Genomic DNA, 113,298 nt, shown 5'->3' with positions numbered 1-113,298 from the left:
CGCATGGTGACGCCCCGCGGCTACCGCTGGCAGGAGGAACCCCGGTGAGCCGCGCGGCCCGCCGCTCCGCCGCCGCGTCCGCCACGCCCGCCGCATCGCTGTACCACCCCGTTTCGCACTCCGAGGAGAAACCGTGACCACCCCGCCGCCCGCCCTGCTCATCGCCGGCCATGGCACCCGCGACGACGCCGGAGCCGAGGCATTCCGCGACTTCGTCCGGGAGCTGGGGCGCCGCCACCCCGAGCTGCCCGTCGCGGGCGGCTTCATCGAACTGTCCCCGCCGCCGCTGGGCGAGGCGGTGACCGAGCTGGTCGAGCGGGGCGTACGCCGGTTCGCGGCCGTCCCGCTGATGCTGGTGTCCGCCGGGCACGCCAAGGGGGACATCCCGGCGGCGCTGGCCCGCGAGAAGGAACGGCACCCCGGCATCTCGTACACCTACGGCCGTCCGCTCGGCCCGCACCCCTCGCTGCTGTCGGTGCTGGAGCGGCGGCTGGACGAGGCGCTGGGCGGCGCCGGGCGCACCCACGAGGAGCGGGCGGACGTGACCGTGCTGCTGGTGGGGCGCGGGTCCACCGATCCCGACGCCAACGCCGAGGTGCACAAGGCGGCGCGGCTGCTGTGGGAGGGGCGCGGGTACGCCGGGGTGGAGACGGCGTTCGTGTCGCTGGCGGCACCGGACGTGCCGGGCGGGCTGGACCGCTGCGCCCGGCTGGGCGCGAAGCGGATCGTCGTGCTCCCGTACTTCCTGTTCACCGGCATCCTGCCGGACCGCGTGCGGCAGCAGACCGAGAGCTGGGCGGCCGAGCACCCCGAGGTCGAGGTGCGGTCGGCGGACGTCATCGGGCCGGAGCCGGAGCTGCTGGACCTGGTGATGGAGCGGTACGCGGAGGCCCTGAAGGGCGATCTGCGGATGAACTGCGACTCGTGCGTGTACCGCATCGCGCTGCCCGGCTTCGAGGACAAGGTGGGGATGCCGCAGCAGCCGCACTTCCACCCCGACGACGACGGTCACCACCACGGTCATGGCCACGGTCATGGTCACCACCACGGGGGACACACCCACAGCCATGCGCACTGACGACGGGCACGATCTGCGGCATCACGGGGACGCGGAGGTCCGTGACGACGGCTCCGCGCTGGTCGACCTGGCCGTGAACGTACGCGCCGACACGCCCCCGGCGTGGCTGCGGGAGACGATCGCCGGGTCGCTGGACGGGCTGGCCGCCTACCCCGACGGGCGGGCCGCGCGGGCGGCCGTGGCCGCGCGGCACGGGCTGCCGGCGTCGCGGGTGCTGCTGACGGCCGGGGCGGCGGAGGCGTTCGTGCTGCTGGCGCGGGCGCTGAAGGTACGGCGGCCGGTCGTGGTGCATCCCCAGTTCACCGAGCCGGAGGCCGCGCTGCGGGACGCCGGGCACAGCGTCGACCGCGTGGTGCTGCGGGAGGAGGACGGGTTCCGGCTGGACCCCGCCGCGGTCCCGGAGGACGCCGACCTGGTGGTGATCGGCAACCCGACGAACCCGACGTCGGTCCTGCACACCGCCGGCACCATCGCCTCACTCGCCCGTCCCGGTCGGACGCTGGTCGTGGACGAGGCGTTCATGGACGCGGTGCCCGGTGAGCGGGAGGCGCTGGCCGGGCGGACGGATGTGCCGGGCCTGGTGGTGCTGCGGAGTCTGACGAAGACGTGGGGGCTGGCCGGGCTGCGGATCGGCTACGTCCTCGCCGCGCCGGAGACGATCGAGGAGCTGGAGCGGGCCCAGCCGCTGTGGCCGGTGTCCACGCCGGCGCTGGTGGCGGCTCAGGCGTGCGTCTCGCCGCGGGCCCTGGCGGAGGCCGCCCACGCGGCACATCGCGTCGCCGCGGACCGGGCCCACCTCGTGGCCGGGCTCGGGGAGTTCGCCTCGGCGGGGCTGCGCGTGGTGACCCCCGCGGACGGCCCCTTCGTCCTCGTACGGCTGCCCCACGCCGCCGCCGTACGGCACCGCCTGCGCGACCTGGGCTTCGCCGTGCGGCGCGGGGACACGTTCCCCGGTCTGGACGAGGAGTGGCTGCGCCTGGCGGTGCGCGACCGCACGACGGTGGACCGCTTCCTCGCAGCCCTGGCACAGGCATTGCCGACCGGCTGAGGCCGGGGCTCCCCCGCCCCCGGCCTCAGCACGGCTCAGCGAGCCCGAATCACCCCCGCCGGCGCCCCCGCGCCACGACCGCCCCGCCTGCCGCCAGTAGGGCGATCGCGCCCGCCGCGAGGTAGGGGGTGAGGTAGCTGCCGCCGGTTTCCGCCAGGTCGGCCCGGGTGGCGGGGGCGCCCTGGGGTTCGATGTCGGCGGCCGGGGCGGGAGTGGCGGACGCCGGGGGTTCGGCGACTGCGGGGGCCGGAGGGGTTTCGCAGGTGGCGGCGGCGAGGGTCACCGTGCCCTGCACCTCGGCCACGTTCAGCTTCAACGGGTTGACGGAGACCGTGAGTTCGAGGGCGGTCGCGGCGGCCGTGCGGGAGGTGGTCTCGCGCTTCGACAGGTCGAGCCGGACCTCGCCGACGCCCGGGACCCGCACATCGGTCGGACCGCCCGTGGTGAGGGTGACGCGCTTGCCGAGCACCGTGACGGAGCCCAGCAGGTTGGACTCGGCCACCGGCGTCCTCCCGGCCTCGCAGGTCGCCGTGGAGGTGACCTGTTCGACCTCGATGAGGGACAGCAGCGGCAGGCCGGGGACGTGCACCTTGGCGTGCGCGAGGCGCGTGCCGCCCTCCGCCTTCCCGTCCGTCACCGTCGCCTTCGCCTGGGCCACGTCCGCCTGCAGCACGCTGAACGGCTCGCCCCCGTCGACACCGTCCAGCCGTGCGGTCAGCGCGGTCTTCTCCGCGCTCCGCGGCGCCTGGACGTCGTTGAGGGAGACCGCGAGGGGGACGTTCACGGTCTTGTTCAGGAGCGAGACGTCCAGCCCGGTGCGCAGGACCACGGCGGTGGCGCGGCCCTCGCCGCCGGTGCCGGGGGTGGCGTGGGCGAGGGCCGCGGGACCGGCGGCCAGGGCGGTGGCGGTCGTCACGGTGACGAGTCTGCGCGCGGGCATGCGGAATCGGGTGCCGTTCAAGGTTGGGACTCCCCTGAGGAAAAGTGCTGAGGACCCCGAAAGGATGAAACGCCTCAGGAGTGAACGGTCAGCACTCTCACCTCACTTCACCCCATCGAGCGGTTTCCGCGCCGGACGTTCGACTACCGCCTGTTCCTGGCTCTCGGCACCCGGTCCTCAAGGAGGGCAGGTATCCGCACCTGACGGCCACCGCACTCGGCGCCCGGTTCGTCTGCAGCAATCCGGCCGCCGAGCGGTTGCGGCCCAATCACCGACAAGGCCAAGCTGGTTCCGCTCCTTCCGCAGGGGTACGAACCCGTGCCCGCCTCGGCTCTCGGACTGGGGAGCGAAGACGACGGTTTGGAGATCTACATCGACGACCGCGCGTACGTCGGCAGTCTCAGGTCAGCGGACATGCCGGTCCACTTCGTCCCGGACATCACTCACGATCGTCGCATCGACGACGCAGGAGTGGGCAACCTGACGGTTCGGGTGCCCGCCAGGAAGAATCCCTTCCACTCACTCAACGAAGGGTTCGGGTTCACCTCGACCGGAAGAGTCGACGTGGTCGTGTGGTACGAAGGCGGCAAGGGCACTGCGGCGCTCACCTTCCGGTCCGACGTCGCGCAGCAAGGCCCCGCCCAGAGCCAGGTGTTCACCAGACCGGGAACCAAGCTGAACAGCATCCTCCGCGGAGGCGGGCTCGGACCCGGCCCCACAGACCCCGAGACCGGGTTCGAAAGCATCAGGACTCCCTCACTCAGCTTCCAGTACCCGCAGGGCGGCAGCGGAAGCCTCGTCCTGATCGAGAAGCCGTGCGGCAACGGACCGAGGTGTGCGGAGCAGTGATGCAGGCCATCGAACCTCAGCCGACGACCCGCCCGTTCAGCACGACGCGGCGCGGTGCCGTCAGCACCCGTACGTCCGTGCGCGGGTCCGTCTCGTAGACCACCAGGTCGGCGGGGGCACCCTCGTCGAGGCCGGGGCGGCCGAGCCAGGCTCGGGCCGCCCAGGTCCCGGCGGAGACGGCGTCCACGGCCGGGATGCCGGCCGTCACCAGTTCGGCGACCTCGGCGCCCGCCAGGCCGTGCGGGAGGGAACCCCCGGCGTCGGTGCCGACGAACACCGGGATGCCGGCGTCGTAGGCCGCGCGCACGGTGTCGTAGCGGCGGGCGTGCAGGCGGCGCATGTGGTCGGCCCAGCGCGGGAACCTGGCCGCGCCGCCGTCGGCGAGCCGGGGGAAGGTGGCGATGTTCACAAGGGTGGGGACAATGGCGACGCCCCGCTCCGCGAACAGCGGGATCAGGTCCTCGGTCAGGCCCGTGGCGTGCTCGACGCAGTCGATGCCCGCCTCGACCAGGTCGCGCAGGGAGTCCTCCGCGAAGCAGTGCGCCGTGACCCGCGCGCCAAGCCGGTGCGCCTCGGCGATCGCCGCCTCGGCCGCCTCGCGCGGCCAGCAGGCGGACAGGTCGCCGAGGTCGCGGTCGATCCAGTCGCCGACGAGCTTCACCCAGCCGTCGCCGCGCCGGGCCTCCTGGGCGACGTACGCGACGAGCTCGTCGGGCTCGATCTCCCAGGCGTAGTTGCGGATGTAGCGGCGGGTGCGGGCGATGTGCCGGCCCGCCCGGATGATCTTCGGGAGGTCGTCGCGGTCGTCGACCCAGCGGGTGTCGGAGGGCGAGCCCGCGTCCCGGATCAGCAGTGTGCCCGCGTCCCGGTCGGTGAGGGCCTGCTTCTCGGCGACGTCCCGCGGGACCGCGCCGTGCGCGTCGAGGCCCACATGGCAGTGGGCGTCGACCAGTCCCGGCAGCGCCCATCCGGAGACCGTGCGCACATCACGGGCGCCGACGGGACGGTCGTAGGTGATCCGCCCGTCGACGACCCACAGTTCGTCCCGGGTGTCGTCGGGGGAGACGAGCACCCGTCCCTTCACGTGCAGCACCGCGCGTTCGCTCATGCACCGCACCCTAGGCCAGCCGCTACCCGGACTTGCCCACCTGGTCCGAGGTCTCCTCCTCGACCTGGGCCATCGCGGGGTCGAGGAGGCGGGAGAGGAAGTGGCGGGTGCGTTCGTGGGCGGGGCGGGTGATGACCTGCTCGGGCTCGCCGTCCTCGACGATCACTCCGCCGTCCATGAAGACGACCCGGTCGGCGACCTCGCGGGCGAAGGTCATCTCGTGGGTGACGACCATCATCGTCATGCCGTCCTGGGCGAGCATGCGCATCACCGCGAGGACGTCGCCGACCAGCTCCGGGTCGAGCGCGGACGTCGGCTCGTCGAACAGCATCACCTCGGGGCCCATGGCGAGGGCCCGGGCGATCGCGACGCGCTGCTGCTGGCCGCCGGAGAGGGACGACGGGTAGGCGTCCGCCTTCTCCGACAGGCCGACCCGGGCGAGGTTCTCGGCGGCGACCCGGGCGGCCTCCGCCTTGCCGCGCCCCAGCACCCGGCGCTGCGGCAGCGTCAGGTTCTCGGTCACCGTGAGGTGCGGGAAGAGGTTGAACTGCTGGAAGACCATGCCGATCCGGCGGCGTACGGCGTCGATGTCGACGTCCGGGTCGGTGATCTCCGCGCCGCCGACGAACACCTGGCCCTTGGTCGGCTCCTCGAGCAGGTTCACGCACCGCAGCAGGGTGGACTTGCCGGAGCCGGACGGGCCGATGACGCAGACCACCTCGCCCTGCCGGATCTCCAGGTCGATGCCGCGCAGCACCTCGTTGTCGCCGAACGACTTGTGCAGCTCGCTGATCCGGATCTCGGGTCGGCTCATTTGACGGCCTCCTTGGCCTTCGCCTCCATACGGCGTACGACGAAGCCGAGCGGGATCGTGACCAGCAGGTAGCACAGGCCGGCGACGAGGATCGGCGTGGAGTTGGCGGTCTGGCTGGCCAGGTCGCGGCCGAACTTGGACAGCTCCCGCTCCTCCAGGGTGACACCGAGGAACAGCACCAGCGAGGAGTCCTTGAACAGCAGGACCAGTTCGTTGGTGAGCGGGGGGAGGATGACCCGGAAGGACTGCGGGAGGATGATCGAGACCATCGCCCGCGCGTGGGAGAAGCCCAGCGAACGGGCCGCCTCCATCTGTCCCTTGGGGATGGCCTGGATGCCCGCGCGGAACGTCTCCGCCATGTAGGCGGCGGCGACCAGGCCGAGCGCGAGGGCGACCTTGCCGTAGGTGCCGCCGACGATCTCCGTGCCGGGGAAGGCCAGCGGGACGGCCACCCCGATGAAGATGAAGATCAGCAGGGCGGGCAGGCCGCGGAAGATCTCGATGTAGACGCCGGCGAGCCAGCGGTACGGGCCCACGGACGACAGCCGCATCAGCGCGATGACCATGCCGAGCACCAGGCCGACGGCGAAGCCGGACACGGTGTAGAGCACGGTGTTCTTCAGCGCCAGCGTGATGACCTCGGGGAACATCTGCTCCGCGATGTCCCGCTGGGCGAACTGGTTGGCCAGCCGGCCCCAGTCGGCCGCGACCGCGAAGGCGATCACGGCCGCGACGAAGACGACGTACTGGACGCCGCGCGAGATGCTGCGCTTCTGGCGCCGGCTCAGGCCCTTCCGCTTCGGCAGGACTGCTGTGTCCGGGCTCGTCATGAGGCGGACGGGGAGGCCGCGGACTGGTCGTACGGGCCGATCCACTGCTCGTACAGCTTCTTGTACGTGCCGTCCGCCTTGGCGTCCGCGATCGCCTTGTTGATGGCCTCGCGCAGCTTGTCGTTGCCCTTCTTCACCGTGAAGCCGTACTGCTCGCCGGTGTTGATCTGCTCGGCGACCTCGAAGGCGTCGGCGTTGGCCTTGTCCTTCAGCCAGCCCTGGACGACCGGGTAGTCGATGACGACCGCGTCGACCTGGCCGGTGCGCAGGCCGTTGAGGACGGCGTCGGAGGACTCGAAGGAGACCGGGTCGAGGCCCTGGCTCTTGGCGTAGTCCTCACCCGTGGTCTGCGCCTGGGCGCCGACCTTCTCGCCCTCGAGGTCGGCGACGGAGGAGATGCCGCTGTCCTTGTCGGCGAGGACGGCCTGGGTGGCGTCGAAGTACGGGTCCGAGAAGTCGACGTTCTTCTTGCGCTCCTCGGTGATGGTCATGCCGGCGGCGGCGAGGTCGCACTCGCCGGAGTTGAGGAACGCGCCGGTCTTGAAGTTCTCGAACGGGGTGTCGACGATGTCCTGCTTCACGCCGAGGTCGTCGGCGACCAGGTCGATCAGGGCGACGTCGAAGCCCTGCACCTTGCCGTCGATCTCCGACTGGAACGGCGGGTACGGCAGGTGGGTGCAGGTGGTGAGCTGCCCGGCCTTGACGAGCTCGACGCCGCCGGCGGCCGTCTTGGTGCCGCCGTCGCCGTTGTCGCTGGAGGTGCAGCCGGCCAGGAGGACGAGTCCGGCCGTCGCGGTGGTGGCGACCAGGGCGCGGGCCCGGCGGCCGAGGACGGTGTTCACGGGGACCTCCTGTTAAGGGAACTGAGAGTTCCGATTATAAGGAAATGTTTGGGCCACTCAAATCAAACCGATGGTTGTGAGTGGGTTCGACCTAAGAAGTCGGCACTGGGGCGGCTCAGGGGCCGGGACAGGGGGCTGCCGGAGGGAACGTCAGGGCTACCCTCGACTGCGTCCGCCCGTGGGCGAAGTCCGCGTCCACCCCGTGAGCGAAGAGAGCACCACCGTGACCCACCCGTTCCTCGACCTGCCCCCGCTGACCGCCGCGCGGTTCGCCGCCATCGAGGACCGGGTCGCCCGGCTGCTCGACACCCGGCAGGACGTCGTGATCATGCAGGGTGAGGCGCTGCTGCCGCTGGAGGGGGCCATCCGGGGCACCGCGGGGCCGGGCACCACCGCCCTGAACGTGATCACGGGCCCCTACGGGCAGACCTTCGGCGACTGGCTGCGGGACTGCGGGGCGACGGTCCACGACCTCTCCGTGCCGTTCCACACGGCGGTGAGCGCCGAGCAGATCCGCAAGGCGTTCGCCGAGCACCCCGGCATCGACTTCGTGTCGCTGGTGCACGCCGAGGCCGCGACCGGCAACACCAACCCGGTCGCCGAGATCGGCGAGGTCGTCCGGGAGCACGGCGCGCTGTTCTACCTGGACGCGGTCGCCTCCGTCGGCGCCGAGCCGGTGCTGCCGGACGCGTGGGGCGTGGACCTGTGCGTGATCGGGGCGCAGAAGGCGATGGGCGGCCCGGCGGGCGTGTCCGCGGTGTCGGTGAGCGAGCGGGCGTGGGCCCGGATGGCGGCGAACCCGCAGGCGCCGCGCCGGTCCTACCTCTCCCTCCTCGACTGGAAGGAACGCTGGGTCGACGGCGGCCGCAAGGCGCTGCTGCACGCGCCGGCGCAGCTGGAGATGCTGGCGCTGGAGGCGTGCGTCGAGCGGATCGAGGCGGAGGGCCTGGAGACGGTGATGGCCCGGCACCGGTCCGCCGCGTCGGCGACCCGTGCGGGCGCGCTGGCCCTCGGCGGGGGCCTGGAGCCGTACGTCCACGACGCGGCGGAGGCGGCCCCGGTGGCGACGACGCTGCGCGCCCCGTCCGGCGTGACGGCCTCCGACCTGGTCGCCCGCGCCCTGGCGACCGACCCCGCGCTGCCGCTGGCCGCGGGCGGCGGCGCGCTGGCCCGGGAGATGATCCGCGTCAACCACTACGGCCCCGACGCCACCCCGGACACCATCCAGGCGGCCCTCGCGGCCCTGGGCGCGGCTCTGGCCGAGCAGGGCCTCCAGGTGAACCCGGACGCGGCCCGCCGCGCGGCGGAGCAGGCCTGGCACTGAGCGACCAGGGGTCCGGGAGCCGGCACTGAGCGATCCGGGGCCCGGGAGTCCGGCCCCCGGCCCCCGGGCACTGCTCTGCGCGCACGGGCCGGAGGCGTTGTCAGTCCCCCGTGCCATGCTCCCCTCATGACCACCGACGCATCCCGGGCGACCCTGCCCGACGGCCGCCCCATCCCCCTGATGACCGGTGACGAGCGGGCCATGCTGGAGAGCTGGCTGGACTTCCACCGCGCCACCCTGGAGCTGAAGTGCCGGGGACTGGACGACGCGCAGGTACGGGTCACCTCGGCGGAGCCGTCGTCGCTGACGTTGCTCGGCCTGGTGCAGCACCTCGCCGAGGTGGAGCGGAACTGGTTCCAGCGGGTGTTCGCCGGGCTCGACGTGCCGCCGGTCTTCGAGGAGGAGACGGGGTACGCGCTCGACCCCGCGCGCGGGCTGGACGAGGTGCTCGCCGTCTGGCGGCGGGAGATCGCACGCGGGCGGGAGTTGTGCGCGGACCGGGCTCTGGAGGACGCCGGGCGGATCGTCGGGGGCCGATGGCCGGGGTCGAGGTGAGTCTGCGGGCGGTTCTCATTCATCTCATCGAGGAGTACGCGCGGCACAACGGCCATGCGGACATCCTTCGGGAGCGTATTGACGGGCTTACCGGGGCCTGAATTCATTCTCTTTACGGAAATCAAATCCGGGGTAACTTCCCGTGTTCTTCTGCCCCGTTTCCCCAACCCTAAACGCGAAGATTCTGCGAACGCCGAACGGGTCGTTCCGGGCAGATCTCGCGAGGGTTACATGGGTGTGACGCGTTACACATCGCGCCCGTTTCGCGAAGTGAATCCCGCACAAATTCGGGCATCTCCCCGCGGTCTCGCGCGATCACCCGCGCCCGCGTGATAACACACGACCGCGCCACACCCAAGCCCTTTCCCCCATGCAATTTTGAATTTCGCTCGCTAAATTCAATCCGCATGACTGCCGCACAAGCAGACCTACACATCGACCGCCCGTCGGTGGCGGACGGAGCCGCTTTCTGGCGGCTCGCCAAGGAATCCGGAACCCTCGACCTGAACTCCTCCTACAGCTATCTGCTGTGGTGCCGGGACTTCGCCGCGACCTCCGCGGTGGCCCGTGACGGCGACGGAGAACCCATCGGGTTCGTCACCGGGTATCTGCGGCCGGACCGTCCGCGGACCCTGCTCGTCTGGCAGGTGGCCGTCGACGCCGCGCACCGCGGCCGTGGGATCGCGGCCCGGCTGCTCGACGGGCTGGCCGCCCGGGTGGCGGCCGAGCGCGAGGTCATCTGCGTGGAGACCACCATCACCCCGGGCAACACCGCCTCGCAGCGGCTGTTCACCTCCTTCGCGGAGCGCCACGGCGCCCGCGTGGAGCGCGAGGTCGTCTTCGACACGCCGCTGTTCCCGGACGGCCCGCACGACCCCGAAGTCCTTTACCGCATCGGCCCGTTGACCCCCCACCTCTCGCACTGAGGAGCGATTCGTCGTGACCATCACCCAGCCCGACCTGAGCGTCTTCGAGACCCTGGAGTCCGAGGTGCGCAGCTACTGCCGCGGCTGGCCCACCGTCTTCGACCGGGCGCACGGCAGCCGTATGTACGACGAGGACGGCCACGAGTACCTGGACTTCTTCGCCGGAGCCGGGTCGCTCAACTACGGCCACAACAACCCGGTCCTGAAACGGGCGCTGCTCGACTACCTGGAGCGGGACGGCGTCACCCACGGCCTGGACATGTCGACCACCGCCAAGCGGTCGTTCCTGCAGACCTTCCAGGACCTGGTGCTGCGCCCGCGGGACCTGCCGTACAAGGTGATGTTCCCGGGCCCGACCGGCACCAACGCGGTCGAGTCCGCGCTGAAGCTGGCCCGGAAGGTGAAGGGGCGCGAGGCGATCGTGTCCTTCACCAACGCCTTCCACGGGATGTCCCTGGGCTCCCTCGCCGTCACCGGCAACGCCTTCAAGCGGGCCGGCGCCGGCATCCCGCTGGTGCACGGCACGCCGATGCCGTTCGACAACTACTTCGACGGCCGGGTGCCGGACTTCCTGTGGTTCGAGCGGCTGCTGGAGGACCAGGGCTCCGGGCTGAACAAGCCCGCCGCCGTGATCGTGGAGACCGTGCAGGGCGAGGGCGGCATCAACGTGGCCCGCCCGGAGTGGCTGCGCGCGCTCGCCGAGCTGTGCGAGCGGCAGGACATGCTGCTCATCGTCGACGACATCCAGATGGGGTGCGGCCGTACCGGCGCCTTCTTCTCCTTCGAGGAGGCCGGCATCACCCCGGACATCGTCACCGTCTCCAAGTCCATCAGCGGCTACGGCCTGCCGATGTCGCTGTGCCTGTTCAAGCCCGAGCTGGACGTGTGGGAGCCGGGCGAGCACAACGGCACCTTCCGCGGCAACAACCCGGCGTTCGTCACGGCCACCGCCGCCCTGGAGATGTACTGGACCGACGGCTCCGCCATGGAGAAGCAGACCCGGTCGCGCGGCGAGCAGGTCGAGCAGGCGCTGATCGCCGTCACCGAGGAGAACCTGGCCGACGTCAAGGAGTACCGCGGCCGGGGCCTGGTGTGGGGCCTGGAGTTCCACGACAAGGACCGGGCCGACCGGGTGGCGCGCCGTGCCTTCGAGCTGGGGCTGCTGATCGAGACCTCCGGCCCGGAGAGCGAGGTCGTCAAGCTGCTGCCCGCGCTGACCATCACTCCCGACGAGCTGGACGAGGGGCTGACGACCCTCGCCCGTGCCGTCCGGGAAACCGCCTGACCACATCCCCGAACCCGCCGACCGCGCTATCTAGGAGGCATCGCAGCACCGTGATCGTCCGTTCGTTCAAGGACATCGAAGGCACCGACCGGCATGTGAAGGCCGCGTCCGGGACGTGGGAGAGCAAACGCATCGTCCTCGCCAAGGAGAGGGTCGGCTTCTCCCTGCACGAGACGATCCTCTACGCGGGCACGGAGACGTCCATGTGGTACGCCAACCACATCGAGGCCGTGGTCTGCGTCGAGGGCGAGGCCGAGCTGACCGACCACGAGACCGGGCGGACGTACACCATCACGCCCGGGACCATGTACCTCCTGGACGGCCACGAGCGGCACACACTCAAGGTCAAGGAGGACTTCCGCTGCGTCTGCGTGTTCAACCCGCCCGTGACCGGCCGGGAGGACCACGACGAGAACGGCGTCTACCCGCTGCTCACCGAGCCCGAGGAGGTGTGACATCAACATGACCACGACCACCACCGCGACCGTCACCGATCTCTACCCGACCCGCGGCGCCAGTGAGGTGCTGGTCCCGCGCCAGGACCCGGTCGTCTGGGCCGCGCCGGACGCCCCCGGCCCGATCGAGCCGGACGGCCTGCAGGCCTTCGAGCGCGACGGCTTCCTCGCCATCGACCAGCTCATCACCGAGGACGAGGTCGCCGTCTACCGGCAGGAGCTGGAGCGGCTGGTCACCGACCCGGCGATCCGCGCCGACGAGCGCTCCGTCGTCGAGCCGAAGTCGCAGGAGATCCGCTCGGTCTTCGAGGTGCACCGGATCAGCGAGGTGTTCGCGAACCTGGTGCGGGACGAGCGGGTCGTCGGCCGGGCCCGGCAGATCCTCGGCTCGGACGTCTACGTCCACCAGTCGCGGATCAACGTCAAGCCCGGCTTCGGCGCCAGCGGCTTCTACTGGCACTCGGACTTCGAGACCTGGCACGCCGAGGACGGTCTGCCGAACATGCGGACGGTGTCCGTCTCCATCGCGCTGACCGAGAACTACGACACCAACGGCGGGCTCATGATCATGCCCGGCTCGCACAAGACGTTCCTGGGCTGCGCGGGCGCCACGCCGAAGGACAACTACAAGAAGTCCCTGCAGATGCAGGACGCGGGCACGCCCTCCGACGAGGCGCTGACCAAGCTGGCCTCCGAGTACGGCATCCGGCTGTTCACCGGCAGGGCCGGCTCGGCGACCTGGTTCGACTGCAACGCCATGCACGGCTCCGGCGACAACATCACGCCCTTCCCGCGCAGCAACGTGTTCATCGTGTTCAACAGCGTGGAGAACACGGCGGTCGAGCCGTTCGCGGCCCCGGTACGCCGACCGGAGTTCATCGGGGCTCGGGACTTCACGCCGGTGCGGTGAACCCGGCCGGGGGCCCGGGGGTTGCCCCCGGGAGACACAGCATCGGGGCTCGGGACTTCACGCCGGTGCGGTGAACCCCACGGCGCTGAGGTGACATACGGGAGCGGGCGGTGCCGTGAAGGCACCGCCCGCTCCCGTATGCGCGCTCAGTCCGACAGCACGTCCAGCAGGCGGTCCACGTCGGCGGCCGTGTTGTAGAGATGGAAGGCGGCCCGCAGGTTGCCCGCGCGGTTCGACACCTCGATGCCCGCCTCGCTCAGTTCCGGCTGGCGGACGCCGAGGCGGGGCACCGAGACGATCGCCGATCCGGGGGCGGGCACGGGCTCGTGGCCGAGCGTCGCGAGCCCGGCCCGGAACCGGTCGGCGAGCGCCACGTCGTGGGCGTGCACCGCGGCCACGCCCAGCTCCTCGATCAGTTCGAGTGAGCGGCGCAGGCCGGCGAAGGTGAACAGCGCGTGGGTGAGGTCGAACCGCCGCGCGCTGCGGGCGTATTCGGCCACCGGCCCGTAGCAGCTGTCCCACGGCTTCTCCGCCGCGACCCAGCCGGCCAGCAGCGGGGTCAGCCCGCCGAAGTCCTCCGGGACCACGAGGAAGGCCGTGCCGTGCGGGCCGAGCAGCCACTTGAAGGAGACGGCCGCGGCGAAGTCGTGGGCGCCGGCGTCCATCGGCAGCCAGCCGGCGGCCTGGGAGAAGTCGATGTAGGTGCGCGCCCCGTGGGTGCGGGCCGCCTCGCGCAGGGCGGGCAGGTCGGCGATCCGTCCGTCGGCCGACTGGGCGGCGCTGACCGCGACCAGCGCGGTGCCGGGGCGGACGGACTCGGCGATCCGCTCCAGCGGGACCGTGCGGACCTTGAGGTCGCCGCGGACGTGGAACGCGTTCAGCACGGAGGTGAAGTCGTCCTCGGCGGTGAGGACCTCGGCGCCTGCGGGCAGGGAGGCGGCGATCACCCCGGTGTGCGCGGCGACCGACGCGCCGAGGGCGACCCGCGTCACCGGGACCCCGGCCAGCCGGGCGAAGGCGGCCCGGCAGACCTCGACGTCCTCGTACAGCGGGGTCAGCGGCCTGCCCTCGGCCCGCAGCAGGGCCGCCTCGTGCAGGGCGGTGACGCTGCGGGCGGGCAGCAGGCCGTTGCTCGCGGTGTTCAGGAAGGTGGACTTGGGGGTGAACTCGGCGCGGACCAGGCTGTCGAAGGTCTCCGTGGGCTCCATGGCTCCACTGTGCGGCCCGGTGACCTCGCCGTCCATTGCGAATTTCTGTTGACGACGTCCCAGTGTTGCTTATGCATCCGCGCCGAGCTGCGGTTTTGCCGGCCCGGCTCAGTGCTGCGGCACCGCGCAGCCGTCCGGGCCGCACGCGTCGGCGTCCCCCTGGTCGATGAGGGTGAGCGGGGAGCGCTCGCCCCACGCCTGGGTGAGGGCCTGGGTGAAGACGTCGGCGGGCTGGGCGCCGGAGATGCCGTACTTCCGATCGAGGACGAAGAACGGCACGCCGGTGGCGCCGAGCTGGGCGGCCTCCTGTTCGTCGGCGCGGACCTCGGCGGCGTAGGCGTCGGGGTCGGCGAGCACCGTGCGGGCCTCCGCGGCGTCCAGCCCGGCGGCGACGGCGATCTGCACGAGCCGTTCGGTGTCGTCGAAGACGGACTGCTCCTCGGCGAAGTTGGCCTCGTACAGCAGCTGGATCAGCTCGCCCTGCCGGCCGTACTGCTTGGCGTGGTGGAGCAGGCGGTGCATGTCGAAGGTGTTGCCGTGGTCGCGGCCGCGGGTGCGGTAGGCCAGGCCCTCGGCGGCGGCCTGCGCGCCCAGGTTGTCCTCGGCGGCCTGCGCCTGCTCCTCGGACATGCCGTACTTGCGCGCGAGCATCGGGATGACGGGGCCGGTGTCGCCCTTGGCGCGGCCCGGGTCCAGCTCGAAGGAGCGGTGCACCACCTCGACCTCGTCGCGGTGCGGGAAGGCCGCCAGCGCCTTCTCGAAGCGGGCCTTGCCCACGTAGCACCAGGGGCAGGCGATGTCGCTCCAGATCTCGACGCGCATGTTCTCCGCTCTCCAGCTCGGTTCACTGTGCGGAGACTCCCTCCGCGAAGGTATGTGAACCTTCAAACGGCTGGATTCATTCCCGGCCGGGACTCGTTCCCGGCCGGCACTCACTTCCCGTCGATCGGGAAGCGCAGCCGGAGATGGTGGCCGGGCTCCCCGTCCGGGTCGGGCTCCCAGCCCTGCCGGGCGTAGAAGGCCTGGGCTCGCGTGTTCTCGGCATGCACGTCCAGGACGGCCGTGCGCCGCCGCTCGGCCCGCCACTGTTCGACGCAGGCGGCGTGCAGGGCCGTCCCGACCCCGGTGCGCCAGTGGTCCGGGTCGACGTGGAACTGGAACAGCTTGACCGTTTCCGCACCGGCGTCCTCCGGTGTCCGGGAGGAGGCGAGGCCGACCACCCGCCCGCCCTCGACGGCGCACAGCACATGGCCGTCCGGTCGTTCGACGGCGGCCCGCCAGGCGGCGGACCAGTCGGTGCCGTCGTCCGGGATCCCGTCGGGGTAGTAGGTCGCACGGGCACGGGCGTGCAGCGCGACGAGGGTGTCGACCTCGGCGGGCACGGCGGTGCGGATCACCGGGCAGGCGCGGACACGATTGCTGACCATGCCACGGAAGACGGGATTCCGCCGGTCCCGGTTTCAGCTTCCGTCGCGCAGGTCCTCGGGCCAGTCCGGCCGGAACCCGATGTGGTCGTACGTCACCACACAGCCCTCCCCCATGGGCGACTGGGTCATGAAGCCGACGAGGGCCGCCCCGGTCTCCTTCTCCTCGCCCAGCGTGAACAGCCGGACGAAGGTCCACCGCTCGCCGTCCCGGGAGGCGTGGAAGGCGAAGGCGCGCCCGGTCCGGCTCACCCGCAGCCAGACCGAACTGCCCTCAACGGTGAAGGAGTTGGCGTCGTCGGAGTGTCCCCGGGTGACCACCGTGCAGACGGTGGGCACGTCCGGGGAATACTCCAGGCAGAGCTTGGCCCACGCCCGTTCGCCGACGTGGACGTAGAGCACCCCGGCGTCGAAGGCCGCGCCGAACCCGACGGTGACCCGCGCGATCAGCTGGAAGTCCCCCTCGGGCGCCCCCAGCAGCCGCGGCGCGTCCCCGGCGGGCTCCAGCGCCTCCCCGGTGGGCGGCACGAACCGGTCCTGCCGGGGCCCGGCCCACCCGGTGAGCACACCGTCCTCGTAGGACCAGTGCCCGTCGGGGCCGTATGTGCGAAGGGGGAAGGGGAGTTCGGGAAGCTCGACGTCCATGACTGCATTCTCCACGGGGCGGTGACCGTCCTCGGGGGAACCCCGCACCCCGGCGGCGCTAGGGGGTGTCTCGTCGATCAGGCCGGATCAGGGAGCGGCGTCTGGTGCCGTGCGTCGCAAGGCGGAGGAGGGAGCCGATGCGATGGGGTACCCCCTGCTCGAGCGGAGCCGAGAGCTTGGGGGAATCGGCGAGTGTCGACAACGCGGCGAGGCGCGGTGCCAGACGCCGCGAGCCCGGCATGATCGGCGAGACACCCCCTACCGCTCCAGCACCCCGTTGAACCGCCGGGGCAGCCCCAGCGGATTCTCGTCCCGCAGCTCCGCGGGGAGCAGCGCGGCCGGCGTCCCCTGGTACACGACCGGCCGCAGCCACCGCTCGATGGCGGTCCCGCCCACCGACGTGGAGGTCGAGGTCGTCGCGGGGTACGGCCCGCCGTGATGCTGCGCCGGTGCCACGGCGACCCCCGTCGGCCACCCGTTGACCAGCACCCGCCCGGCGAGCGGGGTCAGCTCGGCGAGGATCTCGGCACCCCGCCCCTCACCGGCGGCCTCCCCGGACGACAGGTGCACGGTCGCCGTGAGGTTCCCCGGCAGCCTCGACAGGACCGCCTTGGCCTCTGTCTCGTCCTGGTAGCGGGCGACGACGGTCACCGGCCCGAAGCACTCCTCGAGCAGCAGGTCGTGCTCGCCCTCCCGGGCCAGCTTCTCCGCCGGCACGGTCAGGAAGCCCGGGCTGACGGTGTGCTCCCCGCCCTCGCCCGGCGTCACCGGGGCGTCCACGTCCGGCAGTTCGGCCCGCTCGGCGACCCCGGCGACGAAGTTGTCCCGCATCCGGTGGTCGAGCAGCACCCCGGCGTCGACGGCGCTCACCGCGTCCGTGAGCGACTTGACGAGCCGGTCGCCCGCGTCGCCGGCCGGGGCGAGGACCAGGCCCGGCTTCACACAGAACTGGCCGACGCCCAGCGTCATCGACCCGGCGAGCCCGGAGCCGATGGCGTCGGCGCGTTCGGCCGCCGCGGCCTCGGTGACGAGGACGGGGTTGAGGGAGCCCAGCTCGCCGTGGAACGGGATCGGCACCGGGCGCGCGGCCGCCGCGTCGAAGAGGGCGCGGCCGCCCCGTACGGATCCGGTGAAGCCGGCGGCGGTGACCAGCGGGTGCTTGATCAGCTCGATGCCCGCCTCGAAGCCGTGCACCAGGCCGAGCACGCCCGCCGGGATGCCATGCTCGGCGGCGGCCTCCCGCAGCACCTCGGCGACCTGCTCGGACAGGGCCGGGTGGTCGGGGTGGGCCTTGACGACGACGGGGCAGCCCGCGGCGAGCGCGCTCGCGGTGTCGCCGCCGGGGACGGAGAAGGCGAAGGGGAAGTTGGAGGCGGAGTAGACGGCGACGACGCCCAGCGGCACCTTGTAGCGCCGCAGGTCCGGGACGGGCGGGGTGGCGGTGTCGTCGGGGTGGTTGATGACGACGTCGAGGAAGGCGCCCTCGTCGACGATGTCCGCGAAGGCGCGCAGCTGGTAGCAGGTGCGGGCGAGTTCGCCGGTCAGCCGGACCGGGCCGAGCGCGGTCTCGGCGTCGGCGGTCTCGACGAGCCGGTCCTTGGCGGCGTCGAGCCGGTCGGCGGCCGTGCGCAGGAAGGCGGCGCGGACCGCGCGGTCGACCAGGGCGCCGCGGGCGTCGTGCGCGGCGCGGACGGCGGCGTCCACGGCCTGGGCTGTGGCCTCCACCGCAACCTGTTCACGCTGCTTCCCGGTACGGGGATCGACACTCCAGACTGGTGCTGCTGCCACCGGGGGTCCCTCCACACATGTCTTGCCGCAGTTTTTGGGGCATCCACTGGGTCATTCACCAGGGTCGTTCGATATACTGAACGCTGTCTCTGATGATGAATACGCTGTCGGAGACTATTTCCCGTCGAACGAAGGGGTCAAGGGCGATGTCGGCAGGCGAGACGGGCGGCGGGGCGCAGGTCAAGTCGGCGGTACGGACCGTCGAACTCCTCGAGTACTTCGCCGGGCGGCCCGGCATGCACTCCCTCGCGGCGGTCCAGGAGGCCGTCGGGTACCCCAAGTCCAGTCTGTACATGCTGCTGCGCACGCTCGTGGAACTGGGCTGGGTGGAGACCGACGCGACCGGCACCCGGTACGGGATAGGGGTGCGCGCCCTGCTGGTCGGCACCTCGTACATCGACGGCGACGAGGTCGTCGCGGTCGCCCGGCCGACGCTGGACCGGCTCTCCGACGACACCACCGAGACCATCCACCTGGCCCGCCTGGACGGCACCAACGTGGTATACCTGGCCACTCGTCAGTCCCAGCACTATCTGCGTCCGTTCACCCGGGTCGGCCGCCGCCTCCCCGCGCACTCGACGTCCCTCGGCAAGGCGCTGCTGAGCACCTACAGCGACGAGCAGGTCCGCAAGATGCTCCCCGAGACGCTGCCCGCGCTCACCGAGAACACCGTCACCGACCGGGAGAAGCTCATCGAGGAACTGCATCAGGTGCGCGAGCAGGGGTACGCCGTCGACCGCGAGGAGAACACGCTGGGGCTGCGCTGCTTCGGCGTGGCGATCCCCTACCGCACCCCGGCCCGCGACGCCATCAGCTGCTCCATCCCGGTGGCCCGGCTGACCCCCGCGCACGAGCAGATGGTGAAGGACGCCCTGTTCGACGCCCGGGACCGGCTGACCCTGGCGACACGGAGGCTCTGACGGTGCAGGTGGCGCTCCGCCCGGTGCACGACAGCGACCTGCCGGTCTTCTTCCGGCAGCTCAACGACCCCGAGTCCCTGCGGATGGCCGCGTTCACCCCGGTGGACCCGGCCGACCGGCAGTCCTTCGACGCCCACTGGCGCCGGCTGCGCGCCTCGGCCGACGTGCACGCCCGCACGGTGCTGCTCGACGGTGACGTGGTCGGGAACGCGGCGGTGTACGGCATGCCGGGCGAGCGCGAGGTCACCTACTGGGTCGACCGCGCGTACTGGGGCCGCGGCGTGGCCACGGCCGCCCTGCGCGCCCTGCTCTCCGAGGTTCCCGAACGCCCCCTGTACGCCCGCGCGGCGGCCGACAACGCGGGCTCGCTGCGCGTCCTGGACCACTGCGGCTTCCGGGAGACGGCACGGGTGCCGCAGTACGCGCCCGCGCGGGGCGAGGAGATCGAGGAAGTGGTGCTGCGACTGGAGGGGTGAGGGTGCCCGGGGGTGAGGGCCCTGGAGGGGTGAGGGGGCCTCCCCCGCGCGGCGGAGCCGGATCGTCGCCGGGCAGGACGTGCCCGCCCCCGGCCCCACGGGAACGTGGACGCATGACGCAGCCACTCGTTCGTACGTCCCCGCCCGCCCCGGCCCACCCCGCCCGCCGCGCCCGCGCCCGCCGGCTGCTGCGCGGCGTCGCCGTCCTGTCCTGCGCCCCCTACCTCTGCCTCAAGGTCGCCTGGATCGCGGGGAGCCGGATCGGAATCCCGGAGGGCAGCTCGCTGCTGGAGCACCGGGGGACGGTCGCGGCGATGAACGCGGTGACCGTGCTGATGGACGCCGCGGTGATCGTGCTGGCGCTGCTGCTGACCCGCCCCTGGGGGCGCCGGGTGCCCGCCTGGCTGCTGGCCGTGCCGGTGTGGGTGGCCACCGGGCTGCTCGCGCCGATCATGGCCGGCTTCCCGATCCAGCTGCTGGTGGACGTGCTGGGCGGCGCCTCGACCGGGTCCGGGCCGGACGAACCGTTCCTCGAAGCCTGGGTGTTCGGGGTCGTGTACACAGGCTTCATCGTCCAAGGGCTGTCCCTGGGCGCGCTGTTCGTCATCTACGCCCGGGACCGCTGGGGCGGGCTGTGGCACGGCCTGGTGTGGGAGCTGCCCGTCGGCCTGGTCGGCGGCGCCCAGCGGCTCGCCGCGTGCGCGGCGACCCTCGTCGCGGTGCCGCCCTTCGCCCTGCACCTGCTGTGGGCCTGCGGCGGCACGTCCTGGCTCAGCGCGGGGATCGCCGACGACGACGCGAGCAGCGGGTTCCGGGTCGTCGAGGCCACGTCCACCGGTTTCCTCGCCGTGGCCGTGGCGGGCGGCGCGCTGCTCGCCTTCCGGCGCGGCCCGGTGCTGCCGGTCGCCGTGCCGCTCGCCCTCGCCTGGGTGGGCTCCGCCGCCACCGCCTGCTGGGGTGGCTGGATGACCCTGTCGTCGCTGACCGGGGTGGCGGACGTCGCCGACCGGCCCACGCCGGTGATGCACCTCGTCTACTCTGCTCAGATGATCGTCGGCATCCTGGTGGCCTCCGTCTGCGCCTACTTCCTCGCCGAGCGTTCGGCGCTGCCCGCCAAGCGGCCCGCGTGAGCACCCCAGGGGGTGTCCGCCTCGCCCGGTCGCTGTTCGGCCGGCGGGCGCGCCGCCGCTGGATCCATCTGATCCTCGGTGGCGCGCTCGCCATGCCGTACGTGTTCGTCGGGCAGATCATCGTGGGACCCGCGACCGACTCCCGGTACGTCTTCCAGGACCTGTTCCTCCAGCTGGCCTCGTTCGCCGTGGGACTGCCGCTCGCCGCCGTCACCTCGCTGTTCCCGCTGACCCGGCCACTGGAGTCCGGTGCGGTGCGCTCGCTGTGCGGCGTGGACCCGGACCGGCTGGCCCACGGCCCCGCCCGCACCCGCGCCGCGAAGGGCCGTACGGCGGCCTGGTTCACCCTGCATCTCGGGTTCGGCGGGATCATCTCCGGGATGTCGCTGGCGGTACCGCCGTTCGCCGCCTTCCTGATCCTGCTGCCCGCCCTCGCCAGGTTCCGCGCCGAACAGGTCGACCTTCCCGAATCCCTCGACCAGACCTGGGTGCTGGCGCTCGCGCCGGTCGCGGGCGTCGCGTCGCTGCTGGCGCTGGCGGCCTGTGCGGCCGGCTGCGGCGCGCTGCTGGCCCGCTGGGCGCCCGCGCTGCTCGGGCCGGACCCCGAGGACCGGCTGGCGGCGGCCGAGCGGCGCGCCGCCGACCTTGCGGTGCGCAACCGGCTCGCCCGCGAGCTGCACGACTCCGTCGGCCACGCGCTGAGCGCGGTCACCCTGCAGGCGAGCGCCGCCCGCCGGATGCTGGACAGCGACCCGGAGTTCGTCCGTGAGGCGCTCGCCGCGATCGAGGACACCACCCGGCGCACGGTGGGCGAACTGGACGCGGTGCTGGGCGTGCTGCGGGACGGCGACGCCCCCGGCACGGCCCCCGCGCCCACCCTGGACGCCGATCTCGACGGTCTGCTGCGCCGCACCCGCGCGGCCGGTCTGCGGGTGACCTGCGACCTGGCCGTCGACCCCGCCGCGCTGCCGCCGGTGCTGTCCCGGGAGGCGTACCGGATCGTGCAGGAGGGGCTGAGCAACGCCCTGCGGCACGGCGGGGGCGGCGGGCGGGTGGCACTCGGGATGACGCGGACGGCGGGCCGACTGGAGATCAGCGTGGAGAACCCGCTGACCGGCCCCGCCCCCGGCCGCCCCGGCGGCGGTCACGGTCTGCGCGGGATAGCGGACCGGGCCCGGCTGCTGGGCGGCACCTCCGAGGCGGGCCCGGCCGGCGGGGTGTGGAGACTGCGCGTACGTCTGCCGATGAAGGGACCCGTATGACCGCCCCCACCCCCCTGCGTGTCGTCCTCGCCGACGACGAGCGGATGGTCCGTACCGCGCTGCGCGCCATCCTCTCCGCCGAACCGGACCTGGAGGTCGTCGGCGAGGCCGCGACCGGCGCCGAGGCGGTGTCGGTGGTCCGGGACCGCCGGCCCGACGTCGTCCTGATGGACGTGCGGATGCCGGAGATCGACGGCATCCGGGCCACCGAGCAGATCCTCGCCACGGTGGACGCGCCGCCCCGGATCGTGGTGGTGACGACCTTCGAGAACGACTCGTACGTGTACGACGCCCTGCGCGTGGGTGCCGCCGGGTTCCTGCTGAAGCGGGCCGACGCGGAGGCGCTGGTGCAGGCGGTGCGGCTGGTGGCGCGCACCGACACCCTGCTGTTCCCGTCGGCCGTACGGTCGCTGGCGGTGCGGCACGCGCGGGCCCGCCCCGCTCCTCCGCCCTGGGTGGCGAGGCTCACGGGGCGGGAGCGCGAGGTGCTGCGGTTCATGGCGGAGGGGCTGACCAACGCGGAGATCGCCGCGCGGATGGAGGTCGGCGCGGCGACGGTGAAGACGCACGTGGCGGGCGTCCTGGCGAAGACCGGCGCCCGGGACCGCACGCAGGCGGTGATCGCGGCGTACGAGGCGGGGTTCCTGAGGGGCGAACCCTGACCCGGCCCGGAGGGTGTCCCGGAGTTTTCTGAGGAGCCGATGAGAAAACGGACGGAAGGGAACGTTCCGGCCGGTCCCGCTCGTCTGTCCGAGCGGGATGAACAAGACGATCAGGCACGCGTCGGTCTTCGCGCTGCTCCTGGTGCTGGCCCTGCTGGTCAGGGCCACCTGGGTGCAGTTCTACCAAGGCCAGGCGCTCGCGGACGACAAGGACAACCGGCGGAACGCGATCGAGCTGTACAGCGAGCCGCTCGGCAACATCGTCGTGGCCGGGGAGTCGGTCACCGGCTCGGCGCGCACGAAGAGCGGCGACCTCAGATACAAGCGGACGTACAAGGACGGCGCGCTGTACGCGGCGGTGACCGGCTACAGCTCGCAGGTGTACGGCGCCACCCAGCTGGAGGGCGTCTACCAGGACCTGCTGGACGGCACGGACACCCGGCTGAAGACCGTGCTGGACACGGTCACCAACAAGCGTGCCGACCCGGGTGATGTGATCACGACGATCGACCCGGCCGTCCAGCGGGCGGCGTACGGGGCGCTGGGCGACAAGAAGGGCGCCGCCGTCGCGATCGACCCGGCGACCGGGAAGATCCTGGCCGTCGTCTCCACCCCGTCGTACGACCCGTCCAAGATCACCGCGGGCGACTCGGAGGTCTGGACGCAGCTCACCGAGGACGACGACAAGCCGATGACCAACCGGGCGCTGCGCCAGCCGCTGCCGCCGGGTTCCACCTTCAAGCTGGTGGTGGCCGCGGCCGCGCTGGAGGACGGGCTGGTCTCGTCGGTGGACGAGCGCACGGACAGCCCCGACCCGTACGACCTGCCGCTGTCCTCCGACGACCTCACCAACGAGAACCCGAACGCGCCCTGCGAGAACGCCTCGATCCGGGTGGCGCTCCAGTACTCCTGCAACAACGTCTTCGGCAAGATGGCCGTCGACCTCGGCCAGGACAAGGTCCGCGCGATGGCGGAGAAGTTCGGCTTCAACGACGACGAGCAGGACGTGCCCGTGCGCGCGTACGAGAGCGTGTACCCGAAGGACATGGACGAGCCGCAGACCGCGCTGTCCGGCATCGGCCAGTTCGACGTCACCGCGACCCCGCTCCAGATCGCCATGGTGTCGGCGGCCATCGCCAACGGCGGCAAGCTGGTCGAGCCGCACATGGTGTCGCAGATCACCGACCATGGCGGCGGTGCGCTGGAGGACTACGACGACAACGCCTCCGCCAAGGAGATCGTCAGCTCCGACACCGCCGAGCAGCTCCAGTCGGCGATGCAGACGGTCGTCGAGGAGGGCACGGGGTCGAACGCGCAGATCTCCGGCGCCACCGTCGGCGGCAAGACGGGCACGGCCCAGCACGGCGAGAACAACAGCAAGACGCCGTACGCCTGGTTCACCTCGTACGCCAAGTCCGACAGCTCGGACCGTGAGGTCGCCGTGGCGGTCGTGGTCGAGCAGTCGGACGCGGCGCGTTCCGAGGTCAGCGGCAACGGTCTGGCCGCGCCGGTGGCCAAGGCGGTGATGGAGGCGGCGCTGAAGGACTGAGGGACGAGGGGCGCCCTGGGGCGCCCCTCCCCCTACTTCACACCCAGCAGTTGCTCGACCGGATCGATCGCGAAGTACACCAGGAACAGCGCCGAGGTGCCCCACAGCAGCCAGTGGACCTCCTTGGCCCGGCCCAGCACCGTCTTGATCACGACGTAGGCGAGGAAGCCCGCGCCGATGCCGTTGGTGATGGAGTACGTGAACGGCATCACGGCGATGGTGAGGAACGCGGGGATCGCGATCTCGTACCTGTCCCAGTCGATCTGCTTGACCTGCGTCATCATCAGGAACCCGACGGCGACCAGGGCCGGTGCCGCCGCCTGGAGCGGGACGATGGTGAGCAGCGGGGTGAAGAAGAGGGCGAGGGCGAACAGGCCGCCGGTGACGAGGTTGGCGAGGCCGGTGCGCGCGCCCTCACCGACACCGGCGGCCGACTCGATGTAGGAGGTCGCCGAGGAGGCGGAGGCCGCGCCGCCCGCGACGGCCGCGGCGCCGTCGATGAGCAGGACCCGGCTGAGACCGGGCACCTTGCCGTCCTCGTCGAGCAGTCCGGCCTCGGTGCTGATGCCGACGACGGTGCCCATGGTGTCGAAGAAGTCGGACAGGACCAGCGTGAAGATCAGCAGGATCACGGTGACGACACCGACCTCGGGCGCGCTGAACGCGCCGAACAGGCTGAAGTCGCCGACGAGTCCGAAGTCGGGGCTGTCCAGCACCTCGTCGGGCCACTCGGGCGTGGTCAGGCCCCAGCTCTCGACGTCGGCGAGCGCGTTGACGACGATCGCGACGACCGTCATGGTGACGATGCTGATGAGTATCGCGCCCTTGACCTTGCGGGCGAGCAGTCCGATGGTCAGCAGCACGCCGAGGCAGAAGACGAGGATCGGCCACCCGGTGAGGGTGCCGGTGCCGCCGAGCTGAACCGGCACGGTGGTGTTCGCGGCGTCGGGGATGCGGCTGACGAAGCCGGCGTCGACGAAGCCGATGAACGCGATGAACAGGCCGATGCCGACGCTGATGGCCTGCTTGAGCGGCTGCGGGATGGCGTGCATGACGGCCTCGCGCAGCCCGGTCAGCACCAGCACGCAGATCAGCAGGCCTTCGAGGACGACCAGGCCCATGGCGTCGTCCCAGCTCATCAGCGGGGCGATCTGGAACGCGACGACGGCGTTGAGGCCGAGTCCGGCGGCGAGCGCGAGCGGCAGGTTGCCGCCGATGCCCATGACGACGGTCATGACCGCGGCCACCAGGGCGGTGGCGGTGGTGAGTTGGACGGGGTCGAGCAGTTCGCCGTTCGCGTCCTTCGCCGTGCCCAGGATGATGGGGTTGAGGACGAGGATGTAGGCCATCGTGAAGAACGTGGCGAAGCCGCCGCGTATCTCCCGGCCGATGGTGGATCCCCTCTCGGAGACCCTGAAGAACCTTTCGAACATGGCGGACACTCCTCGACGGCTTCTTGATCGGGTGCGGATGCTGGCTGGATTGTTCCCGCGTCGAACCGTCTTCAGGTTTTCTCCGTGTTACGGAATCAAGTTCGGTCGGCCATACGGCATTCGAAACCTCGTACGCCTCGCTGATACAGTTCCCGATCCCGTCCTGGCGTACGACTGTTCGGCGCTGGGGAATCGCTGCGAGGAGAGACCGCCCGTGGGCACAGTCGTCGACGACGCCGCCTCCGCGGAGTTCCATGCCTTCTTCGAGCGCCACTACGCCGAACTCTCGCGTCTCGCCCACCTGTTGACCGGCGAGCCGGACGCCGCCGACGACCTCGCGGCGGACGCGCTGCTGGCCCTGTGGCACCGCTGGGACCGGGTGCGCGCGGCCGACCATCCGGCAGCGTACGCGCGCGGCGTGGTCGCCAACCTGGCCCGCACCCGGATCCGGACCGCGGTGCGCGAGCGGCGCCGGATCTCCCTGTTCTGGTCGCAGCGCGAGGAGAAGACCGAGAACCCGGACGTGGCGGGCGTCGTCGACGTCCAGGAGGCGCTGCGCAGGCTGCCGTTCCGCAAACGGGCCTGTGTGGTGCTGCGGCACGCCTTCGACCTGTCGGAGAAGGACACCGCGCTCGCCCTCGGGGTGTCGGTGGGTACGGTGAAGAGCCAGACCTCCAAGGGAATGGCCGAGCTGCAAAGACTGCTCGGCACACAGCAGGCTCCGCAGAGGGTGCGTGCCGCGATGGCGCGCACCGGCCAGGCCGCGGGAAGGGACCGATGACGATGCAGCGGGACGTGCACGACGAGCTGCGCGCCCGGCTGCACGAGGCGGCCGAGGCGCACGAGCCGGACCGGGTCCGTATGCTGGCCCGGATCGAGCGCGGCATGACCGAGGAGGCCCGGCCGTCCGGTCATCGGGCCACGCTGCCGCCGGTGTTCGGCTGGCTGCGGGTGGTGGGGGCCACGGCCGCCGTCGCCGGGGTGCTCGCCGTCGGCGGGTACGCGGTGGCGTCCGCCGTGAAGCCGGACGACGCTCCCCCGCAGGGCACGGTCGCGGTCACCGCGACGCCCACGCCGTCGCCGGAGGCGACCAGCAGGCCGCCCGCCTTCCCGGTGGACCCGTCACCGAGCGCCCCGCCCACCCGGCGGGAGTCGCCGAGCGCGCCGCCGGCGACGCCGCCGGCCGCGACGCCCGCCCGGCCGCCCGCCGGCACGGAGGTGGAGGACGGCCCGCTGTGGTCGGACGGCTCGGTCGACCCGCACAGCAACGAGTTCTGGGCGCAGAGCAACGTCACCCTGAAGACCACCGAGCAGCTGACGGCGCTCACCGTGGAGCTGACGGTGGCGCAGACCGGCGGGGTGTCCTCCACGGGTGCCTGGCGCTCGCTGCCCGAGGACGACTTCGAGCTGACCGTCGGCGAGCGGGACGGCTTCCTCGTCTACACCTGGCGGTTGAAGGAGGGCCGTACGGTCCCGGCGGGCACCTGGGTGTTCGCGGGGCAGTACGACCACGAGCGCGGCGGCCGCGACGCCAAGGACGACGGTTACGCGGCGACGGCCCGCACGGGGCCGAAGGACCTGGCGGTGGCGGGCGACTTCGCACCGCGCGACGAGGACGGGGAGTCCGGCGACGGCGACTCCTGACGGACGTCGTGAAAAAGATCGGAAGACGCGGCAACCCTTTCCTCACCGGTGGCGACCAGGAGACGCAAGGATCCCCTCCCACGCAAGGAATGGGCATGACAGCACGAGCCGAACAGCGCGTCCGCCACCGCCGCCGCGTCACCAGACGACGGGCGGTGATCGCCGGCGCCGCCGCTCTCGGCATCACCGGGACGGCGATCGTCACCACGACGATGCTGTCCTCCGCGGGCGCCGCCTCCTCCTGGCCGACGCCCAAGGGCACCAAGGCCGTCAGCAGCACGATCTCCGTCTCCGGCACCTACGACGGCGGCTACAAGCGCTTCTACGGCAGCGGTGAACTGGGCGGCACCGGCCAGGACGAGGGCCAGGACCCGGTCTTCAAGCTCGCCGACGGCGCGGTCCTGAAGAACGTCATCCTGGGCTCCCCCGCCGCCGACGGCATCCACTGCCAGGGCAGCTGCACGCTGCAGAACGTCTGGTGGGAGGACGTCGGCGAGGACGCCGCCACGTTCAAGGGCAAGTCCTCCTCGGCCGTCTACACCGTGCACGGCGGCGGCGCGAAGAAGGCCGACGACAAGGTCTTCCAGTTCAACGGCGCGGGCAAGCTGGTCGTGACCAAGTTCCAGGTCTCGGACTTCGGCAAGCTGGTGCGCACCTGCGGCAACTGCTCGACGCAGTACAAGAACCGCCAGGTGATCATCAACGACGTCGACGTCACCGCGCCCGGCAAGTCGATCGTCGGGATCAACTCCAACTTCGGCGAGACGGCGGCCCTGCGCAACGTGCGCATCCACGGCGACAGCGGCAAGAAGATCAAGCCGTGCACCCGTTTCCAGGGCAACAGCACGGGCGCCGAGCCCAAGGAGCTGGGCACCGGCCCCGACGGCACCAACTGCCGTTACACGGCGTCCGACCTCACCTACGAGTAGGCCGCGCCCAGGCGCCCCCGAACGGCCGGCCCGAGCCCCCCTCGCCCGGCACACCGAACGCCCCCGCCGGTGACAAGCGGCGGGGGCGTTCCGTCGCGTCCGAAAGTTTCGCTCCCTTCCCTCCCGTCCGCACCGATTGACCGGCTGTCCCCCACCGGTGACACTCCGAAGGCAACGCCTTCCAACAGAATCCCCCACACTCACACAGGGAGTTTCATGAGCCGCCCCCGCACGCTCCTGCTCCCCTTCCTGGCCCTCCTCCTCGCCCTGCTGACCGCCCCACCGGGCACCGCCCACTCAGGAGCACCCCCAGTGAATGCCCCCAAGTACGCCGGCTATCTCTTCGCCTACTTCACCGGCGAGGGCACCGCCGACGGCGAGCAGATCCGCTACGCCCTCAGCCGCGGCAACGACCCCCTGCACTGGCGGGAGCTGAACGCCGGAAAGCCGGTCCTGACCTCCACCATCGGCGAGAAGGGCCTGCGCGACCCGTTCGTGATCCGCTCCCCCGAGGGCGACCGGTTCTACATGATCGCCACCGACCTGCGGATGTACCGGGGCTCCAGCGGCAGCTGGGACCAGGTGCAGCGGCACGGCAGCAAGTCGATCATGGTGTGGGAGTCGACGGACCTGATCCACTGGGCCGACCAGCGCCTGGTGAAGGTCTCCCCCGACACCGCGGGCAACACCTGGGCGCCGGAGGCCTACTGGGACGAAACGCTCGGCGAGTACGTCGTCTTCTGGGCGTCGAAGCTGTACGCCGAGGACGACCCGGAGCACACCGGCTCTACGTACAACAAGATGCTGTACGCCACCACGAAGGACTTCCGCGCCTTCAGCGAGCCGAAGGTCTGGAACGACCCCGGCTACTCGGTGATCGACTCCACGGTGGTCGAACACGAGGGCACCTACCACCGCTACACCAAGGACGAACGCGACCCGAGCAGTTCCAGCCCGTGCTCCAAGTTCATCACCGCGGAGAAGTCGACGAGCCTCACCGACACCTCGTACGACTTCGTGGCGGACTGCGTCGGCAGCGGTGCGATGGACCGCGGCGAGGGCCCGACCGTGTTCAAGTCGAACACCGAGGAGAAGTGGTACCTCTTCATCGACGAGTACGGCGGCCGCGGCTACCTCCCCTTCGAGACCACCGACCTCGACTCCGGCGAGTGGACCCCGTCGACCGGCTACCAGCTCCCGGCGAGCCCGCGGCACGGCACGGTCCTGCCGGTGACCCAGGAGGAGTACGACCGGCTGCTGGCCGCCTACCCGGTGACCCCCGCCTCGGTCGTGGACGTCACGGCGAAGGGGCAGAAGGGGTACGCCGTCGTCACCGAGGCCGCCTCGAGGGTCGTCCTGCCGATGAAGCCGAACGCCGACCTGCGGCATCTCGCCCCGGAGTTCGCCGTCGGCGCCGGCGCCACGCTCACCCCGCCGTCCGGGACGCGCCGGGACCTCCGCACCCCGCGGACGTACACGGTGACGGCGGCCGACGGCACCACCCGCACCTGGACGGTCGAGGCGGTCCCCACCCGCAGCCCCGTCCTGCCCGGCCTGTACGCCGACCCCGACATCCGTCACATGGACGGCCGTTACTGGATCTACCCGACGACGGACGGCTTCCGCGGCTGGGGCGGCACGCGGTTCAAGGCGTTCTCCTCCGAGGACCTGGTCCACTGGGAGGACCACGGCGTGATCCTCGACCTGGGCCCGGACGTCAGCTGGGCCGACAAGAACGCGTGGGCACCGGCGATAGCCGAGAAGGACGGCAGGTACTACTTCTACTTCTGCGCCGAGCAGCAGATCGGCGTCGCCGTCGCCGACTCCCCGGCGGGCCCCTTCAAGGACGCGCTCGGCAAGCCACTGATCGGGAAGACCCAGTTCACCGGGCAGATGATCGACCCGGCCGTGTTCACGGACGACGACGGCACGTCGTATCTCCACTGGGGCAACGGCCGCGGCTATGTCGTCCCGCTGAACGACGACATGGTCTCCTTCGACGGCGCGCGGGTGAAGGACATCACCCCGGCGGGCTTCCGTGAGGGCTCGTTCGTGGTGAAGCGGCAGGGCACGTACTACTTCATGTGGTCCGAGGACGACACCCGCAGCGAGAACTACCACGTGGCCTACGCGACCGGTCCGAGCCCGCTCGGCCCGTGGACGAAGCGGGGCACGATCCTCGCCAAGCGTCCGGAGTACGGCATCCTCGGCACCGGCCACCACTCGGTGGTGAACACGCCCGGCACGGACGACTGGTACGTCGTCTACCACCGCTTCGGGCTGAACGGCCCCGGCCGTCCGGGCGGCGACGGCACCCACCGGGAGACCACGATCGACCGTCTGGCCTTCGCGGCCGACGGGACGATCGAGCCGGTGGTGCCGACCCTTGAGTCGATCCGCCCGGTACGGCGGTAGGCATCACACCCGGACACCCGCCTCACAGGACGGCGTCGAGCCAGGCGAAGACCTCGTCCTGCATGCGGTCGACGAAGACATGGCCGAGGTCCGGCCATGTCTTCAGCACCAGCCGCTCCTCGGCGCGGCGCGAGCGCCAGACGGCGCGCAGCCTGTCCTGGGCCGCCCGTACGCCGTCGGCGGGGAAGAGGGTGTCCAGGGCGCCGTGGAAGAAGAGCATCGGCCTGGGCGCGGCGATGCTCGCCACGTCGGGGATGTCGAGTTGGCGGGCGAGCCCGGGGTGGAGCATGTAGTACGACGACTGTCCGCGAAGGGTGTTGTTGCCGGGGACCATCATCTCCTTCAGGCCGGTCATCCAGCACACGCTCGCCGCGGCGGCGACGTCGTCGCTGAGCGCGGCCGTCTGCCAGGCCCGGTAGGCGCCCATGGAGAAGCCGAGGGCGCCCACCCGGCGGGCGTCCACCCGGTCGAGCCCGGCGAGGAAGGCGGCGGCGCGGGCGTCCTCCCGGGCCGTCAGGCCGGCGAGGGAGGAGCCCAGGTTGTACAGGTTGGAGGCCAGGGCCTGCTGCTGTTCGTAGGCGAGCGGCCCTCGGTCGCCCCAGCCGAGCGCGTCCAGGCAGAGCACGACGTAGCCGCGCCGGGCCAGCTCGTCGCCGACGAACCGGCCGCTGAAGTAACGGTCCGCCCAGGCCTGCGCGGAGGCCAGCCGGGTGTCGTCGTACCAGGGCCGGACCAGTTTCTCCTTGCCGATGTCGAACTTCGCCCCGTGGTCGTGCAGCAGCAGCACCGCCGGGAACGGGCCGGTGCCGTGCGGGGTGAGCAGGGCGCCGCGCACGCGTTCGTAGCGGGTGAGGGAGAGCGTCACCGTCTCCCGGGTGTAGCCGTCGGCCCGGACCCGCTCGCCGTACTCGGGGGTGTACGGCGTGCCCTCCTGCCGGCCGACGAACAGGTGGTCCTCGACGACCGCGCGGGCCGCCCGCCGCCAGGCCCGGAAGTCGCGGACGGGTGACGTGCCCCAGGCGAGCGGGAAGGTCAGCTCGTCCTTGAGGGCCTGGTGGAAGTCGGGCAGGTTGCCGCCCACGAGGTCGGCGGCGCCGGTGGTGCCCGAGCCCCCCGCGGTGAGCGCCGCGGCGGCGGCCCCGGTGACGAAGGCCCGGCGGGCCAGCGGCTCAGGCATGGGGCCTCCCGGCGCCCGCGTGCCGCAGGACGTGGTGCTCGACGGCCGCCGGGGAGGTGAGGGCCCGGTAGGGGTAGGCGTCGGCGGGGTGCCAGCCGACCTCGTCGGACAGGCCTAGGCCGCTCGCCACCTCGTCCAGGCGGGCCGGGCGGCCGTTGAACCAGGAACCGGTGTCGTGGAAGTGCGTGCCGCCGTAGGCCGCGACGGCGAGGCCGGGCCCGCCGCCCGGGTAGCGGAAGACGTTGCGTTCGGAGAAGATCGCGGACTCCACTCCGGCGCCGAGGGCGTACAGCGTGCCGTCCACGCTGCCCCGGTAGACGTTGTTGACGACGTGCACCTGCCCGAAGCGGACGCGGGGCCCGCGCTGCACGATGCCGGTGAAGAGGTTGCGCACGAAGGTCACCTTCAGGTGCCCGCGGTCCCGGTCGCCGCGGCCGTCACCGGACCCGATGAGGATGGCCTTGTCGTGGTCGGTGAACCGGCTGTCGGAGACGGTGACGAAGTCGGAGCCGTCCTCGATGTCGAGCAGCCCGTCGTGCCGCTGCACGTGCTCGCCGTGGAAGCCGAGGGGGGCCTCGCGGTCGGGGAACCGGCCGTCGGTGAAGGTGCAGTGGTCGACTTGGATGTGCTTGCCGGTGATGACGGTCATGGCGTCGAAGCGGGCGTTCCAGCTGCCCTGGTCGCCGTCGCCCGGGGACCAGCTGGTGAAGAAGTCCACGGGTGCTTCGAGGTGCAGGTTGCGGACGATGATGTTCGTGCCGGTGTCGACGGTGAGGAACACCCCGAGCAGCCGGGCGTCCTCGCCGGCGCCCACGAGGGTGGTGTTGCCCGGCACGGTGAGCTGGATCTGCGCCTTCTCCCGGTTGGAGCCGGTCTGCCGCAGGGTGCGCTGCTGCCTGCAGTAGTCGTGGCGGGTGTCGGACCAGGTGCCGCCGTCCTCACCGAAGCAGGACATGTACTTGGTGAGGTCGTAGCCGGGCGCGTAGTCCTGCTCGCCGAGCAGCGTGCCGTCGTCGGTCTCGTGGCCGTTGATGTCGCCGACGACGCGGATCACCTTGGGCGCGGTGGGGTCGCCCCCGTTGGCCAGGGCGGCCTTCAGCTCCGCGCGGGTGTGCACGGTCCAGGTGGTGCCGCCCGCGCCGCCGGTGGTGCCGGGGCCGGTGGCGGCCCAGCCGACCGGGTCGTTCCCGGCCGCGGCGGCCGGTCCGGGCGTGGACCAGAACAGGCAGACGCAGGCGAGGAGTGCGGCGAGCCTACGCATACGGCCGCCAGTCGCCGAGGTAGGTCCGCCTGGTGTGCCCGCCGGCCTCGGCCGGTGTCAGCTGCGGCCGGTTCCCGGGCACGGAGACGACCGCGCCCGGACCGGTGTTGCGGTACTCGTGGAACCGCATGCTCTGCCAGGGGAAGGCGTCCCGCATGTTGGTGTACGGCGTCACCGCGTCGATGCCGGGCCCGATCCGGGTCTCCCGCACGACCAGCGACGGCCAGGCGGTGGTCTCGTACGACGGCACCCACGGCCGGGCCAGCTTGTACGCCCCGTCCTCGGCGCCGGAGGTGATCCGGCAGCGGACGGCGAGGATGCCGTAGGGGTTGGCGCGGGCCGTGGCGGGGGCGAAGACCATGCCCTTGGGGGTGAAGTCCACGACTCTCGGCAGGGTGTGGAAGTGGCAGTCCTCGAAGACGGCGGTGGCCCGCCCGAAGACGAAGTCGACGTCACCCTCGACATAACAGCGGTGGAAGTACTGCCGGTCGAAGGACGCGAGGGCGGTGGTGTCGGCGAAGAGGGTGTCCTGGTGGCCGAGGAAGCGGACGTTCTCGAAGTGCGACCGGTCGCCGGTGACGTAGGCGGCCACCGCCTGGGTGCCGGTGATCTCGGGGTGGTCGGCGCGTAGCCAGTCGTTGGCGAGGGTGAGATCGCGGACGGTCAGGCCGGGGGCGGCGGAGGTGAAGGTGGCGGAGCCCGCGGTGCCGTAGGTGGTGCCGTCGGGCTTCTCGGTGCCGTTGGCGTTGTCGAAGACGATGACGGCGTCGCGGGGGTCGCGGGTCGCCCCGCGCAGGGTCAACTCGCTCTTCTCCGCCGGCACGTTGACGACTTCGCGGTACGTCCCCGGGTGCACGACGATCGTCCAGCCGGGCCCGTCGACCGCGTCCACCGCGGCCTGGACGGAGTCGCCGGGGCGGACGTGCCGCACGCGGCGGCCGTGGGCGACGGCGGCGGGCTGGGTGCCGACGGCCAGGAGCCCGCCGGCGAGGCCGGTGAGGAGGGTGCGTCGCCGCATGCTCAGCACGCCGCCTCCTTCCAGGGCTGCCAGTCGCCGAGATAGGCGGCGCGGGTCGCCGACCGGGCCTGCTCGGGGGTGAGCTGGGGCCGGTTCCCGGGGACGGTGACGCGGGCGCCGGGGCCCGTGTTGCGGTACTCGGCGAACCGCTGGTTCTGCCACGGGAAGGCGTCCGACATGTCGGTGTACGGCGCGGCCGCGTCGATGCCGGGGCCGAGCCAGGTGTCCCGGACGACGAGGGAGGGCCGGGCGGTGGGGTCGGAGCTGGGCACCCAGGGGCGGGCCAGCTTGTAGTGGCCGTCCGGGGCCTCGCTGGTGATGCGGCTCCGGGTCACCAGGTAGCCGAGCGGGTTGGCGCCCGCCGTCGAGGGGGCGAGGACGAAGCCGTACGGGGCCGCGGCCAGGTCGGTGCGGTCGAGGGTGCGGAAGTGGCAGCGCTCGAAGACGGCGGTGGCCCGGCCGAAGACGAAGTCGACGTCGCCCTCGACGTAGCAGCGGTGGAAGTACTGGCGGGCGAAGACGGTGAGCGCGTTCGTGTCGGCGTACAGGGTGTCCTGGTGGCCGAGGAAGCGGCAGTGGTGGAAGGCGGAGCGGTCGCCCATCACCTTGATCGCGACGGCCTGGGTGCCGGTGATCTCGGGGTGGTCGGCGCGCAGCCAGTCGTTGGCGAAGGTGATGCGGTGGGCGGTGAAGCCGTCGGCCCGTACGGTCGTGGTGGCCGATCCGGTGGTGCCGTACGTGCCGCCACCGGGCTTGGGGGTGCCGGCCGCGTTGTCGAAGACGACGACCACGTCGCGCGGGTCGTCGCCGGCGCCGATCCAGGTCATCCCGGCGCGGGTGGCGTCGACGGAGACCGTCTCGCGGTAGGTGCCGGGCGCGAGGACGAGGGTGCGGCCGCTGCCGGTGGCGGCGGTCACGGCGGCCCGCACGGTGGTGAAGTCGCCCCGGCCGTGCGGGTCGACGTAGAGGGTGGCCGGGGAGAGCCGGGCGGCCGGGGAGCCGTACCGGCCGAACGGGCGGGGCCCGCCGGCGGCCCGCGCGGGCAGAGCGGTCAGGCCGAGCGCGGCGCCCGTGCCGGCGCTCGCCGTGAGGAATCCCCTTCTGGACAGGGGGGAGCGGAGGTGGGGCGAGGGCATGCGGGTGCTCCTTCGGGATGCGGCCCGTTCGGTGGCCGGGGCGGCGCCGCCGCCCCGGCCCCGTCGAGCGGGAGGTCGTCAGCGGAGGCGTCCGGCGCCCGCGCGGTGGTCGACGATGCCGGGGACGGCCCGGGGGTGGTCGACCTCGGTGCGCAGGGCCGGCGTCCAGCCGGCGCCGGACTGGAGGGTCTCGGCGGGGACCTCCGCGTTGTGCACGGCGATCAGGTCGGTGAGCCTGCCGTTGACGTAGTTGTTCTCGGCGGTGAGCGGCGCCTCGTTCCACTTCTTCAGCACCTTGCCGGTGCTGACGCCCTTGGCCAGGGAGAAGGCGTTGTGGGTGGCGTGCAGCCGGGAGCCCGCGCCGATGCCGAAGACGTAGCCGAACTTCTGGCCCTTGGTCACCACGAAGTGGTTGTTGTACGAGTCGACCTGGCCGAACCGGACGCGCGGCGCCCGCTCGACGATGCCCTCGAAGCGGTTGTGGTGCAGGGTGACCCTCAGCTTGCCGGTGTCGGTGGCGCCGGCCCCGTCGCTGTTGCCGATGAGCATGGTCTTGTCGTGGTCCTTGAAGGAGTTCCACGACACGGTGACGAGGTCGCCGCCGCGCACCACGTCGACCAGTCCGTCGTGCTGCTGGTAGACCTTGCCGAAGTAGGCCGGCAGGGAGCTGTCGGGGTGGCGGCCGTCGGTGAGCGTGTTGTGGTCGATCCACACATGGGTGGAGCCGTAGACCACGACACCGTCGTACTCGGAGTTCCAGGCGCCGGTCTTGTTGTCGTCGGTCGGGTCCCACTGCGGGAAGCAGTCGACCGGGGCCTCGATGGTGAGGTTGCGGACGATGACGTTGTCGACGCCCTTGATCTGCAGGCTGCCGCCGAGGATCGCGGCGTCGCGGCCGACGCCGACGATGGTGGTGTTGGCGGGGATGTCCGCCTTGATGGCCTTGTCCTGCTCGGCGGCGGACGCGGCCCGCAGCTCCTCCTGCTCGCCGCTGACGGGGGTGTCGTGGCCCCAGACGGCGGGGTCGTAGTCGGCGAGGTACTGCTGGAAGTCGTAGCCGTCCGCCGCGAAGGCGTCGCAGCCCTCGGACACGGCGTCGATCTTTCCCACGACCTTGATGATCTTGGGTGCGCTGCCTCCGTCGGCGAGCGCCTGCTTGAACTCGGCCCATGTGGTCACGGTGTAGACGTGCTCGGCGTCGGCGGCCGACCCGCCGGTCGTGCCCGTCCCCTCGGAGGCCCATCCGTCCCCGGCGGCCAGCACCTCGCGGCCCGGGTCGCGGGATCCGGCGTGGGCGGTGGCGGCCCCGGTGACACCGAGGACCAGGGCGGCACAGCCGGTCAGCGCGACCGCCTTCGCTGTGGCATGCCCATGCCATTTCTGTCCGTTCACTGTGCGGCTGTTCATCGTGCGGCTCTCTCTCCTGCGATCGGATGGATTACGCGGCGGCCGGCGGCCAGGTGATCCAGGACTCCGGGATCTCGTCCTCGACCCTGCGCACGTCCCGCGGGCCCAGCACCCGCGTCCGCAGCAGCTCCCGCACCACCAGCCGCGCCACGGCGATCGCGCCCGGCGGGTTGAAGTGCGTGTTGTCCTGCTCGGTCGCCGTCCAGTTGAAGTACTTCTCGGTCTCCTCGACGCCCAGCTCCTGCCACAGCGCGAGCGACAGCGCCTGCACGTCCAGCAGCGCCACGCCCTCCTGCCCGGCGAGGGCGCGCATCGCCGCCGGATAGTCGCCGTGGCTCGGCAGGGCGTTGCCCGCCGCGTCGAACCGCCGCCGCTCCACGGCGGTGGCCAGCACGGGCCGGGCACCCCGGGCCCGCGCGCCGTCGACGTACAGCCGCAGATGGTCCTGGTACGTCGTCCAGGGCTCGGTGTACCTGGCGGGGTCGCCGCTCTTCTCGTCGTTGTGCGCGAACTGGATGATCAGGAAGTCGCCGGGCCGGATCTCCCCGAGGATCACGTCCAGCCGGCCCTCGTCGACGAAACTCTTCGAACTCCGCCCGTTCACCGCGTGATTGGCGACGGGCCGGTCCTTGTGCAGAAAGAAGGGAAGTGCCATCCCCCACCCGGTCTCCGGCGCCGCGTCCGCGTACTTCTGCGCGGCGGTGGAGTCCCCGGCGATGTAGATCGTGCGCTCACGCCGTCCGGCGGAGGCCTGCGCGGTGCCGTTCGCCGCGAGGGCGAGCGGAACGGCGGCCAGCGCCGCCGAGGTGACTTGTCTGCGAGAGAGGGGCAACGCCGAGTACCTTTCGGACCAGGGGTGATGGGTCCCACCCAGGGGCGCGGGACCCCTTCGATTTGCGGCTACCGCCGCGTGGGCGCGAGCAACCGGGGACGGCCCGCAGTCCGCGAACCACGGACCGCCCCCACCACGAACCCGGAACTCAGCCGTTACGCTGCTTCCACTCGGCCTGCGCCTCGTTCAGCTGCTCGGCCAGCGTGTCCAGGAAGTCCTTCGCGGACATGTCCCCCAGCAGCACCTTCTGGAAGTTCGGCTCGTTGTCTGCCTTGGAGATCGTGTTCCAGTCCGGCAGGTAGTACGGCAGCTGAACGATGGTCGTGGACCCGTCACTCAGCGCGTCGGCGGCCAGCTTCGTCGGCTCCGCCTCGGAGATCCACGGGTCCTTCGCCGCGTCCAGGTTCGCCGGCACCTGCCCCGCCGCCTCGTTGAACTTGGAGTTCTCCTCGTGGGAGAGCGCGAACTCGATGAACTTCCAGGCGGCTTCCTTGTTCTTGGAGCTCTTGAACAGACCGAGCCCGTCCACCGGGTTGGACACCTGCACCCGCTTGCCGCCGGGGCCGGTCGGCTGCGGGATGCCGCGGAACTTGTCGGCCCCGAGCGCCTTCACGTGGTCCTGGTACGACCCCAGGTTGTGGTTGAGCATTCCGATGGTGCCGGAATCCCACTGCGCGACCATCTTCGTGAAGTCGTTGTTGAGGTCGGCGGACGGCGTGACCTTCTTGTACAGGCCCGCGTACTTCTCCAGCGCCTCGACGTTCTTCGGGTCGTTGACGGTGGTCTTGTCGCCCTTCCAGAACGAGGTGATCCCGCTCTGCCCGTACATCGCGTCCAGGGCCTGCGCGATGGATCCGGCACCACCGCGGATGGTGTAGCCGAACTCGTTCTTCTTCGCGGCGGTCAGCTCGTCCGCCGCCTCGAAGAAGGCCTCCCAGGTGGTCGGGTCCTCCAGGCCCGCCTTCTTGAACAGGTCGGTGCGGTAGTACAGCACACCGTTGTTCGCGGAGGTCGGGATCGAGTACAGCGTGCCGTCGCCGCCGCCAGCGGCCTTCATGGACTCGACCATGTCCTCGTTGAGCTTGCCGTTCAGCTCGGACTCGGCGAGCCGGTCGTCCAGCGGCTCCAGGGCGTCCTGCGCGGAGAAGCCGGCGAGCATCGCCGCGCCGACACCGCCGACGTCCGGAAGGCCGCCGCCCTGGATGGCGGTGTCGACCTTGGACTGGTACTCGGTGGAGGAGATGCCGACGTACTCGACGTCGATGTCCGGGTTGGCCTTCTCGAAGTCGGCGATGACCTCCTTCCAGATGTCGGTGCGGACACCGCCGTTGTTGTCCCAGAAGACGATCTTGCCCTTGCCGCTGCCCTCGGAGCCCTGGCCGCCGCCCCCACCGCTGCCGTCGTCGCCGCAGGCGGTGGCGGTGAGCGCGAGAACGGAGCCCAGGGTGACGGCGATGGCGGCGCGCCGGCTTCTGCGGATGCTGATCTTCATTGGTCGGCTCTCTTCTTCGGATTGAGCGGAGATATGAAGTTGTGGGGATCAGTGACGGGCGTACGGCGCCCAGCCGTCCGTGCCCTCGAGGTAGTCGGCGACGGTGTGCGTCCTCGCGTCCGCGTCGCTCATCTGCGGCCGGTCCGCGGTGACCGCGGCCCCCGGCCCGTGGTTGCGGTACTCGGCGAACCGGGCGTCCTTCCACGAGAAGCCGCTCATGTCGGTCCACGGGGAGGCCTTGACCGCGGCGGGCAGCTCGGTGTCGCGGATCAGCACCTGGGCGACCGCGTCCGGCTCGCCGCCCGGGTGCCAGGGCCGGCCCAGGTGGTAGCTGCCGGCCGGCGCGTCGCTCACGATCCTCGATCCGGTGATCAGGAACCCGTACGGGTTGCCCTTCCAGGTCGAGGCGGCCGTGACGTACCCGTTGTCGGTCGCGGACCCACGGCTCAGCGCGCGGATCACGGACCGTTCGATCACCGTGGTCGCCCGCCCGTAGACGAAGTCGACGTCGCCCTCGATGCAGGAGTCGCGGATGTAGACCCGGCTGACGGTGGTCAGCTTGGGGCTGTCGGTCATCAGGGTGTCCTGGTTGCCCAGGAAGGCGGTGTCCTCGAAGACGATCCGGTCGCCGGTCGTCTTCACCGCCAGCGCCTGCTCGCCGTTCAGCTCGTGCGCGGCCTCGTCGAAGTCGTTGCTGAAGGTGAGGTTGCGCGCCGTGACGTCACTGGCCGAGATCCGTACGGTCGCGCTCCCGGTGGAGCCGCCGTACGCGGCGGGCGTGTCGTAGACGATGACGGTGTCGGAGCGGTCCTGTCCAGTCCCCTGCAGCACGATGTTCGGCTTGGTCGCGGGAATGTGGACCTTGGCACGGTGGGTGCCGGGCGCGACGGCGATCGTCACCGGGACGTCGTTGCCGTCCGGCACGGCGTCCACGGCGGCCTGCACGGTCGGGTGGTCCGCGGGGACGTGCAGCACGGTGCCGACCTGCTTCTGCGGCCCGGAGAAACGCTTCACGAGGGCGGGCACGGCGGCCGCCGGATCCAGCCGGTAGGCGTAGAAGTCCCGCGGGTCGAAGGCCGTGCCCCACGTGTCGTGGCGCCCGGTGGTGTTCTTCAGGATGGACCCGCGCTGCACCAGTTCGGCCGTCGCGTCGGCCTGGTACGGGTGCTGGACGTCCTCGTAGTACGAGTTCTCGATGACCATCCTGGTCTTGCCGCGCGACCAGTTCCCGTACGTCCACACGGGATCGCCGGGGTCCGCCTGCGCCGTCAGGTAGTTGTTGTACAGGTGCGCGTAGGCGGCGTTGTCGGCCGACGGGTTGCGCTGCTTGGTGTTCCGGAACCAGTTGTGGTCGATGGTGATCTGCGTCCTGACGTTGGTGGTCCAGCCCAGGCCGAACGTCTTGTTGTTGTTCTCGAACCGGTTGTAGGAGACGGTCACGTACTCGCTGTCCTTGCGGACGTCGAGCTGCCCGTCGCAGATGTTCGAGAAGCGGTTGTGGTCGACCCAGACGTGGTGGACGGTGTCCATCTGGATGCCGTCGAAGTCGGTGTCCTTGCAGTCCCAGTTGCCCTCGACGGCCGAGTCGCGGATCGTCAGGTTGCGGATGATCACGTTGTGGGTGCCGGGGCCGAGATGGAACTCGCCCTGCACCAGCTCGCCGGTCGCCCCGACGCCGACGATGGTCTTGTCGGAGGCGACCTCGATGCTCGCGCCGAACGGCTGCGCGGTGATGCTGCCCTCGACCCGGATGACGTACGGCTCGGGTGCGGCGGCGTACTTCGCCAGCGCGGCCTGGTCGGTGACGGTGACGACCTTCCCCCTGGCGCCTCCGGAGGTGCCGCCGGCGAGGGAGGCGAACCCGTGCGGGCGGTCGGTCCAGCGGGACGGGGACGCGGTTTCCGCCTCTGCGGCGGGCGGGGCGGCGTGGGCCTCCCCGAGGGATCCGAGGCCCAGCGCGGTGACGAGGCCGATGACGGCGGCCACCACCTTGCCGGGCCCCGGTCTCGACAAGCGCTTGCCATGGGGGTACGTCATTGCGGCTCCCAACAGGCTTACGGATGAGGTGAGTTAGAGCGCTGAGATGCGGAACTGCGTGAACGTGGCCGCTCCGGCGTGCCCCTGCCCGTCGCCGGGCGCCGCCGCGAAGAGGCCGAGCAGGGCGCCGACCCAGCGCCACGGGGTGGCGGCGAAGACCTGGCCGGAGGGGCGGAAGCCGTCCCCGGTGTCGGCGAGGAAGCGGCAGCGCGCGCCCGCCCCGATCTCGATCCGCAGGGTGGCCCGCCCTTCGGGGGCGGGCCGGGGGTGCTCGGCGTCCCGTTCGTGTTCCGCGACCGCCTCGGCGAACCGGTGCACCAGGTGGACCGTCCCGTCGGTCCCCCGTTGCAGCCCGATCCAGCCGAACGCGTCTCCGAGCACCGCGAGGCCCGCCCGCGCGCCCGGTTCCTCGCTGTCGAGGCGCAGCCCCACCTCGACGGCCGAGGGGATGCCGGGCAGCCGCTGGGTGAGGACGTTCGGGAGCTTGCGCAGGTCGTGCGTGTCGGCCGAGCGGACGCAGGTGAGCCTGAGTCCGTCGCCGGAGTGCTGGGTGGCCCAGCCGTCGCCCGGGTTGGCCGTCCACTGCCACTGCCGGCCGTGGCGTCCGCCGGGGAAGTCGTCGTCGGTGGCGGGCGCGGCGGGCGGCTGCGGCGGCAGGTCGGGCTTGCGGTGTACGGCCACCGGGGCGCCCTCGTCGCCGAGCACCGGCCAGCTGTCGGTGCCCCAGCGCATCGGCTGGAGGTGGACGACCCGGCCGTAGGCGCCGCGCTGCTGGAAGTGCAGGAACCAGTCCTCGCCCGACCGGGTGCGCACCCAGCCGCCCTGGTGGGGGCCGTTGACGTCGGTGTCCTTCTGTTCCAGGACGACCTTCTCCTCGTACGGCCCGAAGAACTCACGTGACCGGAAGGCGCCCTGCCAGCCGGTCTCCACTCCCCCGGCGGGGGCGAGGATCCAGAACCAGCCGTCGTGCTTGTAGAGCTTGGGGCCCTCCAGGGTGAACCAGCCGGGGACGCGGTCGGCGTCCACGATCAGCTTGCCCTCGTCGAGCAGGGAGGTGCCGTCGGGGTGCATGCGGTGGCCGGTGAGGCGGTTCTTGACGCCGGAGCGGGACTTGGCCCAGGCGTGCACCAGGTAGGCCTCGCCGGTCTCGTCGTCCCACAGGGGGCAGGCGTCGATCAGGCCCTTGCCCTCCTTCAGCAGGTGCGGCTTGGTCCAGGGGCCGCGGATCTCGGGGGCGTTGATCTGGAAGACGCCCTGGTCGGGGTCGCCCCAGAAGATCCAGAAGCGGTCGTCGTGGTGGCGCAGGGAGGGTGCCCAGACGCCGCAGTCGTGGCGGGGTTCGTCGAACACGGCCGCCGGTTCCAGGCGGTCCAGGGCATGGCCGACGAGCGTCCAGTTGACCAGGTCGCGGGAGTGCAGCAGCGGCAGTCCGGGGACGCGGCCGAAGCTGGAGGCGGTGAGGTAGTAGTCGTCGCCGACGCGGACGACGTCCGGGTCGGACCAGTCGGCGTTCAGGACCGGGTTGGTGTACGTCTCGTCCGTCACGCGGCGACCGCCTTCCGGATCAGGGCCGCGGCCTCGTCCCGGTCGAGGCGGCCGTCGGCGACGACGGTGACGATCCGCCGTACGACGGTCTCGCCGGGCGGCACCGGCAGTCGTTCACCGTGGGCCAGGGAGGAGCCGACGCCCGGGTACTCGGCGGTGCGCACGAACCACGGGTCGCGGCGGGTGGCGTCGGTGGCGCCGGCGAAGACCAGCGTCCAGGAGGTGCCCGCGAGCGCCAGCCAGTCGGCGCGCTGTCCGTGCGCCGCCGCCTCGCCCTCGGTGCCGGCGGTGAACACGTCCGGTGCGGTCGCCTCCTTGCGGGCCCGCCAGAAGAAGCCGCCGTAGGCCGCGCCGGGGCGTCCGTTGGTGGCGGGGCTGCCGATGGTGAGCGGTTCGGCGCCCGGGTTGGTGAGGGCGAAGGTGAAGTCCAGCGCCCAGGCGGTGCCGGTGAGTTCGGTGGCGGCGACGGTGCGGCGCTCGCGCAGCACCTCGGTGCCCCCGGCCACCCAGCGCAGTTCCTCGACGAAGCCGTCGGGGTCGCGCAGCTGGAAGCCCACGTGCCGCTGGGCGCCGTGGTTGTCCAGCTCGGTGGGGCCCTGGTCGCGGACGAAGGTGCGCCCGCCCCAGAAGTTGTGCCCCTCGACGTCGGGAACGGCGACACCGACGCCGAGGTGGTGCAGGTGGTCGGCGGGGCTCAGCTCGGTGACCGATACGCCGGACAGGGTGGTGACGGGGTGCAGATAGGGGCGCGGGGAGAGCCGGTCGGGCAGTGCGGGCCGGGTGACGTACCGGCCGACCGGTCTGCCCGCGACGCGCAGGACCGCGCTGTCTTCACTGGTCATCGGGTGCTCACCTCTCTCGGGGCGGCCCAGGGGGCCGCCAGCTCGGAGTACAGGGCGAGGGTGTCGGCGGCGGCCGCGACCAGGCCGTCGACGCCGGGCACGACCCGGCGCTCCTCCCCCGGCGGCCGGTGCCAGGCGGACTCCGGCAGCGGGGCGGGGTCGGGCGCCAGCCGGATCGCCTCAACGACCTTCATGAAGGCGCCGGTCTCCGCGGGCGGGACGAGCAGCGGGGCACCGTTCGCCAGGTGGTCGGCGAGGTTCTCCAGGAGGTCGGTGCGGCCGTACTCGATCTCCTCGGGGCCGTGGTCGGCGCGCTGGAGCAGCACGCGGTCCTGCTTGTACCAGAAGGTGATCCGGCCCCGGCTGCCGTGCACCAGGACGTACGGCTCGTCCGGGTGTTCGGCGCACAGGGTGGCGGCGACGGTGACCGGGCGGCCCTGGGCCGTGGTGACCCGGACGCAGGAGGTGTCGTCGGACTCGATCGCGTTGGCCCGCCACAGCTCGGTCTCGATCCCGGTGACGTCCTCGGCGCGGGTGCTGCCGCCGAGGGCGAGGGCGGTGGCGACGGCGTGCGCGAGCGGGTTGGTGAGCGCCCCGTCGATCACGTCGGCGCCGTTCAGCCGCCGCTTGCCCGCCCACGGGGCGCGGCGGAAGTACGCCTCGTCCCGGGCCCAGGCGCCGGCCCCGCCGATGCCGGTGACCGTGCCGATCGCCCCGTCGGCGATCAGCTCGCGGATCGCGGGCACGGCGTGCGAGCCCATCGACTGGAACCCGATCTGGCAGGCCACGCCCGCCTCGGCGATCCCGTCGGCCATCCGCCGGAACTCGGCGTAGGACGGCGCGGGCGGCTTCTCCAGCAACAGGTGCACACCCCGGCTCGCGGCGGCCAGCGCCAGGTCGGTGTGGGTGGGGATCGGCGTGCAGATCACCGCGGCGCGGGCGCCGGTGCTGTCGAGCAGTCCGCCGAAGTCGGCGGACTGGGCCGGGAGTTCGCCGCCGAACTCCTCCTCGGTCAGCGGGGTCAGCTCGCAGATGCCCACCAGCCGTACGACGCCCAGCTCCTGGAGGCGGCGGATGTTCGCCACGTGCCAGCGGCCGTGGCCGCGGGCGCCGGCGAGGACCAGCGGCAGGGGTCCGGTCATGGGACCCTCCCCGCTCCCGCGCCGTGCGCGACCGCCCGGTCGGCCTTCGCGGCGCTGTCGACCGTGCCGTGCAGGGCGGGTGTCCAGCCGACGTCGGCGGTCAGGTCGCGCTCGCTGCCCGAGTTGTAGGCGTTGTGGATGGTGAGCAGGTCGACCGGGTAGCCGTTGAAGAGGCTGCCGCTGTCGTGCAGGGCGGTGCCGTTCCAGCTCTTGACCAGGTCGGCGGCCTCGATGTGGCTCGGCGTGTGGAAGGCGTTGTGCTCGGCGTACACCGCCGACTCGGTGCTGACGCCGATGGAGTAGCGGTAGTCGTGGGCGTCCTCGGGGACGACGTAGCGGTTGTTGTAGACGTGCACCTGGCCGAAGCGGACGCGCGGGGCGCGCTGGACGACCGACTCGAACTCGTTGTGGTGCAGGGTGACCCGCAGCTTGCCGCGGTCGCCGGTGGCGGTGTCGCCGTTGCCGATGAGCATCGCCTTGTCGTGGTCGGCGAACCGGCTCCAGGAGACGGTGACCAGGTCGGACCCGTTGGTGATGTCCAGCAGGCCGTCGTGGCGCAGGTAGTTGCGGGCGAAGTAGGCCGGCTCGTCCTCGTCGGGGTGGCCCTTGTCGCTCAGGATGACGTGGTCGACCCAGACGTGGCTCGCGCCGCGCAGCCAGATCGTGTCGTACGCCGCCTTCCAGTCGCCGAGGCCGCCGGAGTTGGGCTGCCAGACGGGGAAGCAGTCGTAGGCGTCGCGGACCTCCAGGTTGCGGACGATGACGTTGTCCGCGTCGCTGATCTGCAGGCTCGCGCCCTTGAGGACCGCGTCGTCGCCGAGGCCGACGATCGTGGTGTTGGAGCCGACGCGCAGCTCGACCCGCTCGGCCTGCCTGGCCGCGGACGCCTTGCGGGCCTCCTCCTGGGGGCCGCTCGGCTTGGCCGAGCCCCAGGTGCGGGGGTCGTAGGCGGCGAGGTATTTCTTCAGGCTGTAGCCGTCGGTGGCGTAGTCCTCGCAGTCGAGGCGGCGGCCCCGGTCGTCGGTGTTGGCGTCGATGGTCCCGGCGATCCGGATGATCTTCGGGGTGGCACTGCCGCCGTCGAGGGCGCGGACCAGTCCGGCCCGGTCCGAGACGGTGAGGACATGCGCGTCCTCGGCCGCCGCGCCGCCGGTGGTGCCGCCGTCGGCGGCGGCCCAGCCGTCGTCGGACGCGAGGGTGTCACGGCTGATGTCGCGGGCGTCGTCGGCGTGCGCGGGCACGCACAGCGCACCCAGCAGGGCGGCCGTCAGGGCGGCGTGACGCGTTCTCATCCCTTCACCGCCCCCGCGCTGAAGCCGGTGATCAGCCACTTCTGGATGAAGGCGAAGACGATGACCACCGGGACGGCGGCGATGATGCCGCCCGCCGCGAGGGCGCCGAGGTCGACGCTGTCCGCGCTCATCAGGGTGTTCAGGCCGACCGGGATGGTCTGCTTGGCCTGGTTGTTGAGGAACATCAGGGCGAACAGGAAGTGGTTCCAGGAGTGCACGAAGGCGAAGGAACCGACCGCGATCAGCCCGGGGCGCAGCAGCGGCAGCACGATCACCCGGAAGGCGGTGAGCCGGTTGCAGCCGTCGACCCAGGCCGCCTCCTCCAGGGAGTACGGCACGTTCTTGATGAAGTTGCTGATCAGGATCATCGACAGCGGCAGCTGGAAGACCGTCTCGGCGATGATGACGCTGCCGAGCGAGTTGATCATCTGGAGCTCGGCGAAGATCTCGAACAGCGGGACCAGCAGCAGCGCGCCGGGCACGAACTGCGAGCACAGCAGGGCGAGCATGAAGCCCCGCTTGATCTTGAAGTCGAAGCGGGCGAGGGCGTAGCCGCCGGCCAGGGCGACGACGGTGGTCAGCACCAGGGTGGCGAGACCGACGAGCACGCTGTTGCCGAAGTAGGTGCCGAACTGCCGCTCCGTCCACACCTTCTCGAAGTGGTCGAAGGTGATCGGCCACGGCACCAGCGAGGTGGAGCCGGCCGGGCGCAGGGCGAAGAGCAGGATCCAGTAGAACGGGATCAGGGTGAAGACCAGGTAGATCGACAGCGGCAGGTAGATCTGCCAGCGGGGGACCTCGTCCCAGCCGCGGTGCTTCGTCTTCACCGGGCGCTCGGGCTCGGTCGGGGCCGGGCGCGGCGCGGGGACGACCGGGGCCTCCTTGATGGTGCTCACTTGGACTCGCCTCCGAACTTGCTCAGCCGCAGATAGACGATCGAGCAGAAGAGCAGGATCACGAACGCGACCGTGGTCAGGGCCGACGCGTAACCGAAGTCGTGGGCGTCGACGCTGGTGTTGGCGATGTACAGCGGCAGGGTCGTGGTCTCGCCGGCCGGTCCGCCGCCGGTCAGGGTGTAGAGCAGGTCGACGTTGTTGAACTCCCACACCGCGCGCAGCAGCGTGGACAGGACGATGGCGTCCTTCAGGTGGGGCAGGGTGATGTGCCAGAACTGCTTGATCCGGCTGGCGCCGTCGACCTCGGCGGCCTCGTACAGGTCCTTGGAGACGGACTGGAGGTCGGCGAGGATGAGGATGGCGAAGAAGGGCACGCCGCGCCACAGGTCGGCGACGACCGCCGCCGGGAACACGGTTGACGTGTCCGACAGCCAGCTGGTGCCGTAGGAGCCGATGCCCATGTCGGCGAGGTAGCGGGTGACGCCGGTCTGGGAGTTGTAGAGCAGCACCCAGATCGCCGAGGTCAGCACGCCGGAGACGGCCCACGGCGAGAAGACCAGGGCGCGTCCCAGTGCCCGGCCGACGAAGGTCTGGTTGACGATCAGGGCCAGCGCGAGACCGAACAGCAGCTGGAGTCCGACCTCGACGACGACCCACTTGGCGCTGAAGGTGAGGGTGTCCCAGAAGACCGGGTCCGCGGTGAAGGCGTGGACGAAGTTGTCGAAGCCCGCGAAACCGTTCCGCCACGGCTTGGTGGGGTTGTAGTCCTGCAGGCTGTAGTAGAAGACACTGATCACCGGGTAGGCGATGAAGCCCAGCATCAGCAGGGCCGCCGGCGCGATCAGCAGGTACGGGAGCCTGCGCGGGGTGGCGGAGGCACGGCGCCGCCGTTGTGGCGCGGGCGGTTTCGCCACGGCTGCGGCTTGGGCCATGACTGTTCTCCGTTCTCGGTGAAGCGCTTTCCGAAGGGTGTTCGACATTTCGGCCAAGAGAGACCCGGCCGTGTGCTGCTAGCCCGCGTACGGGTCCTGCACCTTGCCCGGCCGCGCGAGGAACTCGAAGTCGCAGCCGGTGTCCGCCTGGGTGACCTGCTCGTTGTAGAGCGCGCCGTAGCCACGCTCGTAGCGGGTGGGCGGCGGGGTCCACTCGGCGCGGCGCCGGTCCAGCTCCTCGTCGTCCACGTTCAGGTGCAGGGTGCGCGCCTCGACGTCCAGGGTGATCAGGTCGCCGGTGCGCACCAGCGCCAGCGGTCCGCCGACGTACGACTCCGGCGCCACGTGCAGCACGCACGCGCCGTAGCTCGTACCGCTCATCCGGGCGTCGGAGATCCGCACCATGTCCCGCACGCCCTGCTTCAGCAGGTGGTCGGGGATGGGCAGCATGCCGTACTCGGGCATGCCCGGACCGCCCTTGGGGCCGGCGTTGCGCAGCACCAGCACGCTGTCGGCGGTGATCCCCAGCGCCGGGTCGTTGATGGTGCGCTGCATGGTCCTGTAGTCGTCGAAGACGACCGCGGGACCGGTGTGCTCGAGCAGGTGCCGCTCGGCTGCGATGTGCTTGATGACCGCGCCGTCCGGGCAGAGGTTGCCGCGCAGCACCGCGACCCCGCCCTCCTTCGCCACCGGGTTCTCCCGGGGCCGGATGACGTCGTCGTCGTGCACCCGGGCGCCCTCGATCTGCTCCTGCATCGTGTCGTACGACACCGTCGGCCGGTCCAGGTGCAGCAGGTCCGGGATGCGGGAGAGGAAGCCGGGCAGGCCGCCGGCGAAGTGGAAGTCCTCCATGAGGTACTTCTGTCCGCCGGGCCGGACGTTGGCGAGGACCGGGACGGTGCGGGCGATGCGGTCGAAGTCGTCCAGGGTGAGCTCGACGCCCGCGCGGCCGGCCATGGCGATCAGGTGGATCACGGCGTTGGTGGAGCCGCCGAGACCGAGGACGGTGGTCACCGCGTCCTCGAAGGCGTCACGGGTGAGGATGTCGCAGAGCCTGCGGTCCTTGTGGACCAGTTCGACGATCCGCAGACCCGCCGCGGCGGCCATCCGGTCGTGCCCGGAGTCGACGGCCGGAATGCTGGAGGCCCCCGGCACGGTCACGCCCAGCGCCTCGGCGGCGGCGGTCAGCGTGGACGCCGTGCCCATGGTCATGCAGTGGCCGGGCGAGCGGGCCAGGCCGCTCTCCAGTTCCTGCATCTCGCAGTCGCCGATGAGACCGGCGCGCTTGTCGTCCCAGTACTTCCACATGTCGGTGCCGGAGCCCAGCACCTCGTTGCGCCAGTGACCGGGCAGCATGGGACCGGCCGGGACGAAGACCGCCGGCAGGTCGACGCTCGCGGCCCCCATCAGGAGGGCGGGCGTGGACTTGTCGCAGCCGCCCATCAGCACCGCGCCGTCGACCGGGTAGGAGCGCAGCAGCTCCTCGGTCTCCATGGCGAGCATGTTGCGGTACAGCATCGGGGTCGGCTTCTGGAAGGTCTCGCTGAGGGTGGAGACCGGGAACTCCAGCGGGAATCCGCCCGCCTGCCAGACGCCCCGCTTGACCGCCTGCGCGCGGTCGCGCAGGTGGACGTGGCAGGGGTTGATGTCCGACCAGGTGTTGAGGATCGCGATGAGCGGCTTGCCCAGGTGCTCCTCGGGCAGATAGCCGAGCTGGCGGGTGCGGGCCCGGTGACTGAACGAGCGCAGTCCGTCGGTGCCGTACCACTGGTGGCTGCGGAGTTCTTCGGGGCGACGGGTCATATGGACCACCCGGCGGCGATCACGGCGACCTCGGAGCGCTCCTGCTCCGGCAGCGGCTTGCTCGGCGGGCGCACCTCGCGGCGGCACAGGCCGAGCGAGGCCAGGGCCTCCTTGACGACGGTGACGTTGTTGGCGGAGCCGTTGGCGGCGCGCAGCTCCTCGAAGCGGCGGATCTGCTCCCAGACCTTCATCGCGGCCGGGTAGTCGCCGGCCCGGAGGGCTTCGAGCATGTTCAGCGAGACGGCCGGGGCGACGTTCACCAGGCCCGAGGTGAAACCGGTGGCGCCGGCGGAGAAGTACGACGGGGCGTACGGCTCGGCGAGCCCGGCCACCCACACGAACCGGTCCAGGCCCGCGTCCCGGGCGAAGGCGGCGAAGCGGGCGGCGTCCGGGACCGCGTACTTGACGCCGATCACGTTCGGGCAGGTGTCGGCCAGCTCGGCGAGCCGGTCGCCGTGCAGCTGCGGGTTGCGGATGTAGGGGACGACGCCCAGCTCGGGCACGGCCTCGGCGATCGCGCGGTGGTAGTCGACCCAGCCGCTCTGCGAGACGTACGGGTGGACGGGCTGGTGCACCATCACCATCTGCGCGCCGTGCTCGCGGGCGTGCCGGGCGGAGGCCACGGCGGTCGGCACGTCGTGGCCGACGCCGACCAGGATCACCGCGCGGTCGCCGGCCTCGTCGATGGTCAGCTCGGTGACGAGCTGCCGCTCCTGGGGCGTCAGGGCGTAGAACTCTCCGGTGTTGCCGTTGGGGGTGAGGGTCCTGACCCCACCGTCGAGCAGACGACGCAGCAGGGCCCGGTGGGTGTCCTGGTCGACGGAGCCGTCCTCGGCGAACGGTGTCACCGGGATCGCGACCACGTCGGCCAGGGCCGCCCGCTGGGTCTCGAACGTCGTTGTCATGCCTGACCGTCCTCTCCCTGGACCTCGCCCTGCACTTCGGGGAAGGCCCGCTCGACGAAGGACGCGATGTGGGCGTGGAGGGCGCGCGCCGCGCCGTCGGCGTCGCCGCCGAGGGCGAGCCGCAGGATCTCGCGGTGCTCACTGGCCTCCCGCTCCCACGAGGGGTCGGCGGCCCAGGCCACGGCCGAGACGAGGGCCGCCTGGTCGCGGACCTCGTCCAGCATCCGGCCGAGCAGCGGGTTGCCGCACGACACGTACAGGGCGCGGTGGAACTCCCGGTTGGCGAGCGACCGTTCGGCGGTGTCCGTGGCGTCGTCCGCCCTGGTCAGCGCATCCCGGGCGGCGTCCAGGGAGGAGCCGCGGCGCACGGTGCGGCGCAGTGCCTCGGGCTCCAGGAGCAGCCGCACGTCGTAGACCTCGCGCGCCATGTCCGCGTCGACCATGCGCACGGTGACGCCCTTGTACTGGCTCATCACCACCAGCCCGGTCCCGGCCAGGGTCTTCAGCGCCTCGCGGACCGGGGTCTTGGAGACCCCGAACTGCGCGGCCAGCTCGGTCTCGACCAGGGCCTGGCCCGGCGTCAGCTGTCCGGTCAGGATGCGGTGTTTGATCCCTTCCAGCACGAACTGCGTGCGTGAGGGGATCGGCGTGGGCACAGAGGTCATGCGCGCCTCTCGGATATCGCGTATCGCGTCTCATATATGACGTACGAAGTACGACGCGTTGAAGGTAGGAGTGCCCCCGTGTTTCGTCAATGCTTCTGACAAAGGAAGTTGAGGTTGCCGGTTTCGCCGTCAGAGGCGGTGTACCGCGCCCTCGCGTGCGGTGGCGGTGGTTCCGCCGAACGCGGCGGCGGCGCGGGCGGTCGCGGCCTCGGGGGTGAGCGTGGGCCCGACATGGGTGACGAGCAGCCGTCGCGCGCCGGCCTCACGGGCGGCGGCGCCGGCGTCCTCCGGGGTGAGGTGCACCTGTTCGCCTTCGCGATGCGTGTCGACGTCCGCCTCGCACAGGAACAGGTCGGCGTCGCGGGCGAGTTCCATGAGTGCGGCGCAGGGGCCGGTGTCCCCCGAGTAGGCGAGGGCGCGCCCGTCCGCCTCGGCGCGCAGCCCGTACGCGGGCACGTCGTGCGCGACCGCGCGGGCGGTGAGGAGCAGGTCGCCGTGGCGGGCGGTGTGGCCGTCGTACAGGGGGTGGAAGTCGAACACGCCGCTCAGCGAGGCGGGGTCGGGGCGCCCGAGGAACGCGGCGAGGCGGTGGGCGCAGCCGGCGGGCGCGTACACGGGAATCGGTGCGGGCGGGGTGAGGCCGCCGTACGCGAGTGCGTAGTAGGCGGCCAGGAGATCGGAGTTGTGGTCGGCGTGCAGGTGGGAGATCCAGATCGCGCCCAGCCGTGCCGGATCCGTGTGCCGCTGCAACTCCGCGAAGCTGCCGGGGCCGGCGTCCACCCACACCTCGGCGCCCGGGGCGCTCAGGAGATAGCCGGAGCAGGGGCGGCCGGGGGCCGGGTGCGGGGAGGCGGTACCGAGGACGGTGAGCGTGAGAGACATGCGGGGAGGGTACGGTCCGGTGGCCGCAAGGCTTGCGCTCAGGGAGTGTCCCGTCGGCCGGTCCGGGCCTCAGGGGGTGTCTCGTCGATCAGGCCGGATGAGGGAGCGGCGCCTGGTGCCGTGCGTCACAAGGCGGAGGAGGGAGCCGATGCGATGGGGGTCCCCCCTGCTCGAGCGGAGCCGAGAGCTTGGGGGAATCGGGGACCGACGACAACGCGGCGAGGCGCGGTGCCAGACGCCGCGAGCCCGGCATGATCGGCGAGACCCCCCTAGGGCGTCCAGCCCGGGTCCCGTCCGCTGAGGCCGATCGCCCGGTCGAGCAGCGGAGCCTCGTCCGGGACGGGCACCACCGGGCCGAAGATGCCGTCGCGGAGGGGGTCCTCGGCGGCCTCCCCGAGGAAGGCGTGGCAGGCCCGGAGCGCGGCCGGGTCGGGGGCGTAGTCCTGGCCGGTGGCGCGGGCCAGGTCCCAGCCGTGGACGACCAGCTCGTCGACGGCGACCAGACCGGCGACCTCGCCGGGCAGGTCGACTCCCCCGGCGCGGGTCATGCCGGTCCAGGCGGACGGGTCATCCCACGCGCCGGGCAGTTCGGCGAGCGCCGCGGCCAGCTCCTCGCGCCAGTCGGCTCCGATGTCCGGCAGGGTGCTGTCCGGGGGCGTGTCGGTGGTGGGCCCCAGTTTCTTGCGGCCGGCATCGCGGAAGGCGACGGCGAGCCCGGTGATGTGGCCGAGCAGATGGCGGACCCGGTACCCGGGGCACGGGGTGGGGGCCGTCAGCAGATCGTCGGGGACGCCTGCGGCGAGGCGGGCCACGATCGCCGCCTGCGGGGCGAGGTCCAGGGTCGGGTTCATGCGCTGCTCCTCAGGGTTCGGTCTCTCGGAGTGTTGACCGGTCCCGGGCCCGGAACTCATCGCCCGGCCGCCCACCGGATACGGCGACTTCCCGATCCGCGCGCGGGGGCCTTGGCACCAGCCTGGCGTGCCATGACGACGAACTGGACAGTGACCCGCGTCCTTCGTGACCGCAACGCGGCGCTCTCGCTCGCCGCGGTGGTGGTGTCCGGCTTCGGCACGTCGGCGCTGTGGCTGGCGTCCGGCGTGTGGGTGAAGGACCTCACCGGCTCGGACGGGCTGGCCGCGCTGTGCATGGCGGCGATGTGGGCGCCGACCCTGGCGGGCCCCCTGCTGGGCGCGCTCGCCGACCGCGTCCCCCGCGCGCCGCTGCTGATCGGCGTCAGCGTGCTGATGGGCGCGCTGCTGCTCACGCTCCTCACCGTCGACGCGCCGGGAGAGCTGTGGCTGCTGTTCGTGGTCCTGGCGGTGTACGGCGCGGCGGGCACCGTCCACGACGCGGCCGAGTCGGCGCTGGTCGCGGCGGCCGTCGACGGGCGGCTGCTCGGCGACTTCAACGGGCTGCGGACGACGGCCACGGAGGGCATGAAACTGCTGGCCCCGCTGGCGGGCGCGGGGCTGTACGCGGCGTACGGCGGCTCCGGTGTGGCCGTGCTGGACGCGGTGACGTTCGCCGTGGCGGCGGGGCTGTACGGGCTGCTGCGGGTGCGCGAGGAGCGGCCGGCGCCGCCCGTCGGCGGACGCCGGGCGCGGACGGCCGAGGGCGCGCGGTATCTGTGGTCGCACCGCGGGCTGCGCCCGCTGGTCCTGGCGGGCGGGGCGACGATGCTCGGCGCGGGCCTGAGCGGGGCGCTGCTCTACGCCGTCGTCGACGACCTCGGGCGCTCCCCCGAGTACGCGGGTGTGCTGTACGCCGCGCAGGGCGCGGGCTCGGTCGCCGTCGGGCTGCTCTCGGGGCCCGGGCTGCGCCGGCTGGGCGAGCGGCGTTTCGCGGCGTACGGCATCGCGCTGACGGCCGGGGCGGTGGCGCTGCGGGCGGTGCCGTCCGAGCCGGTGGCGCTGGTGAGCGGCGCGGCGGTCGGCGCGGGCCTGCCGGCGGTGCTGATCGCGACACTGACCGCTGTGCAGCGCGGCACGCCGGGGCCGCTGCTGGGCCGGGTCACCGCCACCGCGAACACGCTGGTGTTCACACCGAACGTGCTGGGCCTGACGACCGGAGCGGCCCTGGTCGGGCCACTGGGACACCGGCCGCTGCTCATCACCGCGGGCGTGGCACTGACAGCGACGGCGGCCGCACTGCTCCAACGCCGGCCGACCCCACTGCCGGCCGAACCGAAACCACGGTCCGGGGCGGACCCGGCGTGACCGGACCGCAGCTCGAAACCACCGCCGAACAGACCCCGCCCGACCCCACCGCGATCGGCGCCCCGGAAAACCCCGAGCAGGAACCCCACCGGCGAGCACCCCGCCCAACCGAAACCACGGCCCGAAGCAGACCCGGCCTGACCCCACCACAGCCCCGTCCGCCCCAGCCCCCGAGCCGAGAAGCCGCCGGCGGCGGACTGCCCGTGCCGGGGCAGCACCGCACCGCACCCGGAGCCCTCAGAGCCCCGCCAGCGCCGCCCGCACCGCCTCCAGGTCGCCGTCCGACGCCAGCCCCGCGTGGTACAGGCGCAGTTCGGTCGCGCCGAGGTCCCGGGCTCGGGTGGCGTCCTCGGCGAGGGTGCCGGGGCTGCCGCCCATCCCCGAGACGACGGTGAGGTTCGCGGCGAGGACGGTTTCCTCGTGCGCGTGCTCCGCGAACGGGGTGAGGAGGCCCGCACCGCCCGTGCAGGGGACGACCACGCCGTCGGCGACGGAGAGGATGTGCGCGGGGTCGACGCCCGCGTTCGCGCCGCAGTGGTAGGAGACCGGGTCGGCGTGCAGCAGGATCCGGAAGCCGGCGGGGGCCTCCGCGCGGACCGCCGAGACGGCCGCCTCCTGGAGGGTGCGGGCGGTTTCGTCCCGCCACGCGCGCGTGGCGGCCGCGGTGGTGTCGCCGAGCAGTTTCTCCACCGCCGCCCAGCCCCCGTCGGAGGGCGCCCCTCGCCACAGCGGCTCCAGCGCGGCGTGTACGGCGGCGGCCAGCTCGTCGGCGTCCAGGCCGTGCTCGGCGTATCCCGCGCGGCAGTCCGCGCAGAAGCACAGGGACATCAGGTACTGGCCGGCGTCGCCGAGGCCGACCCCGCCGGTCTTGTCGTGGGCGTGCAGATGGGCGAGGCCGTACCAGCCCAGGGACTCCAGCTCGGTGCCCCGCGCCCCGGGCCGTACCGCCGCCTCGGCGGCCAGGTCGACGAGGTACGCGCGCGTGGCGGGCTGCGCGATGCACGGCGCCCAGGGGTAGCGGTCGCCGTAGGCGTTGACGACGGAGGTGTCCGGGTGCTCGGCGCCGAGGCGGGAGTTGTGGGCGAGCACGACCCAGCTGTGCGTCTCCAGGCCGGCCTCGGCGAGCGCGGCTGCCGCCTCGCCGTACGCGTCGGCCTCGGGCACCCAGGCACCGGCCGGGTAGGGGCGCAGGGTGCGGTCCGCCCAGCGGGGGCCGAGCGGGTAGAGCACGGCGGCGTGTTCGGCGGTGACGATGCGGTGGCGGGGGTGGCGGGGGGTCAGCGCCCGCGTGGAGTGGTAGGCGGAGGCGAGCGTCGCCTGGCGTATGCCGAGGTCCGCCAGCCGGGCCGGGGCCTGGGGGTCTCCGTTGACGTCCCAGGGGTAGACGAACGCCGACGCCTTCACTTGGTCTCCTCCAGCAGCGCGTACCCCCGCTCGATCAGCTGAGCGAGCTGCTTGACATGATCGTCGCTCGGCTCGTGCAGCGGGGGCCGGACCTCTCCCACGTCCAGCCCGCGCAGCCGTACGCCCGCCTTGACCAGGGCGACGGCGTACCCGCGGCCCTGGGCGCGCAGTTCGACGAAGGGCCGGTAGAAGCCGTCGAGCAGGCGGTGCGCGGTGGTGTCGTCGCCGGTGCGCAGCGCCCGGTGGAAGGCGAGGGCGATCTCGGGCACGAAGCAGAACACGGCGGAGGAGTACAGGGTGACGCCGATGCCCCGGTAGGCGAGCTGGGTCTGCTCGGCGGTCGGCAGGCCGTTGAAGTAGAGGAAGTCGCCGGGGGCCTCGGTGCGTACGGCGCTGACGATCCGCTGCATGAGGTCGAGGTCGCCGAGGCCGTCCTTGAGGCCGACGATGCCTTCGGTGCGGGCGAGTCCGACGACCGTCTCGGGGGTGAAGACCGCGTTGTCGCGCTGGTAGACGATGACGGGCAGCCCGGTCGCCGCCGCGATCTCCCGGTAGTGCCGCAGCAGTCCCTCCTGCCCGGCGACGACGAGGTACGGCGGCATCGCGAGCAGCCCGTCGGCGCCGGCCTCCTCGGCGAGCCGCGCGTACCGCACGGCGAGCGCGGTGCCGTAGCCCGCTCCGGCGACGACGGGCACCCGCCCGGCGGTCTCCTCGACCGCCACGCGTACGCACACCTCGAACTCCTCGGGGGTGAGCGCGTGGAACTCCCCGGTGCCGCAGCACGCGAAGACCGCCGCGGCGCCGGCCTCGACCCCGCGCCGCACATGGGCGCGGTAGGCGTCGAGGTCGACGGCGCCGTCCGGGCCGTAGGCGGTGACGGGGAAGAACAGCGGCCCGCTGGGGACGGTGAGGCGAGCGGCGAGAGGGGCTGTCGTCACGGGCTCTCCCGGGGATCCATGAGGTCCATATGCTTGATCTGCGTCTACATTTCTGAACTCGCCCACGCTAAGCCGCCCCCAGGAGGCGGGTCAAGCGTGCCAACCCTCGACACACCAGCGGATTTCACGGTTCCACGGGACACTTGACGGGCGGTGCGCACCCTCTTAGCGTGTCCACGAATATGAATGCCGTACGCGAATGTGCACGCAGCGCGCGGGTACGGCCGGCGATGCAAGGAGATCCGAGGATGCCCGCTCCCCGCACCGTTCTGCTCACCGGCGCCGCCGGCGGCCTCGGCACCCTGATGCGGGACCTGCTCCCGGACTACGGCTACGAGCTGCGCCTGCTCGACCTGCGCCCCGTCGAGGGCGCGCCGGGCGCGATCGTCGCCGACCTCGCCGACAAGGACGCGGTCCGGGAGGCCGTACGGGGCGTCGACGCGATCATCCACCTCGCGGGCATCTCCCTGGAAGCCCCCTTCGAGAAGATCCTCAAGGCGAACATCGAGGGCACCTACAACCTGTACGAGGCCGCCCGCGAGGAGGGCGTCCGGCGGATCGTCTTCGCCTCCTCCAACCACGCGGTCGGCTACACCCCCCGCCCGCAGGGCGACGACCCGCTGATCCCGATCGAGACCCCGCGCCGCCCTGACACCTTCTACGGCCTGTCCAAGTCCTTCGGCGAGGACCTCGCGCAGTTCTACTGGGACAAGCACGGCCTGGAGACCGTCTCGGTGCGCATCGGCTCCTGCTTCCCCGAGCCGACCAGCGTGCGGATGCTCTCGGTGTGGATGAGCCCGGCCGACGGCGCCCGCCTCCTGCACGCGGCACTGACCGCCGAGCAGGTCGGCCACACCGTCGTCTACGGGTCCTCCGCCAACACCCGGCTGTGGTGGGACCTGTCCACCGCGCGGGCCATCGGTTACGAGCCGCAGGACGACTCCGAGCCCTACGCCGAGAAGCTGATCGCCGAACAGGGCGAGCTGGACCCGGCCAACCCGGCGCACGCCTGCCTGGGCGGCCACTTCGTGACCGAGCCGCCGATCTGGCCGTACTGACCGGAAAACATCGGCGGAGCGGGCGGGCGGGAAACGGGCCCGCCCGCTCGGGCATTCGGGCACGGATCGAGCCCGGCCGGGCAACCCGCTCCAGGGCCCCAGGGCCCCGCGACCAGCCACGACGCTTCCGCAGACGGCCCTCAAAGCGCCGCCCGCACCCAAGACCGAACGGGCACACACGGGCAGCATCACCCTCATAACAGACCTGGCCAGCGTCCCCCACCCGCTGTAGAACTTCCCCCATGGGCCACAGCGGGCCCGAACGGGCACTACGGCAGGAAGGGCGGGTGACGGCCATGCACAGAACCGCGGAGGAACGCCAGCGCGAGATCGTACGCGCGGCCCGCGCCGGCGGTTCCGTTGACGTCACCGCGCTCGCCGCCGAGCTGGGCGTGGCCAAGGAGACCGTCCGGCGGGACCTGCGGGTCCTGGAGGACCACGGCCTGGTGCGGCGCACGCACGGCGGGGCCTACCCCGTGGAGAGCGCCGGGTTCGAGACGACGCTCTCCTTCCGCGCCACCAGCCACGTCCCCGAGAAGCGCCGGATCGCGGCCGCCGCGGCCGAGCTGCTGGGGGACGCCGAGACGGTCTTCGTCGACGAGGGCTTCACCCCGCAGCTCATCGCCGAGGCACTGCCCCGCGACCGGCCGCTGACCGTGGTCACCGCGTCCCTGCCGGTCGCGGGCGCGCTCGCCGGGGCGGACCACGTCTCGGTGCTGCTGCTCGGCGGCCGGGTCCGCCCGGGAACCCTCGCCACCGTCGACCACTGGACGACGAAGATGCTGGCCGGCTTCGTCGTCGACCTCGCCTACATCGGCGCCAACGGCATCTCCCGCGAGCACGGTCTGACCACCCCCGACCCCGCGGTCGGCGAGGTCAAGGCGCAGGCGGTGCGGGCCGCGCGGCGCACCGTCTTCGCCGGGGTGCACAGCAAGTTCGGCGCGGTGAGCTTCTGCCGGTTCGCCGAGGTCGGCTCGCTGGAGGCGATCGTGACGAGCACGCTGCTGCCGTCGGCGGAGGCCCACCGCTACTCGCTGCTGGGCCCCCAGGTCATCCGCGTCTGAGGAACCGGCAGCGTCCGGGAACCCAGCCGCGTCCGAAGATCCAATGGCGTCCGAAATCCAACCGCGTCCGAAAATCCAACCCACTCCCCATACAGGGCACCCCTATGCCCGACTGCACCCCTTATCTCCCCATACGTCCAGGAGCGATCCATGCGAACCCAGAGCCGACGACGGCCCCCGCGAGCGACACTCGCCACGGCCGTCGCAGGGACGCTGCTCGCCCCGCTGCTCTCCGGCTGCTGGGTCGGAGCGGGCGGGGCCGGATCCGGCGGCGACGCCATCAACGTCCTGATGGTCAACAACCCGCAGATGGTGGAGCTGCAGAAGCTCACCGCCGCCCATTTCACCCGGGAGACCGGCATCGAGGTCAACTTCACCGTCCTGCCGGAGAACGACGTCCGCGACAAGATCAGCCAGGACTTCGCCAACCAGGCCGGCCAGTACGACGTCGCCACCCTCTCCAACTACGAGATACCGATCTACGCCCGCAACGGCTGGCTCAAGGAGATGGACTCCTACGTCGCGAAGGACCCCGCGTACGACGAGCAGGACGTCCTCAAGCCGATGCGCCAGTCCCTCACCGGCGACGACGGCAAGCTGTACGGCCAGCCCTTCTACGGCGAGTCGTCGTTCCTCATGTACCGCAAGGACGTGTTCGCCCGCGAGGGCCTGACCATGCCCGAGCGCCCCACCTGGCGGCAGGTGGCCGACCTCGCCGCCCGCGTCGACGGCGCCGATGACGGCATGAAGGGCATCTGCCTGCGCGGACTGCCCGGCTGGGGCGAGGTGATGGCCCCGCTGACGACGGTCGTCAACACCTTCGGCGGCACCTGGTTCGACCAGGACTGGAAGGCGCGTCTGGACTCCCCCGAGTTCGAGAAGGCGACGAAGTTCTATGTCGACCTGGTCCGTGAGCACGGCGAGTCCGGCGCGGCCCAGTCCGGCTTCGCCGAATGCCTGAACAACATGACCCAGGGCAACGTCGCCATGTGGTACGACGCCACCTCCGCGGCCGGCTTGCTGGAGGCGGCGGACTCCCCCGTCAAGGGCAAGGTCGGCTACGCCCCCGCCCCCGTCGAGAAGACGGACTCCTCCGGCTGGCTCTACACCTGGGCCTGGGGCATCCAGGACGCCTCCCGCAACCCCGACAAGGCGTGGAAGTTCGTCTCCTGGGCGTCGAGCAAGGAGTACGAGGAACTGGTCGGCGAGAAGTCGGGCTGGTCGAACGTCCCCGCCGGCAAGCGGGCGTCGACGTACGACCACCCCGCCTACCGCGCGGAGGCCGCCGCCTTCCAGGAGATGACCCGCGCGGCCATCGAGGGCGCCCGCCCCGACGACCCCGGCGTCCAGCCGCGCCCCGCGCCCGGCATCCAGTTCGTCGGCATCCCCGAGTTCACCGATCTCGGCACGCAGGTCTCCCAGGAGATCAGCGCGGCCATCGCCGGACGCCAGTCCGTCGAGACGGCCCTGAGGAAGTCCCAGCAGCTCGCCGAGCGCATCTCCGAGGAGTACGAGGGACGATGACCGCGACGACGACGGCCCCCGTGGCCACCAGCCCCGTCCGCACCGCGGGCGCGCCGAGGGCCCGGCTGCGCGCCTGGGCGACCCGCGCCCCGCTGCTGCCCGCCCTGGTCTTCATGATCGTGGTGACCCAGCTGCCCTTCGTGGCGACGCTGATCATCTCCTTCTTCGACTGGAACGCCCTCTACCCCGACGCCCGCCGCTTCACCGGCGTCGACAACTACCGCCAGGTGCTCACCGACGCCGACCTGCGCCACTCGGTGGGCACGACGATCCTGCTCACGGCGACGGTGGTGCTGGTCAGCCTGGTCCTGGGCCTGGTCCTTGCGCTGCTGCTCGACCGCCGCTTCAAGGGCCGGGGCGCGGTCCGCACCCTGCTGATCGCCCCGTTCCTCGTGGTCCCGGTCGCGGCCGCGCTGCTGTGGAAGCACGTCCTGTACAACCCCGAGTACGGCCTGCTGAACGGCCTGCTGAGCTACGTCGGCGGCCCCCAGCCGGACTGGATCTCCAGCACCCCGCTGCTCGCCGTCGAGGCGTCCCTGGTCTGGCAGTGGACCCCGTTCATGATGCTGATCCTGCTGGCCGGGCTGCAGAGCCGCGACCCGCAGCAGATCGAGGCCGCGCGGGTGGACGGCGCGAGCGACTGGCAGATCTTCCGCCATCTGACCCTGCCCCACCTGCGCCGCTATCTGGAACTCGGCGCCCTGCTCGGATCGATCTACATCGTCCAGAACTTCGACGCCGTCTTCACGATCACCTCCGGCGGCCTGGGCACCGCGAACCTCCCCTACACCGTCTACCAGAGCTTCTACCAGGCCCACGAGAACGGCCTCGCCTCGGCCGCGGGCGTGCTGGTGGTCATCGGTTCGATCGTCATCGCGACCTTCGCGCTGCGGGTCGTGTCGTCCCTCTTCCGCGAGGAGGTGTCCCGCGCGTGAACGCCGTGCGCCGCACCGGGCCCGGCCTGCTGGCCTGGCTCGCCGGGATCGTGTTCTTCCTGCCCATCGCCTGGATGGCGCTGACGTCCTTCCACTCGGAGGCGGACGCGGCGGCCAACCCGCCCTCCTTCACCGCCGCCCTCACCCTGGACGGCTACCGCGAGTTCTTCGGCCTCTCGGGCGGGGCGAGCCCCTGGCCCGCGCTGATCAACTCGACGGTGGCCTCGGTGGCGTCGACCCTGCTCGTCCTGCTGCTCGCCCTCCCGGCGGCGTACGCGCTGTCGGTCAACCGCGTCCGCAAGTGGACGGACGTCCTGTTCTTCTTCCTGTCCACCAAGATGCTGCCCGTGGTGGCGGGCCTGCTCCCGATCTACCTGTTCGCCAGGAACGCGGGCCTGCTCGACAACATCTGGCTGCTGGTCCTCCTCTACACCTCGATGAACCTGCCGATCGCCGTCTGGATGATGCAGTCCTTCCTCGCCGAGGTACCGGTGGCCGTGATCGAGGCGGCCCGGGTGGACGGCGCGCGCCTGCCGACGATCCTCGCGCGGGTGATCGGGCCGATCGCGCTGCCCGGCATCGCGGCGACCGCCCTGATCTGCTTCATCTTCAGCTGGAACGAGCTGCTGTTCGCCCGGGTGCTGACCGGCGTCGTCGCCGAGACCGCCCCCGTCTTCCTGACCGGCTTCATCACCAGCCAGGGCCTGTTCCTGGCCAAGGTGTGCGCCGCGTCGCTCGTCGTCTCCCTGCCGGTGCTCGCCGCGGGGTTCGCCGCCCAGGACAAGCTGGTCCAGGGCCTGTCGTTGGGAGCCGTGAAATGAAGGCCGCCGTCATCGAGTCCGTGGGCCGGGCCGTCGTCACCGAGGTCCCGGACCCCGCGCCGGGGCCGCGCGAGGTCGTCGTCGAGGTCGCCGCCTGCGGCCTGTGCGGCACCGACCTGCACATCCTGCAGGGCGAGTTCGCGCCCAAGCTGCCCGTCGTGCCGGGCCACGAGTTCGCCGGCGAGGTGGTCGGGGTGGGCACCCAGGTCACCGAGGTGTCGGTCGGCGACCGGGTGGCGGTCGACCCGTCCCTGTACTGCCACGAGTGCCGCTACTGCCGTACCGGCCACAACAACCTGTGCGAACGCTGGGCGGCGATCGGCGTGACCACGGCGGGCGGGGCGGCGAAGTACGCCGTGGCCCCGGTGGCGAACTGCGTACGGCTCCCGGACCACATCCGCACCCAGGACGCCGCCCTGATCGAGCCCCTGTCGTGCGCGGTCCGCGGCTACGACGTGCTGCGCGCCCGCCTCGGCGCCCACGTCCTGATCTACGGCTCGGGCACGATGGGCCTGATGATGCTGGAGCTGGCCAAGCGGACCGGCGCGGCGAGCGTGGACATGGTGGACGTGAACCCGGCCCGGCTGGAGACGGCACGCCGGCTGGGCGTCTCGGGGTCCGCCGCGAACGCGGACGAACTGGACCGCCCGCAGGGCTGGGACGTGGTGGTGGACGCCACGGGCAACGCGGCCGCCATCCAGGACGGCCTGGACCGGGTGGCGAAGGCGGGCACGTTCCTGCAGTTCGGCGTGGCGGACTACGCGACCCGGGTCACGATCGACCCGTACCGCATCTACAACCAGGAGATCACCATCACCGGTTCGATGGCGGTCCTGCACAGCTTCGAGCGGGCGGCGGAGCTGTTCTCCAACGGCGTCCTGGACCCGGAGATCTTCATCAGCGACCGCATCCCGCTGGACCGCTACCCGCAGGCGCTGGAGCAGTTCGCGTCGGGAGTGGGGCGCAAGATCGTGGTGGTGCCGTAGGACAGGCCGGACACCGAAGAACGCCGGGGCCGCGACCACCCGCGCGACCGGTGGTGACCCGATCGGCGGGCCGGTAAGGGAACGGTAAAACGGCCTCGGTCGTTCAACGAGGCATGACAGCTATGACCCCCGGCTCGAACATCGCTCTCTCCGCCGCCCGCGTGTCGGTGGAGGTCGCAGCCCCGGTGCGGCTCGACGTTTCGGGCCTGCTGCTCACCGCCGACGGCAAGGTGCGCTCCGACGACGACTTCATCTTCTACAACCAGCCCACGGGCCCGGGTGTGACCTACCGCTCCGGCGGCGGCACCGCCCCCGACTCGATCACGGTCGACACCGCGGCCGTCCCGCCCGGCATCGAGAAGATCGTCGTCACCGCCAGCCCGGACGCGGCCGGTCAGACCTTCCAGGGCATCGAACCGACGGCGACCGTGCGCAACGCCGACGACGGCTCCGTCCTCGCCACGTTCACGCCCCCGCAGCTCGGCACCGAGACGGCCCTCGTGGTCGTGGAGATCTACCTGCGCAACGGCCAGTGGAAGGCCCGCGCGGTCGGCCAGGGCTACGCCGACGGCCTGGCCGGCATCGCCACCGACTTCGGCGTCACGGTGGAGGAGCCCGCCCCGGCCCCCGCCGCCCCGGCCCAGCCGGTCACCCCGCCGCCGGCCCCCGCCCAGCCGCCGGTGGCCCCGCCGGCCCCGCAGGTGGACCCGCGTGTGGCCGCTCCCCCGGCGCCCGCCGCCCCGCCGGCCGCCCCCGCCCCGGGCGCCGGGAAGATCAACCTCGACAAGGGCCGCGTCAGCCTCCAGAAGAACCAGACCGTGTCCCTGGTCAAGGGCGGCCGCCCGCTGCTCTCCCAGGTCAAGATGGGCCTCGGCTGGGAGCCCGCCTACCGCGGCAGGGACATCGACCTGGACGCCTCGGTCATCGCCTACGGCCCCCAGCGCAACCACATCGACAGCTGCTACTTCGGCAAGCTCACCATCGTCGGCGGCGCGATCCGCCACTCCGGCGACAACCTCACCGGCGAGGGCGGCGGCGACGACGAGGTCATCACCGTCGACCTCGGCCGCCTCCCGCAGGACGTCACCGGCCTGGTCTTCACCGTCAACTCCTTCTCCGGGCAGAAGTTCACCGAGGTCGCCAAGGCGTACTGCCGCCTCATGGACGCCGCGACCGGCGAGGAACTCGTCCGCTTCGACCTCACCAACGCCGAGGCGCAGACCGGCGTGCTGATGGCCAAGCTGATCCGGCAGTACTCCGGCGAGTGGGAGATGACCGCGATGGGCGACTTCGTGAAGGCCCGCACGGTCCGCAACATGGTCAAGCCCGCGGCCCAGGCGCTGTAGCGGAGGGCGGGAGCCCGGGGGCGCCCCCGTCCAGGGGCGCCCGGCGGCTCACACCGCCCGCGGGCTCATGCCGCCCAGGGCCAGTCGGCGTTCCGCCCCGCCTCCAGCAGCGGCACCATGCGGAACGCCGCGTCGGAGAGGCCGCCGAAGGTGTGCCGGTTCCCCGTCCCGGACGGGCCGTGGCCCGCGCGGTGACCCGCGAGGTTCCAGGTGTAGACGGGCACGTGGGCCGGGATCTGGTCGGTGGGGGCGCCGTGGCGGTTGTGGGTGTACTGCTCGTCGGTGACGATCAGGACCCGGTCGTGGCCGTCGTAGTGCCGGCGCACCGCCTCGGTGGTGTCGGTGCCGCCAAGGTCGCCGAAGCGTCCCAGGATCTTCAGCACCGACTCGCCCGCGCCGAACGGCACCGCGTTGCTGGACGTGCCGAACTCGACGAGGTCCGCGTGGGCCGCCCGCAGCGCGAGCGCCGTGCCGAAGATCGCCGCCGCGTCGGCCCGGTTCAGCTCGGAGCGGTCCGAGAGCCGGGACCAGAACATGGAGCCGGAGCGGTCGACGAGGACGAGCGTGCGGCCGGGCAGCGCGGGCACGTTGGCCAGCGAGTGGCCGAGCGCCTGCTCCAGCGGGTACGCCCAGCGCAGCGACGGCGCGTGCTGGTACGCGGCCAGGTACCGGAAGGGGAACTGCCGCGAACGGCGCACCTCCTCCGGGTCGCCGATCCGCGCGGCGACCCGCGCCGCGACCTCGTCGGAGACACCGGCCTCGTCGAAGTTGCGCAGGTTGCGGACGAGCGCCATGGTGCCCATGGACGGGATCACGGCCTCCCAGGCCTCCTTGTCCATCGGCCCCTGGAGCCAGCCGGCCAGCGCCTCCCAGGTCATCCCGGCCGCCGCCAGCCGCTCGGCCCCGTCGGGCGCCGTCACGACCGCGCGCCGCTCCTCGACCGGCACCGCCATCAGCTCACGGTGCGCGGTCAGCACGCTGTTCGACGCGGGCGGCACCGCCGTGTCCGGGTTGTGCCGCCGGTCGAGGGCGTACCGGAACAGCTCGCCCTGCCACGGCTTTTCCGGGTCGGGCGCGGCGTGCACCAGGTTGAGGATGTCGCCGAACCGGTAGCCCTTGGACGCGGTGTCGTACTTCAGCAGCGACTTGCCGGTGTAGAGGCGGCGCACGGCGTCGGCGACGCCGCGCTTGACCGGCTTTGGCACCGCGCGGCCGTACGCCGACATCCAGTACGCGAGCAGTTCGCCGGGCTCGTCGGGGCGCTGGAGGACGGAGTCCACCACCCGGCGGTTCGACGGGCCGTCGGTCACGCCCGCGTCGAGCCGTGCCTTCACGTACTCGGCGGCGCCGACCAGGGCCGCCGTGCGGAGGTTGCCCTCGCCGCGCAGCCAGCCGAGCAGACCGGCCGTCCAGGCGGGGTCGGTGACGGCGAGCTCGTGTACGAGCGCGGTGAAGCGGTCGTCGCGGGCGGCGCCGGACTCGTAGAAGGTCTGCTGCGAGACGAAGTTGGAGACGGCGAGCAGGAACAGCTCGGACCGCGCGTCGCGCTCGTGGCCCCGGCCGCCCTGGTGGGTGTACAGCGTCCGCCCGGTCGACGCCACCGGCGAGGCCGGCTGCGCCTTCGCGCGCCGCACGTTGAATCGCGCCATGGCGAATTCCCCCGAATTCGTTGTCCTTCGGAGGGAGGCACAGCAACAGGAAGGGGCCCGAGATCGGAGTCGGCGACGGGCTTTTGTCAGATGCTCTGTCCCTTGAGCTACGGCGCCTTGGAGGCGACGACGGGATTTGAACCCGCAACCTTCTGATCCGAATGAAGTATCCGCTGCCTGCGCACCGGGCACCCACCTGGAGCTGCGCCTCCCGAGATCAGATCGGCCGGCGGCGTTGGATTCTGTTGCAAAGAAGTAGCCGCACTGCCAGCGCACCGGGAGGTGCGTGAGGATCACTCTAGAAGGGTGCCTTCGGCCGGGCGAGCGAATTAATCACTTCACCGGCGCGGGCGCTTCCAGGGCCCGGTGATGGCGGGCATGATGCCGGGCTCCTGGATGTTGGCGTAGAGGGTGCGGCCGTCGGGTGAGAAGGCGACGCCGGTGAACCCGCGCCCGCCGGACGGCGTCAGCCTCCGTGCTGCGACCGCGCCTTGAACGCCGCCTTCCGAGCCTCCTTGGCGATCTTCTTGTCCGGGTGGATGCGTCCCATCGCCTCCAGGACGTCCGCAGTGGCGGGATGGTCGACGCGCCAGACGGCGGCGAAGAAGCCGCTGTGCTGCTCGGCCAGGCCCTCGACCAGGGCGCGCAGTTCCTCGGAGTTGCCCTCGGCGGCGAGCTGCGCGGCGACCGTGTCGATGGTCAGCCAGAACACCATCGCCTCGGACGGCGGCGGCACGTCGGCGGCGCCGCGTTCGCTGAGCCAGACCCGGGCGAGCCCGCCCAGTTCCGCGTCGTCCAGCACCTCCCGCAGCGCGGGTTCGGCCTCGGCGCCGACCAGGGACAGCGCCTGCTGGCAGCGCAGCCGGCGCAGGGGTGCCCCGGGGTCGGCGCCGCGGGCGGCGGCCAGCAGTTCCCGTGCGGCGGCGAGGGATTCACGCCGGGCGAGCCACTGCTCGGTCTCGGCCTGCGCGGCCCGCGGCCCGAACGCGGAGGTGCCGTCGAGGAGCGCGTCGGCGCCTTTGTCGGCGAGTTCGCCGACGGCGGGCACGGCGAACCCGGCCTCCAGCAGGCGGGCCCGCAGCCCGTGCCGTCCGAGGGGGGTGAGCCGGACCATGCCGTACCGGGCGACGTCGGTCTCGTCGACGGGCCCGCCCGGCTCGTCGTCGGTGTCGGCCATGAGGGCCTCGTCGACCGGCCGGTACTCGACGAGCCCGATCGGCTCCAGCAGCCGGAACTGGTCGTCGAGCCGCATCATCGCGTCGGAGACCTGCTCCAGGACGTCGTTGGTGGGCTCGCCCATGTCGTCGGGGACGATGACGGAGGCGGCGAGCGCGGGCAGCGGCACGGGGCTGTCACCGGGGCCGTCCTCGCTGACGGTGAGCAGGTAGAGGTTGGCGAGCACGCTGTCGAGGAACTCGGCCTCGCCCTCCGGGTCCCAGTCGAGGGCGGAGAAGTCGATCTGCCCGCCTTCGTCGAGGGCGTCGACGAGGTCGTCGAGGTCGGGCACGCTCGCGTCGGCGAGCACCGTCTCCAGCGCGGTCTGCCAGACGCCGAGGACGTCCTGCGGGGACCCGCCGGTGAGCAGGGCGAGGTCCGCGCCGGCGGCCACCGTGCCCGTCTCCTCGTCGACGATCTCGACGAGCCCGGTGTCGACGGCCACCCGCCAGGCCTCGCTCGCGTACGCGGCGGCGTCGTCGCCGCTCAGCCCCAGCGCGCCGGCCGCGGCGGGCAGCTGTTCCTCGACCAGTCCGCCCCCGGCGTCGACCCGGGTGCCGGGTCCGGCCCAGCGGGCGAGCCGGGCGGCACGGGACAGCAGCGGGGTGGACAGCGCGTCACGCGCCAGCTCCGCTTCGGAGGTCAGCCGTACCGGCGGCAAGGGGGAGCTGTCTGACATCGGCTGGTTCTCCTAGGGCCGCCGGGGGCGGCGTACGACCAATGGTTCAGCCGCTCAGCCTAGACGGGTTTCGACCCATGCCGCCTGGTTCATCTCCTCGTCGACGGCCGTACATGGCCGAAACCTTGACAACTGGCCGGGACAGGCAGGAGATTGACGCGCGTAGAAGTCGGCGGACATCTGTTCACCGAGCGGGGGACCCGACCCTCCTCCTCCTCGGGCACACGGCTCCCCGTCTTCTACGCGCGTCGCCACCGCCCCACCGGTCGCGGCTCCCGACCTTTCACGTTCCACCCTCGTCCCGGCGCCCACGTACGTCCCCGGAGGGATCCCGTTGCCGAGCAAGTCTTCCGCGCGCCTCGCCGCGCTCACCGTCGCCGCCGTCTGTTCCGCGGCGTCCACCGTCGTCCTCACCTCCCCGGCGCACGCGGACAGCGTGCGCGTCCGTGACATCCAGGGCACGACCCGGACCTCGCCGTACGCGGGCAAGCAGGTCACGGACGTGGCCGGAATCGTCACCGGGGTGCGGACCTACGGCCAGTCGAAGGGCTTCTGGATCCAGGACCCGAACCCGGACGCCGACCCGGCCACCAGCGAGGGCGTGTTCGTCTTCACCAGCTCCACGCCCAAGGGCGTGGCCGTCGGCGACGCGGTGACGGTGTCGGGCACGGTCTCCGAGTACGTCCCGGGCGGCACCTCATCCGGCAACCAGGCCATCACCGAGATCACCCGGCCCACGGTGACGGTCGTCTCCAGCGGGAACGCCGTGCCCGCGCCGGTCGTCGTCGACGGCGACTCGGTGCCGGACGCGTACACCCCGCAGGGCGACCCGGCGGCGAACGGCTCGGTCAACGGCCTGCCGCTCCAGCCGTCCGAGTACGCCCTGGACTACTACGAGTCCCTGGAAGGCATGAACGTCCGGGTCGCCGACGTCCGCGTGGTCGGCGCCACCGACCCGTACACCGAGCTGTGGGTCACGGTGAAGCCGGACGAGCGCGACAACCGGCGCGGCGGCACCGTCTACGGCTCCTACACCGCCCAGAACACCGGCCGGCTCCAGATCCAGTCCCTCGGCAAGTCGGCCGACTTCCCGGACGCGAACGTCGGCGACACCCTCGCCGGCGCCACCGCCGGCCCGCTGGACTACAACCAGTTCGGCGGCTACACCCTCGTCGCCAACGAGATCGGCGCGCTGCGGAGCGGCGGCCTGGAGCGCGAGACCACCCGCAAGCAGCGGAACGGCGAGCTGGCGGTCGCGACGTACAACGTCGAGAACCTGGACCCGTCCGACGACACCTTCCCCGCGCACGCCGCCGCGATCGTGAACAACCTGCGCTCGCCCGACATCGTGTCGCTGGAGGAGATCCAGGACAACAACGGCGCGACGAACGACGGCACGGTCGCGGCCGACCGGACGGTGACCGAGCTGATCGACGCGATCGTCGCGGCGGGCGGCCCCCGCTACGACTGGCGCGGCATCGACCCGGCGAACAACGCCGACGGCGGCGAACCCGGCGGCAACATCCGCCAGGTGTTCCTCTTCAACCCCGAGCGCGTGTCCTTCACCGACCGCGCGGGCGGCGACGCGACCACCGCCGTCGACGTGATGCGGGAGCGCGGCAAGGCGGCGCTGACGGTCTCCCCCGGCCGGATCGACCCGGCGAACGAGGCCTGGAAGAGCAGCCGCAAGCCGCTGGCCGGCGAGTTCGTCTTCCGCGGCCGCACGGTGTTCGTGATCGCCAACCACTTCAACTCCAAGGGCGGCGACCAGGGCCTGACCGCGCAGTACCAGCCGCCGGCCCGCAGCTCGGAGACCCAGCGCCACCTCCAGGCGACCGCGGTGAACACGTTCGTCAAGGAGATCCTGGCCACCCAGAAGAACGCGGACGTCATCGCCCTCGGCGACATCAACGACTTCGAGTTCTCCGGCACCGCGGAAGCCCTCGAGGGCGACGGCGAGCTGTGGTCGGCCGTCAAGTCGCTGCCGCGCGGCGAGCGGTACTCGTACGTCTACCAGGGCAACAGCCAGGTGCTGGACCAGATCCTGATCAGCCCGTCGATCCGGCGCGGCTGCGACTTCGAGTACGACAGCGTGCACATCAACGCCGAGTTCCACGACCAGATCAGCGACCACGACCCGCAGGTGCTGCGGTTCCGCCCGTAGCCGGTCTGTCCGGTCGGTCGGTCGGTCAGTCAGTCAGTCGGGCAGCAGGCCCACGGCGTGCCGGTACCGGGTGCCGGTGAACCTCTTCACCGCGGGGTGCGTCCGCACCCGGTCCCACTGTTCGGTGGGGGCGCCGATGCCCTCGCCGGGCGCGGCGAGGACGGCGTCGTAGGCCTGCTCGCTCTCCCACTCGGCGTAGTTGAGGACGTGGGTGCCGTCCGTGCTGAGGTGGAAGTGGGCGGCGATCAGACCGCGGTGGCCGACCGGGTCGTCGGCGAGGGCCTGGATCACCTGGTCGACCCAGCCGGCCCGCTGCCCGCTCGCGTCCGGGGCGAAGTCGATCCGCACGGTCACGATCAGTCCGGGCACCCGGGTGTCGCCGGCGGCGCGCTCACGGCTGCGGTGGCGCCGGTAGCGGTCGAGCCCGACGCGTTCGATGCCGGGCACGGCAGTGTCGATCTCGTCGACGCGCTCCTGCCGGTGGGTCTTCACGAACGCCTCGTACGCCGCCTCGCCCGCCCACTGCGAATGGTGCATGAGGGTGGAGCCGTCCAGGCCGGTGTAGACGTGGTAGCCGAGCAGTCCGTCGGCGGGCCACGGGCGGCGCTCCCAGGTCGTGGCGATCGCCTCGACGGTGGCCCGCTGCCGTTCCGGGGTGCCCACCCGCCAGGTGCTGAAGAACGGCGCCCCGGTCTCCGGGCGGGTGAGGTCGGGGTGGGCGAGGGTACGGCTGGTCATGTCTGCCTCCGCGAAAGGCTGGTCGGTGCCTGTGCCGACCAGCCTCCAACCTCAACCAAGCTTCACGTCAAGCGCGTTGCGTAGTGCCGCGGAAGGTCCTCACCGCCCGCCGCCGCGCCGGCGCAGCATCCCGGCCGCGACGACCGCGGCGCCCGCCGCCCCGGCGACGAGCGCCGGACGCGGATGCCGCAGCGCGGCCTGGGCGATCAGGCGCACCGGCTGCGGCGCCCGGTGCTCCACGGCATGACCGGCCCGGGCGGCACCGCCCTGGACGGCCTGCCCCGCCTGGGCCGCGCTGCTGCGCAGCTGGACGGTCATCGCGCCCGCCTTGTCCATCAGGTCGGCGGCACGGACACGGGCGAGGTCTCGTATGTCCGCCGCGTCCTTGGCCCTGTGTGTCATCGGTCAGCCCTTTCCTGCGGTCTGCGGACCTTCCGGGTACCCTGACCGGCCGCCACTACCCCGCCCCCGGCACCTCGTTCGCGCCGTCCTTACCGGTATCTCGTAGCAGAACTAAGTGGAGCTTCACCGCGGGCCTGCCGAGACTGCTCCCATGACGCACACCGCTGCCACCGCCCCGCCCTTCGGCCGCGCCCTCTGCGCGATGGTCACGCCCTTCACCGCCTCCGGCGCGCTGGACCTCGACGGTGCCCGGCGGCTGGCGGACCGGCTGGTGACCGAAGGCTGCGACGGTCTGGTGCTGAACGGCACGACCGGCGAGTCGCCGACCACGAGCGACGAGGAGAAGGCGGCGCTGGTGCGGGCCGTCCGGGAGGCGGCCGGCGAGCGGGCCGCGATCGTCGCGGGCGTCGGCACCTCCGACACCCGGCACACGATCGAGCTGACCCGGCAGGCCGAGAAGGCGGGCGCCGACGGCGTGCTGGTGGTCACGCCCTACTACAGCAAGCCCCCGCAGGACGCCGTCGAGGCCCACTTCCGCGAGGTCGCGGACGCCTCCGGCCTGCCGGTCGCGCTGTACGACATCCCCGGCCGCACCGGCACCCGGATCGCCCCTGAGACCATGCTGCGGCTCGCGGACCACCCGAGGATCGTGGCGGTCAAGGACTGCTCGTACGACTTCCTGGGCGCCCAGAAGGTCATCGCCCGCACCGGCCTCGCGTACTACGCGGGCTGCGACGAGCACAACCTCGCCCTGTACGCGGTCGGCGGCACGGGCTGGGTCAGCACGGTCGCCAACGTGGTCCCCCGTCAGGTGCGCGCGGTCCTGGACGCGTTCGACGCGGGCGAGACGGCCCGCGCGGCGCGCCTGCAGCAGCGGATCACGCCCCTCGTCGAGGCGATGATGGCGGCGGACCTGCCCGGCACGGTGACCGCCAAGGCCCTGCTCGGCCGGCTGGGCCTGCCCGGCGGCCCGGTCCGCGCACCGCTGCGGCCCGCCGGCCGGGGGGCGGTCGACGGGCTGCTGGCGGCGTACCGGGAGGCGGTCGCCGAGGCGTAAGCGGGGACGGGCTCGGCGGTCGGGCTCAGCGCTCGGCGAAGACCGGTTCCCACTCGGTGCGGGCCAGTGTCTCGTTCGGCTCGCGGACGCCGGTGAGCGGCACGACCTTCTCGCTGCCGATCGTGACCAGGACGATCCGGGGCCGGTAGGTGTCCGTGCCCGAACCGGGCAGGCGCTCCCAGGTGATCAGCCGCCGGTCGTCGGCCCAGGCCATCGCCCCGCTGCCGCGCACCTCGCCGATCTCCTTCCCGGTGCGCGGGTCGAGGAGCCACGTGTACGCCTTCTCGCCCTTTTCCCGGGCCAGCCCTCCCGCAGCGAGCCGGCCGTCGGGCGACAGCCCCGCCAACGCGTCCCAGACCAGGTGCCGTTCGCCTGCGGGCGCGGTGATCTCGTCGCCCCCGAGGTCGTGGTACTGCCGCACGGAGTTGCCCCGGACCACCCGTGACCACACGGTCGTGCCGTGGGCGCCGAAGGCGAAGTCCTCCCGGAAGTTGACGTTGTCGTCGGCCTCGACCGGGCTCCAGGTCGTCTTCCCGGAAGGCAGCTCCACGATGTGGAAGCCGAGCCGGTTGGGCACACCCCACCGTCCCATCCAGTCCTTGCCCTTCTCACCTTCGACCGGGTCCCGCAGGTCGGGGTTCTGCGCGTACGCCGTGGCGACCAGCCGCTCACCGTCCGGCGAGAAGGCGAGCCCGCCGACGCCGTGGTCGACGGTGATCCAGGCCTCCACCTGCCGGGTGCGCAGATCGAGCAGCCCGATCCGCTTCGTGGGCAGCCGCCGCTCCAGCACCGCCGCCCTCTCCAGCCCGGGCGCGACGGCGACGTACGACCACCGGTCGTCCTCCTCGTACCGGCCGGTGCCCGGGTTCAGCAGGTGGTACGTGCGTTCCGCGACACCCTCCGTCTCCGACCGGGCGACGACCTCGGTCGTGTAGTACGCGGCGAGCGCCACGTTCCCCGCGGCGACCATGTCCCGCGGCGGCGACTGGTCGGGGTGGGCATGGACGTCCCGCTGCTCCGTCACCTCGGCGGGCCGCACGTCGTGCTTGCCGGAGTCGAGCAGCGGCACCCCCACCGAGACCGCGACCACGGCTGCGGTGGCCATGGCGGCGGCCGCGAGCCTCCGGACCCGCCGGCGCCGACGGGCGCCCAGCACCCGGTCGGCGAACCCCGGCTCGGCCGACGGCTGTTCGGCGGCCTGCTCACGCAGCGTGTCGCGCACCAGTTCCTCGACGTTCACGGACGTACCTCCACGGTCTCGACGGGCGCGAAGTCACGGGACGGCAGGGGCTCGGCGTCCCTCGGCCCGAGCGCGGCCAGCTCGGGGGCGAGCGCGCGCAGCCGGGCCAGGGAACGGTGCGTGGTGGACCGCACGGTGCCCACGGAGCAGCCCAGGAGCCGGGCCACGTCGGCCTCGGGCAGGTCCTCGAAGTAGCGCAGCACCAGCACGGTGCGCTGCCGGGCGGTGAGCCGGGACAGCGCGTCCCGCATCACCAGCCGCAGCTCGGCGGCGGCCGAGGTGTCGCTCGCGGACACCGCCGGGTCGGGCGGCTCGGCGACGCTCAGCTCCCGCCGCGGCCACTTCAGCCGCCAGCGGCTCACCTGCTGCCGGTACAGCACCTGCCGGACGTAGGCCTCCGGCTCGTCGATCCGGTGCCAGCGCCCGGCCGCCTTGACGAGCGCGTTCTGCAGCAGGTCCTCGGCGGCGTGCCGGTCGCCGCCGCTGAGCAGGACCGCCGTCCTCAGCAGCGCGGACGACCGGTTGGCCACGAAGTCCCGGAAGTCCTCCTGCGCCTCGGCATCCATCGTCACCTTCTCTTCCCCGGGGACGGACCCGGTGTCCGCCCCTCGCGCCCCTTGGGACGCGCGCGGAGCCCGGCCACTATGCCTGCCGGCGGAGAGAAATCCGTACGGCGGCCGGAACGGCTCGGGGCCCGCACCGCGAGGGGAAGCGGTACGGGCCCCGAGGGGGAGGGCGGGCGGTGCCCGCTACTCCGCGGCGGGTGCGCCGGCGGACTCGGCGGACTCGGCGGCGGCCCCGCCGCCCAGCCCGAGGAAGTGCTGGAGCACGTCCTCCATCGGATCGTCGATCTGGCCGGCGTTGACGAGCCCGACCCGGGGGCCGTTGTGCGACGCCGTGTTGGTCTCGTCGGCGTACGCGACCCCCGCCGGAGCCCCGCACACCACCGCCGCCAGAACGCCCGCCCCGGCCAGCCGGCGCACCGCGCCCCTCGCCCGCTCGTTCCTCATCACTCAGCCCTCGTCTCACCATTCGGCATCTGATCGGACGGACCATGCGTCCACCCGTTCATCGGCCGGAACGGCCCCGAGGTCACGGCGAGTAATCCGTTCAAGTGATCGTCACCGGCCTGACCAACCGTGAGGTGACGCCGGAGATCAGTTGTGGCTGTGCAGGATCTCGTTCAGGCCGCCCCACTCCGCGTTGTTCGGGCGGGCCTCGACCGTGCCCGTGACCGAGTTGCGGCGGAAGAGGATGTTGGAGGCGCCGGAGAGTTCGCGGGCCTTGACGACCTGGCCGTCGGGGAGGGTGACGCGGGTGCCGGCGGTGAGGTAGAGGCCCGCCTCGACCACGCAGTCGTCGCCGAGGGCGATGCCGATGCCGGCCTCGGCGCCGATGAGGGAGCGCTCGCCGATCGCGACGCGCTCCTTGCCGCCGCCGGACAGGGTGCCCATGGTGGAGGCGCCGCCGCCGATGTCCGAGCCGTCGCCCACGACGACGCCCTGGGAGATGCGGCCCTCGACCATGGAGGTGCCGAGGGTGCCGGCGTTGAAGTTGACGAAGCCCTCGTGCATGACGGTGGTGCCGGAGGCGAGGTGCGCGCCGAGGCGGACGCGGTCGGCGTCGGCGATGCGGACGCCCGCGGGGGCGACGTAGTCGGTCATGCGCGGGAACTTGTCCACACCGAAGACGCTCAGGTGCAGGCCGCGGGCGCGGGCCGCGAGGCGGACCGTCTCCAGGGTGTCCACGGCGACCGGGCCGAGCGAGGTCCAGGCGACGTTGGCGAGCAGGCCGAAGATGCCGTCGAGGCTCTGCTCGTTCGGCTTGACCAGGCGGTGCGAGAGCAGGTGCAGCCGCAGGTAGGCGTCGTGGGTGTCGAGCGGCTTGTCGTCCAGGGACGAGATGACCGTACGGACCGCGACGATCTCCACACCGCGTACGTCGTCCTTGCCGAGGGCGGCCACGCCGTGCTCGCCGAGCAGTTCGGCGGTGCGGTCGGCGTCCAGGCGCTCGGTGCCGGCCGGGCCGAGGCCCTCGGCAGTCGCAGCGGCCAGCTCGGGCGCGGGGAACCAGGTGTCGAGGACGGTGCCGTCGGCGGCGATCGTGGCGAGGCCGGCGGCCACGGCGCCGGTGGTGCGGGGAGCAGTCGTGTCGGTCATGAGGGAAACCTAACGTGACGGGGGCCGCCCGGGCGAACCGGTCCGGCCCCCGTCTCACGTGCCGGGCGAGGCCCCCACGGGCGGCTGGGGACGGTCGTCCTCGCCGTCCACGACCTCGGTGGTGAGGCGGGCGCCGCTGATCTCCACCTCGCCGTCCCGGCTGACACTGCGGAACCCTCGGTAGAGGCGGGTGTCCGGGTCGAGGAGCGTTTCGTCCCGGAACCCGGCGCCTTCCCGGTACACGGCGATCGCGTCCCGTCCGGCCGCGTCCACGACGTCGGCGACCCGCACACCGGGGACGGTGGCGAGGGCCCGGTAGACCTTGGCGAGGTCTTCGGGGTCGTAGACGTAGGACCGGCTGATGACGGCGGTCAGGGCCCGGTACTCGTGCTCCGTGCGGCTCTCCCCGGGGTCGGTGGCGTGGAAGAAGGCGCGGGCCTTCGCCCGGACCCGCGCCGGGTCGTCGGGGAGGCTCTTGAGGAAGGCGTAGTGCTCCCTCGGCGAGTGGTCGTCGCCCGCCTTGCCGTTCTCCATGGCCGGGTCGGCGTACCGGATCAGCCGCTCGTCGGTCTGCGGATCGGGCGCGTCGTCCGTCGTGTTCGTCTCGACGGTCTCGGTGTGGATCCACTGGCCGTCGTGCGCGGTGACCGCGGGACCGGCGGCGACGATGTCCGCCGCGTCGTTCAGCCAGCCCTTGGCGCTGCCCAGCTCGACGGTGTAGCCGTGGCCGGCGCCCGGCAGGGCGGTCTCGCCGCGGCCGTCCGTCACCTGGGGCACGATCACCGCGGCCGCCGCGATGGCCGCCGCCGCGCCGATCGCCGCGAGCCGCCAGTCGGCGCGCAGCCGGCGGGTACGCCCGCCGCGGGCGGCCCGCAGCAGCCGCTCCCGACCTCCGACGAGCCTGTCCCGTCCCGGCCGGGGCGCCTCGGCCCGCAGCTCCCGCACCCTCGTCATCTCGTCCATCGTCAGACCACCTCCGTGGCGTCGAGCGTGAATGCGGGATCGGCCCCGAGTGCGGCACGGACCTTGCGGCGGGCCCGGTTGAGCCGGGAGCGGACGGTGCCGACGGGGATGCCGAGGGCCTCGGCGACCTCCGGGTACGTCAGATCGGCCCAGGCCACCAGCAGCAGGACGTGCCGGTCGCCGGCGGAGAGTGCGGCGAGGGCGCCGGCGAGCGGGGCGTGGGCGGTCTGCGCGGTCACCCGGTCGTCGGCGCGCTCGGACCAGGACTCGGCGACCGGGTCGTGTCCGGTGCGGGCCAGCGCGCGCAGGGCGCGCACCTCGGCGCGGCGCTGCTTGCCGATGAGGTTGGCGGCGATGCCGTAGAGCCAGGGGCGGGCGTGGAACCGGTCGGTGTCGTAGCGCGAGCGTGTCCGGAAGGCGATGAGGAACGTCTCGGCGGTGATGTCGTCCGCGGCGCCGGCGCCCAGCCGGCGCTGTACGTAGCGGTGGATGTCGGCCGCGTACCGGTCGTACAGCAGCGCGAACAGCTCCGGCTCCGCCAGGGACCGGCCGACGATGTCGGCGTCCTGGGGCGGCGATGGCGGTCCGGTCACGGGGCCTCCGTGGGCGTGGTCGGGGTGAGCATGTCACCCCGCTGTTCCCCGATGCCCCCTGAGGGGTTCACGCCGTCAGTGCGCCCCGCCGGTGTTGACCACCACCACCCCGACGATGATCAGCGCGATCCCCGCCGCCTTGGCGGCCGTCATCCCCTCGCCCATGAACACCACGCCGATGGTGGCGATCGCCGCGGTGCCCACCCCGGACCAGATCGCGTACGCCGTGCCGACGGAGACCGTCTTCAGCGTCTGCGCCAGCAGTGAGCAGGAGATGGCCGAGCAGCAGGAAACCCATGGGGGCGAGCCTGGTCAGGGCCCTGAACAGCACGGTGGCCCCCGGTGCCAGGCACCGGGGGCCACCGTCACAGCCGTACGGATGACCTCAGACGTTGAACCCGAGCGCCCGAAGCTGCTCGCGGCCGTCGTCCGTGATCTTGTCCGGGCCCCACGGCGGCATCCAGACCCAGTTGATGCGCAGCTCGCTGACGAGGCCGTCCGTGGCGGACTTGGCCTGGTCCTCGATGACGTCGGTCAGCGGGCAGGCCGCCGAGGTCAGCGTCATGTCGACGGTCGCCACGTTGGAGTCGTCGATGTGGATGCCGTAGATGAGGCCGAGGTTGACGACGTCGATGCCCAGCTCGGGGTCGACGACGTCCATCAGGGCCTCGCGGAGTTCCTCCTCCGAGGCCGGCTTCATCTCCACGGTCTCGCTCATGCCGTCTTCCTTTCGGCGTCGGCGTCGGCGCCCAGCGCCTGGGCCGTCGCGTCCTTCCACGCCATCCAGCTCAGGAGGGCGCACTTGACCCGCGCGGGGTACTTGGAGACGCCGGCGAACGCGACCGCGTCCTCCAGCACCTCCTCCATCGCGTCGTCGGGCTCGATCCTGCCCTTGGACTGCATCAGCTCCAGGAAGGTCTCCTGGATCTTCTGGGCCTCGGCGAGATCCTTGCCGACCAGCAGTTCGTTCAGCACCGACGCGCTCGCCTGGCTGATGGAGCAGCCCTGGCCCTCGTACGAGACGTCGCTGACGGTCGTGCCGTCGTACTTCACGCGCAGCGTGATCTCGTCGCCGCACGTGGGGTTCACGTGGTGCACCTCGGCGTCGCCATCCCGCAAGCCCCGCCCGTGCGGGTTCTTGTAGTGGTCCAGGATGACGTCCTGGTACATGGAGTCCAGCTTCACCTTTTCAGCACGCCCCTCAGCCGAAGAAGTTCCGTACGTGCTCCAGGCCGTCGACCAGTGCGTCGATCTCGGCCGGTGTGGAGTACAGATAGAACGACGCTCGCGTGGTCGCAGGAATTCCGTAGCGGAGGCAGACCGGGCGCGCGCAGTGGTGGCCCACGCGGACCGCGATGCCCTGCTCGTCCAGGACCTGGCCCACGTCGTGCGGGTGGATGTCGCCCAGCGTGAAGGAGATCGCCGCGCCGCGGTCCTCGGCCGTGGTCGGGCCGATGATCCGCAGGTCGGGGACCTCCGCCAGACGCTTCACCGCGTACTCGGTGAGCGCGTGCTCATGGGCGAGGATCTTGTCCATGCCGATCGAGTTCAGGTAGTCGATCGCCGCGCCCAGCCCGACCGCCTGCGCGATCGGCGGGGTGCCCGCCTCGAACTTGTGCGGGGCGGGAGCGTACGTCGACGAGTGCATCGACACCGTCTCGATCATCTCGCCGCCGCCGAGGAACGGAGGCAGGTCCTCCAGCAGCTCCTGGCGGCCCCACAGCACGCCGATGCCGGTCGGGCCGCACATCTTGTGGCCGGTGAAGGCCACGAAGTCGGCCTGGAGCGCCTGCACGTCGACCGGCATGTGCGGCGCGGCCTGGGAGGCGTCGACGCAGACCAGCGCGCCGACCTCCTGGGCGCGGCGGACTATCGCCTCGACCGGGTTGACCGTGCCGAGGATGTTCGACACCAGCACGAAGGAGACGATCTTCGTCTTCTCGGTGATGATCTCGTCGATGTTCGACAGGTCGAGACGGCCGTCGTCGGTCAGGCCGAACCACTTCAGCTTCGCGCCCGTGCGCTGCGCCAGCAGCTGCCACGGCACGATGTTGGAGTGGTGCTCCATCTCGGTGATGACGATCTCGGTCTCGGAGTCCACGCGGTAGGGCTCGTCGGCCCAGCCCAGCATGTTCGCCACGAGGTTCAGCGACTCCGAGGCGTTCTTGGTGAAGATCACCTCGTCGCGGCTGGGCGCGTTGATGAACTCCGCGACCTTGTCACGCGCGCCCTCGTACAGCGCCGTGGCCTCCTCGGCGAGCACATGCACACCGCGGTGGACATTGGCGTTGTAGCGCTCGTAGTACTCGCTGAGGGCGTCCAGCACCTGGCGCGGCTTCTGCGAGGTCGCCGCGTTGTCCAGGTACACGAGCTTCCTGCCGTCGTGGATCACTCGGTCCAGCACGGGGAAGTCCTTGCGGATCGCCTCGGTGTCGAGGAGGCCCGGCAGCTGTGTCACGCGGATGCGCCACCCTTCGTGTATGCCTCGTAGCCCTCGTTCTCCAGCTTGTCGGCGAGCTCGGCGCCGCCGGACTCGACGATGCGGCCGCCGGAGAACACGTGGACGAAGTCGGGCTTGATGTAGCGCAGGATGCGCGTGTAGTGCGTGATCAGCAGGGTGCCGACCTCGCCGGTCTCACGGACGCGGTTGACGCCCTCGGAGACGATACGGAGCGCGTCGACGTCCAGACCCGAGTCGGTCTCGTCGAGGATCGCGACCTTCGGCTTCAGCAGCTCCAGCTGAAGGATCTCGTGGCGCTTCTTCTCACCGCCGGAGAAGCCCTCGTTGACGTTGCGCTCGGCGAAGGACGGGTCCATGTTGAGGCGCTCCATGGCCTCCTTGACCTCCTTCACCCAGGTGCGCAGCTTCGGGGCCTCGCCGCGGATGGCGGTGGCGGAGGTGCGCAGGAAGTTGGAGACCGAGACGCCGGGGACCTCGACCGGGTACTGCATCGCCAGGAACAGGCCCGCGCGGGCACGCTCGTCGACGGACATCTCCAGGACGTCCTCGCCGTCGAGCAGCACGGTGCCGCCGGTGATCGTGTACTTCGGGTGGCCCGCGAGGGAGTAGGCGAGGGTCGACTTGCCGGAGCCGTTGGGGCCCATGATGGCGTGCGTCTCGCCCTGCTTCACGGTGAGGTCGACGCCCTTGAGGATCTCCTTCGTGGCGTTGTCGGCCTCGACGGTGACGTGCAGGTCTCGGATTTCAAGCGTTGCCATGGGTGCCTCAGGACTCCTGGGTGAGGGAGACGAGAACGTCGTCCCCTTCGATCTTTACGGGGTAAACGGGGACGGGGCGCGTCGCGGGGAGGCCGGACGGCTTGCCGGTGCGCAGGTCGAACGCGGAGCCGTGCAGCCAGCACTCGATCTGGCAGTCCTCCACCTCGCCCTCGGAGAGCGAGACGTTCGCGTGGGAGCAGATGTCGTGGATCGCGAACACCTCCCCCTCGGTCTGCACGATGGACACCGGCGTGCCGTCGAGTTCCACCCGCTTCGGGGTGTCCTCCTCCAGCTCGCTCAGCCCACAGGCGCGTACGAAGGTGGTCATGCGACCGCCGCCTCCAGCTCCTCTTCGATCTTGGCGATCAGGCGCTCCTCGATGTCCGCGACACCGATCTGCTGGACCAGCTCGGCGAAGAAGCCCCGGACGACGAGGCGGCGTGCCTCGTGCTCCGGGATGCCGCGGGCCATCAGGTAGAACAGCTGCTCGTCGTCGAAGCGGCCGGTGGCGCTCGCGTGGCCGGCGCCGACGATCTCGCCGGTCTCGATCTCCAGGTTCGGCACCGAGTCGACCCGCGCGCCGTCCGTCAGGACGAGGTTGCGGTTCATCTCGTAGGTGTCGGTGCCCTCGGCGGCGGCCTCGATCAGCACGTCGCCGATCCACACCGCGTGCGCCGCGTCGCCCTGGAGGGCGCCCTTGTACACGACGTTGGACTTGCAGTGCGGCACGTTGTGCGTGACCAGCAGGCGGTGCTCCTGGTGCTGGCCGGCGTCGGTGAAGTACAGGCCGAACAGCTCGGCCTCGCCGCCGGGGCCGGCGTAGGTGACGCGCGGGTGGAGGCGGACGACGTCACCGCCGAAGGTGACGACGACCGACTTGAGGGAGGCGTCCCGGCCGATCAGCGCGTTGTGCTGGGCCACGTGCACGGCCTTGTCGTCCCAGTCCTGGACGGAGACGACGGTCAGCTTGGCGCCGTCGCCCAGGAGGTATTCGACGTTGGCGGCGAGCACCGCGTCACCGGTGTGGTCGATGACGACGACGGCCTCGGCGAAGGCGCCCAGCTCGATCACCTGGTGGCCGAAGGCGGTGCCGCCCTCGCCGTGCACGGCGATCCGGATCGGCTCGGTGAGGACGGTCTCCTTGGGGACGGTCACGACCGAGGCCTTCTCGAAGGCGGAGTACGCCTGCGCGGCGACGCGGTCCACCGGGGTGCCCGCCTTGCCGAGCCGCGCGTCGTCCCGGCCGACGGTCTCGACGACGACTCCCTCGGGGGCCTCGACGGTGACCTTCACGCCCTCGCCGTCGGCGACGGCGGTGCCGTCGTGCAGTCCGCGCAGCCGCTCCAGCGGGGTGAACCGCCACTCCTCCTCGCGGCCGTGCGGGACCGGGAAGTCCGCCACGTCGAAGGACGGGGGCGCGCTCATGCGCGAGACGACGGTCGACTCGGCGGCGACCGCGATCGAGCCGGCGGTGGTGGAGCCCACCGGGATGTTCTGAGCCTCAGCCATGGCTGTCGTAATGCTCGCTTTCCGTTACGTAAGGGGCCTGACGGGGTTCGCGTGCCGGTGATTAACCGACCGCGCCCTCCATCTGCAGCTCGATCAGCCGGTTGAGCTCCAGCGCGTACTCCATGGGCAGCTCCTTGGCGATCGGCTCGACGAAGCCGCGCACGATCATCGCCATCGCCTCGTCCTCGGAGAGACCGCGGCTCATCAGGTAGAAGAGCTGGTCCTCGGAGACCTTGGAGACGGTCGCCTCGTGGCCCATGGACACGTCGTCCTCGCGGACGTCCACGTAGGGGTAGGTGTCCGAGCGGGAGATCGTGTCGACGAGCAGCGCGTCGCACAGCACGTTCGACTTGGCGCCCGGGGCGCCCTCGCCGATCTCGATGAGACCGCGGTAGGACGTACGGCCGCCGCCGCGCGCCACGGACTTCGAGACGATGTTGGACGACGTGTTCGGCGCCATGTGGACCATCTTGGCGCCCGCGTCCTGGTGCTGGCCCTCGCCGGCGAAGGCGATGGACAGGGTCTCGCCCTTGGCGTGCTCGCCCATCAGGTAGACGGCCGGGTACTTCATCGTCACCTTGGAGCCGATGTTGCCGTCGATCCACTCCATGGTCGCGCCCTCGTAGGCGACGGCGCGCTTGGTGACCAGGTTGTAGACGTTGTTCGACCAGTTCTGGATGGTCGTGTAGCGGCAGCGGGCGTTCTTCTTGACGATGATCTCGACGACCGCGGAGTGCAGCGAGTCCGACTTGTAGATCGGGGCGGTGCAGCCCTCGACGTAGTGCACGTAGGCACCCTCGTCGACGATGATCAGGGTCCGCTCGAACTGGCCCATGTTCTCCGTGTTGATACGGAAGTAGGCCTGGAGCGGGATCTCCACGTGCACGCCCTTCGGCACGTAGATGAAGGAGCCGCCCGACCACACGGCGGTGTTCAGGGCCGCGAACTTGTTGTCACCGGCGGGGATGACCGTGCCGAAGTACTCCTTGAAGAGCTCCGGGTGCTCCTTCAGCGCGGTGTCGGTGTCGAGGAAGATGACGCCCTGCTCCTCCAGGTCCTCGCGGATCTGGTGGTAGACGACCTCCGACTCGTACTGGGCGGCGACACCGGCGACGAGGCGCTGCTTCTCGGCCTCCGGGATGCCCAGCTTGTCGTAGGTGTTCTTGATGTCCTCGGGCAGGTCCTCCCAGGACTCCGCCTGCTTCTCCGTGGAGCGCACGAAGTACTTGATGTTGTCGAAGTCGATGCCCGACAGGTCCGAGCCCCAGTTCGGCATGGGCTTCTTCTCGAAGAGCTTCAGGCCCTTGAGGCGCAGCTTGGTCATCCACTCCGGCTCGGACTTCTTGTCCGAGATGTCGCGGACGACGTCCTCGTTCAGGCCGCGCTTCGCAGCGGCACCGGCCTCGTCGGAGTCGGCCCAGCCGTATTCGTACTTGCCCAGACCCTCGAGCTCAGGGTGGGCAGTCTCCGTGGGGAGAGTCATGCGGGGTTCCTCCCGGCCGTGCTTGCAGATGCGTTCTTAGTGGTTTTGGAAGTCTTCGGGATAAACGTCGTGCAGATGCCGTCGCCGTGGGCGATGGTGGCCAGCCGCTGTACGTGAGTACCGAGCAGCTCGGCGAAAAATTCCGTCTCGGCCTCACACAGCTGCGGGAACTGCTCGGCGACGTGGGCGACCGGGCAGTGGTGCTGGCACAGCTGCTCGCCGGTGGGCGCGCTGCGCGCGGTAGCAGCGTACCCGTCGACACTCAGGGCCTTGGCCAGCGCTTCGGCGCGCTCCTCGGGGGCGGCCTGGTCGACCGCCTTCCGGTAGGCGGCGGCCTGGGCGGCGATCCGGGCCCGGGCGAAGGCGGCGACCGCCTCGCCGCCGCCCTCACGCTCGGCGATCCAGCGCAGCGCGTCCATGGCCAGCTTGTCGTACGACTGGTCGAAGGCGTCCCGGCCGCAGTCCGTCAGCGCGAACACCTTGGCGGGGCGGCCGCGGGTGCGGGTGCCGTACACCCGCCGCTCGCGCGCCTCCACGACGCCGTCGGCGACGAGGGCGTCGAGGTGCCGGCGGACGGCCGCCTGGGTGAGGCCCAGCCGCTCGGCGAGTTCGGCGACGGTCGACTGGCCGTGGTCCAGGATGGACCGCGCGACCCGGTTGCGCGTCGAGCGCTCCCCGGTCGCGAGCTCCTCCTGGGGGGTCCCCGTGGGGGTCTCCCGAGCCTCGCCGACGTTTTTCACAACGCCATTGTTGCGTAATTCCTCAGAGCGTGACAAGCGGCGTCCGAACCGGCGGACGGTGCCCTGCGTCACTTAGGTAAACCTAAGATGACCTGCGGAAACGATCTTTGATCGATCAAAGCAGATCACAGATCGAGGGCGTCCACGGGCCCCTTCCGGGACACGCCCGGACCATGCCCACACCCCCTCCGACCGGCCCACTCGTCACCCGCGGCACCCTCGCCGACGACTTCGCCGAGCTGGGCGTCCGCCCCGGTGAGACCCTCCTCGCGCACACCTCCCTGAGCTCCCGCGGCTGGGTGTGCGGCCGGCGCCGTCGCCGTCGTGCAGGCACTCCTCACTCGGCCCACCCCCAGACCTCCTTCGCCGCGCTCGGCCCCGGGCGCGGCGATCACCGACGGCCACGCCCCCGACTGCCGGCTCGGCTGGGGGTACCGCCCACGCCATTCAGCCAGTGGGTACCGGATACCGGCGCCGCTGGTCGAGGTGGGCCGGCCCGGCGGGACCGCCCCGTCGTCCGCGGCAAGGCCGGCGCCGCCGGGGCACGGCTGTTCCCCGTGGCCGACGCGGTGGCCTACGCGGAGCGCCGGCTGGCACTGCACCGGCCCCGGGCGCTCGAAACGGAGTGAGCGATCCGGCCGTCCTCGGGTGCACTTCCGCACCCGGCCGCCTGAGGCCCCCCGCGCCTACCTAGACTCTGGAGCCATGCGAAACGAGCCCGTGCTCCAGGTCCAGGCCCTGGTGAAGCGGTACGGCGACAAGACCGCGGTGGACGGCCTCGACCTGGTGGCCCGGGCGGGCGTGACCGCCGTCCTCGGCCCCAACGGGGCGGGCAAGACGACCACGGTCGAGACCTGCGAGGGGTACCGGAGGCCGGACTCCGGCACGGTGCGCGTCCTGGGCCTCGACCCGGTCCGCCAGTCCGGCGAGCTGCGCCCGCGGATCGGGGTGATGCTCCAGTCCGGCGGCGTCTACTCCGGCGCGCGGGCCGACGAGATGCTGCGCCACATGGCGAAGCTGCACGCCCACCCGCTGGACGTGGACGCGCTGATCGAACGGCTCGGGCTCGGCTCGTGCGGCCGTACCGGCTACCGGCGGCTGTCCGGCGGGCAGCAGCAGCGGCTCGCGCTGGCGATGGCCGTCGTGGGCCGCCCCGAGCTGGTCTTCCTCGACGAGCCGACCGCCGGTCTCGACCCGCAGGCCCGCCGTGCCACCTGGGACCTCGTCCGCGACCTGCGCGCCGACGGTGTCTCCGTGATCCTCACGACCCACTACATGGACGAGGCCGAGCAGCTCGCCGACGATGTCGCGATCATCGACGCGGGCAAGGTCATCGCCCAGGGCTCCCCAGAGGAGCTGTGCCGCGGCGGCGCCGAGAACACCCTGCGCTTCAGCGGTCGCCCCGGCCTCGACGTGGGCTCCCTGCTGAAGGCGCTGCCCGCGGACTGCGCGGCGGCCGAGCTGACGCCCGGCTCCTACCGGGTGGTCGGCAAGGTCGACCCGCAACTGCTGGCGACGGTCACCTCCTGGTGCGCCCAGCACGGGGTGATGCCGGACCGGATCTCCGTCGAACGGCACACCCTCGAGGACGTTTTTCTGGAGCTGACGGGTAAGGAGTTGCGCTCATGATCGGGCCCCGCACGAAGGCCGGCCGGGGGTCCGGGGGTTGCCCCCCGGGAAGGCACAGCCTGGAGCTGACGGGTAAGGAGTTGCGCTCGTGACCACCCCCACCGGCGTCTACACGCCCAAGCCCGGCGCGGCCCCGCTGCCCCGGATGATCGCCGCGCAGGCCGCGCTCGAGACGAGGATGCTGCTGCGCAACGGCGAGCAGCTGCTGCTGACGGTGATCATCCCGACGCTGCTGCTGGTTCTGTTCAGCACCGTGGACATCGTCGACACCGGCGAGGGCGAGGCCGTCGACTTCCTCGCCCCCGGCATCCTGGCGCTCGCCGTGATGTCGACCGCGTTCACCGGCCAGGCCATCGCCACCGGCTTCGAACGCCGCTACGGCGTGCTGAAGCGGCTGGCCGCCTCCCCGCTGCCCCGCTGGGGCCTGATGACCGCCAAGACCGCGTCCGTGCTGGTCACCGAGATCCTCCAGGTGATCCTGGTGACGGTGATCGCGTTCGCGCTCGGCTGGTCGCCGCACGGCAGCCCGTTCGCCGTCCTGCTGCTCCTCGTCCTCGGCACGGCGGCCTTCTCCGGGCTCGGTCTGCTGATGGCGGGCACCCTGAAGGCGGAGGCGACGCTGGCCGCCGCCAACCTGGTCTTCCTGCTGCTGCTCGTCGGCGGCGGGGTGATCGTGCCGCTGGAGAAGTTCCCGCCCGCCGCCCAGGACGTCCTCGGGCTGCTGCCGATCTCCGCCCTGTCGGACGGGCTGCGGGACGTCCTCCAGCACGGCGCCGGCCTGCCGTGGGGGAACCTGGCGATCCTCGCGGTGTGGGCGGTCGCGGGGCTCGCGGCGGCGGGGCGGTTCTTCCGCTGGGAGTAGGCCGCGAGGTCTGTTTCGCACCCCTCGTGAACGCGTGCACAAGCAGCCCCCTACGATGGTGGGCGTGCCAAAGTTGACCCGCGCCGACGCCGAAGCGGCGTTGCGCAACCCGCTCGCCTTCATCGCCGCCCGCTGGACCCCCGATCCCCGGACGGTCCAGCGGGCCGCGCTCGCCGCGCTCGTCATGTCGGTGGTCATCGTGGTCACCGGCGGCGCGGTCCGGCTCACCGGTTCCGGCCTCGGCTGCCCCACCTGGCCCAAGTGCACCGACGACTCGCTGACCGCGACGTCGGAGATGGGCCTGCACGGGGCCATCGAGTTCGGCAACCGCATGCTGACGTACGTGCTGTGCGCCGCCGTCGGCTGGGCGATCATCGCGGCGCGCTCGCAGAAGCCGGTGCGCCGCGACCTCACCCGGCTGGGCTGGGCGCAGTTCTGGGTCGTCATGAGCAACGCGGTGCTCGGCGGCATCGTCGTGCTGGTCGGGCTGAACCCGTACACGGTCGCGGCCCATTTCGTCGCCACGTCCGCGCTCATCGCGATCGCCGCGGTGATGTGGCAGCGCGCCCGCGAGGGCGACGCCGCGCCCCGTCCGCTGGTCGGCAAGTCGGTGCGGCAGCTGGTGTGGTGCATGGTCGCCGTCACCGTCCTGCTGATCCTCGTCGGCACGGTCGTCACCGGCGCGGGCCCGCACGCGGGCGACTCCAGTGACGTGCCGCGCATGCCGGTGGACTGGGAGATGATCAGCAAGCTGCACGCCGTGCTGGCGTGGATCGTGGTGACGCTGACCTTCGCCCTGTGGTTCGTGCTGAAGGCGGTCGACGCCCCGCGCGGGCCGCTGAACCGGACCCGGGAGCTGTTCGTGATCCTGCTCCTGCAGGGCGCCATCGGCTACGTCCAGTACTTCACGGACCTCCCCGAGATTCTGGTCGGCCTGCACATGCTCGGCTCGTCCGTGATGTGGATCTGGACCGTACGGGTGGTGCTGTCGCTGCGCGAACGGCCCGGGACCGACCCGGCGGACCTGCCGGGACAGCCGGAGCGGGCGGCGCTCACCAACGTCTGAGCGGCCCTGTCCGGGCCCTCAGTCCAGCCCGTACACCCGCCGCGCGTTCCCCGCGGCGATCAGGCCCGCCACCCGCTGGGCGTCGGTGAGGGACCACGCGCCCTCGGCGACCCAGCCGCCCAGCACCCGTGCCAGGGCCTCGCGGAACAGCCGGGCGCCCACGACGTGCAGCTCGGGCAGGCCCTGTGCCCCGCTGGAGAAGAGGACCTTGCCGAAGGGGGCGAGTTCCAGGATCTCGGCGAGGACGGTGGCCGCCCGGGCGCCGGTGCGCACCAGGGCGGCGCCGGAGTCGGCGTAGACGTGCGGGAAGACCCCGGCCAGATGGGCCGCGTGCCGGTGGTAGGGGTAGCCGTGCAGCAGGACGAGGTCCGTGCCCAGGCCCGCCGTCGCCCGTACGAAGTCGGTGAGCAGCACCGGGTCCGTGCGGTCGATCCGCAGCCCCGGCTCGCCGAGCCCGGCGTGCAGCTGGAGGGGCCGCCCAGTGGCGACGGCGCTCCACAGCAGGTGCCGCAGCAGCACCGGGTCGCTCAGTTCCCCGCCGACGGGACGCGCCGCCAGCCAGCGTCCCGCCGCGCCCCGCACCTCCCCCGGGCCGGGCGGCTCGGGGGCGAGCGCGAGGCCGTGCCGTACGCCCGCCACGGAGGTGAAGGCCACCGCGCTCGCGCCGGCGCCGTGCACCGACTCGGCGAGGTTGGCGAGGAAGGACTCGACGGTGCCGGAGGTGTCGGCGACCTGTTCGGCCAGCAGCTCCAGGCGGACGATCTCCCGGGCCTCGGCCGCCGAGGCGGCGGCCAGCTCGCCGGGGCCGGTCAGGTCGCCGGGCAGGCCGGTGTCGACCAGGTACGTGGTGATGCCGCTGCCGCGCAGCAGCCGCCGGCCGGCCTCCACGACGCCCAGTTCCCGGCGCCGGGCGAGGTAGCGGGCGGGCGGGCAGTGGGGTTCCAGGCCGAGCAGGGGCGGGCACCAGCGCCGTACGGCGAACCCGGTCTGGGTGTCGAAGAGGGTGGTGCCCGGGGCGGGCGGTCCCTCGGTGCGGGCCAGCTGGGCTTCGAAGGTGCCGAGGCCCAGCTCCGTTCTGAGCACGCCGTGGCAGTACTGGTCCACGAGGGACGGCGTTTCGATCATCCGGGTCTCCCGTGACTGGACCGCGTACTCCTACGAGGCCTAACGGGTGAACCGGGTGTCAGGTACTGCGGTCGCGCACCCCGTGCGAACCGGCGGCCGGTGTCAGGGGTTGGCGGGACCGCCGACCTGGATGCCCGCCATCCGGGACCATTCGTACGGGCCGGTCTTCACCTTGGCGGCGAACTCGCCGTCGAAGTCCTCGTGGACGGTGATGCCGGCCTTCGCCACGGCCTGCTCGGCCAGCTCGTAGGAGGGGGCGACCAGGTCGCCCCAGCCGCCGTCCTCGCCGACGAGGACGATCCGGGCGCCGCGCTGCCCGATGTACGCCACCTGGCCCTCGGCCCCGCCGTGTGCCTTGGAGAAGGCGCTGATGCGCTTGGCGAGCCGGGCGACCGTGCGCTCGGCCTTCGCGTCAACCTGCTGCGTGTCTGCCATGGCCAGGATGCTACCGACGGGTAGATCAAACGGCGACCGGCGGGGTGCGTGGCCTTGGCCACGCACCCCGCCGGTCAGCCGGTACGGATGTCCGTCAGCGCAGGAAGGGGTCCACCGCCACCGCGACGAACAGCAGCGACACATAGGTGATGGACCAGTGGAAGAGCCGCATCTCCTTCAGCTTCCCGCCCGTGACCTCGGCCTTCGCCCGGTTCTGCAGGGCGTGCGCCTCCCACAGCCACCAGCCGCCCGCGGCCAGCGCGACGGCCGTGTAGAACCAGCCGGTGTAGCCGAGCGGGGTCAGCAGCAGGGAGACGGCGACCATCACCCAGCTGTAGATCACGATCTGCTTGGCGACGACCTTGTTGGAGGCGATCACCGGCAGCATCGGGACGCCCACGCGCGCGTAGTCCTCCTTGACCTTCATGGACAGCGGCCAGTAGTGCGGCGGGGTCCAGAAGAAGATCACCATGAAGAGGACGACCGGGGCCCAGGAGAGCGAGTTGGTGACCGCGGTCCAGCCGATCAGCACCGGCATGCAGCCCGCGATGCCGCCCCAGACGATGTTCTGCGAGGTGCGGCGCTTGAGGATCATCGTGTAGACGACGACGTAGAAGAGGAGCGCGGCGAGGGAGAGCCAGGCCGACAGCCAGTTGACGGTGAGCCCGAACAGCAGGGTCGAGACCACCGCCAGGGTGATGCCGAAGGCCAGGCACTCGCGCGGGCTGACCATGCCGGTGACCAGCGGTCGCTGCGAGGTGCGGTCCATCAGCGCGTCGATGTCCCGGTCGATGTACATGTTCAGCGCGTTCGCGCCACCCGCGGAGAGGTACCCGCCGACGCAGGTGAGCAGCACCAGACCGAGGTCGGGCACGCCCTGCTCGGCGAGGAACATCACCGGCACCGTCGTGATGAGCAGCAGCTCGATGATCCGCGGCTTGGTCAGCGCCACGAACGCCTTCACACGGGCCCCGAACGGCCGGTGACTCGGGCTCTGGCTCGTCCCGATAACCCCCGCAGGACGGGATTCAACGGCCGTCACGCACACCCCTGACAGAGACATCCCAGCAAGCCTCCCCGTGTGAAGTGCGGGTAAAGGCTCGCGCGTACCACGCCACTGTAGACGTTGCCCATACCCCGATCTTCGCGGGGGTGGGGTCGTGTTGGGCGGCGCGCTCCGGCGCGCGTGCGGGGGTGTGTGGGAGGGCGCGTCCGGGGGTGCGTGCGAGGTCGCGTCCGGGGACCCGGAACGATCATTCGGTCGAGCGATCGGGCGCCCGCTCGAATGGGCGCCGGATGACCCTTGTGTGACCGTCACATGTGCGGCCGATGCGCGTCGATTGAGCGGTCAGATGAGCGCCTTCGTATTCACTTGGCGAAGCCGGTCCGGCCCGGTCAGGAGGCGGATCCCCGCGAGTCCCGGCAGTCTGTAATGACTCGAAAAAATGCACCATCTCGCGGGGGTAGGCTCGACAGCGGCCGGTGGGCGTGAAGTGCACCGGCGGTCGGTGTACGCCCACACCGGCATCCGACATGTGGAGAGGAGCCCTGACTCAGGGTGAGCACCAAGCCGACCACCACAGACCTCGAGTGGACCGAGCTGGACCAGCGGGCCGTGGACACCGCCCGAGTCCTCGCCGCCGATGCCGTACAGAAGGTTGGCAACGGCCATCCGGGTACGGCGATGAGCCTGGCGCCGGCCGCCTACACCCTCTTCCAGAAGGTGATGCGGCATGACCCGGCGGATGCCGACTGGGTCGGACGCGACCGGTTCGTGCTGTCCGCGGGCCACTCGTCCCTGACCCTCTACACCCAGCTGTACCTGGCCGGCTTCGGCCTCGAGCTGGACGACCTGAAGGCCTTCCGCACCTGGGGCTCCAAGACCCCGGGCCACCCCGAGTACGGCCACACGGTGGGCGTGGAGACGACGACCGGCCCGCTCGGCCAGGGTGTCGCCAACGCCGTCGGCATGGCCATGGCCGCCCGCTACGAGCGCGGTCTGTTCGACCCGGAGGCCCCCGCCGGGGAGTCCCCCTTCGACCACTACGTCTACTGCATCGCCGGTGACGGCTGCCTCCAGGAGGGCATCTCCGCCGAGGCGTCCTCCCTCGCGGGCCACCAGAAGCTCGGCAACCTGATCCTGCTGTGGGACGACAACCACATCTCGATCGAGGGCGACACCGAGACGGCCGTCTCCGAGGACACCGTCAAGCGCTACGAGGCCTACGGCTGGCACGTCCAGCGCGTGGAGGCCCAGGCCAACGGCGACCTGGACCCGAAGGCCATCTTCGACGCGATCCAGAAGGCCAAGGCCGTCACCGACCGGCCGTCCTTCATCGCCATGCGCTCGATCATCGCCTGGCCGGCCCCGAACGCGCAGAACACCGAGGCCGCCCACGGCTCGGCGCTGGGCGACGAGGAGGTCGCGGCCACCAAGCGCGTCCTCGGCTTCGACCCGGAGCAGACCTTCGAGGTCGCCGACGAGGTCATCGAGCACACCCGCAAGGCGCTCGAGCGCGGCCGCCAGGCCAAGGCCGAGTGGGAGAAGTCCTTCCAGGAGTGGCGCAACAACAACCCGGAGCGCGCGGCCGAGTTCGACCGCGTCGCCAAGGGCGAGCTGCCGGCCGGCTGGGAGGAGAAGCTCCCGGTCTTCGAGCCCGGCAAGGCGGTCGCCACCCGTGCCGCGTCCGGCAAGGTGCTGCAGGCCCTCGGCGAGGTCATCCCGGAGCTGTGGGGCGGCTCGGCCGACCTGGCCGGCTCGAACAACACGACGATCGACAAGACGTCGTCGTTCCTCCCCGAGGGCAACCCGCTCCCGGAGGCCGACCCGTACGGCCGCACGATCCACTTCGGTATCCGCGAGCACGCGATGGCCGCGGAGATGAACGGCATCGCGCTGCACGGCAACACCCGTATCTACGGCGGCACCTTCCTGGTGTTCTCCGACTACATGCGCAACGCCGTGCGTCTGTCGGCCCTGATGCACCTGCCGGTGACCTACGTGTGGACGCACGACTCCATCGGCCTCGGCGAGGACGGCCCGACCCACCAGCCGGTCGAGCACCTGGCCTCGCTGCGCGCCATCCCGGGCCTGAACGTGGTCCGCCCGGCCGACGCCAACGAGACCGCGATCGCCTGGCGCGAGATCCTCAAGCGCCACACCAAGGAGTACGGCAAGGGCCGGCCGCACGGTCTGGCGCTGACCCGGCAGGGCGTGCCGACCTACGAGCCCAACGACGACGCGGCCAAGGGCGGCTACGTGCTGTTCGACGCCGACGGCGGCGAGGCCCAGGTGGTCCTGATCGCCACGGGTTCCGAGGTGCACGTCGCCGTCGAGGCGCGCGAGCGGCTGCAGGCCGACGGCGTGCCGACCCGTGTGGTGTCCATGCCGTCCGTGGAGTGGTTCGAGGAGCAGGACCGGGGGTACCGGGACAGCGTCCTGCCGCCGCACGTGAAGGCGCGTGTCGCGGTCGAGGCCGGTATCGGTCTCACCTGGCACAAGTACGTCGGGGACGCGGGCCGGATCGTCTCCCTGGAGCACTTCGGTGCCTCCGCCGACGGCAAGGTCCTGTTCCGCGAGTACGGCTTCACCGCGGAGAACGTGGCCGCCGTGGCCCGGGAATCGCTCGCCGCCGCCCAGCGCTGACGCTCATATACGACACGTAGGAGATGCATTTTCCATGACAGACGCACTCAAGCGCCTCTCCGAGGAAGGCGTCGCGATCTGGCTGGACGACCTGTCGCGCAAGCGGATCACCTCCGGCAACCTCGCCGAGCTGATCGACCAGCAGCACGTCGTGGGCGTCACCACCAACCCGACCATCTTCCAGAAGGCGATCAGCAGCGGCGACGGATACGACCAGCAGCTGTCGGACCTCGCCGCCCGCAAGGTGACGGTCGAAGAGGCCATCCGCATGATCACCACGGCGGACGTCCGGGACGCCGCCGACATCCTGCGCCCGGTCTTCGACGCCACCGACGGCCAGGACGGCCGGGTGTCGATCGAGGTCGACCCGCGCCTCGCGCACAACACCAAGGCGACCGTCGCCGAGGCCAAGCAGCTGGCCTGGCTGGTGGACCGCCCCAACACGCTGATCAAGATCCCGGCGACCAAGGCGGGCCTGCCCGCGATCACCGAGGTCATCGGCAACGGCATCAGCGTCAACGTCACGCTGATCTTCTCGCTGGAGCGCTACCGCGAGGTCATGGACGCCTACCTCTCCGGCCTGGAGAAGGCGAAGGAGAAGGGCCTGGACCTCTCCCTGATCCACTCGGTGGCGTCCTTCTTCGTGTCCCGCGTGGACACCGAGATCGACAAGCGGCTCGACGCGCTCGGCACCGACGAGGCCAAGGCGCTGCGCGGCAAGGCCGCCCTCGCCAACGCCCGGCTCGCCTACCAGGCGTACGAGGAGGTCTTCTCCTCGGACCGCTGGAGCGCGCTGGAGCGGGCGGGCGCCAACAAGCAGCGTCCGCTGTGGGCGTCGACCGGTGTGAAGGACCCGGCGTACAAGGACACCCTGTACGTGGACGACCTGGTCGCGCCGAACACCGTGAACACGATGCCGGAGGCCACCCTGCAGGCCGCCGACGACCACGGCGAGATCACCGGCAACACCGTCGCCGGCACGTACGAGCAGGCGCGGGCCGACCTGGACGCGGTCGAGAAGCTCGGCATCTCGTACGACGACGTGGTGCAGCTGCTGGAGGACGAGGGCGTCGACAAGTTCGAGGCGTCCTGGAACGACCTGCTCAAGTCGACCGAGGCCGAGCTGAAGCGCCTCGCCCCTTCGGAGGGCTGAGACCTTGAGCCCCGTCACCGGAGCGAACCCGCTTCGTGACCCCGCAGACCGACGGCTCCCGCGTATCGCGGGGCCGTCGGGCCTGGTGATCTTCGGCGTCACGGGCGATCTGTCGCGCAAGAAGCTGATGCCCGCCGTGTACGACCTCGCGAACCGTGGTCTGCTTCCGCCGGGCTTCTCCCTGGTGGGCTTCGCCCGCCGTGAGTGGCAGCACGAGGACTTCGCGCAGGAGGTCCACGACGCCGTCAAGGAGCACGCCCGCACCCCCTTCCGCGAGGAGGTCTGGCAGCAGCTCATCCAGGGCATGCGTTTCGTCCAGGGCACCTTCGACGACGACGAGGCCTTTGAGAAGCTGCGCGCCACCATCGAGGAACTCGACAAGGCGCAGGGCACCGGCGGCAACTTCGCCTTCTACCTGTCCGTGCCGCCGCGCTCCTTCCCCGTGGTCATCCAGCAGCTGAAGAAGCACGGGCTGGCCGACCAGACCGGCGGGTCGTGGCGGCGCGCGGTGATCGAGAAGCCCTTCGGCCACGACCTGAAGTCGGCCGAGGAGCTGAACGCGATCGTCCACGAGGTCTTCGCCCCCGACCAGGTCTTCCGGATCGACCACTACCTGGGCAAGGAGACCGTCCAGAACATCCTGGCGCTGCGGTTCGCCAACACGATGTTCGAGCCGATCTGGAACCGGTCCTTCGTGGACCACGTGCAGATCACCATGGCCGAGGACATCGGCATCGGCGGCCGGGCCGGCTACTACGACGGCATCGGCGCCGCCCGCGACGTCATCCAGAACCACCTGCTCCAGCTGCTCGCGCTGACCGCGATGGAGGAGCCCGCCTCCTTCGACGCCGACGCGCTCGCCGCGGAGAAGACCAAGGTGCTCGGCGCCGTGCGGCTGCCGAAGGACCTGGGCCGCGACACCGTGCGCGCCCAGTACACGGCCGGCTGGCAGGGCGGCGCGAAGGCCGTCGGCTATCTGGAGGAGGAGGGCACCGACCCCGACTCCAAGACCGACACCTACGCCGCGATCAAGCTGGGCATCGACAACCGCCGCTGGGCGGGCGTCCCCTTCTATCTGCGCACCGGCAAGCGCCTCGGCCGCCGGGTGACGGAGATCGCGGTGGTCTTCCAGCGGGCCCCGCACTCCCCCTTCGACACCACGGCGACGGAGGAGCTGGGCTCGAACGCGATCGTCATCCGCGTCCAGCCCGACGAGGGCGTCACCGTCCGCTTCGGCTCCAAGGTGCCGGGCACGTCGATGGAGATCCGGGACGTGTCGATGGACTTCGCGTACGGCGAGTCCTTCACCGAGTCCAGCCCGGAGGCGTACGAGCGGCTCATCCTGGACGTGCTGCTCGGCGACTCGAACCTCTTCCCGCGCACCGAGGAGGTCGAGCTGTCCTGGAAGATCCTCGACCCGATCGAGGAGTACTGGGACACGAACGGCAAGCCGGCCCAGTACCCGGCCGGTACCTGGGGTCCCGTCGAGGCGGACGAAATGCTCGAGCGAGACGGACGGAGCTGGCGCCGGCCATGAAGATAGACCTCACGGACACCACGGCCAGCAAGATCAACAAGGCGCTGGTGCAGGGCCGCCGAGCCATCGGCACCCCGGCCGTCGGCATGGTGCTCACGCTGGTCATCGTCACGGACGAGGAGAACGCGTACGACGCCCTGAAGGCCGCGAACGACGCCTCGCGCGAGCACCCCTCGCGCACCCTCGTGGTCGTCAAGCGCGTCTCGCGCACCCCGCGCGACCGCACCCAGTCCCGGCTGGACGCCGAGGTGCGGGTCGGCGCGGACGCCGGCACCGGTGAGACGGTGGTGCTGCGGCTGTACGGCGACGTGGTCGACCACGCCCAGTCGGTGGTGCTGCCGCTGCTGCTGCCCGACGCCCCCGTGGTGGTCTGGTGGCCGGTCAACGCGCCGCTGGACCCGGCGAACGACCCGCTGGGCGCGCTGGCCCAGCGCCGGGTGACCGACACCTACGCCGCCGAGCAGCCGGTGCGGGAGCTGGCCGCCCGCGCGGGCACCTACACCCCCGGCGACACGGACCTGTCGTGGACCCGCATCACGCCCTGGCGTTCGATGCTGGCCGCGGCCCTGGACCAGGTCGTCTGCGAGGTGCGGGGCGTCGAGGTGGAGGGCGAGGAGTTCAACCCGAGCTGCGAGCTGCTGGCGATGTGGCTCGCGGACCGGCTGGACGTGCCGGTCCGGCGCTCGGTGTCGGCCGGGCCCGGTCTGACGGCGGTCCGCATGGACACCGACTGCGGTCCGATCGTGCTCGACCGCGCCGACGGCTCGCTGGCGACCCTGTCCATCCAGGGGCAGCCGAACCGGGCGGTCGCGCTCAAGCGGCGCGACACCGCCGAGCTGATCGCGGAGGAGCTGCGCCGGCTGGACCCGGACGACACGTACGCCTCGGCGCTGCGGTTCGGGGTGGAGCGGCTGAACGCGAAGCCCGAGGAGCCCGAGGTTCCCGAGGGGTCCGAGGGGTCCGAGGCCGGCGACCCGGTCGCCTCCGAGGAGCCCGTCGCCGTCCCGGAGCCGGTCGAGGAGGCCGCGAAGGCACCGGCGAAGAAGGCCGCCAAGAAGGCTCCGGCGAAGAAGGCGGCGGCGAAGTGAGTACTCCGCAGCTCGTCGTGCACCGCGACAAGGACCTGATGGCTCAGGCCGCGGCGGCCCGGCTGATCACGAAGATCGTGGACGCGCAGGCCTCGCGCGGCTCCGCGTCCGTCGTGCTCACCGGCGGCCGCAACGGCAACGGCCTGCTCGCCGCGCTGGCCGCCGCGCCCGCGCGGGACGCCGTCGACTGGGGCCGGCTGGACCTGTGGTGGGGTGACGAGCGGTTCCTGCCCGAGGGCGACCCGGAGCGCAACGTCACCCAGGCACGCCAGGCGCTGCTCGACGCGGTGCCGCTGGACCCGAAGCGGGTGCACGCCATGCCCGCCTCGGACGGCCCGTACGGCTCCGACGTGGACGCGGCGGCCGCCGCCTACGCCGAGGAGCTGGCCCGCGCGGCCGGTCCCGAGAACCACGGCGCGGTGCCGAACTTCGACGTGCTGATGCTGGGCGTCGGCCCGGACACCCATGTGGCGTCGCTCTTCCCGGAGCTGCCCGCCGTACGGGAGACCGAGCGCACGGTGGTCGGCGTCCACGGCGCCCCCAAGCCCCCGCCGACGCGGGTCACCCTCACCCTCCCGGCGATCCGGGCGGCCCGTGAGGTGTGGCTGCTGGCGGCGGGCGAGGACAAGGCGAACGCCGCCGCGATGGCCCTGTCGGGCGCGGGCGAGATCCAGGCCCCGGCGGCCGGGGCGTACGGCCGCTCCCGCACCCTGTGGCTGCTGGACGCGCCGGCGGCCGCACAGCTGCCGCGGTCGCTTTATCCGCCGGCGTCGCCGTGAGCGGGTGAGCGGACAGACGGAAAAGGGCGGCGGAGGTTTCGTACCTCCGCCGCCCTTTTCCGTTCCTCACTTCACCGAACCGGCCATCACACCCTGCACGAAGTGCCGCTGGAAGGCGAAGAACACCACCACCGGCACCACCAGGGACAGGAACGCTCCGGGGGCCAGGACGTCGATGTTGCTGCCGAACTGGCGTATCTGGGACTGGAGTTCCACCGTCAGCGGCTGTGCCGAGCTGTCCGCGAAGAGGAGGGCGACCAGCATGTCGTTCCAGACCCACAGGAACTGAAAGATGGCGAGGCTGGCGATGGCGGGCCGGCCCACCGGCAGGACCAGGCGGGTGAAGATCCGCCATTCGCTGCCGCCGTCCATGCGGGCCGCCTCCAGCATCTCCTTCGGCATCTCGGCGAAGTAGTTGCGCAGCAGGAACACGGCGAAGGGCAGGCCGTAGGCCACGTGGAAGAGCACCACGCCGGGGATCGTGCCGAACAGGCCCAGCCGGCCGAAGAGTTTGGCGACGGGCAGCAGGCCGATCTGCACGGGCACCACCAGCAGTGCCACCACGCCGAGGAAGATCGGTTCGCGTCCGGGGAAGTCCAGCCAGGCGAACGCGTATCCGGCGAGCGCGGCGACGACGACGACCAGGACGGTGGTCGGCACCGAGATGAGGACGGTGTTCCAGAAGGCCTGGGTGATGCCCGAGTTGTCCAGCAGCGCCGAGTAGTTGTCGAAGGACAGCTGACCGGGGCTGGTGAACACCGTCCACCAGCCGCCCTTCGCGGTGTCCTCGGCGGACCGCAGCGACGACAGGAACAGCCCGGCCAGCGGTGTCATCCACACCAGTCCGACCACCACCAGGAAGGCCTGGACCAGGCCGTTGCCCAGCCCGCGCCGGATCGCGTTCATCGCTGACTCCTTCGGAAACGGCGGACGTTGAAGACCATCGCCGGGATCACCAGCAGCAGGAGCAGCACACCGAGCGCGCTGCCCAGCCCCTGGTTGTTGCCGCCCCCGAACGACACCAGCCACATCTGTGTCGCGAGCACGGTCGCGTCCTCCTGCACCGGGCCGGGCGCGATGATGTAGACGAGGTCGAAGACCTTCATCACGTTGATCACGAGGGTCACGAACACGACCGTCAGCACCGGCGCCAGCAGGGGCACGGTGATCCGGCGGAAGATCTGCCACTCGTTCGCGCCGTCCATCCGGGCCGCCTCCAGGGCGTCCCTTGGCAGCGTCGACAGTCCCGCGCCGATGAGCACCATCGCGAACCCGGTCCAGATCCACAGGTACGCGCCGATGATCGCGGGGGTGACGAGCGCCGGGCCGAGCCAGGAGATCCCCTCGTAGGGCGGGGCGAAGTTGCCGGCGGGCAGGCGCACGGTGTACGAGCCGTCGGCCAGGCCGGGGAAGCGGAAGGAGCCGTCGGACGCGGTGGTCGTGGAGGCGACCGTACGGCCGTCCCGGACCGCCTCGACCGTCATCTCGGGCAGCCCGCTCTCCCGCCGGTCCACCTCGCCCTGCTCACCGCCTCCGCCGGGCGTGAAGTCCAGGTAGACGACCCCGCGCAGCTCGTCCGGAGCGGCGTCCAGGCCGGCCGCCGGGAAGGCTGGCCGGGCGTCGGCGGGCAGGTCGTCGGGGCGCACCCCGACCAGGCCGAGCGCCACCGTGTCCCCCGGTGCCGCGCTCCGGGTCGTGCCGTACGAGCCGTCCGCCGCCTTGTCCAGGCCCTGGCCGTCGCGGGCCCGGGCCGTCGGATAGGACGAGGTGCCCGTGAAGGCGTCGTGGACGGAGACCACGGCCGCGTTGAGCACGCCCTTGTCGGGGTCCTCGTCGTAGGCGAGCCGGAAGATGATGCCGGCCGCGAGGAAGGACACCGCCATCGGCATGAACAGCAGCAGCTTGAACGCGGTCGCCCAGCGGACCTTCTCCACCAGCACGGCCAGGATCAGGCCGAGCCCGGTGAGCAGCGCCGGGGCGACGACGACCCAGATCGCCGTGTTGCGGACGGCCTTGAGCGTGGCCGGGTCGCGGAACATCTCGGTGTAGTTCTCGCCGCCGACGAACCGGGTTCCGGAGGCGTCGAAGAAGCTGCGGCCGATGGAGAACAGCACCGGGTAGACGACGAGCGCGCCGAGCAGGAGCAGCGCGGGGAAGACGAACAGCAGGGCGATGGTCCGGCCCCGCCGCCGCGGGCGCCGGGGAGTCCCGGCGCCCGCGGTGGTGGGCGGGCTCGCCTCTTTCACGAGCGTCGCAGTCATGTCAGCCCCGGTACGCCTTGGCCGCGGCGGCCTCGAGGTCGGCGGCGGTGGCCTTCGGGTCCGACGGGTCGCGCAGGAAGTCCTGGAGGATCTTCCACTCGCCGGTGCCCTTGGTGCCGCCGAAGGCCGCCGGGGCCTGGTCGGACATGTCGAAGCGGACCGAGTCGCCGGCCGCGACGAGGGACTTGGCGGTGGCGCGGGTGACGTCGTCGCCGTAGGCCGCGAGGTCGAGCTTCTTGTTCGGGGAGAGGAAGCCGCCCGCCTCCGCCCACACGGCCGCGGCCTCCGGCGTCGCCAGGTACTCCAGGAGCGCCTGGGCGGCCTTCTGGTTCTTGCCGTCCTTCAGGACGACGGCCGCGTCGCCGCCGCTGACCACCGGCGCCTTGCCGTCGCCGACCGCGGGGAACGGGAAGAAGTCGGCGTCCTCGCCGATCGCCTTGCCGAACTGGTCCTTGGCGACACCGGCGACGAAGTCGCCCTCGTAGACCATGCCGGCCTCGGGCTCGGGGCCGAACACCTTCTCCACGGAGCCCGGGAAGTCGGTGTTCAGGGCGCCCTTCTGGCCGCCGGCGATCAGCTGCTTGTCCTTGAACAGCTTGCCGAGCGTGGTGAGCGCCTCGACGACCGAGGCGTCGGTCCACTTCAGTTCGTGGGCGGCGAGGGCGTCGTACTTCTCGGGTCCGGCCTGGGAGAGGTAGATGTTCTCGAACCAGTCGGTGAGGGTCCAGCCGTCCTGCCCGGCGACGGAGAAGGCGGCGAGCCCGGAGTCGGAGACGGTCCGGCCGGCCTTCAGCATCGCGTCGTACGTCTTCGGCGGCTCGACCCCGGCCTGGGAGAGGGCGTCGGGGCTGTACCAGACGGTCGACTTGTGGGCGGCCTTGAAGTAGAGGCCGTAGAGGGTGCCGTCGACGCTGCCGTAGTCCTTCCAGACGGGCGCGTAGTTGGCGGCCACGGACTCCTGGGTCTTCTTCGACAGCGGCTTGAGCCAGCCCTGTTCGGCGAACTGGTTGAGCACGCCGACCTGCGGGACCATCACGACGTCGGGGGCGTTGCCGCCCTCGATCTTGCTGCCGACGACGGTGGAGACGTTGTCCCCGGTGGAGACGAACTGCGTCTTGGCGCCGGTCTTCTCGGTGAAGGCCTCCAGCACCTTCTGGAAGTTCTTCTGCTCGGTGCCGGACCAGACACCGGCCACGGTGACGGTCTGGCCGCTCAGTGCCTGGTCGCCGCCGCCGGCCGAGACGGGGTCGCCTCCGCCGCAGGCGGTCGCGCCCAGGGCGAGGGCGAGGGCGGTGCAGCTCATGAGCAGGGTGGTACGTCGTCGCATCATCGTTGATGTCCCTTCGCAGGATGTCTCAGGAGGAGAGCGGGAGGTCGTTGATCCACCAGGCCGCCGTCGAGCCGGGCAGCACTCCGGCCGGGCAGGGGCCGCTGGACAGCAGCGGGGTGCCGGAGACCGGCGCGGGCACGGGCGTGGTACCGAAGTTGACGGCGCAGACGAGGTCGTCACCGCGGGTGAAGGCCAGCACGCCGGGCGGGGTGTCGAGCCAGCGCAGGGTGCCCTCGCCCAGCTGGGGCAGGGCGGCGCGCAGTTGGAGTCCGTCGCGGTACAGGTGCCAGAAGGAGCGGGTGTCGGCGAGGGCGCGGTCGGTGGCGTACTCGGCGAAGTAGTCCGGCTGCGGCAGCCACGGCTTGGCGCCCTCGGCGCCGGAGGTGAAGCCGAACGGCGAGGCCGTGCCGGACCACGGCAGGGGCACCCGGCAGCCGTCGCGGATGCGGGCGCGGCTGCCGGTGCGGTGGAAGATCGGGTCGGTGAGCACGTCGTCGGGGAGGTCGACGACCTCGGGCAGGCCCAGTTCCTCGCCCTGGTAGATGTACGCCGCTCCGGGCAGCGCCAGCATCAGCAGCGCGGCGGCGCGGGCGCGGGCGGCGCCGAGGCCGCTGCCCTCGGTGGCGGGTTCGCCGTAGCGGGTGACGGTGCGGACCTGGTCGTGGTTGTTGAGCACCCAGGTGACCGTGGAGCCCGTGCCGGCGATGTCCTGCATGGCCTCGGCGACGACCTTGCGGAAGGCGTCGGCGTCCCAGGGGGCGCTGAGCAGGTCGAAGAAGAAGGCCTGGTGGAGTTCGTCGGGGCGGACGTACAGGGCGTGTTCGCGGGCGGTGGGTACGGACACCTCGCCGACCAGGAGGCGTTCACGGCCGTCGCGGGCGGCGTATTCGTCGCATATCGCGCGCCACCGCCGCCATACGTCGTGCACCTCGGGCTGGTTCCAGGCGAGCGGGTTGACGGAGTCGCGGGTGCGGGCGTCGGCCTCGGGGTCGTCGGAGTCGGGCAGCTCGGGGTGCTTGAAGAGGCCGGCGGCGACGTCGATGCGGAAGCCGTCGACGCCCCGGTCGAGCCAGAAGCGCAGGATCCGCTCGAACTCGGCGGGGATCTCGGGCTCGCGCCAGTTCCAGTCGGGCTGTTCGGGCGTGAACATGTGCAGGTACCACTGGCCGGGCCGGCCGTCCGGCTCGGTGACGCGGGACCAGGCCGGGCCGCCGAACATGGCGTGCCAGTTGTTGGGCGGCTCGGAGCCGTCCGGGCCGCGGCCCTCGGCGAAGTGGAAGCGGGCCCGGGCCGGGCTGCCGGGCGCGGCGGCCAGCGCCTCGCGGAACCACGGGTGCTCGCTGGAGCAGTGGTTCGGGACGATGTCCAGCAGCACCTTGATGCCGAGCCGCCGGGCGGTGGCGACCAGCTGGTCGAACTCGGCGAGGTCGCCGAAGAGCGGGTCGACGTCGCAGTAGTCGGCCACGTCGTAGCCGTGGTCGTGCTGCGGCGAGGGATAGAAGGGGCTCAGCCAGATCCCGTCGACGCCGAGCTTCTTCAGGTACGGCAGCCCCGCGCGGACACCGGCGAGGTCGCCGATGCCGTCGCCGGTGCTGTCCAGGAAGCTGCGGACGTAGACCTGGTAGATCACCGCGTCCCGCCACCAGTGGTGCGTGTTCAACCCATTGACCTGTCTCTCAAAAGCCAACCGTTATGCATGCATGTTAAGTAGGCGTGTCGAGAGGGTGTCAATGAACAGAGCGCAGCCACCTGCTAGTTGACCGGGAAAATCAGGACTTATCCGGGCAGAAAACGGCAAGCGATACGTCGACGTTACCTAACATGTAACTAGGAGAGGGAAACCTCTGCCGATCGGCGAGGTCAGCGGCTCGAGATCGCGGCCAGCTCGCGCGCCAGCCTGCGCACCGCGGAGCCGGGCGTCTCCTGCCCGGTCATCGCGTCGTGCACGACCGCCTGCACCACCAGGCTGACCTGGTCGTAGTGCGGACTCTTGGGGCGCGGCGCGGCAGCGAGCACGCTCTCGCGCAGGGTCGGCAGATAGGGGAACGCCCGGATCAGCTCCGGGTCGTCGTAGAGGTCGGCCCGTACGGGCGGCAGCGCGCCGCGCGTGAGGACCTGGCGCTGCACGCGCTCGCCGGTGAGGTAGGCGATCAGCCGCGCGGCCGTGTCGGGATGCCGGGCGTGGGCGCTGACGGCCAGGTTGGAGCCGCCGAGCACACTGGTGCCGGGGCCGTCCGGCCCGGGCAGCGGTACGGCGCCGATCTTCCCGGCGACCTCGGAGCCCTCGGCGGACGCGGCGACGTACGCGTACGGCCAGTTGCGCAGGAAGAGCAGCCGGCCGTCCTGGAAGGCCCGCTTGGACTCCTCCTCCTTGTAGGCCAGCGCCTCCTCGGGGATCCACCCCTCGCGGACCCCGCGGGCGAGGAACCCGATGCCCTCGCGGGCGGCCGCCGAGTCCACGGTGACCCGTTCGCCCTCGTCGCCGAGGATGGTGCCGCCCGCCGAGTAGACCGCCTCCGCCGCGTTCACCGTCAGACCCTCGTACGGCAGGAACTGGCCGGCGTAGCCGTCGAGCCCGTACTTCGGGGCGATGGTCTCCGCGTGCCGCTCCAGCTCGGCCCAGGTGCGCGGCGGCGGCACGCCCTCCTTGGCGAGGATGTCCTTGCGGTAAAGGAGAAGTCCGGCATTGGTGACATACGGGACGGCGTACAGCCGTCCGTCGTAGGTCGCGGTCGCGACGACCGGCGGCAGGAAGGTCTTCAGGGCGAAGCGGTCGCGGGGCAGCGGACGTATCCAGCCCGCGGCCGCGAACTCCGACGTCCAGTCGACGTCGATGTTGAGCACGTCGAACCGGCTGCGGTCGCCGCCGCGCAGGTCCGTGGCCATCTGCGCGTGCGCCTCGTCGGCCGAGTCCGGCAGTTCCACGAGGGTGACCCGCTCACCGGGATGAGCGCGGTTCCAGCGCTCCAGCAGGGGCCCGAGATAGCCGGTGAGGTCCCCCGCGGTGGCCAGGGTGAGCGGACCTCGTCCGCCCCCGCTCTCCCCGGGCTGCGCCTGCGCGCCGGAGGCGATGTATCCGGTCAACAGCACGACCAGGACGAGGAGGCCCCTACCGGCGGCCCGTATCCACCGCATAGGTTCCTCCCTGTACACCGGCCACGGGCACCCTCGCCCGGGTCAGAGGCCATGTATACCTGTTAGGTATGGGCGATACTAGGGCCTGGAGCACATTACGCAGCACATTACGCACATGGCGAGGACAGGAGGACTGCACGAGTGCGCCTGCCTCTCCTGGCACTCCTCGCACGCGGCCCGGCCCACGGCTACGAGCTCAAACAGGACCTTGAGCAACTGCTGGGCTCCGCGTACCCTCAGCCGAACGTCGGCCAGATCTACGTCACCCTCGGCCGCCTCGAGAAGTCGGGACTGATCGAGGGCGAGGACATCGAGCAGTCCAGCCGGCCCAACAAGAAGGTCTACCACCTCACCGACGCCGGGCGGGAGGCGCTGCACGCCTGGTTCGAGGAGACCGAGGACGAGCCGCGCGTGCGGGACGAGTTCTTCATGAAACTCGCCCTCGCCCCGCAGACCGGTCTCGCCGACCAGATCGCCCTCATCAACCGACAGCGGCGCCAGTACCTGAACACCATGCGAAACCTGTCGAAGCTGGCCACCGCCGAGAACCGCGACAACCGCATCGCCCAGCTGCTGATCGAGGGCGCGATGCTGCACCTCCAGGCCGACCTCGACTGGCTGGAGCGGTGTCAGGAAGAACTGGAGGAGCTGGAATGAGCGACGCTTCCGCTCCCGTGCTGCGCGCCGAGGGCCTGGTGAAGACGCACCACGGCGAGGGCGCGCCCGCCCATGCCGTGCGCGGCGTCGACCTGTCCGTGCGGCGCGGGGAGTTCGTGGCGATCACCGGGCCGTCCGGCGCCGGCAAGTCGACGCTGCTGCACCTGCTCGGCGGGCTCCAGCGGCCCGACGCCGGCAGCATCTGGCTGGACGGCGAGTGCACGGACGGGTACGGCGAGGCCCGCTGGGCCGTGGAGCGCCGGACCCGCATCGGGATCGTCTTCCAGTTCTTCAACCTGGTGTCCAACCTGTCCGTCGCCGACAACGTGGAACTGCCCGCCCTGCTCGCCGGGGTCCCGCCGAAGCGGGCGCGCGCCGAGCGGGAGCGGCTGCTGGCCGACCTGGGGCTCACCGGCAAGGAGCGCAGCATGCCCGGTGAGCTGTCCGGTGGCGAACAGCAGCGGGTGGCGCTCGCCCGCGCCCTCGTCAACCAGCCGCCCCTGCTGCTGGCCGACGAACCCGCGGGCAGCCTCGACAGCAAGGGCACCCGCGAGGTGGTGCGGCTGCTGTCCGGCTTCCACCAGCGCGGCCAGACGATCCTGCTGGTCACCCATGACGCCCGGATGGCGAGCGCGGCGGACCGGGTGATCAGTTTCTTCGACGGACGGATCGCCGACGACGCGGAACTCGACGGCGGCCGGCCGTCACGCCGGGCCGGGATATCCGGTGTGCTGGAGCTCAAGGACTGACATGCGGCTGTACGACCACTGCGCCGACCGCGCATGCGCGGCGACCGGAGGCAGAGCTCGCCACGAGCGCGCGGTGACCGGAACGGGGCCCCGCCGCGGGCCCTCGGCGGCCGGGTCGAAGGGCTGAGGCCGTGCGAGCCACCCTGCGCTGGGCGCACTCCGATCTGCGCACGCACCGCGGCGAGGCGCTGTTCCTCGTCCTCGCCACCGCGGGCATCGTCCTCTCCCTGCTGCTGGCCGCCGCCCTGTTCGGATACGCCACCAACCCCTGGCAGCGGGTCTTCACCCAGGCGCGCGGTGCGCACGTCTGGCTGCACACCGCCCCCACCGCCGACGCCAGGGACCTGGCCGGGCTGGACGGCGTCGAGTCCGTCGCCGGGCCCTACCCCACGGCGTCCACCACTGTCGTCGCGGGCGGCAGCCGCGCCTCCGTGGAACTGCGCGGCAGCTCCGCGCGGACGCCCTCCGTCGGCCGCCCGCTGCTCGCCTCCGGCCACTGGCTGGACCCGGCCACCCCCGACGGCGTGGTCCTGGAGAGCCGCCTCGCCCTCGCCCTGCTCGCCGAGCCGGGCGACACGCTCACCCTGCCCGGCACCGCACGCCGGCTCACCGTCGTCGGCGTCGCCGACAGCGCCGAGCCGCGCTACCGGCCGGGCGAGCAGCCGGGCCTCGTCTGGGCGCTGCCGTCCGCCGTGCCCGACCCGGACGCGCAGGTGATCGGGCTGCGGCTCAAGGATCCCGGCGACACCGGGTACGCCGTGCAGCGGGCCGTGACCGTGCTCGGCGCGGGCGCGATCGGCGAGGTCTCCACCTGGCAGCAGGCCCGGGCCGAGGCGCAGGGCGACAACCGGCTCCTCGGACAGGTGCTGGGCCTGTTCGGGCTCGGCGCGCTGGCCGCCGCCGGGCTCGCCGTGCACGGGGCGATCGGCACCCGGATCCGTGGCCATCTGCGAGACATCTCGGTGTTGAAGGCGATCGGCTTCACCCCGGGCCAGGTGGTTCGCGTCTTCCTGCTCCAGCACCTGGCGTACGCCCTGCTGGGCGCCGCGGCCGCCGCCGCGCTGACCGAGGCGCTGGGCAGCCGGATCCCGGGCCGACTCGGCGACGCGATCGGTGTGTGGCAGGGACTGCCGGGGCATACGGCCGCCCTGTTCGCCGTGCCGGTGGCGGCGGTGCTGCTCATCGGCGCGACCACCGGGCTCGCCGCGTGGCGGGCGGGACGGGTGCCGCCGGTGCCGGTGGCGCGGTCCGGGGCGCCCTCCGGAGGACGGCTGTCGGGGCCGGCGCGCCGGGCGCTCGGGGCGCGGGTGCTCGGGGTGGGCGTGCCGCCCGCGCTGGTGCTGGGCTGGCACAAGGCGTTCACCCGTCGCCCGCGGTCGTGGGGTGCCGTGGCGCGGCTCGCGCTGCCGCTGCTGCTGATCGTGGTCGCGCTGAGCGCGTGGACCACCATCGACCGTTTCCAGCGCAGCCCCGAGCGGATCGGCCTGCCGGCCGCGCTGACCGTGCGGGCGGACGCGCGCCTCGACGACCGGGACGCCCGCGAGCTGCTGGAGCGCGATCCGCAGGTGGCCGCCGCCTACCCGGGTGTGGAGGTGGCCGCGCTGGTGCCGGGCCAGACGGCGACGATCGCGCTGCGCGGGCTCGGCACCCGTGCGGAGCCGTACCCGTACACGCTGGCCGAGGGCCGCGCCGCGCGCGGGCCCGACGAGGCGGTGGCCGGGCAGGGGCTGCTCGATCTGCTGGACGCGCGGGTCGGCGACTGGGTGCGGATGACCGTGGGCTCCCAGCCGCAGGTCCTGCACATCGTGGGCCGCAGCATCGAGCCGGAGAACGCCGGCCGGGTCGTCTCCACCTCGCTCGACACCCTCCGCGAGAACGACCCCGGGCTGAGTCCGAGCCTCTTCCAACTGCGCCTGACCCCCGACGCCGAACCCGGGGAGGTCGCCGAACGCCTCGCCGAGGCGGGGCAGGGGCACCTGGACGTGCACACCGTGACGAACCCGGCCGACGGTCTGTACTCCCTGCGCGGAGTCGTCCTCGGGCTGATCGCCGTGCTCGCCCTCATCGGGCTCATCGAACTGCTCACCGCGATCGGCGGCACCGTCCGCGAGGGCGAGCGCGATCTGCCGGCGCTGCGGGCGATCGGCCTGTCCCCGCGCCAGATCACCGCGATCACCGTCACGGCCACGGGCTGCACCGCCCTCGCGGCCGTCCTCCTCGGAACCGCCCTGGGGGTGCCGCTCGCGCGCTGGCTGATCGACACCCAGGGCAGCTCCAGCGGCATCGGCGCGGGGATCGCCCAGGGCCCCTCCCCCGCGCTGCTGGTGCTGCTGGGGGCGGCCGCCGTGCTGGGCGCGGCGGGGCTCGCCGCGCTGCCAGCGGCCCGCTCGACGCGCCGCCGCTTCGCGGACACGCTCAGCTCGGTCGCCTGACCGACGCCGATGCCGGGGCGGGGCCCCGGGCTGGACGCTTTCGGTCAGCCGCCGTTGGGGCCGGGGGTGTAGGGGTTGCCGTACGGGTTGCCCTGTGGGGGCGTGTACGGGTTGCCGTACGGATTCCCCTGCGGCAACCCGTACGGGTTGCCGTACGGGTTGCCCTGCTGCGGGACGTACGGCGGTGCCGTCGGCGGCATGGTGGGCGGCATCGGCGGAGGCGGGCCCGGGACGCGGGGCAGGGTGGCCGGGTGGGCGGCCAGCCGGATGCCGTAGCGCTGCCTGAGGCGGCCCATCTCCAGCAGGGCGATGCCGGTGACCGTCAGTGGCGCGCCCAGGATGAACAGGAAGCCCATGGTGAGGCTCAGGCCGTGCAGATCCCCGGTGACCAGGTCGGGGATGGCCATCAGCCAGGTCGTCACCGTGGCCAGCAGTGGCGGCAGACAGCGGTGGACACCGGCCGTGCCGAAGAAGTTCCCGGAGACGTGCACCGCTCCGCGGATCACGATGGCGGTCAGCCAGAGCGCCACCGGGGCGAGCAGCAGTACGAAGAAACCCGCGCCGCCCGCGAACCGCCACACCAGGACGGTCAGCACGATCGTGCCGACGAAGGCGAGCAGCAGCTTCAGCGAGTTGAGCAGCGGTTCCCGCATCGCCCGGACCGTGCCGCCGCGCCGCCAGACGAAGAGCATCACACCGACCGTCAGCGGGGTGATGAACAGCAGCACGGCGGAGGCGGTGAGCATGTTCTCCAGCACCTCCTCGAAGGCGAAGCCGCCCTCGACGAAGGTGTAGACGCCGACCGCCGCGACCGTGCCGGCGATCAGCCGTACCCGCTTGAGCTGTTCCACCGCCGGGTCCAGCGAGTCCGGGATCCAGGCCGGGTGGAACAGCGCGCGGGCCAGTTCCTTCGGCCGCAGCAGCGACCTGGGCGTCAGGGTGCCGCCCGTCCAACTCCCCTGCGTTCTCGTCACGTTGAGCTCCCCCGAGCGATCGTGTCCATGATCGTCGGGGAGTCTACGGGAAGCGGGGGCTCAGGCGCCTCCCGCTTCCCGGGGGCACCTTGGCCCCCACTGTCACCGTCCGTCAGTGCCGGCCGCGCAGCTCCCGGTACCGGGCGACCAGCGCCTCGGTGGACGTGTCCAGGCCGGGCACGTCGGCGCCTTCGGTGAGCGCGGGCTCGACGCGCTTGGCGAGGACCTTGCCGAGCTCCACGCCCCACTGGTCGAAGGAGTCGATGTTCCACACGGCGCCCTGGACGAACACCTTGTGCTCGTAGAGGGCGACGAGCTGGCCGAGCACCGACGGGGTCAGCTCCCGGGCGAGGATCGTCGTCGTCGGGTGGTTGCCCTTGAACGTCTTGTGCGCCACCAGCTCCTCCGGCACGCCCTCGGCCCGCACCTCCTCGGGCGTCTTGCCGAACGCCAGCGCCTGGGTCTGGGCGAAGAAGTTGGCCATCAGCAGGTCGTGCTGCGCCTTGAGTTCGTCGCTCAGCTCGGCGACCGGCTCGGCGAAGCCGATGAAGTCGGCGGGGATGAGCTTGGTGCCCTGGTGGATGAGCTGGTAGTAGGCGTGCTGGCCGTTGGTGCCGGGGGTGCCCCAGACGACGGGCCCGGTCTGCCAGTCGACCTCCTGCCCGTCCCGGTCCACGTACTTGCCGTTGGACTCCATGTCCAGCTGCTGCAGGTAGGCGGTGAACTTGGACAGGTAGTGGCTGTAGGGCAGGACGGCGTGGGACTGGGCGTCGTGGAAGTTGTTGTACCAGATGCCCAGCAGGCCCAGCAGCAGCGGCGCGTTGGCCTCCGGGGGCGCGGTGCGGAAGTGCTCGTCGACCAGGTGGAAGCCGTCCAGCATCTCCCGGAAGCGGTCCGGGCCGATGGCGATCATCAGAGACAGGCCGATCGCGGAGTCGTAGGAGTAGCGGCCGCCGACCCAGTCCCAGAACTCGAACATGTTCGCCGTGTCGATGCCGAAGTCCGCCACCTTCTCGGCGTTCGTGGACAGCGCCACGAAGTGCTTGGCGACGGCCTCCTGACCGGCGCTCAGTCCGCGCAGCAGCCAGTTGCGGGCGGAGGTGGCGTTGGTGACCGTCTCGATGGTGGTGAACGTCTTGGACGCGACGATGACCAGGGTCTCCGCCGGGTCCAGGTCGCGGACCGCCTCGTGCAGGTCGGCGCCGTCCACGTTGGAGACGAAACGGACCGTCAGATCGCGGTCGGTGTAGCTGCGCAGCACCTCGTAGGCCATCGCGGGGCCGAGGTCGGATCCGCCGATGCCGATGTTGACGACGTTCCGGATGCGCTTGCCGGTGTGGCCGGTCCACTCGCCGGAGCGGACCCGCCCGGCGAAGTCGGCCATCTTGTCGAGGACCGCGTGGACGGCGGGCACCACGTTCTCGCCGTCGACCTCGATCACCGCCTCGCGCGGGGCCCGCAGCGCGGTGTGCAGCACGGCCCGGCGCTCGGTGTTGTTGATCCTCTCGCCGCGGAACATGGCGTCCCGCAGCCCGAACACGTCCGTCGCGGCGGCCAGCTCGCGCAGCAGCCGCAGGGTCTCGTCGGTGACGAGGTGCTTGGAGTAGTCGATGTGCAGGTCACCGACCTGGAGCGTGTACCCGCTGCCGCGCTCGGGGCCGGCGGCGAACAGGTCGCGCAGCCGCACCTCGCCGAGCTCCTCGCGGTGCTTGGCCAGAGCGGTCCACTCGGGGGTCTGGTTGAGCCTCGTACGGCCGTCTGCGTTCATCTGGGACTTCAGCCTTCTTCCTTGTCCTGCCTGTACCGGCGCCTGCCCCGCTGCCGGTCCCAACCTAGTTGATCAGCGGTTGCCGGGAGCTGTCGTGACGCCGTCCTGCGGCGCAACAACAGGTACGTCGGGCCGGCGGCCGGGTATCAGCGCGGCGACGGACAGGGCGAAGAAGGCGGCCGCGAGCAGCGCGGGCGTGTTGGCTCCCCAGGCGCCGGCGACCGCGCCGCCCAGCAGGGCGCCGAGCGGCGCTCCGGCGACCGCGAGGGTCCGGTAGGCGGAGCTGACCCGGCCCAGCATCCCGGCGGGGCTGCGCTGCTGCATCAGCGTGGTCGTGTTGACGTTCCACACCATGCCCATGAACCCGAACACGGCCAGGGCGCACACCAGGGCGACCGGGCTGCGCACCGTGCCCATGACGAGGAGCGCGCCGATCTGCACGCTCCCGGCGACGAGCACCGCCCGGACCCGCCCGAGACGGTCGGCGATCCGTCGGACCGCCGCTCCCCCGGTCAGGCTGCCCACGGTGTACGCGGTCAGGGCCGCCGCGTATCCCCCGGTGCCCGCGTCCAGCCAGTCGGTCACCAGGACGACCAGGGTGGCGATGAGGGCGCCCATGCCGACGTTGCACAGGGCGGTGGCGGCGCACAGCGCCCGCAGCGCCCGGTCCCGGACCAGCGTGCGCAGTCCCTCGGCGATCTCCCGGCGCAAGGTGCTGCCCGCCGGTCTCGGCTCCCGCCGGGGCGGCGCGGTCCGCAGGGAGGCCACCAGCGCGGCGGCCAGCAGGAAGGTGACGGCGTCGGCCGCGAAGGGGACGGCGGCCCCGGCCGCGAGCAGCAGCGGCACGACGGGGCCGCCGACGAGGCCGCCCGCGAGCTGCTGGCCGGTCATCAGGCGGGCGTTGGCGCCGCCGAGCGCGTCCTTCGCGACGAGGCCGGGCAGCAGGGCGGTGGCGGCGTTGTCGAAGAGGGTCTGCAGGGTGGTGAGGGTGAAGGCCAGTGCGATCAGCAAGGCGATCGACGCGTGTCCGAGCGCCACGGCGACCGCGAAGCCCGCGACCAGCAGTCCGCGTACGGCGTCCACGGTCCACATGGCGCGACGCTGGTCCACGCGGTCCGCGACGGCTCCGCCGAGCAGTCCGAAAAGCAGCCAGGGCAGCTGGCCGCAGGCGGTGACGGAGGCGATGAGCAGCGGCTCGTCGGTGAGTGTGACGGCGAGCAGGGGCAGTGCGGCCGTGCGCAGGGCGTCGCCGAAGCTGGACAGCACTGCGGCGCTCCACAACCGCCCGAAGCCCCCACGCCACGCGGGGGCGGTCGCACCCGCCGTCTCGACCGTCGCCACGACTCCCCCCTCACGATGCGCCCGATGCACACACCGTAGAGGGCACCACTGACAACCGGTCCGCGAGCGGGGGCCGGCCGCGGTGGCCGGGACGGCTCCGGCCGGGCACCTGTCGGTACCCGGCCGGTCGTCAAGTCCTAGATCTCGCCCCGCAGTTTGGCCAGCGCCTCGGCGAGGATCGCCTCGCCGTCCGCGTCGCTGCGCCGCTCCCGGACGTACGCGAGGTGCGTCTTGTAGGGCTCGGTGCGCGGCGGAGCCGGCGGGTTGTCCCGGTCCTGTCCGGCCGGGAAGCCACAACGCGGGCAGTCCCAGGTGTCGGGAACCTGCGCGTCACTGGCGAAGCTCGGCTGCGTCTCGTGTCCGTTGGAGCACCAGAAGGAGATGCGCAGACGCGGCGCGGACTCGCCCCGCTCGGCCTCACCCATCGGCCCCGCCCCGACCCGGCTTCCTCGGATCGCGTTGCCACTTGCCACGGTCGTAACTCCCTGCGTGATGGTGCCGCGAAGCGCGTCGGCGTTTCGCTTCGCTGCGAGCGCCCCAGTCTACGTAAGGCCCAACGCGCGTCCAGTGATTGGAGTTACAAGGCCCCACATCCTAGACGCAAGCCCCATGATAGGCCGCGCTCCGGGGCGCGTACCGAACATGGGGCGTTACGTGTGGAATCGTGCTGACGTGCGGAGTGTCAGCGATCGTGTGTCGGCGGTTTCCGGACCTCAGCCGACCTTCATCAGGATGCCGAGCACGACGATGCTCGCGAACCACAGCAGACCGACCACGACGGTGATGCGGTCGAGGTTGCGCTCGGCGACCGAGGAGCCGCCGACGGAGGACTGCATGCCGCCACCGAACATGTCGGAGAGGCCGCCGCCCTTCCCCTTGTGCATCAGCACCAGCAGCATCAGCAGCAGGCTGAAGACGATCAGGGCGATCGAGAACCCCATAACCACGGCTGGACCAACTTCCTCGGCTTCGGATGGACGACGGGGGCCGGCAGACACTGCCGGCCCCCGCAAGGGTACGACGTTACGCCGCTACCGCATACTCACTGGTCGCGGAAGCGCACGATCTTGACGAACTCGTCGGCGTCCAGGGACGCGCCGCCGACCAGGGCGCCGTCGATGTCGGCCTGCGCCATGATCTCGGCGACGTTGCCGGACTTCACGGAGCCGCCGTACTGGATGCGGACCTTGTCGGCCACGTCCTGCGAGTACAGCTCGGCGATCTTGCCGCGGATGGCCGCGCAGACCTCCTGGGCGTCCTCGGCGCCGCAGACCTTGCCGGTGCCGATGGCCCAGACGGGCTCGTAGGCGATCACGATGGTCTCGGCCTGCTCGGCCGGGAGGTCCTTCAGACCGCCCTCGACCTGGGCCAGGGTGTGCGGGACGGCGTTGCCGGCCTCGCGGACGTCCAGCTCCTCGCCGACGCACATGATCGGGGTCAGGCCGTGCTTGTAGGCGGCCTTGACCTTGGCGTTGACGATCTCGTCGGTCTCGTTGTGGTACTGGCGGCGCTCGGA

The 113,298-nt window shown here is 71.8% G+C and carries 104 protein-coding genes and 3 pseudogenes (2 of these 107 only partly in view); 42 read left to right on the top strand and 65 right to left on the bottom strand.

Annotated elements, in window-relative coordinates; translation table 11 throughout:
• From cobJ to cobC, 3 genes are all read left to right on the top strand, one after another.
• Positions 1–48 carry the 3' portion of a precorrin-3B C(17)-methyltransferase gene (cobJ, locus tag ACSU6L_RS29100; RefSeq protein ID WP_437061524.1) on the top strand. Its footprint begins 1,635 nt before the window's first position, so the window shows 48 of its 1,683 coding nt (coding positions 1,636–1,683); the start codon falls outside the window, past its left edge; its stop codon occupies positions 46–48.
• A gap of 85 nt (positions 49–133) precedes the next feature.
• Positions 134–1,078: a sirohydrochlorin chelatase gene (locus ACSU6L_RS29095; RefSeq protein WP_437061522.1), complete on the top strand. Its 945-nt coding sequence runs from the start codon at positions 134–136 to the stop codon at positions 1,076–1,078.
• Positions 1,068–2,126 carry an Rv2231c family pyridoxal phosphate-dependent protein CobC gene (gene cobC / locus ACSU6L_RS29090; protein ID WP_437061520.1) on the top strand — a complete coding sequence of 353 codons (1,059 nt, stop codon included), beginning with the start codon at positions 1,068–1,070 and terminating at the stop codon, positions 2,124–2,126. The genes ACSU6L_RS29095 and cobC overlap by 11 nt, the downstream gene beginning before the upstream one ends.
• Positions 2,127–2,175: 49 nt before the next feature.
• Here the strand turns inward: cobC and ACSU6L_RS29085 are convergent, their stop codons facing one another.
• Positions 2,176–3,087, bottom strand: a complete 912-nt coding sequence (locus tag ACSU6L_RS29085) for an SCO1860 family LAETG-anchored protein (protein WP_437061518.1) — start codon at positions 3,085–3,087, stop codon at positions 2,176–2,178.
• Between the two features lie 339 nt (positions 3,088–3,426).
• Here ACSU6L_RS29085 and ACSU6L_RS29080 point away from each other — a divergent pair, with 339 nt between their 5' ends.
• Positions 3,427–3,915: a hypothetical protein gene (locus ACSU6L_RS29080; RefSeq protein WP_437061516.1), complete on the top strand. Its 489-nt coding sequence runs from the start codon at positions 3,427–3,429 to the stop codon at positions 3,913–3,915.
• 16 nt (positions 3,916–3,931) lie between these two features.
• Here the strand turns inward: ACSU6L_RS29080 and ACSU6L_RS29075 are convergent, their stop codons facing one another.
• Genes ACSU6L_RS29075 through ACSU6L_RS29060 form a run of 4 tightly spaced genes read right to left on the bottom strand, consistent with a single transcriptional unit; the run spans position 3,932 to position 7,509 of the window.
• Positions 3,932–5,023: an amidohydrolase family protein gene (locus tag ACSU6L_RS29075; RefSeq protein ID WP_437061514.1), complete on the bottom strand. Its 1,092-nt coding sequence runs from the start codon at positions 5,021–5,023 to the stop codon at positions 3,932–3,934.
• Between the two features lie 22 nt (positions 5,024–5,045).
• On the bottom strand, positions 5,046–5,837 hold the full coding sequence (locus ACSU6L_RS29070) for an amino acid ABC transporter ATP-binding protein (RefSeq protein ID WP_437061512.1): 792 nt from the start codon (positions 5,835–5,837) through the stop codon (positions 5,046–5,048).
• A complete protein-coding gene (locus tag ACSU6L_RS29065) occupies positions 5,834–6,667 on the bottom strand; it encodes an amino acid ABC transporter permease (protein WP_437061510.1) in 834 nt (277 codons plus the stop codon). The genes ACSU6L_RS29070 and ACSU6L_RS29065 overlap by 4 nt, the downstream gene beginning before the upstream one ends.
• Positions 6,664–7,509 (bottom strand): ABC transporter substrate-binding protein, encoded by an 846-nt coding sequence (locus ACSU6L_RS29060; RefSeq protein ID WP_437061508.1) that lies wholly within the window; start codon positions 7,507–7,509, stop codon positions 6,664–6,666. The genes ACSU6L_RS29065 and ACSU6L_RS29060 overlap by 4 nt, the downstream gene beginning before the upstream one ends.
• A gap of 223 nt (positions 7,510–7,732) precedes the next feature.
• Here ACSU6L_RS29060 and ACSU6L_RS29055 point away from each other — a divergent pair, with 223 nt between their 5' ends.
• From ACSU6L_RS29055 to thpD, 6 genes and pseudogenes are all read left to right on the top strand, one after another.
• A complete protein-coding gene (locus ACSU6L_RS29055; protein WP_437065107.1) occupies positions 7,733–8,833 on the top strand; it encodes a pyridoxal-phosphate-dependent aminotransferase family protein in 1,101 nt (366 codons plus the stop codon).
• A gap of 126 nt (positions 8,834–8,959) precedes the next feature.
• Positions 8,960–9,489, top strand: a pseudogene (locus tag ACSU6L_RS29050) (DinB family protein).
• Positions 9,490–9,795: 306 nt separating this feature from the next.
• The gene (gene ectA / locus ACSU6L_RS29045) at positions 9,796–10,314 is read left to right on the top strand and encodes a diaminobutyrate acetyltransferase (protein WP_073942273.1); all 519 of its coding nucleotides are present in this window, start codon (positions 9,796–9,798) and stop codon (positions 10,312–10,314) included.
• A 13-nt stretch (positions 10,315–10,327) separates the two neighbouring features.
• Positions 10,328–11,599, top strand: coding sequence for a diaminobutyrate--2-oxoglutarate transaminase (ectB, locus tag ACSU6L_RS29040; RefSeq protein ID WP_437061505.1), 1,272 nt, complete (start codon positions 10,328–10,330; stop codon positions 11,597–11,599).
• Between the two features lie 50 nt (positions 11,600–11,649).
• Complete coding sequence (locus tag ACSU6L_RS29035; protein ID WP_073942275.1) at positions 11,650–12,054, top strand: ectoine synthase; 405 nt, start codon at positions 11,650–11,652, stop codon at positions 12,052–12,054.
• Between the two features lie 7 nt (positions 12,055–12,061).
• On the top strand, positions 12,062–12,964 hold the full coding sequence (gene thpD / locus ACSU6L_RS29030; protein ID WP_437061502.1) for an ectoine hydroxylase: 903 nt from the start codon (positions 12,062–12,064) through the stop codon (positions 12,962–12,964).
• A gap of 146 nt (positions 12,965–13,110) precedes the next feature.
• On the opposite strand, the gene ACSU6L_RS29025 is transcribed toward thpD, so the two are convergent.
• The 5 genes from ACSU6L_RS29025 to ACSU6L_RS29005 form a co-directional block, all read right to left on the bottom strand.
• Positions 13,111–14,172, bottom strand: a complete 1,062-nt coding sequence (locus ACSU6L_RS29025; protein ID WP_437061500.1) for an aminotransferase class V-fold PLP-dependent enzyme — start codon at positions 14,170–14,172, stop codon at positions 13,111–13,113.
• 108 nt (positions 14,173–14,280) lie between these two features.
• Entirely contained in the window at positions 14,281–14,994 is a 714-nt protein-coding gene (locus tag ACSU6L_RS29020) for a DsbA family oxidoreductase (protein WP_437061498.1), read from the bottom strand.
• Positions 14,995–15,104: 110 nt separating this feature from the next.
• Complete coding sequence (locus tag ACSU6L_RS29015; protein ID WP_437061496.1) at positions 15,105–15,599, bottom strand: N-acetyltransferase family protein; 495 nt, start codon at positions 15,597–15,599, stop codon at positions 15,105–15,107.
• 33 nt (positions 15,600–15,632) lie between these two features.
• Positions 15,633–16,241, bottom strand: coding sequence for a DUF1349 domain-containing protein (locus tag ACSU6L_RS29010; RefSeq protein WP_365516295.1), 609 nt, complete (start codon positions 16,239–16,241; stop codon positions 15,633–15,635).
• 258 nt (positions 16,242–16,499) lie between these two features.
• Positions 16,500–18,029, bottom strand: coding sequence for an aldehyde dehydrogenase (NADP(+)) (locus ACSU6L_RS29005; RefSeq protein WP_437061494.1), 1,530 nt, complete (start codon positions 18,027–18,029; stop codon positions 16,500–16,502).
• 146 nt (positions 18,030–18,175) lie between these two features.
• Here ACSU6L_RS29005 and ACSU6L_RS29000 point away from each other — a divergent pair, with 146 nt between their 5' ends.
• From ACSU6L_RS29000 to ACSU6L_RS28975, 6 genes are all read left to right on the top strand, one after another.
• Complete coding sequence (locus ACSU6L_RS29000; protein WP_437061492.1) at positions 18,176–18,949, top strand: IclR family transcriptional regulator; 774 nt, start codon at positions 18,176–18,178, stop codon at positions 18,947–18,949.
• Positions 18,950–18,951: 2 nt separating this feature from the next.
• A complete protein-coding gene (locus ACSU6L_RS28995) occupies positions 18,952–19,425 on the top strand; it encodes a GNAT family N-acetyltransferase (RefSeq protein WP_437061490.1) in 474 nt (157 codons plus the stop codon).
• 113 nt (positions 19,426–19,538) lie between these two features.
• Entirely contained in the window at positions 19,539–20,555 is a 1,017-nt protein-coding gene (locus ACSU6L_RS28990; protein WP_437061488.1) for a hypothetical protein, read from the top strand.
• Positions 20,552–21,817 (top strand): sensor histidine kinase, encoded by a 1,266-nt coding sequence (locus ACSU6L_RS28985; protein ID WP_437061486.1) that lies wholly within the window; start codon positions 20,552–20,554, stop codon positions 21,815–21,817. The genes ACSU6L_RS28990 and ACSU6L_RS28985 overlap by 4 nt, the downstream gene beginning before the upstream one ends.
• A complete protein-coding gene (locus ACSU6L_RS28980; RefSeq protein ID WP_437061484.1) occupies positions 21,814–22,479 on the top strand; it encodes a response regulator transcription factor in 666 nt (221 codons plus the stop codon). Before ACSU6L_RS28985 ends, ACSU6L_RS28980 begins: the two co-directional genes overlap by 4 nt.
• A gap of 97 nt (positions 22,480–22,576) precedes the next feature.
• Positions 22,577–24,028, top strand: coding sequence for a penicillin-binding transpeptidase domain-containing protein (locus tag ACSU6L_RS28975; protein WP_437061482.1), 1,452 nt, complete (start codon positions 22,577–22,579; stop codon positions 24,026–24,028).
• Between the two features lie 32 nt (positions 24,029–24,060).
• Here ACSU6L_RS28975 and ACSU6L_RS28970 read toward each other — a convergent pair whose 3' ends face one another.
• On the bottom strand, positions 24,061–25,461 hold the full coding sequence (locus ACSU6L_RS28970; RefSeq protein ID WP_437061480.1) for an NCS2 family permease: 1,401 nt from the start codon (positions 25,459–25,461) through the stop codon (positions 24,061–24,063).
• 214 nt (positions 25,462–25,675) lie between these two features.
• On the opposite strand from ACSU6L_RS28970, the gene ACSU6L_RS28965 reads away from it, so the two are divergent.
• The 4 genes from ACSU6L_RS28965 to ACSU6L_RS28950 all read left to right on the top strand — a co-directional run bounded on the left by ACSU6L_RS28965 (position 25,676) and on the right by ACSU6L_RS28950 (position 30,449).
• Positions 25,676–26,242: a SigE family RNA polymerase sigma factor gene (locus tag ACSU6L_RS28965; protein WP_437061478.1), complete on the top strand. Its 567-nt coding sequence runs from the start codon at positions 25,676–25,678 to the stop codon at positions 26,240–26,242.
• Positions 26,239–27,105, top strand: coding sequence for a hypothetical protein (locus ACSU6L_RS28960; RefSeq protein ID WP_437061476.1), 867 nt, complete (start codon positions 26,239–26,241; stop codon positions 27,103–27,105). The genes ACSU6L_RS28965 and ACSU6L_RS28960 overlap by 4 nt, the downstream gene beginning before the upstream one ends.
• A gap of 95 nt (positions 27,106–27,200) precedes the next feature.
• Positions 27,201–28,034 (top strand): pectate lyase, encoded by an 834-nt coding sequence (locus tag ACSU6L_RS28955; RefSeq protein WP_437061474.1) that lies wholly within the window; start codon positions 27,201–27,203, stop codon positions 28,032–28,034.
• A gap of 216 nt (positions 28,035–28,250) precedes the next feature.
• Positions 28,251–30,449, top strand: coding sequence for a family 43 glycosylhydrolase (locus tag ACSU6L_RS28950; protein WP_437061472.1), 2,199 nt, complete (start codon positions 28,251–28,253; stop codon positions 30,447–30,449).
• A gap of 22 nt (positions 30,450–30,471) precedes the next feature.
• On the opposite strand, the gene ACSU6L_RS28945 is transcribed toward ACSU6L_RS28950, so the two are convergent.
• The 19 genes from ACSU6L_RS28945 to ACSU6L_RS28855 form a co-directional block, all read right to left on the bottom strand.
• Positions 30,472–31,626, bottom strand: coding sequence for a dienelactone hydrolase family protein (locus ACSU6L_RS28945; protein WP_437061470.1), 1,155 nt, complete (start codon positions 31,624–31,626; stop codon positions 30,472–30,474).
• On the bottom strand, positions 31,619–32,887 hold the full coding sequence (locus ACSU6L_RS28940) for a pectate lyase family protein (protein ID WP_437061468.1): 1,269 nt from the start codon (positions 32,885–32,887) through the stop codon (positions 31,619–31,621). Before ACSU6L_RS28940 ends, ACSU6L_RS28945 begins: the two co-directional genes overlap by 8 nt.
• A complete protein-coding gene (locus tag ACSU6L_RS28935) occupies positions 32,880–33,905 on the bottom strand; it encodes a pectinesterase family protein (protein WP_437061466.1) in 1,026 nt (341 codons plus the stop codon). Before ACSU6L_RS28935 ends, ACSU6L_RS28940 begins: the two co-directional genes overlap by 8 nt.
• Positions 33,906–33,907: 2 nt before the next feature.
• On the bottom strand, positions 33,908–35,041 hold the full coding sequence (locus tag ACSU6L_RS28930) for a pectinesterase family protein (protein ID WP_437061464.1): 1,134 nt from the start codon (positions 35,039–35,041) through the stop codon (positions 33,908–33,910).
• A gap of 78 nt (positions 35,042–35,119) precedes the next feature.
• Positions 35,120–36,448 (bottom strand): pectate lyase family protein, encoded by a 1,329-nt coding sequence (locus ACSU6L_RS28925; protein WP_437061462.1) that lies wholly within the window; start codon positions 36,446–36,448, stop codon positions 35,120–35,122.
• A gap of 31 nt (positions 36,449–36,479) precedes the next feature.
• Complete coding sequence (locus ACSU6L_RS28920) at positions 36,480–37,280, bottom strand: rhamnogalacturonan acetylesterase (protein WP_437061460.1); 801 nt, start codon at positions 37,278–37,280, stop codon at positions 36,480–36,482.
• A 148-nt stretch (positions 37,281–37,428) separates the two neighbouring features.
• Positions 37,429–38,772: an ABC transporter substrate-binding protein gene (locus tag ACSU6L_RS28915; protein ID WP_437061458.1), complete on the bottom strand. Its 1,344-nt coding sequence runs from the start codon at positions 38,770–38,772 to the stop codon at positions 37,429–37,431.
• A gap of 48 nt (positions 38,773–38,820) precedes the next feature.
• A complete protein-coding gene (locus ACSU6L_RS28910) occupies positions 38,821–40,809 on the bottom strand; it encodes a pectinesterase family protein (protein WP_437061456.1) in 1,989 nt (662 codons plus the stop codon).
• A 33-nt stretch (positions 40,810–40,842) separates the two neighbouring features.
• Positions 40,843–42,354 (bottom strand): family 43 glycosylhydrolase, encoded by a 1,512-nt coding sequence (locus ACSU6L_RS28905; protein WP_437061454.1) that lies wholly within the window; start codon positions 42,352–42,354, stop codon positions 40,843–40,845.
• Positions 42,351–43,196 (bottom strand): PmoA family protein, encoded by an 846-nt coding sequence (locus tag ACSU6L_RS28900; RefSeq protein WP_437061452.1) that lies wholly within the window; start codon positions 43,194–43,196, stop codon positions 42,351–42,353. Before ACSU6L_RS28900 ends, ACSU6L_RS28905 begins: the two co-directional genes overlap by 4 nt.
• A complete protein-coding gene (locus ACSU6L_RS28895; RefSeq protein ID WP_437061450.1) occupies positions 43,193–44,338 on the bottom strand; it encodes a Gfo/Idh/MocA family protein in 1,146 nt (381 codons plus the stop codon). Before ACSU6L_RS28895 ends, ACSU6L_RS28900 begins: the two co-directional genes overlap by 4 nt.
• Positions 44,335–45,630: a pectate lyase family protein gene (locus tag ACSU6L_RS28890; protein ID WP_437061448.1), complete on the bottom strand. Its 1,296-nt coding sequence runs from the start codon at positions 45,628–45,630 to the stop codon at positions 44,335–44,337. The genes ACSU6L_RS28895 and ACSU6L_RS28890 overlap by 4 nt, the downstream gene beginning before the upstream one ends.
• Complete coding sequence (locus ACSU6L_RS28885; RefSeq protein WP_437061446.1) at positions 45,627–46,526, bottom strand: carbohydrate ABC transporter permease; 900 nt, start codon at positions 46,524–46,526, stop codon at positions 45,627–45,629. Before ACSU6L_RS28885 ends, ACSU6L_RS28890 begins: the two co-directional genes overlap by 4 nt.
• The gene (locus ACSU6L_RS28880; RefSeq protein WP_437061444.1) at positions 46,523–47,458 is read right to left on the bottom strand and encodes a carbohydrate ABC transporter permease; all 936 of its coding nucleotides are present in this window, start codon (positions 47,456–47,458) and stop codon (positions 46,523–46,525) included. The genes ACSU6L_RS28885 and ACSU6L_RS28880 overlap by 4 nt, the downstream gene beginning before the upstream one ends.
• Positions 47,459–47,536: 78 nt before the next feature.
• Entirely contained in the window at positions 47,537–49,261 is a 1,725-nt protein-coding gene (araD, locus tag ACSU6L_RS28875) for an L-arabinonate dehydratase (protein WP_437061442.1), read from the bottom strand.
• Positions 49,258–50,166, bottom strand: coding sequence for a dihydrodipicolinate synthase family protein (locus ACSU6L_RS28870; RefSeq protein ID WP_437061440.1), 909 nt, complete (start codon positions 50,164–50,166; stop codon positions 49,258–49,260). Before ACSU6L_RS28870 ends, araD begins: the two co-directional genes overlap by 4 nt.
• Positions 50,163–50,831 carry a GntR family transcriptional regulator gene (locus ACSU6L_RS28865; RefSeq protein ID WP_073942304.1) on the bottom strand — a complete coding sequence of 223 codons (669 nt, stop codon included), beginning with the start codon at positions 50,829–50,831 and terminating at the stop codon, positions 50,163–50,165. The genes ACSU6L_RS28870 and ACSU6L_RS28865 overlap by 4 nt, the downstream gene beginning before the upstream one ends.
• Positions 50,832–50,960: 129 nt before the next feature.
• A complete protein-coding gene (locus tag ACSU6L_RS28860) occupies positions 50,961–51,713 on the bottom strand; it encodes an MBL fold metallo-hydrolase (protein ID WP_437061437.1) in 753 nt (250 codons plus the stop codon).
• Between the two features lie 269 nt (positions 51,714–51,982).
• A complete protein-coding gene (locus tag ACSU6L_RS28855) occupies positions 51,983–52,564 on the bottom strand; it encodes a TIGR03086 family metal-binding protein (protein WP_437061435.1) in 582 nt (193 codons plus the stop codon).
• A gap of 132 nt (positions 52,565–52,696) precedes the next feature.
• On the opposite strand from ACSU6L_RS28855, the gene ACSU6L_RS28850 reads away from it, so the two are divergent.
• A complete protein-coding gene (locus tag ACSU6L_RS28850) occupies positions 52,697–53,929 on the top strand; it encodes an MFS transporter (protein WP_437061433.1) in 1,233 nt (410 codons plus the stop codon).
• Positions 53,930–54,166: 237 nt separating this feature from the next.
• Here ACSU6L_RS28850 and ACSU6L_RS28845 read toward each other — a convergent pair whose 3' ends face one another.
• On the bottom strand, positions 54,167–55,333 hold the full coding sequence (locus ACSU6L_RS28845) for a hypothetical protein (RefSeq protein WP_437061431.1): 1,167 nt from the start codon (positions 55,331–55,333) through the stop codon (positions 54,167–54,169).
• On the bottom strand, positions 55,330–56,271 hold the full coding sequence (locus tag ACSU6L_RS28840; RefSeq protein WP_437061429.1) for a 5-dehydro-4-deoxyglucarate dehydratase: 942 nt from the start codon (positions 56,269–56,271) through the stop codon (positions 55,330–55,332). The genes ACSU6L_RS28845 and ACSU6L_RS28840 overlap by 4 nt, the downstream gene beginning before the upstream one ends.
• Before the next feature lie 248 nt (positions 56,272–56,519).
• On the opposite strand from ACSU6L_RS28840, the gene ACSU6L_RS28835 reads away from it, so the two are divergent.
• The 7 genes from ACSU6L_RS28835 (at position 56,520) to ACSU6L_RS28805 (ending at position 64,005) form a co-directional block, all read left to right on the top strand.
• Positions 56,520–57,329 (top strand): NAD-dependent epimerase/dehydratase family protein, encoded by an 810-nt coding sequence (locus tag ACSU6L_RS28835; protein WP_437061427.1) that lies wholly within the window; start codon positions 56,520–56,522, stop codon positions 57,327–57,329.
• Between the two features lie 296 nt (positions 57,330–57,625).
• Positions 57,626–58,393 carry a DeoR/GlpR family DNA-binding transcription regulator gene (locus ACSU6L_RS28830; protein ID WP_437061425.1) on the top strand — a complete coding sequence of 256 codons (768 nt, stop codon included), beginning with the start codon at positions 57,626–57,628 and terminating at the stop codon, positions 58,391–58,393.
• Positions 58,394–58,543: 150 nt separating this feature from the next.
• Positions 58,544–59,917: an ABC transporter substrate-binding protein gene (locus ACSU6L_RS28825; protein WP_437061423.1), complete on the top strand. Its 1,374-nt coding sequence runs from the start codon at positions 58,544–58,546 to the stop codon at positions 59,915–59,917.
• Positions 59,914–60,852, top strand: coding sequence for a carbohydrate ABC transporter permease (locus ACSU6L_RS28820; RefSeq protein WP_437061421.1), 939 nt, complete (start codon positions 59,914–59,916; stop codon positions 60,850–60,852). The genes ACSU6L_RS28825 and ACSU6L_RS28820 overlap by 4 nt, the downstream gene beginning before the upstream one ends.
• A complete protein-coding gene (locus ACSU6L_RS28815) occupies positions 60,849–61,673 on the top strand; it encodes a carbohydrate ABC transporter permease (RefSeq protein ID WP_437061419.1) in 825 nt (274 codons plus the stop codon). The genes ACSU6L_RS28820 and ACSU6L_RS28815 overlap by 4 nt, the downstream gene beginning before the upstream one ends.
• On the top strand, positions 61,670–62,659 hold the full coding sequence (locus ACSU6L_RS28810; protein ID WP_437061417.1) for a zinc-dependent alcohol dehydrogenase family protein: 990 nt from the start codon (positions 61,670–61,672) through the stop codon (positions 62,657–62,659). The genes ACSU6L_RS28815 and ACSU6L_RS28810 overlap by 4 nt, the downstream gene beginning before the upstream one ends.
• Positions 62,660–62,781: 122 nt before the next feature.
• Positions 62,782–64,005: a TerD family protein gene (locus tag ACSU6L_RS28805; protein WP_437065106.1), complete on the top strand. Its 1,224-nt coding sequence runs from the start codon at positions 62,782–62,784 to the stop codon at positions 64,003–64,005.
• 65 nt (positions 64,006–64,070) lie between these two features.
• Here the strand turns inward: ACSU6L_RS28805 and ACSU6L_RS28800 are convergent, their stop codons facing one another.
• Together ACSU6L_RS28800 and ACSU6L_RS28795 are read right to left on the bottom strand one after the other, a co-directional pair.
• Complete coding sequence (locus tag ACSU6L_RS28800; RefSeq protein WP_437061416.1) at positions 64,071–65,654, bottom strand: TROVE domain-containing protein; 1,584 nt, start codon at positions 65,652–65,654, stop codon at positions 64,071–64,073.
• Between the two features lie 466 nt (positions 65,655–66,120).
• Positions 66,121–67,548, bottom strand: coding sequence for a hypothetical protein (locus tag ACSU6L_RS28795; protein WP_437061414.1), 1,428 nt, complete (start codon positions 67,546–67,548; stop codon positions 66,121–66,123).
• Between the two features lie 334 nt (positions 67,549–67,882).
• Between ACSU6L_RS28795 and ACSU6L_RS28790 the strand changes: the two genes are divergently transcribed.
• Positions 67,883–69,712 carry an endonuclease/exonuclease/phosphatase family protein gene (locus ACSU6L_RS28790; protein ID WP_437061412.1) on the top strand — a complete coding sequence of 610 codons (1,830 nt, stop codon included), beginning with the start codon at positions 67,883–67,885 and terminating at the stop codon, positions 69,710–69,712.
• Positions 69,713–69,745: 33 nt separating this feature from the next.
• Here the strand turns inward: ACSU6L_RS28790 and ACSU6L_RS28785 are convergent, their stop codons facing one another.
• Positions 69,746–70,450, bottom strand: a complete 705-nt coding sequence (locus ACSU6L_RS28785) for an antibiotic biosynthesis monooxygenase (protein WP_437061410.1) — start codon at positions 70,448–70,450, stop codon at positions 69,746–69,748.
• Positions 70,451–70,549: 99 nt separating this feature from the next.
• Positions 70,550–70,852 (bottom strand): hypothetical protein, encoded by a 303-nt coding sequence (locus tag ACSU6L_RS28780; protein WP_437061408.1) that lies wholly within the window; start codon positions 70,850–70,852, stop codon positions 70,550–70,552.
• A 151-nt stretch (positions 70,853–71,003) separates the two neighbouring features.
• Between ACSU6L_RS28780 and dapA the strand changes: the two genes are divergently transcribed.
• Positions 71,004–71,909: a 4-hydroxy-tetrahydrodipicolinate synthase gene (gene dapA / locus ACSU6L_RS28775; protein ID WP_437061406.1), complete on the top strand. Its 906-nt coding sequence runs from the start codon at positions 71,004–71,006 to the stop codon at positions 71,907–71,909.
• A gap of 25 nt (positions 71,910–71,934) precedes the next feature.
• Here the strand turns inward: dapA and ACSU6L_RS28770 are convergent, their stop codons facing one another.
• From ACSU6L_RS28770 to ACSU6L_RS28700, 15 genes and pseudogenes are all read right to left on the bottom strand, one after another.
• Complete coding sequence (locus ACSU6L_RS28770; RefSeq protein WP_437061404.1) at positions 71,935–73,149, bottom strand: WD40 repeat domain-containing protein; 1,215 nt, start codon at positions 73,147–73,149, stop codon at positions 71,935–71,937.
• A complete protein-coding gene (locus ACSU6L_RS28765) occupies positions 73,146–73,715 on the bottom strand; it encodes a SigE family RNA polymerase sigma factor (protein WP_437065104.1) in 570 nt (189 codons plus the stop codon). The genes ACSU6L_RS28770 and ACSU6L_RS28765 overlap by 4 nt, the downstream gene beginning before the upstream one ends.
• Positions 73,716–73,898: 183 nt before the next feature.
• Positions 73,899–74,159, bottom strand: coding sequence for a hypothetical protein (locus ACSU6L_RS28760; RefSeq protein WP_437061402.1), 261 nt, complete (start codon positions 74,157–74,159; stop codon positions 73,899–73,901).
• A gap of 147 nt (positions 74,160–74,306) precedes the next feature.
• A complete protein-coding gene (gene dapD / locus ACSU6L_RS28755) occupies positions 74,307–75,308 on the bottom strand; it encodes a 2,3,4,5-tetrahydropyridine-2,6-dicarboxylate N-succinyltransferase (RefSeq protein WP_437061401.1) in 1,002 nt (333 codons plus the stop codon).
• A 54-nt stretch (positions 75,309–75,362) separates the two neighbouring features.
• The gene (locus ACSU6L_RS28750; RefSeq protein ID WP_437061399.1) at positions 75,363–76,271 is read right to left on the bottom strand and encodes a CU044_5270 family protein; all 909 of its coding nucleotides are present in this window, start codon (positions 76,269–76,271) and stop codon (positions 75,363–75,365) included.
• A 2-nt stretch (positions 76,272–76,273) separates the two neighbouring features.
• Complete coding sequence (locus ACSU6L_RS28745; RefSeq protein WP_437061397.1) at positions 76,274–76,864, bottom strand: RNA polymerase sigma factor; 591 nt, start codon at positions 76,862–76,864, stop codon at positions 76,274–76,276.
• Between the two features lie 75 nt (positions 76,865–76,939).
• Positions 76,940–77,140: pseudogene (locus ACSU6L_RS28740) on the bottom strand (DMT family transporter); the annotation flags it as partial.
• A 109-nt stretch (positions 77,141–77,249) separates the two neighbouring features.
• Positions 77,250–77,582: a metal-sulfur cluster assembly factor gene (locus ACSU6L_RS28735; protein WP_073942328.1), complete on the bottom strand. Its 333-nt coding sequence runs from the start codon at positions 77,580–77,582 to the stop codon at positions 77,250–77,252.
• Positions 77,579–78,049: a Fe-S cluster assembly sulfur transfer protein SufU gene (gene sufU, locus ACSU6L_RS28730; protein WP_437061394.1), complete on the bottom strand. Its 471-nt coding sequence runs from the start codon at positions 78,047–78,049 to the stop codon at positions 77,579–77,581. Before sufU ends, ACSU6L_RS28735 begins: the two co-directional genes overlap by 4 nt.
• Positions 78,050–78,065: 16 nt before the next feature.
• Positions 78,066–79,322: a cysteine desulfurase gene (locus tag ACSU6L_RS28725; RefSeq protein WP_073942330.1), complete on the bottom strand. Its 1,257-nt coding sequence runs from the start codon at positions 79,320–79,322 to the stop codon at positions 78,066–78,068.
• Positions 79,319–80,083, bottom strand: a complete 765-nt coding sequence (gene sufC / locus ACSU6L_RS28720; RefSeq protein ID WP_043499791.1) for a Fe-S cluster assembly ATPase SufC — start codon at positions 80,081–80,083, stop codon at positions 79,319–79,321. The genes ACSU6L_RS28725 and sufC overlap by 4 nt, the downstream gene beginning before the upstream one ends.
• A gap of 7 nt (positions 80,084–80,090) precedes the next feature.
• On the bottom strand, positions 80,091–80,411 hold the full coding sequence (locus tag ACSU6L_RS28715) for a non-heme iron oxygenase ferredoxin subunit (protein ID WP_073942332.1): 321 nt from the start codon (positions 80,409–80,411) through the stop codon (positions 80,091–80,093).
• Positions 80,408–81,592, bottom strand: coding sequence for a Fe-S cluster assembly protein SufD (gene sufD, locus ACSU6L_RS28710; RefSeq protein WP_437061391.1), 1,185 nt, complete (start codon positions 81,590–81,592; stop codon positions 80,408–80,410). Before sufD ends, ACSU6L_RS28715 begins: the two co-directional genes overlap by 4 nt.
• Before the next feature lie 61 nt (positions 81,593–81,653).
• Positions 81,654–83,075, bottom strand: coding sequence for a Fe-S cluster assembly protein SufB (sufB, locus tag ACSU6L_RS28705; protein WP_073942334.1), 1,422 nt, complete (start codon positions 83,073–83,075; stop codon positions 81,654–81,656).
• Entirely contained in the window at positions 83,072–83,815 is a 744-nt protein-coding gene (locus ACSU6L_RS28700; RefSeq protein ID WP_437061389.1) for a helix-turn-helix transcriptional regulator, read from the bottom strand. The genes sufB and ACSU6L_RS28700 overlap by 4 nt, the downstream gene beginning before the upstream one ends.
• Before the next feature lie 173 nt (positions 83,816–83,988).
• Between ACSU6L_RS28700 and ACSU6L_RS28695 the strand changes: the two are divergent.
• The 4 genes and pseudogenes from ACSU6L_RS28695 to ACSU6L_RS28680 all read left to right on the top strand — a co-directional run bounded on the left by ACSU6L_RS28695 (position 83,989) and on the right by ACSU6L_RS28680 (position 87,372).
• Positions 83,989–84,444 (top strand): annotated as a pseudogene (locus tag ACSU6L_RS28695) (AAC(3) family N-acetyltransferase).
• Between the two features lie 76 nt (positions 84,445–84,520).
• A complete protein-coding gene (locus ACSU6L_RS28690; protein WP_437061387.1) occupies positions 84,521–85,444 on the top strand; it encodes an ABC transporter ATP-binding protein in 924 nt (307 codons plus the stop codon).
• Between the two features lie 145 nt (positions 85,445–85,589).
• Positions 85,590–86,306 (top strand): ABC transporter permease, encoded by a 717-nt coding sequence (locus tag ACSU6L_RS28685; RefSeq protein ID WP_437065102.1) that lies wholly within the window; start codon positions 85,590–85,592, stop codon positions 86,304–86,306.
• A gap of 55 nt (positions 86,307–86,361) precedes the next feature.
• Positions 86,362–87,372, top strand: coding sequence for a COX15/CtaA family protein (locus tag ACSU6L_RS28680; protein ID WP_437061385.1), 1,011 nt, complete (start codon positions 86,362–86,364; stop codon positions 87,370–87,372).
• 18 nt (positions 87,373–87,390) lie between these two features.
• Here ACSU6L_RS28680 and ACSU6L_RS28675 read toward each other — a convergent pair whose 3' ends face one another.
• The 3 genes from ACSU6L_RS28675 to ACSU6L_RS28665 form a co-directional block, all read right to left on the bottom strand.
• Positions 87,391–88,497 (bottom strand): amidohydrolase family protein, encoded by a 1,107-nt coding sequence (locus tag ACSU6L_RS28675; RefSeq protein WP_437061383.1) that lies wholly within the window; start codon positions 88,495–88,497, stop codon positions 87,391–87,393.
• A gap of 102 nt (positions 88,498–88,599) precedes the next feature.
• Positions 88,600–88,932: a hypothetical protein gene (locus tag ACSU6L_RS28670; RefSeq protein ID WP_073942341.1), complete on the bottom strand. Its 333-nt coding sequence runs from the start codon at positions 88,930–88,932 to the stop codon at positions 88,600–88,602.
• A 94-nt stretch (positions 88,933–89,026) separates the two neighbouring features.
• Positions 89,027–89,980 (bottom strand): heme o synthase, encoded by a 954-nt coding sequence (locus ACSU6L_RS28665; protein ID WP_073942342.1) that lies wholly within the window; start codon positions 89,978–89,980, stop codon positions 89,027–89,029.
• Positions 89,981–90,490: 510 nt separating this feature from the next.
• Here ACSU6L_RS28665 and tkt point away from each other — a divergent pair.
• The 5 genes from tkt to pgl are packed head-to-tail and all read left to right on the top strand — an operon-like array spanning position 90,491 to position 97,135.
• Positions 90,491–92,578: a transketolase gene (tkt, locus tag ACSU6L_RS28660; RefSeq protein WP_437061381.1), complete on the top strand. Its 2,088-nt coding sequence runs from the start codon at positions 90,491–90,493 to the stop codon at positions 92,576–92,578.
• A gap of 34 nt (positions 92,579–92,612) precedes the next feature.
• Positions 92,613–93,731: a transaldolase gene (gene tal / locus ACSU6L_RS28655; RefSeq protein WP_437061379.1), complete on the top strand. Its 1,119-nt coding sequence runs from the start codon at positions 92,613–92,615 to the stop codon at positions 93,729–93,731.
• A gap of 4 nt (positions 93,732–93,735) precedes the next feature.
• Positions 93,736–95,268, top strand: a complete 1,533-nt coding sequence (gene zwf / locus ACSU6L_RS28650) for a glucose-6-phosphate dehydrogenase (RefSeq protein ID WP_073942345.1) — start codon at positions 93,736–93,738, stop codon at positions 95,266–95,268.
• Entirely contained in the window at positions 95,265–96,356 is a 1,092-nt protein-coding gene (gene opcA, locus ACSU6L_RS28645; protein ID WP_437061377.1) for a glucose-6-phosphate dehydrogenase assembly protein OpcA, read from the top strand. The genes zwf and opcA overlap by 4 nt, the downstream gene beginning before the upstream one ends.
• Entirely contained in the window at positions 96,353–97,135 is a 783-nt protein-coding gene (pgl, locus tag ACSU6L_RS28640; RefSeq protein ID WP_437061375.1) for a 6-phosphogluconolactonase, read from the top strand. The genes opcA and pgl overlap by 4 nt, the downstream gene beginning before the upstream one ends.
• A 66-nt stretch (positions 97,136–97,201) precedes the next feature.
• On the opposite strand, the gene ACSU6L_RS28635 is transcribed toward pgl, so the two are convergent.
• The 5 genes from ACSU6L_RS28635 to ACSU6L_RS28615 all read right to left on the bottom strand — a co-directional run bounded on the left by ACSU6L_RS28635 (position 97,202) and on the right by ACSU6L_RS28615 (position 103,861).
• Positions 97,202–98,041, bottom strand: coding sequence for a carbohydrate ABC transporter permease (locus tag ACSU6L_RS28635; protein WP_437061373.1), 840 nt, complete (start codon positions 98,039–98,041; stop codon positions 97,202–97,204).
• Positions 98,038–99,396: an ABC transporter permease subunit gene (locus tag ACSU6L_RS28630; RefSeq protein WP_437061371.1), complete on the bottom strand. Its 1,359-nt coding sequence runs from the start codon at positions 99,394–99,396 to the stop codon at positions 98,038–98,040. Before ACSU6L_RS28630 ends, ACSU6L_RS28635 begins: the two co-directional genes overlap by 4 nt.
• Position 99,397: 1 nt before the next feature.
• Entirely contained in the window at positions 99,398–100,726 is a 1,329-nt protein-coding gene (locus ACSU6L_RS28625; RefSeq protein ID WP_437061369.1) for an ABC transporter substrate-binding protein, read from the bottom strand.
• A 25-nt stretch (positions 100,727–100,751) separates the two neighbouring features.
• Entirely contained in the window at positions 100,752–102,386 is a 1,635-nt protein-coding gene (locus tag ACSU6L_RS28620; protein WP_437061367.1) for a glycoside hydrolase family 13 protein, read from the bottom strand.
• 200 nt (positions 102,387–102,586) lie between these two features.
• Positions 102,587–103,861, bottom strand: a complete 1,275-nt coding sequence (locus tag ACSU6L_RS28615) for an ABC transporter substrate-binding protein (RefSeq protein ID WP_437061365.1) — start codon at positions 103,859–103,861, stop codon at positions 102,587–102,589.
• Between the two features lie 141 nt (positions 103,862–104,002).
• On the opposite strand from ACSU6L_RS28615, the gene ACSU6L_RS28610 reads away from it, so the two are divergent.
• From ACSU6L_RS28610 to ACSU6L_RS28600, 3 genes are all read left to right on the top strand, one after another.
• The gene (locus ACSU6L_RS28610) at positions 104,003–104,518 is read left to right on the top strand and encodes a PadR family transcriptional regulator (protein WP_073942353.1); all 516 of its coding nucleotides are present in this window, start codon (positions 104,003–104,005) and stop codon (positions 104,516–104,518) included.
• A complete protein-coding gene (locus tag ACSU6L_RS28605) occupies positions 104,515–105,267 on the top strand; it encodes an ABC transporter ATP-binding protein (protein WP_437061362.1) in 753 nt (250 codons plus the stop codon). Before ACSU6L_RS28610 ends, ACSU6L_RS28605 begins: the two co-directional genes overlap by 4 nt.
• A gap of 131 nt (positions 105,268–105,398) precedes the next feature.
• Entirely contained in the window at positions 105,399–107,699 is a 2,301-nt protein-coding gene (locus tag ACSU6L_RS28600) for an FtsX-like permease family protein (RefSeq protein ID WP_437061360.1), read from the top strand.
• 44 nt (positions 107,700–107,743) lie between these two features.
• Here ACSU6L_RS28600 and ACSU6L_RS28595 read toward each other — a convergent pair whose 3' ends face one another.
• The 6 genes from ACSU6L_RS28595 to tpiA form a co-directional block, all read right to left on the bottom strand.
• Positions 107,744–108,673, bottom strand: coding sequence for a hypothetical protein (locus ACSU6L_RS28595; RefSeq protein WP_437061358.1), 930 nt, complete (start codon positions 108,671–108,673; stop codon positions 107,744–107,746).
• A 112-nt stretch (positions 108,674–108,785) separates the two neighbouring features.
• Positions 108,786–110,441 (bottom strand): glucose-6-phosphate isomerase, encoded by a 1,656-nt coding sequence (gene pgi, locus ACSU6L_RS28590; RefSeq protein ID WP_437061356.1) that lies wholly within the window; start codon positions 110,439–110,441, stop codon positions 108,786–108,788.
• A gap of 72 nt (positions 110,442–110,513) precedes the next feature.
• On the bottom strand, positions 110,514–111,782 hold the full coding sequence (locus tag ACSU6L_RS28585) for an MFS transporter (RefSeq protein ID WP_437061354.1): 1,269 nt from the start codon (positions 111,780–111,782) through the stop codon (positions 110,514–110,516).
• Positions 111,783–111,919: 137 nt separating this feature from the next.
• A complete protein-coding gene (locus ACSU6L_RS28580; protein ID WP_010352468.1) occupies positions 111,920–112,255 on the bottom strand; it encodes an RNA polymerase-binding protein RbpA in 336 nt (111 codons plus the stop codon).
• 240 nt (positions 112,256–112,495) lie between these two features.
• Positions 112,496–112,723: a preprotein translocase subunit SecG gene (secG, locus tag ACSU6L_RS28575; RefSeq protein WP_198948543.1), complete on the bottom strand. Its 228-nt coding sequence runs from the start codon at positions 112,721–112,723 to the stop codon at positions 112,496–112,498.
• Positions 112,724–112,824: 101 nt separating this feature from the next.
• Positions 112,825–113,298, bottom strand: the 3' portion of a protein-coding gene (tpiA, locus tag ACSU6L_RS28570) for a triose-phosphate isomerase (RefSeq protein WP_437061351.1). The gene runs 303 nt beyond the window's last position; 474 of the gene's 777 nt are visible here — the last part of the coding sequence; its start codon lies beyond the right edge, outside the window — the gene reads right to left on this strand; the stop codon is at positions 112,825–112,827.

The sequence above is a fragment of the Streptomyces sp. enrichment culture genome (genome assembly GCF_964272855.1).
Classification (GTDB): Bacteria; Actinomycetota; Actinomycetes; order Streptomycetales; family Streptomycetaceae; genus Streptomyces.
The sequence above is the reverse complement of the archived record's forward strand: the minus strand, read 5'-3'. Positions and strand labels throughout refer to the sequence as shown.

Excerpts from the sequence above, each read along its gene's own strand:
- cobC (WP_437061520.1), top strand. The coding sequence starts at position 1,068 with ATGCGCACTGACGACGGGCACGATCTGCGGCATCACGGGGACGCGGAG.
- ACSU6L_RS29075 (WP_437061514.1), bottom strand. The coding sequence starts at position 5,023 with ATGAGCGAACGCGCGGTGCTGCACGTGAAGGGACGGGTGCTCGTCTCC.
- ACSU6L_RS29070 (WP_437061512.1), bottom strand. The coding sequence starts at position 5,837 with ATGAGCCGACCCGAGATCCGGATCAGCGAGCTGCACAAGTCGTTCGGC.
- ACSU6L_RS29065 (WP_437061510.1), bottom strand. The coding sequence starts at position 6,667 with ATGACGAGCCCGGACACAGCAGTCCTGCCGAAGCGGAAGGGCCTGAGC.
- ectA (WP_073942273.1), top strand. The coding sequence starts at position 9,796 with ATGACTGCCGCACAAGCAGACCTACACATCGACCGCCCGTCGGTGGCG.
- thpD (WP_437061502.1), top strand. The coding sequence starts at position 12,062 with ATGACCACGACCACCACCGCGACCGTCACCGATCTCTACCCGACCCGC.
- ACSU6L_RS29025 (WP_437061500.1), bottom strand. The coding sequence starts at position 14,172 with ATGGAGCCCACGGAGACCTTCGACAGCCTGGTCCGCGCCGAGTTCACC.
- ACSU6L_RS29020 (WP_437061498.1), bottom strand. The coding sequence starts at position 14,994 with ATGCGCGTCGAGATCTGGAGCGACATCGCCTGCCCCTGGTGCTACGTG.
- ACSU6L_RS29015 (WP_437061496.1), bottom strand. The coding sequence starts at position 15,599 with ATGGTCAGCAATCGTGTCCGCGCCTGCCCGGTGATCCGCACCGCCGTG.
- ACSU6L_RS29010 (WP_365516295.1), bottom strand. The coding sequence starts at position 16,241 with ATGGACGTCGAGCTTCCCGAACTCCCCTTCCCCCTTCGCACATACGGC.
- ACSU6L_RS29000 (WP_437061492.1), top strand. The coding sequence starts at position 18,176 with ATGTCGGCAGGCGAGACGGGCGGCGGGGCGCAGGTCAAGTCGGCGGTA.
- ACSU6L_RS28990 (WP_437061488.1), top strand. The coding sequence starts at position 19,539 with ATGACGCAGCCACTCGTTCGTACGTCCCCGCCCGCCCCGGCCCACCCC.
- ACSU6L_RS28980 (WP_437061484.1), top strand. The coding sequence starts at position 21,814 with ATGACCGCCCCCACCCCCCTGCGTGTCGTCCTCGCCGACGACGAGCGG.
- ACSU6L_RS28975 (WP_437061482.1), top strand. The coding sequence starts at position 22,577 with ATGAACAAGACGATCAGGCACGCGTCGGTCTTCGCGCTGCTCCTGGTG.
- ACSU6L_RS28970 (WP_437061480.1), bottom strand. The coding sequence starts at position 25,461 with ATGTTCGAAAGGTTCTTCAGGGTCTCCGAGAGGGGATCCACCATCGGC.
- ACSU6L_RS28960 (WP_437061476.1), top strand. The coding sequence starts at position 26,239 with ATGACGATGCAGCGGGACGTGCACGACGAGCTGCGCGCCCGGCTGCAC.
- ACSU6L_RS28955 (WP_437061474.1), top strand. The coding sequence starts at position 27,201 with ATGACAGCACGAGCCGAACAGCGCGTCCGCCACCGCCGCCGCGTCACC.
- ACSU6L_RS28950 (WP_437061472.1), top strand. The coding sequence starts at position 28,251 with ATGAGCCGCCCCCGCACGCTCCTGCTCCCCTTCCTGGCCCTCCTCCTC.
- ACSU6L_RS28945 (WP_437061470.1), bottom strand. The coding sequence starts at position 31,626 with ATGCCTGAGCCGCTGGCCCGCCGGGCCTTCGTCACCGGGGCCGCCGCC.
- ACSU6L_RS28940 (WP_437061468.1), bottom strand. The coding sequence starts at position 32,887 with ATGCGTAGGCTCGCCGCACTCCTCGCCTGCGTCTGCCTGTTCTGGTCC.
- ACSU6L_RS28935 (WP_437061466.1), bottom strand. The coding sequence starts at position 33,905 with ATGCGGCGACGCACCCTCCTCACCGGCCTCGCCGGCGGGCTCCTGGCC.
- ACSU6L_RS28930 (WP_437061464.1), bottom strand. The coding sequence starts at position 35,041 with ATGCCCTCGCCCCACCTCCGCTCCCCCCTGTCCAGAAGGGGATTCCTC.
- ACSU6L_RS28925 (WP_437061462.1), bottom strand. The coding sequence starts at position 36,448 with ATGAACAGCCGCACAGTGAACGGACAGAAATGGCATGGGCATGCCACA.
- ACSU6L_RS28915 (WP_437061458.1), bottom strand. The coding sequence starts at position 38,772 with ATGAAGATCAGCATCCGCAGAAGCCGGCGCGCCGCCATCGCCGTCACC.
- ACSU6L_RS28910 (WP_437061456.1), bottom strand. The coding sequence starts at position 40,809 with ATGACGTACCCCCATGGCAAGCGCTTGTCGAGACCGGGGCCCGGCAAG.
- ACSU6L_RS28900 (WP_437061452.1), bottom strand. The coding sequence starts at position 43,196 with ATGACCAGTGAAGACAGCGCGGTCCTGCGCGTCGCGGGCAGACCGGTC.
- ACSU6L_RS28895 (WP_437061450.1), bottom strand. The coding sequence starts at position 44,338 with ATGACCGGACCCCTGCCGCTGGTCCTCGCCGGCGCCCGCGGCCACGGC.
- ACSU6L_RS28890 (WP_437061448.1), bottom strand. The coding sequence starts at position 45,630 with ATGAGAACGCGTCACGCCGCCCTGACGGCCGCCCTGCTGGGTGCGCTG.
- ACSU6L_RS28880 (WP_437061444.1), bottom strand. The coding sequence starts at position 47,458 with ATGGCCCAAGCCGCAGCCGTGGCGAAACCGCCCGCGCCACAACGGCGG.
- araD (WP_437061442.1), bottom strand. The coding sequence starts at position 49,261 with ATGACCCGTCGCCCCGAAGAACTCCGCAGCCACCAGTGGTACGGCACC.
- ACSU6L_RS28870 (WP_437061440.1), bottom strand. The coding sequence starts at position 50,166 with ATGACAACGACGTTCGAGACCCAGCGGGCGGCCCTGGCCGACGTGGTC.
- ACSU6L_RS28865 (WP_073942304.1), bottom strand. The coding sequence starts at position 50,831 with ATGACCTCTGTGCCCACGCCGATCCCCTCACGCACGCAGTTCGTGCTG.
- ACSU6L_RS28860 (WP_437061437.1), bottom strand. The coding sequence starts at position 51,713 with ATGTCTCTCACGCTCACCGTCCTCGGTACCGCCTCCCCGCACCCGGCC.
- ACSU6L_RS28855 (WP_437061435.1), bottom strand. The coding sequence starts at position 52,564 with ATGAACCCGACCCTGGACCTCGCCCCGCAGGCGGCGATCGTGGCCCGC.
- ACSU6L_RS28850 (WP_437061433.1), top strand. The coding sequence starts at position 52,697 with ATGACGACGAACTGGACAGTGACCCGCGTCCTTCGTGACCGCAACGCG.
- ACSU6L_RS28835 (WP_437061427.1), top strand. The coding sequence starts at position 56,520 with ATGCCCGCTCCCCGCACCGTTCTGCTCACCGGCGCCGCCGGCGGCCTC.
- ACSU6L_RS28830 (WP_437061425.1), top strand. The coding sequence starts at position 57,626 with ATGCACAGAACCGCGGAGGAACGCCAGCGCGAGATCGTACGCGCGGCC.
- ACSU6L_RS28825 (WP_437061423.1), top strand. The coding sequence starts at position 58,544 with ATGCGAACCCAGAGCCGACGACGGCCCCCGCGAGCGACACTCGCCACG.
- ACSU6L_RS28820 (WP_437061421.1), top strand. The coding sequence starts at position 59,914 with ATGACCGCGACGACGACGGCCCCCGTGGCCACCAGCCCCGTCCGCACC.
- ACSU6L_RS28810 (WP_437061417.1), top strand. The coding sequence starts at position 61,670 with ATGAAGGCCGCCGTCATCGAGTCCGTGGGCCGGGCCGTCGTCACCGAG.
- ACSU6L_RS28805 (WP_437065106.1), top strand. The coding sequence starts at position 62,782 with ATGACCCCCGGCTCGAACATCGCTCTCTCCGCCGCCCGCGTGTCGGTG.
- ACSU6L_RS28800 (WP_437061416.1), bottom strand. The coding sequence starts at position 65,654 with ATGGCGCGATTCAACGTGCGGCGCGCGAAGGCGCAGCCGGCCTCGCCG.
- ACSU6L_RS28795 (WP_437061414.1), bottom strand. The coding sequence starts at position 67,548 with ATGTCAGACAGCTCCCCCTTGCCGCCGGTACGGCTGACCTCCGAAGCG.
- ACSU6L_RS28785 (WP_437061410.1), bottom strand. The coding sequence starts at position 70,450 with ATGACCAGCCGTACCCTCGCCCACCCCGACCTCACCCGCCCGGAGACC.
- ACSU6L_RS28780 (WP_437061408.1), bottom strand. The coding sequence starts at position 70,852 with ATGACACACAGGGCCAAGGACGCGGCGGACATACGAGACCTCGCCCGT.
- dapA (WP_437061406.1), top strand. The coding sequence starts at position 71,004 with ATGACGCACACCGCTGCCACCGCCCCGCCCTTCGGCCGCGCCCTCTGC.
- ACSU6L_RS28765 (WP_437065104.1), bottom strand. The coding sequence starts at position 73,715 with ATGGATGCCGAGGCGCAGGAGGACTTCCGGGACTTCGTGGCCAACCGG.
- ACSU6L_RS28760 (WP_437061402.1), bottom strand. The coding sequence starts at position 74,159 with ATGAGGAACGAGCGGGCGAGGGGCGCGGTGCGCCGGCTGGCCGGGGCG.
- dapD (WP_437061401.1), bottom strand. The coding sequence starts at position 75,308 with ATGACCGACACGACTGCTCCCCGCACCACCGGCGCCGTGGCCGCCGGC.
- ACSU6L_RS28750 (WP_437061399.1), bottom strand. The coding sequence starts at position 76,271 with ATGGACGAGATGACGAGGGTGCGGGAGCTGCGGGCCGAGGCGCCCCGG.
- ACSU6L_RS28735 (WP_073942328.1), bottom strand. The coding sequence starts at position 77,582 with ATGAGCGAGACCGTGGAGATGAAGCCGGCCTCGGAGGAGGAACTCCGC.
- sufC (WP_043499791.1), bottom strand. The coding sequence starts at position 80,083 with ATGGCAACGCTTGAAATCCGAGACCTGCACGTCACCGTCGAGGCCGAC.
- ACSU6L_RS28715 (WP_073942332.1), bottom strand. The coding sequence starts at position 80,411 with ATGACCACCTTCGTACGCGCCTGTGGGCTGAGCGAGCTGGAGGAGGAC.
- sufD (WP_437061391.1), bottom strand. The coding sequence starts at position 81,592 with ATGGCTGAGGCTCAGAACATCCCGGTGGGCTCCACCACCGCCGGCTCG.
- sufB (WP_073942334.1), bottom strand. The coding sequence starts at position 83,075 with ATGACTCTCCCCACGGAGACTGCCCACCCTGAGCTCGAGGGTCTGGGC.
- ACSU6L_RS28690 (WP_437061387.1), top strand. The coding sequence starts at position 84,521 with ATGCGAAACGAGCCCGTGCTCCAGGTCCAGGCCCTGGTGAAGCGGTAC.
- ACSU6L_RS28685 (WP_437065102.1), top strand. The coding sequence starts at position 85,590 with ATGATCGCCGCGCAGGCCGCGCTCGAGACGAGGATGCTGCTGCGCAAC.
- ACSU6L_RS28680 (WP_437061385.1), top strand. The coding sequence starts at position 86,362 with ATGGTGGGCGTGCCAAAGTTGACCCGCGCCGACGCCGAAGCGGCGTTG.
- ACSU6L_RS28675 (WP_437061383.1), bottom strand. The coding sequence starts at position 88,497 with ATGATCGAAACGCCGTCCCTCGTGGACCAGTACTGCCACGGCGTGCTC.
- ACSU6L_RS28670 (WP_073942341.1), bottom strand. The coding sequence starts at position 88,932 with ATGGCAGACACGCAGCAGGTTGACGCGAAGGCCGAGCGCACGGTCGCC.
- tal (WP_437061379.1), top strand. The coding sequence starts at position 92,613 with ATGACAGACGCACTCAAGCGCCTCTCCGAGGAAGGCGTCGCGATCTGG.
- opcA (WP_437061377.1), top strand. The coding sequence starts at position 95,265 with ATGAAGATAGACCTCACGGACACCACGGCCAGCAAGATCAACAAGGCG.
- ACSU6L_RS28635 (WP_437061373.1), bottom strand. The coding sequence starts at position 98,041 with ATGAACGCGATCCGGCGCGGGCTGGGCAACGGCCTGGTCCAGGCCTTC.
- ACSU6L_RS28630 (WP_437061371.1), bottom strand. The coding sequence starts at position 99,396 with ATGACTGCGACGCTCGTGAAAGAGGCGAGCCCGCCCACCACCGCGGGC.
- ACSU6L_RS28625 (WP_437061369.1), bottom strand. The coding sequence starts at position 100,726 with ATGATGCGACGACGTACCACCCTGCTCATGAGCTGCACCGCCCTCGCC.
- ACSU6L_RS28615 (WP_437061365.1), bottom strand. The coding sequence starts at position 103,861 with ATGCGGTGGATACGGGCCGCCGGTAGGGGCCTCCTCGTCCTGGTCGTG.
- ACSU6L_RS28605 (WP_437061362.1), top strand. The coding sequence starts at position 104,515 with ATGAGCGACGCTTCCGCTCCCGTGCTGCGCGCCGAGGGCCTGGTGAAG.
- pgi (WP_437061356.1), bottom strand. The coding sequence starts at position 110,441 with ATGAACGCAGACGGCCGTACGAGGCTCAACCAGACCCCCGAGTGGACC.
- secG (WP_198948543.1), bottom strand. The coding sequence starts at position 112,723 with ATGGGGTTCTCGATCGCCCTGATCGTCTTCAGCCTGCTGCTGATGCTG.